Here is a 109,676-nt window from a genome sequence, read left to right on the forward strand (position 1 = left end):
GGTCAGGAGCACCTTTCAGTTCACCAACACAGCCTCACCACCAACCGCCATGAAAACGGCGGGCTAGCCGTAGACCTCCTCACCGCCTGCCTCCGCGCAGGCCGTCCACCCCAACAAGCCCTCAGCCTCGTCGCAACCGCCGTCCCCGGCCCACTAGCCGACCTCTTCACCAAGGTCGCCCACCACCTCGCCCTAGGCGCAGATCCAGCCGACGCGTGGTCCCACCTGCGTTCCGAACCTGCCTGTTCATCCGTCGCCCGAGCGATAGACCGCTCAATCCGCTCAGGCGCACCGCTCTCAAAGACTCTCGAACACCTAGCCGACGACACCCGCCGAACGCACCATCACGCAGCCGACCAACGAGCCCGCGCCGCAGAGTCCCGCTCCGCCCTCCCGCTCGGCCTCTGCTTCCTGCCGGCCTTCGTCCTTCTCTCCATCGTCCCCACCATCGCCGACGCCCTCGTCCCGTACCTGCTCAACCCCTGAAGCTCGTCATCCACAGCCCCGAAACTCCTTCAAAAAAAGGCCATCCGGCAACGGCATGTTGTCAGTAAGCGATTCGGACAAGCCGCTTCGCATCCCCGGAGGTATCAGATGTCCAAGGCACTAGTAGCCGTCCGCAACCATCTCCACACCCGCGCCCGCACCCAGCGCGGCGCCGCCACCGCCGAGTACGCCGTCAGCGTCGTAGCAGCCTGCGGCTTCGGCGGGATCCTCGTCGCACTCCTCAAGTCCGACGTGATGGTCAACGCCCTCAAGGCGCTCATCAACTACGCCCTCAAACTGGCCGGCGTAGAAGGCGTCCAGCTCTAACTCGCCTACCCACAAGGCGGCCGGTCGAGTCCACCCCTCAACCCGACCGGCCGCCCCAAGGAGCCCAGATGCCCTCCACCAGAACCCCAGCCCCCGCCACCCCGAACCACCTGGTCCCCACAGCCCGACCCAACCCAACCGACCACAGCGATCCCACCGCGCAGGCCAACTCACCCGACCGCAACCTTCCCGCCAGGCAACCTGAACCGTCCGAGCGTGGTGCCGTCACCGCTGAGCTCGCGATCACACTCCCAGTCCTGCTTTCCCTTCTCCTCTTAGGCGTCTGGTCGATCGGCCTGGTCATCCTCAACATCCAATGCATCGACGCCGCCCGAGACGTAGCCCGCGCAGTAGCCCGAGGCGAACCTCCCGACCAAGCCAAAGCCATCGGCCACCGCACCATCCCGACCGGCACCATCACCATCTCCCGCGAAGGCACCGACATCCACGTAACAGTCACAGCCACCCCAACCCACAACCCCCCACTCCTCTCAGCCCTGGCCCCCACCCACCTCACCGCGCACGCCACCCTCGAGTCCGAACCCAGCCAGGAAGAATCCCCATGACCGACAACGAGAAAGGCAGCGCCACCCTCCACTCCCTCTTCGCCGCCGTGCTCCTCCTAACAGCCCTAGCTGCCGCCACCCTCTGGTCCACAATCTCCACGGCCCGCCACAAACTGGCGACCGCAGCAGACCTAACGGCCTTGAGCGCCGCCCAATCCCTAGCCAATCCAGCCGCCACTGACGCGAGTAGGACGGCCTCAGGCGCAACAACCCTCGGCATCACCGGAGCGCGCACGGCGTCAGACCCGCCCGGCCCAGACCTGACCACCTCGAACTCCACCGCGCTGAACCGCACGACTCCCTGCGCCATCGCGGCCCGAATAGCTGGGCTCCACAAGGTCGATCTAGTCGCCTGCCACCCCACGCCCACCTCAGTAACCATCCAGGTATCCCTCGACCTGCGCCTGCCCTTTACCCACCCGACCCTGACTACTACTGCGCGAGCCGGCCCCCTCTGACCTGGCGCCATCGACGCTGGACTCCCAACTTTTGACGCAACCGATCAGTTGCTATAGAGTAGCAACCAATCAGTTGCTAAATAGTCGGAGGTTGTGATGGCTGGCGAGGTTCGGGTGCGGTTCAGCCTTCGGGAACAGGTGGTTTTGCTGGTCCTGCTGGGTGCCGGGTTCATGCTGTCGGTCGACTTCTCGATCCTGAATGTGGCGTTGCCCGAGGCTGGGGCAGGCGTCGGACTGGGGCCCGAGGGGTTGCCGTGGATCTCGTCGGCGTTCGCGTTGCCGGCGGCTGGCTTCACGCTCCTGTTCGGCCGGCTGGGCGATCTGTACGGTCGGCGCAGGTTCTTCCTGGCCGGCATGGTCCTGCTGGCTGGAGCATCGTTGCTCGGCGGTTTCGCAGGTAGTGCCGAGGTGCTTCTGACCGCGAGGGCGTTGCAGGGGCTCGCTACCGCGATGGCGTTACCCGCCGCGCTGTCGCTGCTCACGACGACTTTTGCCGAGGGTGCGCGGCGCGAGCGGGTCCTCGGGCTCAGAGGTGCTCTGGGGTCGGCCGGGTTCGCCGTGGGAGCGTTGGTGGGCGGAACCCTTGTCAGCCTGTTTGGCTGGCGGGCGGCGTTCTTCATCAACGTTCCGGCTGCGGTGGCCGTGCTGGTGCTCGGCCCGTTTGTGGTCAAGGAGAGCTCGGTTGCAGTTCGGGCGAAGCTGGATGTGGCCGGAGCGGTGACCGTAACCGGCGGGCTGATGGCCGTGGTCTATGCGGTGATCGAGGGGAGCGTTCGATCTGCGGTTGTCGGCGTACTGCTGCTGGCTGCGTTCGCCGTGATCGAGCTGCGTACGTCGGCGCCGCTCGTGCCACTGCGGATCCTCAAGCGGCCATCGGTGACGTGGGGCAACGTGGCCGGGTTGGTGACGTGTTCCATGGTGACCGGGATGATCTTCCTGACGACGCTGTACCTGCAGCAGACGCTGAAGCTCTCACCGTTGACGACCGGCATCGTCTTCGGTGTGCCAGGCGTGGCGTCTGTGGCAGCGGGAGTCCTGGCCGGGCGAATCATCGGACGCTTCGGGGGTCGGCGGGTCGTGGCCGTGAGCATGACCCTCCAAGGGATCGCGACGCTGCCGCTGGTATTCCTGGGCGCTCATCGGATCGCGTTGGTGATCCTCGTCCCCGCGCTGTTCATCGGCTTCTTCGGTCACGTCGCCGCGATGGTTGCGTACTCGGTGATCGGTACGTCGGGGGTCGCTGACAGCGAGCAGGGTCTGGCGACCGGCCTGACCTCAATGACTCAAGAGGTGGCCTGCACTGTCGGCACACCGGTCCTCAGCGCGATCGCCGCCACGCAGGCCACACAACTGACCGGAATGCACCTGGCCCTCTCCGTGGCCGCAACCCTGATCCTCGCCACCGCCCTGCTCGTCTACCTCAACCTCCGCCCCCGCCTGCCCCACCCCGTCCCCACCCACCACTCCACCCAACCCACCCCGGCCGTCCCATGAACCTCACCCCGTGGATCGCACCAGCCACCGCCGAACCACTTGGCCGAAGCTGCGTGGTCGGAGCTTGTGGGGATGTGGTGGGTTGGGGTGGTTCTGGTGGGGTCGCGATCTGGTCGCAATCTGGTAGAGATGCCGCGTTGATGTGGACGGGGCGTAGGACCGGGCTTCATGATCTGGAACCGAGTCCCTGCTCATCCCTCCCGGACGTACTTCCCCGGCGCCCGGACGGTTACCTCGGAGGTCCGTTTGCCCGACCGGATCCGGCTGCTGCTGGTCGATGACCAGATCCTCAGCCGCGGCTTGCTGCGCAGCGGTTTGGAGCGTGAGCGCGATCTGGAGATCGTTGCCGAGCTCAACCGAAGCGACGACGTGGTGAGTGCCGCGAAACGGCATCGTGCGAACGTCGCGCTGCTCGACGCCGCCGGCCCGGGGAACGACAGCATCACCGTGACCACCAGGTTGCGTACGTCGATGCCGGAATGCCGGGTCGTCATGCTGACGACGTACGGGCGCCCGGTGCACCTGCGACGTGGTCTCGATGCCGGCGCGAAGGGTTTCGCACTGAAGGGAAGTCCGGCTCCGCAGTTGGCAGATGCGGTACGACGGGTGCACCTCGGCCTTCGCGTGGTCGACGCAAACCTGGCGGCCGAGACACTCAGGTACTCCGAGACCCCGCTCAACGAAGACGAGACCGACACGCTCCGGGCAGCCCGCGAGGGCGGTTCGGTGGCCTTGATGGCACGAAAGCTCGACGTCTCTGAGCGCGTCGTGCGTACCCGACTCTGGTCGGCCATCGGAAAGACCGGCGCCCGCACCCGCTCCGACGCCATCCAGATAGCCGAACACAACGGCTGGCTCCTCGACTGACCCACCCGTGCACAGTTGATCCGAGGGTCACTAGGCGGCCGGGGTAATGCACACGAGGCAGCTGGAGCGAGTGGCGCCGGGCGACGGCCCGAGCAAAGCCCCGATCGAGGCCGCCGACCACGGCATGCCGCCACCTTCCGCTTCGCCGGCAGCTGATTGAGGCGAAGACGACGTTCTGGATTGCGATGGTCATGGCTTCACGACCTGCGTTAGTCGAGTTGGTCTAGGAGCCAGCGGGTGCCTACTGGGGTGGCGCCGGTGGGTTCGATGCGTTGGCGGAGGCCCCGGTCGGCGGTCACTACGGTGACTTCCGGGGTGTGCGGTTGAGCGGCGGACTCGGCGGTGATGGCTGCGATGGTGTCGTCGCCGGAACCGGGGGCGAGGACGACGCTCAAGCCGCTGGTGTCGGGGGCGTCGGGGCCGGAGACGGCGGCTCGGGCGGCGCCTTCGAGGATCACGATGATGTCGGTGTCCTCGAGGTGGTGCTGGAGTATGGCGAGTTTCGTCAGGAGGCGGCGGGCTGCGCCGGGGCGGTCGCGCCACCAGCCGTCGGGGCGGGAGCCGATCACGTTCGCGGCGTCGACGACGATCACCTGAGGGCGTCCGGTTGTCATCAGCTCAGTCTGCCCCTCCGCCGTCCCAAACGGTCACAGGCTGAGGTCCGGCCTCGGGCGGTCTCAGGAGGAGGCACGGCCTCGGACAGCTCGGGCTGAGGTCAGGTCTTGGGCGGGCTCGGGTGGAGGCACGGACGGCGCAGGCGGAGGTGTGGGGTCAGGCGTAGGTGGGTGGGGTTAGGCGCAGGTGGAGAGGAATTGGCCGGTGTGGGTTACGAGGAGGTGGGGGCCCGGCGTGGCTGGGATGGATTGGTGGGGGGTGCGGATGGGGTGGCGGGTGCCGTTGGGGGAGATGACGAGGGTGTTGGGGGCGTCCAGGGCGACCAGTTCGCTGTCGGTGCGGACTAGGACTGGGGCGGTGTAGGACCAGGAGAGGGCTGTGCGGCCGGCGGCTAGGCCGGCTAGGACCGCGAGCGACAACTCGTCAGGGCCTTCGGCTGCGGCGTCTACGGCTATCCAGGTGGTTGGGGCGCCGGGTGGGGTGAGTGAGGTTGGGTTGTGCCAGTCGCTGCCGCCAATTGGCGTTGTGCCCTCCAGGCCCCACGCCTGCCACCAGGCGATGGGTCCGCCCCAGGTGTGGTCCAGCCAGGACGAGTGCCAGATTTCGGCGAGTGGTGGGTGTTCCGGGAGTGGGTGGCGCCAAGAGCAGTCGCCGCCCAGTGGGTGGTTGATCGAGAGGAGGCCGCCGCGGCGCGCGACTTCGGAGACCCAGGTGGCGGCGGGCTGACGGAAGTCGATGACGCCGATGTCGCCGAAGGCATTCGCGTGGCCGGTGTCGGTTGTCACCTCCTGGCCGGGGATCAGGCCGATACCGAAGCGTTTGCTGAGCGACGGCAGTTCGAGGTGATGCGCGACGGTGTTGTGATCGGTGACCGCCAGCACGTCCAGGCCGGCGGTGACGCCGAGGGCGGCGAGGTTCGCGATCGGGGTCGAGCCGTCGGAGTGCAGGGAGTGCGCGTGGAAGTCGCCCGCGACCCACTTCAGCCCTGGCGCTGCGGGCAGGGACCGTCGTGGCGGTCTTGCGGGTACGGCGATCGCCGCGTCGGCGTCGGCGTACTCCGCGAGGCCTGGCACGGTGTCGACGGGACCGGTCACGGCTTCGACGATGAGTTCGACGCCTTCGACCGGGATGCGATGGAGGCCGAGGACGACCCACCAGGTGCCGGGCTCGAGTTCGCCGGGGACGTAGCCGGGCGTCGCCGCAGACGGTGTGATGGCGAACGTCTGACGCGCGCCGCCGGACCAACCACGCCAACCGGCCGCACCTTCGCAGCCGATGTCGATGACCGCGCCCTCGATCGGCGGGACGGTGAGCGTGACGAGTAGGCCCGGGCAACCGGCCGGGATGTCGACGGGCAACGAGTGGTAGACCGACTCGGCGCGGTCGTCGAGGGTCCAGACGCGGCGGTACGACGTGACAGCCATCAGTCGACCGTAACCGTCGGAAGGTTGTGGGTCATGAGGGTACGGGCGCTGGTTGGCGGGCTAGGAGGTCGCCGGACTCCTGGTCGTAGAGGAGGACTCGGGAGGCCGGGGCGGTGAGGACGACGGTTGCGCCGGGGGACGGCTCGTCTTCCTCCGGGACGGTCACGCCGACCAAGGTGCCGTCGCAGTCGACGCTGACCAGGGACTGGGTGCCCAGGTTCTCGGCTACGACGACTGTGCCGCGCAGGACCGGGCCGGTGACGTCGCCCGTCGCGAGGGTGAGGTACTCGGGGCGGATGCCCACGGTCACCTGCGCGCCGGCGGGGGCCGAGAAAGTTGTCGCGGGCAACGAGCCGCCGGCGACCGTGACCGAGCCCTCGGCGGCGGACGAGCCGTTGGTGCCTGAGGAACCTGCTGCGACCTTGCCGGGGAGGAGGTTCATCGGGGTGGAGCCGATGAAGTTGGCGACGAAGGTGTTGGCCGGACGGGCGAAGACCTCGCGCGGCGAACCGAGTTGCCGCAGCTTGCCGGACTCCATCACCGCGATCCGGTCGGCCAGCGCGAGCGCCTCGGCCTGGTCGTGGGTGACGAAGACCGTCGTGATGCCCAGATCGCGCTGCAGCTTCTTGAGGAAGGTGCGCGCTTCCAGCCGCAGCCGAGCGTCGAGGTTCGACAGCGGCTCGTCCAAGAGCAGCACCTTGCCTCGGGAGGCGATAGCTCGAGCCAGTGCGACCCGCTGCTGCTGGCCGCCCGACAGCTGGCCGGGCTTGCGCTCCAGCAGTCCTTGTAGCGACAGCTCACCAGCGGTCCGCTCCGCTGTCGCCGTACGAGTAGCCACCGCGACCCGTCGTACCTTCAGGGGGTAGGTGATGTTCTCCGCCACGTTCATGTGCGGGAAGAGCGCGTAGTCCTGGAAGACCATCGCCACGCCGCGCTTGCCTGGCTCGGTCCGGGTCACGTCGGCCGAGTCGATCCGGACCGTGCCCTCGGTCGCGGCCTCCAGTCCGGCGATCGTCTGTAGCAGCGTGGTCTTGCCGCAGCCGGACGGGCCGAGCAACGCGAAGAACTCGCCGTGGGCCACGTGCAGATCCAGCCCGTCGACGGCGCGCACGCCGTTGGGGTAGACGGTCGCCAGGCCTTCGATGTCGATGCCCGCCATCAGCTCTTGATCCCTCCATGGAAGCGGAACCCATACCGCGAGTTCACCAGCAGGTACAGCACGACGACCGGGATCGAGAACAGCAGCGAGAAGACCGGCAGCACCTGCAGGTTCACGCTGCCGCCTTCGTCGGTGAGGGTCTGCATCAGCACCGCACCGGGCTGCTTGTCGATCGACCGGATGAGCAGGAAGGGCACCAGGAAGTTGCCCCAGGAGTTCACGAACGCCCAGACCATGATGGTGGCCAGGCCGGGCCGCGCCACCGGCAGTACGACGTCCCGCAGGATCTGACCCGTGGACGCGCCGAACACGCGGGCCGACTCCTCGTAGGACTTCGGAACCGCGTCGACGAAGTCCTTCAGGATGAAGATTGCCGCCGGCAACAGCCCGCCGGTCATCACCAGCGCGACGCCGAACCGGGAGTCGATCAGCCCGAGCTGGAACATCATCACGAAGATCGGCACCATCGCGGCGGTCCCGGTGACGACCGAGGACAGCAGCAACAGCCCGTACAGCAACGCGTCCCGGCCGGGGAGACGTACGCGCGACAACGCATAGCTGGCCAGTGCGGCGAAGGCGGTCACCGCCACCGCCGTCGTCACGCAGATCAGCAGCGAGTTGACCATCGAGTGCATCGCGTACGGATGGTCGAGCGTCTTGCGGACGTTCTCCAGGGTCCAGTCCGGCCAGCGCACGCCGAGACCGGGGTTCTTGTCGAACGGCGCCGACGCGATCCACAGCATGGGTACGGCGAAGAACAGCGTGATCGCGCAGATCAGCACGTAGAAGCCGATCCGCCGTACGACGAACGCCGGCGTGACCGCCGCGGCACGCGTACTCACGAGCGCCTCCTCAACAGTCGGAGGTAGATGAGCGAGACCAGCAGGTTCGCGATCAGCAGCAGGAACGAGATGGCCGAGGAGTACCCGAGCTCGCCGCCCTGCAGGGCCACGTTGTAGATGTAGACCGGCACCGTCTCGGACTCGTGGTTCGGCCCGCCCTTGGTGAGCAGGAACGGTGAGAAGTCGTTGGCCGTCCAGAGCGAGATCAGCAGCGTGTTCGTCAGCACATGCCCGCGAATGTGCGGGAACACCACGTCCCGCAGCGTCTGCCAGCCGGATGCACCGACCATCCGCGCCGACTCCAGTTGCGACGGCGGGACCGCCTGCAGCGCGGACGAGTAGAGCATCATCGAGAACGCCGTACCGCGCCAGGTGTTGAAGAACACCAGACACGCCATCGGGTAGTCGATCAGCCACGCGGTCCCCGGCGTACCGAGGACGCTGTTGAGCGTGCCGCCGTCGCGGTCGAAGAACGCGACCCACAGGTACGCGACCACCGTCGACGGCAGGATCCAGGCCAGCAGCACGAAGGCCTCGACGGTACGGCGAACGGCCGGCCGGGTACGGCGCATCACCCAGGCCAGCGTGAAGCCGAGGATGTTCTGGCCGATGATCGCGGAGCCGAGGACGAACAACATCGTCAGCCACAAGGCGTTGTGGAAGAGCGCGTCGTTGAGCGCCTTGGTGTAGTTGGACAGCCCGACCATCGACGGCGACACGGCCTCGACACCGGTCAGCCGGTAGTTGGTGAGCCCGATGTAGATGGTCCAGACCGCCGGGAAGACCAGGAACGCGCCGACCAGCAGCAGGGCCGGAGCGACGAAGCCGAAGGCCCGGCCGACGCCGAGCCCCGCCACATCACGAGCGGGGCCCCGGCGGGCTGCCGGACCGCGTTCCCGGACCGGATCGCCCGGCACGGGTGCGGAAGCGGAAGTCATCAGTTGCTGGTGACCTTGTCCTTGCTGCCGGCCGCGGTCTCGACGGCCTTCTGGTACGCCGTCGCCGCCGCGTCGGTCGTCTTGCCGCCGACCACGTCAGCGGTCGACTGCTGCAGCGCGGCCGAGATCTTCGGGTACTCCGCCAGTCCGGGCCGGAACTGTGTGATCGGCAGGACCTTGGTGGCGACGAAGTTCAGCATCGGGTCGCCGGCGAGCACCTCGCTGTTGACGTCGTTGCGCTGGGTGATCTTGGCGGCGCCGTCCAGGGAGGCCTTCACCATGTCCGCGGAGTTCATGAACTGGAGGAGCTCCCAGGCCTGCTGCGGGAACTTGGTGTTCGGGTTGATCACGGTCGCGCCGCCGCCGGACATCGAGACGAAGTCCTGGCCCTTGACGCCGCCGCCCGGCTTGCTGGCCGGGATCAGCGCGTAGCCGACGGCCGAGTCGCGGTCGGCCATCTTGGCGACGCCCGCCTTCGGCTCCACCACACTGCGCCAGAAGTAGTCGCTCTCCAGCAGGATGCCGACCTTGTTCGCGGCGAACTCGGCGAACGACTTGTCCCGGCCCTTGGCCTCGCGCTGAAGCACGGGGTCACCGAGACCGGTGCTGTAGATCTGGTGGTAGAAGTCCAGCACCTGGCGCAGTTGCGGGGTGTCGCCCAGCCACTTGCCGTCGGTGTTCACGGTGGCGCCGGTGCCGACCAGGAGCGGCAGGACGCCCTGCATCGTGGTCGCCTCGCCCATCGCTGTCCCGGCGTTGATCTGGATCGGGGTGACGCCGGTCAGCTTCTTCAGCGCCTGGCCGGCGGTGATGATGTCGTCCCACGACTTCGGCTGCCAGTCGGCGGGGAGGCCGGCCTGCTGGAACAGCTTCTTGTTGAAGAACAGCACCCGGCCGTCGGTGCCACCGGGAACGCCGTACCGCTTGCCCTCGAAGCTGCCGAGCTGCTGCACCGCCTCCGGGATCTGCTTCCAGCCGTCCCAGTCGTCGACCTTGGCCGTGTCGCCGACGGTGTCGGTGAGCGGCTTGATGTACCCGGCCTGAGCGAACTCGCCGACCCAGATGCCGTCGATCTGGAACAGGTCCGGACCGGACTTGTTCGACAGGTCGAGCGACAGCTTCTGCTTGTAGACCTCGTCGTCGGAGCCGTCACCCTGGAACTTGACCGTGACGTCGACGCCCTTGCCCTTCTGCTCGGCGACGAACTTGGGGATCAGCACGTCCTCGAGGAAGGTGGCGCCGGCGCTGCTCTTGCCGCCCTTGACCGAGTTCGAGCCGATCGTCAGCTCGACCTTCTTGGCTTCGGAATTCCGGTTCGCGTCCTGGTCGCCGCTGCCGGCGTCGGACGAGCCGAGGCAGCCGGTGAGCAGGGCAAGGGCCGCGGCGCCGAGGACGCCTGCGGTGGTCAACCGCGTGAGTGATCGCATCTGGGGGGCTCCTAGCGAAAAGTGGTCCAGCAAGAGTGCCGGTCAAAGATTGGCACTCCTTGGCGACTATGTGAAGACTTTTTCCCAACCCTGGGACGAACGTTTGTCAGGGGCTGTAGGCAACCAAGCGCGAACTGTCAACCTGGAAGTCCGCGGCGCGCGTTGCGGAAGAGTTAAAGGATGCTCAAGGTTGTGTGGCAACAGGTAGTTGAGTAGATACAGAATGTGATCAGCGGCGGTACGGTCTTGCCGATCGGTTCAGTGGATCGGAGGTGAGCGACATGGGGCTGCTTCACGGAGTTGCCTGCCTTCTCGACGACCTGCTCAGGCATTGCCACCACTGGTGCTGGTGGTGACCCGCCTGGCCGGCTGGTGACGGCCGCGACCGGGCTGGTGGGCCGGTGACGATCCCACCGGGCTCCCGCTGACGCGCAAGCAGCGGGGATCCCGGAGCACCGCTCCACCCCCGAACGAGATCACCAGGACAACTGAACGGAGCGTCGATCGCGAAGGAGTGCGAAACAGCCGGCCCCGACATCGTCGGGGCCGGCTGTCCTCTGTCTGGCTGAGGATCCACTGCGGATCAGCGTTGCGCCAGCTGCATCATCTGCTTCGGCAGCACCGTCATCTGTGCCGGAATCGGGAGCTGCGGACGAACCAGTTGGAGCAGGCTGGCAGCCGCGTTCGCGATCGGCAGCGGCAGGGCCAGACCCAGCGAGGCCAGTAATGCGTTCACGAGTGCCAGGACCGCACCCAGGATGTCCAGGCCCGGCAGCGGTAGTGCGCTCCAGCCCTGGATCGGTGTGCCGGCCGTGGACATGCTGCCGGTCGGTTGTGCCTGCTTGGCCTTCCCCTTGCCGAGCAGAGACGTCAGGGCGAGACCACTGGCGGCGTTCACGAACGTGCCGGCGTCCTCGTCGTAGGTCCACTTCTGGCCGTCGCCGCTACGGCAGGGCAGCACCAGCAGTGGTGCGGAGGCCGGAACCTTCGCCAGGTCCGCGCCGCTGTCCAGGCAGGCGCCGGTCTTGGCAAGGGCGCCACCGACGCTCTTGCTCATGGCGACCTGCAGCCGGCCGGACTCGGTGTAGATCCACTCCTGGGTCTTGCCCTCCTTGCCCGGGGCACACGCCATCATGACCGCCATCGGGACCTTGGCGGCCGCGACGAAGGTGAGGCAGTACCGCGTGTCGGCGCGGGTGGCGATCTGTTTCGCCACGCCCACCTCGACGCCCGGAGCGGTCGAGCCGCCGGAGACCGGGTTCGCGGCCTGCGCCGGTACGGCCGTGGCCAGGGCCACGCTGACCGCGAGCACTGCCACACCGGTGCGGCTCAATACCTTACGGATGATCAAGACAACCTCCAGAGGTCGTGCCATCTCAGCTCGCGTCAGGTCGTCGGGACCCCGCGGCGTGAGCCGGTCCGGGTTCCGGGAACCGCGACGGACGCCCCTTGCGCGAAGGGCGAACTGCGGGTCGATCCTCCGTGAGGAGGCGGTGTGGCCCGGAAGGCCGATGGTGACTCAACGCGACGTTGACGCCACAACCAGTAAGGCACAGCCGGGTCGGCGGTGGTTATGGCGCGACCCCGGAACTTGATGCCAATGGCAACTAACTGCCAGGGCAAAGTCGTTGCGCAAGGCATCGAAACCCTGCTGCAGGTCCGCCGTGCGGAGGCTGTGCGGTGATCGAGATATTACAGCAATCCGGCGATGAACGGGGTTGCCGTTGCGTTAGTCGATGCCTTCGGCAACAGAGTTGTCAGTGCGGCTGTTTGGTGTCGCCGGGGTCCGGAGCGAGCTCCTGCTCGGTCGCGAGACGTTCGTCGGCCGGCGCCTCGCGGGCGGTCTCGAGGGCTGCCGGCTGGTCGGCACCGGCCTCACTTTCCGTGATCTCGCCGCCGACGGTGTCGCTCGGTGTAGTGGCGGCCTGGGCGCGGAGTTCGCGCATCTCCTTGCGTCGGCGGTAGCCGCGGCCGAGTCCCTTCTTCGTCAGCCACAGGCCGGCCATCAGCGCCAGCCCGGTCACCACGCCGAGGAAGAACACAGTCGGTACGGCGACACCGAAGTCGACGCCGAACACTTCCAGCTTGGTCGAGGAGGTGGACGACACCGAGACTCCGAGCCCGAACAACACGGCAAGTGCGATCAGAACAATTCCGAGAACAACCATGGCAAGCTGCCTCTCCGCCCGGGGCTGCCGGACTCTTCAGGCCTCACTGCTCAGTAGTGCGGTGAGCAGCGCCACCGCGCCGCTCTTGTCGAGTGGGTTGTTCTGGTTCCCACACTTGGGCGACTGTACGCACGACGGACATCCGTCCATGCATTCACAGTGTGCAATCGCCTCGCGTGTCGCGGTCAACCACTCGCGCGCCGCGGCGTACCCGTGTTCGGCGAATCCGGCTCCGCCCGGGTGGCCGTCGTACACGAAGACGGTGAGGCTGCCGGTGTCGGCGTGCCGGGCGGTGGAGACGCCACCGATGTCCCAGCGGTCGCAGGTGGCGAACAGCGGGAGCAGGCCGATCGACGCGTGCTCGGCCGCGTGCGCCGCCCCGGGCACGTCGGACAGCCCGAGACTCTCGACAACTGCGTCGGGCACGGTCCACCAGACCGCCTTGGTCCGCAGGGTCCGCTCCGGCAGGTCGAGTGGCTGCTCATCGAGTACGTCGCCAGTCGCGATCAGCTTGCGTTGGTACGAGATCACTTGGCTTGTCACCTGGACCCAGCCGCGCGACAACTCCGCCGTACCCCAGGTGCAGGTCGCTTCGGTCGCCAGGATGCTGATCTCCGTCACGTCCCGGGCGAAGGTGGTGTAGTCGGGCGACGCCGGCTCGACGACGGCTGCGTGCTCCTCGAGGTCCAGAGTCCTGACCAGATACGACTCACCTGCGTGCACATAGACAGCGCCCTCGTGGACCGAGGCATGCGCGGAGCCGCCGTCGACAGTGCCGAGCAGCCGACCGGTCTGGTCCTCCACGATCTGCACTGTCTTTCCACCGGCCGATCGGATGTCTATGGCGTCCACAGCCCGCTCACGGCGCGTCCAGAACCAGCCGTGCGGTCGTTCGCGGAGCAAACCCTGCCGGACGAGCTGCGCGATCACGGATGGCGTCGTACTGCCGAAGATCTCGTAGTCATCGGAGGTGAGTGGCAGCTCCTGCGCGGCGGCGCACAGCTGCGGACCCAGGACATACGGGTTCTCCGGGTTGAAGACCGTTGCCTCGACCGGGCGTCCGAAGATGGCGGCCGGATGGCGGACCAGATAGGTGTCCAGCGGGTCGTCGCGGGCCACCAGCAGGGCCAGAGCGTCCCCACCGGCTCGGCCGGCGCGCCCTGCCTGCTGCCATAACGACGCGCGGGTGCCAGGCCAACCTGACAGCAGTACGGCGTCCAGTCCGGCGATGTCGATGCCCAACTCCAGAGCGTTGGTTGCCGCGACCCCAGTGAGCTCACCACTCTGCAGCATGCTCTCGAGTCGCCGACGCTCCTCGGGCAGATAGCCCGCCCGGTACGCCGACACCTGCTCTGACAACGCAGGATCCACCTCGACCAGGTTCTCCCGGGCTGTCATCGCGACTGTCTCCGCGCCACGACGAGAGCGCACGAACGCCACAGTCCGCACGCCCGACACGACCAGATCGGTCAGTAGGTCGGCCACTTCGGCCGTGGCAGAACGCCGTACCGGAGCGCCGTTCTCACCGCGCAATGAGGTCAGCGGCGGTTCCCACAGGCCGAAAGAAATGCCGCCGCGGGGAGAGCCGTCCTCCACCACCTCGACCATCGGCAGACCGGTCAGTCGCTCGCCGGACACCGCCGGCTCGGCCACCGTCGCCGAAGCGCAGACGAAGATCGGATGGGCGCCGTACTGCGCGCAGACCCGACGCAATCGGCGCAGTACGCCGGCGACATGCGCACCGAAGACGCCGCGATAGTGGTGACACTCGTCGACCACGACGTACTGCAGGCAGCCCAGGAAGCGCGCCCAGCGCTGGTGGTTCGGCAGGACCGAGCGGTGCAACATGTCCGGGTTGCTGAGCACGTACGTCGCGTGGTCGCGGGCCCAGTCGCGTTCGGTGCGCTCCGAGTCGCCGTCCAGCGTCGTGGCGCGCAGACCGGGCACTGTGTACGACGAGACCGCGCGGAGCTGGTCGTGCGCCAGAGCTTTGGTCGGGGACAGGTACAGAACCGAGGCCGTCCGCCGCTGTGGTGACGCGGCCTGCGCGATGCCCAATGTCGCGAACGAAGGCAGCAGATAACCGAGGGACTTTCCCGACGCCGTGCCGGTTGCGACCACGACGTGCCGACCGGAGTACGCCGCTTCCGCGGTGGCGACCTGATGCGTCCAGGGTGCGGTGATCCCGGCGTCGGCGAGCTGTCCGAGCACGTCGTCCGGAACCCAGCGCGGCCAAGCACACGTCTGCCCCACCCGGGGTGGCACGGACTCGACATGGGTGAGCCGATCGTCACGGCCGTTCGCCAAACGCTTGAGTACGGCCGCCGCCTCACCACCCGCACGCATACCGTGAGCCTAGTCCCGGCCACGGACAGCAGCAGCCCAACGTGCACGGGCTGGTGCACAGTACAGATGCACGCGGCTTTTTCGGGGTGGAGATCGACTTCGGTCTGACGAGATGAAAGAGTTTTCGGCAACGGCCCTTCTCACGGTCCGTACATGGTTGAATGCAGCAGTTCACGGATCGGAGGCCGAAGTGAGTCTGTCGCTGACCGCGCGCGCCGAGGGCGGGCGGACCGTCATCGAGGCGACGGGTGAGATCGATGTCGAGACCGCGCCGCAGCTCGGCGACAAGATCGCCGCGCTGGTCGACGAGGGTTCCTACGACCTCGTGCTCGACCTGGAACGCGTGGAGTTCCTGGACTCCACCGGTCTGGGTGCGCTCATCGGCGGACTCAAACGGGTGCGTAGCCACGACGGCTCGCTGTCCCTTGTCTGCACCCGTGAACGGCTGCTGAAGTTGTTCCGGATCACCGGCCTGAACAAGGTCTTCGACATCCACCCGGACATCGATTCGGCGATCTGACCACAGCGAAAAGGTATCCACACCACCACGAGGAGTCACTGGTTGTCCCGCCGCTCGGGTATGGCATAGACCACCCTGTCGTCAGGTCTGGTCGGATACCCGTTAGAGTGACCCACCGCGCCAGTTCCTGGTGCTGTGTCGTATTTCCCCAACCCTTCGGTTGCGGCAGATGGGGGCCGTCAAGCCTGGATGGGTTGCCTACAAGGAGGACGGATGTCCGCGCTGCTTGCACCACAAGCGGTGGATCTTTCGTCGAGCAACACCACACTGGTGATCGTCGTTGGAGTGATCGCGATCCTCGCGGTCGCCCTTGCGATGGTCTTCCGGGGCCAGGTGCTTGCCGCGAACGATGGCACCGAGAACATGAAAACGATCGCCGCAGCGGTCCAGGAAGGCGCGGCCGCCTACCTGAACCGGCAGTTCCGGACGTTGTCGGTCTTCGCCGTGGCCGCGTTCCTGTTGCTGTTCCTGCTGCCCGCGCACAGTGACAGTGGCAACGAGACCTGGCTGAAGATCTTCCGGTCCGTCTTCTTCCTGCTCGGTGCGGGCTTCTCCGCCCTGATCGGTTACATGGGCATGTGGCTCGCGACTCGCGCCAACGTCCGGGTCGCCGCCGCGGCCCGGGACGAGGGCCGCAACCCGGCGATGCGGGTCGCGTTCCGCACCGGTGGCAGTGTCGGCATGATGACCGTGGGCTTCGGCCTGTTCGGCGCCGCACTCGTCGTGCTGCTCTTCAAGGGCGACGCCCCGACCGTGCTCGAGGGCTTCGGCTTCGGCGCTGCCCTGCTCGCCATGTTCATGCGTGTCGGCGGCGGTATCTTCACCAAGGCCGCCGACGTCGGCGCCGACCTGGTCGGCAAGGTCGAGCAGAACATCCCCGAGGACGACCCGCGCAACGCCGCCACCATCGCCGACAACGTCGGCGACAACGTGGGTGACTGCGCCGGTATGGCCGCCGACCTGTTCGAGTCGTACGCCGTGATGCTGGTGGCCTCGCTGATCCTGGGTAAGGCCGCGTTCGGCGAACAGGGCCTGATCTTCCCGCTGATCGTGCCGGCCCTCGGCGCCGTCACCGCGGTCATCGGTGTCTTCCTGACCCGCCCGCGCACCGGCGAGAACGGCCTGCGGACGATCAACCGCGCGTTCTACATCTCGGCGCTGATCTCCGCGGTCCTGTGCACCGCGGCCGCGTTCATCTATCTGCCGAGCAGCTTCAGGGAACTGACCGGAGCCACCGACGTGATCGCCGCACACGACGGCGACCCTCGGGTGATCGCCACCGTGTCGGTGATCATCGGCATCGTGCTGGCCGCGATCATCCTGTCCCTGACCGGTTACTACACCGGCACCGAGGACAAGCCGGTCAAGGACGTCGGCAAGACCTCGCTGACCGGTGCCGCGACGGTCATCCTGTCCGGTATCTCGGTCGGCTTCGAGTCCGCCGTCTACACCGCACTGGTGATCGCGGCCGCCGTGTACGGCGCGTTCCTGGTCGGTGGCTCGGGTGTCGTCGCGTTGTTCGCGATCGCGCTGGCCGGTTGTGGCCTGCTCACCACGGTCGGCGTCATCGTCGCGATGGATACCTTCGGCCCGGTCTCCGACAACGCGCAGGGCATCGCCGAGATGTCCGGTGACGTGGACGGCGAGGCGGCCCAGATCCTGACCGAGCTGGACGCCGTCGGCAACACCACCAAGGCGATCACCAAGGGCATCGCGATCGCGACCGCGGTACTGGCCGCGACCGCGCTGTTCGGCTCCTACACGGACTCGATCTACGCGGTGCTGAACGATGCCGGCGACGCGGCGTTCAACGCGGATGCGCTGGTGTTCGACCCGTCCACCCTGGTCGGCATCATCATCGGTGCCGCGGTGGTGTTCATGTTCTCCGGCCTGGCCATCAACGCCGTCGGCCGCGCCGCGGGCGCGGTGGTCTACGAGGTACGTCGCCAGTTCCGCGACATCCCCGGGATCATGGAAGGCACCGGCAAGCCGGAGTACGGCAAGGTCGTCGACATCTGCACCCGCGACTCGCTGCGTGAGCTGGCCACTCCGGGTCTGCTCGCGCTGACCGCGCCGATCGCCGTCGGCTTCGGTCTCGGCGCCTCGGCGCTGGCCGGTTACCTGGCCGGTGCGATCGCGTCCGGCACTCTGATGGCGGTCTTCCTGGCCAACTCCGGTGGTGCCTGGGACAACGCGAAGAAGCTGGTCGAGGACGGCAACCACGGCGGCAAGGGTTCGCCCGCGCACGAGGCCACCGTCATCGGTGACACCGTCGGCGACCCGTTCAAGGACACCGCCGGCCCGGCCATCAACCCGCTGATCAAGGTGATGAACCTGGTCTCGCTGCTGATCGCCCCGGCCGTCGTGGGTATGTCGACGATCGGCGAGGACACCAACACCCCGCTGCGGATCGCGATCGCTCTGGCGGCGGTGGTGATCCTGGCCGTGGCCGTCATCGTCTCCAAGCGCCGTGAGTCGGTCATCTCCGACACCCCGGCCGAGGTGAACGCCGCCGCCTGACCGCAGTCGTACGGCGGAACCCGTCGTACACCGATGTAGCTCGAACGGAACGGCCCGCCGGATCACCCGGCGGGCCGTTCCGCCTTTCTGATAGTCCCCGGCGGTTGCGGTCAACCAGCCCGAAGTAGCGCTGCCCGTCGACTTTCGGCTGATGCGCTCCACTGGGTTGATGGGGGATCGTCGGGGTTGTGGTCAGGGCTTTAACCGATGGCAGCGGTCTCCCGACGGACGGCAGAATCAACCCACGGGTGGACACACCGGATCCGCCCCGGGTCCGATGATCTGGCCCCGTCCGACCTCGATACTGAATGCGACACAGAACCGCCCGACGACTAACTGACGCGCCACCCGAACGAGGAGTACGGCGATGATCGAGGCAAAGGGCCTCACCAAGCGATACGGCGCAACCGTTGCCGTTGACAACCTGTCTTTCGAGGTGAAACCCGGCAAGGTGACCGGCTTCCTCGGCCCGAACGGGGCCGGCAAGTCGACCACCATGCGGATGATCCTCGGCCTGGACACCCCCACCGCCGGCGAGGTCACCATCGACGGCCAGCGCTACCGCGACCTGCACCGGCCGCTGACCAAGGTCGGCGCGCTGCTGGACGCGAAGTGGGTGCACCCGAACCGGTCCGCCCGGGCCCACCTGGCCTGGATGGCCGCGTCCAACAAGTTGCCGAAGGACTCCGTCGACAAGGTCCTGGAGATGGTCGGCCTGACCGCGGTCGCCAGCAAGCGGGCCGGCGCCTATTCGCTGGGTATGTCGCAGCGGCTCGGCATCGCCGGCGCCCTGCTCGGCGACCCGGAGGTGCTGCTCTTCGACGAGCCGGTCAACGGCCTCGACCCGGAGGGCATCGTCTGGATCCGCACCTTCATGCACCGGCTGGCCGACGAGGGCAAGACCATCCTGGTGTCCAGCCACCTGCTGTCCGAGATGGCGCTCACCGCCGAGGAACTGATCGTCATCGGCCGCGGCAAGCTGATCGCGCAGAGCACCACCCAGGAGTTCGTCGACCGCGCCAGCGGTACGACGGTCAAGGTGCGGACGCCGCAGCTCGACCAGTTGGCCGGCGTACTGCACCAGCAGCAGCTGGTCACCCGGATCGAGGACATCGAGAACGAGGGCAAGGTCCTGTTCGTCGAGGGCGACCTGACCACCGACCAGGTCGGTGAGGCAGCCGCCGCGCACGGCATCGTGCTGCACGAGCTGACCCTGCAGCGCGGCTCGCTGGAGCAGGCCTTCATGCAGATGACCGGCGACTCGGTCGAGTACCACGCGCACGACGAGATCGCTGCGGTGACCCAGCTGGACGCGCCCACCGCCACCGAGGTGGCCGCAGGTCCGAAGGAGGACAACTGACATGTCGGTGATCACAGTCGAGCGGATCAAGCTCTTCTCCACCCGCTCGCCGTGGTGGTGCATGGTCATCGCGGCCTTCCTGACGGTCGGCTTCGCGGCGCTGACCACCGGCTTCCTCAAGGGCGCCGACGAGCAGCAGGCGACGATCTTCATCACCCAGCCGGGCGCCCAGCTCAGCCAGATGGTGATGATGGTGATGGCCGCGCTGGCCGTCACCACGGAGTACCGGTTCGGCACCATCCGGACCAGCTTCCAGGCTGTCCCGCAGCGCGCCGCGCTGCTGCTCGGCAAGACCGCCGTGGTCGCGTTCCTGGCGGCTGTCGTCGGCCTGATCGCGTCGTTCGGCGCCTGGGGCGTCGGCAGCCTGTTCGCGAGCAACGCCGACCTGTCCATCAACACCGGCGCCGAGTGGCGGCTGCTGGCCGGACAGGGCCTGGTGTTCGCGATCTCCGCGGTGATCGCGGTGGCGGTCGGCATCCTGATCCGGCAGAGCGCCGGCGCGATCGCGATCCTGATCCTCTGGCCGCTCCTGGTCGAGAACCTGGTCAACCTGATCCCCAAGGTCGGCGACGACCTGGCCAGGTGGGCGCCGTTCGCGAACGGCAGCTCGTTCCTGAACCAGGGCCAGGACTTCGGCATCGCCGGACCGGACGCCGGTGGCAGCAACTTCGCGCTCAGTCCGTGGTGGGCGCTGCTGTACTTCGCCGGCTGGGCGGCCGCACTGATGACGATCGCTCTCTTCACGGCGAGCAAGCGCGACGCCTGATGCAGACCACCCCGGCTGAGGTTGAGGGGCCCTGGCCGGGGCGTGGGGCCCGGCCGGGCTGAGGGGTCCTGGTCGCTGCGGCCCGTGGATCATCCGGGAGACCGGATGTACCACGGGCCGTTCCCCTGCGGAGGGCGCCGTACCCCGGGCAGGGGGTGGCGGGTGGCCTGGGGAAGCGTCTACCGTGCCGCGCATGACCGACTGGGCGCAGGTGCGAGATGACGGTTACCCGGTTCCGGGTGATCGTCCGGTGGAGGAGCTGGTCGCGGAGCTGACCGGCATGCTGCGGTCGCCGGATCCGCTGCTGCGGGACCGGCAGGCGTACTCCGTGCTCGCCACCTGGATCGGCCGTGGAGTGCTCTCCACCCAGCAGTTGCGCGCATTGGGCGACGAGATGGTTCCGAGGTTCGGCGACAGCGAGATCCAGGCACGGACCTTCGCCCCACTGATCCTGGACGCGATCGTCTCCGCCGGTGTCTTCGAGGCGAGCTGGGTGCCGCCGTACGAGCGCTGGTACGTCGCCGAGGAGGACCTGCGCGGGCACGACGCCAAACTCGGCTGGCTGCACGCTGTCGCGCACGGCGCCGACCTGCTCGGCACCCTCGGACTCCACCCCGCGGTCGAACCGGTCCAGATGCTCCGCCTCGGCATCGGCCGCCTGCTCACGCCCACGCCGTACGTCCTGCGCGACATGGAAGACGACCGCCTCGGCTACGCCCTGGCCGTGACCCTGACCCGCCCGGACCTGACCGACTCGGACGCCACCGAGTGGCTGGACCCGGCGCTGCGGGCGTTCGCGACCCCGCCCGCGGAAGGCATCACCCCTGAGGTGACCAACACCATTCGCACTCTGCGAGCCCTCTACCTGCTCGTCGACCATGGTCTTCGGCTGCCCGGTGCTCAGGACGTTGCCCACATCCCACAGCGGGATCAGGTGAAGGCGAAGATGACCGAGGTTATCCGCATGGTGACGCCGTACTACCTTTGAGAGACAGGGCAACAGACCACCGGGGGTCGGCGCATCCTACTTTCGGCTGTGATTTCCCTGAAGTGACCCTGAGGTACGGCGTGCCGTGGTCCAGGGCGGTGTACAGGTGGTTTCCGGTGGCTGCGGGGATCTCGTCTGTGACAAGGTCTGTGCTGGCAGAACCATGGACCCCTCCCATGGTGGTGCCAACGCCACTACCGAAGTAGTGCCAACACCATGAGATCTGGTCCTTGGCAACGTTAGTTTTTAGGTGACGAAAGCCGTCGGGGGCAGCAGTTTCAGAGAGGGCGCGTGGAAGTCATGGTTGCGACATACCTGAAGAGATGGGTCGGCAACCGGATCTTGAGCAGGACCACCCGCAGGGGTGGTCTCGACCTGTCCAAGATGCGGATGATCCCGAGCTCGGTCTCGATGCCGTTGCGCCGGGAGGGCGTTGACCCGGTGCCGGCGCTGGCACAGGTGCGCGAGACCGAGCCGGTGCACAAGCTGGCCCACCTGTTCGGGCTGAACGTGTGGGTGGTGAGCGGTCACGCCGAGGCGAAGGTCGTGCTCGCCGACACCACGAACTTCAGCAACGACATCCGGCCGCTGGTCGGCTCGGACCCGAACAAGCCGTCGGAGGGCATTGGCGGTCTGGGGTTCACCGACCCGCCGGACCACACCCGGCTCCGCAAGCTGCTGACGCCCGAGTTCACCAAGCGCAGGCTGGCCCGGCTGGAGCCGGCGATCGAGAAGATCGTGAACGACCAGCTGGACCTGATGGAGGCCAAAGGAGCGGTCGCCGACATCGTCTCGGACTTCGCCTTCAACGTGCCGTTCCTGCTGATCGCGGACCTGCTCGGCGTCGAGGAGTCCGATCGGGACCGTTTCCGCGCGCTCGGGCCGGCCCGGTTCGACCTGTCCGGTGGTGGGATCGGGGTGTTCGGGTCGGCCTCGGAGTCGCGGGACTTCCTGTTCGAGATCGTCCGTAAGCAGCGGGCGAACCCCGGCGACGGGCTGATCGGGTCGATCATCCGCGAGCAGGGCGACGCGATCGACGACATCGAGCTCGGCGGTCTCGCGGACGGGGTGTTCCTGGGTGGGTACGAGACGTCGGCGAGCATGCTGGCGCTCGGCACCCTGGTGCTGCTGCGCGATCCGGAGAACTTCGAACGGATCCGGAACGAGCCAGGCGCGGTCGACGGGATCGTCGAGGAACTGTTGCGGTATCTGACCGTGGTGCAGGTGGCGTTCCCGCGGTTCGCGCGGCACGACCAGGAGTTGTTCGGCCACCAGGTGAAGAAGGGCGACCTGGTCGCGGTGTCGCTGTCCGGCGCCGACCGGGACAAGCAGGTGTTCGGCGACGACGCCGAGGACTTCTACCCACGCCGTGCGGTGTCGTCCGCGCACCTCGCGTTCGGTCACGGCATGCACCGCTGCGTCGGCGCCGAACTGGCGCGGATGGAGCTCCGCGCCGCCTTCACGGCCCTCGCACACCGCTTCCCCGACCTGTGCCTCGCCGTCCCCGAGGAACAACTCCGCTTCCGCGACTTCTCCATCGTCTACGGCGTCGAGACCCTCCCCGTCCAACTCCACGCCACCCCCGCCGAACAAGCCGCGGGGTAGACCGCGCATCTCCCACCGTGCTCGTCAGACGGCCGTGCGGTAGACGGCGCAGCCTCGGTCGTGGAGGTTGTGGATCCACTCGGGCACGGCGGGGAGGCTGAGCCAGCGGAGGTCGAGCTTCTCCAGCGCCGGGAAGGCGTTCGGCGGCAGGTCCGGGAGATAGGTGAGGTGGTTCGCTCGGAGGTCCAGGTGGCGTAGGTGGGGGAGGCGGCTGAGTTGGACGGGGAAGTCGGTGAGCGCGTTGGCGCGGAGGCTGAGGATCCGGAGCTCGGTGAGTTGGTCGAAGGTGGCGGGGAGGCGGTCGATCGCGTTGCGGTCGAGGTGGAGTTCGCGAAGGTTCGCGAGGTCGCCGTACGACTCGGGGAGCTCGGTGAGGCGGTTGCCGTAGAGGCGCAGCTCGATCAGGTTGCCGAGCCGGCCGAGTGATTCGGGAACGGACGTCATCCCGTTGTCAGTGGCGCCCAGGTACAGCAGCGAGGTCAGGGCGCCGAGTGTCGGCGGCAGCTCGGTGATCGCGAGATCGCTGACGTAGAGGAACTCGAGTCGCTGCAGCCGGCCGAGGTCCGGAAGCGCCTTCAGCGGTTGGTGACTGAGATCGAGGATCCGCAGCTCGGTCAGCTCACCCAACCACTCGGGCAACTCCGTCAGCTGGTTCTCGTGCAAGTAGAGCTCGTCGACACCGGCCTGCTGCCGGAGGCCGGAGTCGAGGACCTGCAGGCCGGCCCCACCGAGGTTCACCGTTGGCATCGGGTCAGCCTAGAAGGCCGAAGCGTTCCGCGAAGGCTGACAGGTCGTCCAAGGTCGGTGGGCTGACGACCAGGCGGGTGACGCCTTGCGCCGCGTACGCCGCGACCGATTGCGGAGTCAGGTCGGTGGAGGCCCAGCGGGTGTACTCGAGGTCGTCGCGGCCGGACGTCGTACGGGCGAGGTCCCACTGGGCGGCGCGTTCGGCAGGAGTGAGCGCGCCGCCGGGGAAGTAGCCGTCGCCGCGCAGGCCGGCGCGGCGAGCCGCGGCGCGGGACGAGCCGCCGATGTGGATCGGGAGCGGCGCGAGCGGCTGGGGGAAGCTGCATAACCCCTCGAAGGCAAAGAACTCGCCCTTGTGACTCACGCCGTCCGCGTCCCCCGACCACAGCAGACGCAGCACGTCGATCGCCTCGTCGGTACGACGGCCACGGGCCGAGAAATCCACGCCCATCGCCTCGGCCTCGCCCGGGAGACTGCCCAGACCCACGGTCAGCAAGCGCATCCGGCCCTTCGACAACCCGTCGATCGTCGCGATCCGCTTCGCCAGCACGACCGGGTGGTGATACGGCAGCAGCAACACCGCCGTCCCCAGCAGGAGCCGCTCGGTCGCGGCCGCGACGAATGCGAGCAGGTCGAGTGGATCGGCGTACGGCAACGTGGTCGGCATCTCCACGCTGCCGAAGGTCGCGCCCCGATAAAGCGTCACGTGCTCAGGTACGTACAAACCCTCGAACCCACATGCCTCGGCCCGCTGCGCGTACCCGATCAGCTTGTCCGGATCCATCCCGTAGAAGGGCGTGCTGTAGTTCACGGCGAATTTCATCCCGCGACCCTAGAACCCTGCCCTTGGGGTCAAGGCAAATCGGAACTGGTGGTTCTCGAGAGTAGTGCTGAGATGGCACTAGGTGGTCGTTGGCCGGATCGGGTCGTGACAGAGGTGGGGGTGGATGGTCACAATGGGCGGTCCGGCCCGAGGTGCGGGTGACGGGAACAGGGAGGGCCGCCGGGGGTTATGGGTAGTGGCGAGATGGCGACGGGCGATGCGCTGACCGTCCGGATCGCCGCCGCGATGACAGCGGCCCAGTCGGGTGGGCACGCGACCGCGGCAGCCGAGATCGAGGCGATCCGGGCCGAGCTCGGTGGGGTGCCGAGCTACCAGCTCGCCGCGGCCGAGTACGTGCGCGGCGTCACGGCCCACCACGCGAGTGACGCCGACGAGGCCCTGCGCGCGGTCGACGACTGCATCGCGGTCGCGAAGGCGATCGACGAGCCCGGCTGGGAAGCGAACGCGCTGCCGATCCGGATCATCAACCTGGCCCGCAGCGGCCGTGGTGGCGACACCGTCAACGACCTGGTCGCGGCCGAGTACGCCCTCGACCAGACCTTGGACGCCGGGCTGACCGCCTGGGCGCACACCGGTCTCGGCTACGCGTACGACGTGCTGAGACTTTTCGAACTGTGCATTCCGCATTACGAGCTGGCCACTCAGCTCGACGACGACGTGTTCGAGCTGGCCGAGTCGCTGGCGATCGACCGGCTGAACCTGGCCGAGACGTATCTGCGCTGGGCCCACGAACTCGAGCGGCTCGGCGATCCGTCGTACGGCCGGGAGATCCAGGAGCGGCTCGCCTCGGCGGCGTACTGGTCCCGGGAGGCGGAGCGCGTGATCGTCGACGACGAGAGCCAGGAGTTCTGGCGGCTGTCGGCCCGGTTGTGGCTCGCGGCGGCTGCCACCGAAGTGGATCCGGCTGCGGCGGCCACCGAGCTGACCGAGTGCCGCGACGAGATCAGCAAGCTGGGTGAGACCGAGCGCGTCGCGATCGCCGGCGCCTACCTGGCCAGAGCTCTGCACGCCGATGGCAAACCCGAGGAAGCGCGAGCCGCGGCCGATCGCGCCGCGGATGACCTGATTCCCTTGGCCGATCCGTCGACCCACGTGCTCGTGCTGCAGACCAGAGCGGAGATCGCGGCGGCCGTCGGCGGTCCGGGAGCCCAGGCCGGCCTGGAGTACGCGCGCTCGGTGGCCCGGGGCTGGTGGAAGGAGCGGCAGCGGGCGCTGAACGCCGTACGGCACGCGCTTGCCACGCATGATCTGACCGCGCGGCACGATGCCGAGTGGCATGCGGCGCGGCATGATCCGCTGACCGGCGTGGGGAATCGGCGCGCCCTCGACGAGCGGCTGACCGTGGACCGGGACTCCGAACGCGCGGTGACCCTGCTCGCCATCGATGTCGACGACCTGAAGCTGGTCAACGACACGTATGGGCACGCCTGCGGGGACGAATTGCTGCAGGTTGTTGCAAATCTGCTGGTAGAACAGGCGCGAGCGACCGATGCCGTGATTCGATCGGGAGGCGATGAGTTCTTCGTGGTGCTCGACCAGCCGGACGCCAACGGTGGTGCGCAGCTGGCCGAGCGGATCCGGACCGCGGTCGCCGCGATCGCGGCGGCGACGGACAAGCCCTGGCTGGGGCGGCTCGGGTTGAGCATCGGGTACGCCGCGACCGCGGAAGGCGTCGGTGTGGATCAGTTGGTCGCCACGGCGGATCGGCGCTTGTACGGGGACAAGCGCCGCAAGATGAGGTACAGGCAGACGCAGCACGAGTGAGGCACGCAGGGGAGGTGTGGTGCGCGAGACGTCGGGGGTGACGGCACGGATCGCCGCGGCGATGACGCTGGCCCAGTCGGGCGGTCCGGCCGAGGCCGCGCTCGAGATCAACACGCTGCTGACCGAGCTCGGGCCGGAGCCCAGCCATGAGCGGGCCGCGGCCGAGTACGTGCGGGCTGTCGCGGCGCATCACGCCACCGACGCGGTCGAGGCGCTGGACGCCGTCGACGGCTGCATCCGGGTCGCCCGGGCGATCGACGAGCCCGGCTGGGAGGCGAACGCGATCGCGATTCGGATCGTCACGCTGATCCGCACCGGCGAGGGCGGCGACTCGGTCGCGGACCTGGTCGCCGCGGAGAACGCGCTCTCGCGGACCCGCGACCTCGGGCTGGCCGGCTGGGCGCACACCGGCCTCGGCTACGCCTACGACCTGCTCCGGTTGTATGAGCTGTGCATCCCGCACTTCGAGCTCGCCGCGGAAGGCGACCACGATCCCCTCGGGCTGGCCGAGGCGCCCGCGATCAACCGGCTCAATCTGGCCGAGTCCAACCTGCGCTGGGCGCACGAACTCGAGCGCCTGGGCGACACGTCGTACGACGAGGAGATCCGCGACCGGAGGCGGTCCGCGCACAAGTGGGCAGGTGAGGCGGTCGAGGTGATCGTCCGTGCCGACCTGCTCGGGTACTGGCCGATCGCCGGCAGGCTGTGGCTGGCCGCCAGCAACGACCAGACCGACGCTGCCGAGGCCGCAGTGATCCTCAAGGACTGCAGGGACCAGCTGGCCAAGCTGGGCGACCTGGAGCTCGCTGCGATCGCCGGCGCCTACCTGGCCAAGGCATACGCCACCATCGGACGGCTCGACGACGCCATGGAGGCTGCGCACCGGGCCGGGAGCGACCTGCCACCCACATCCGATCCGCCGGTCGAGGCACTGATCCGGCACACGACTGTGCTGATCGTGGCGGAGTCAGGCGATCCGGGAGCGGTGGCCGGGCTGCAGTACGCGCGGGCGATCACCAGAGGCTGGTGGGCGGAGCGGTTGCGCGGTCTGTACGCCGTACGCAGCGCACTGGCCAACCATGAGCTCTCGATCCGGCATGACGCGGAGTGGCGGGCCGCACGGGAGGATCCGCTGACCGGTGTGGGCAATCGCCGGGCGCTGGACGAGCGGATGTCGGTCGCGCACGACGCCGGCCGGTCCGTGGCGGTGATCGCGATCGACGTGGACAACCTCAAGGTGATCAACGACAGCTACGGGCACGCCTGCGGAGACGACGTACTGCGTCGTGTCGGGCAACTGCTGTCCGAGCAGTGCCGGGCCGAGGACGTGGTGGCGCGGGCCGGTGGGGACGAGTTCGTCGTCGTACTGGACAAGCCGGACGAGCGTGGTTCGCGGGAGCTGGTGGAGCGGATCAAGGCCGCGGCGGAGCGGGAGGCGGCGCTGGCTCGGGAGCCGTGGTTCGCCATGCTGCGGCTCAGCATCGGGCAGGCGAGCAGCACCGACGGTACGCCGGTGGCCGACCTGCTGACCGAGGCCGATCGGCGGATGTACGCCGAGAAGCGCCGGCGCCGTCAGTAGTCCAGAAAGCCTTCCACGACAAGGCGTCTGACCGCCGGCAGGTACTCGCGGTATACATCCTGCAATGGACGATCGAGCAGGTCGGCGAGTGCGCCCAGGATCTGCCCGGCACTCAGGTCGCCGTCGCACGCGCCGACGAAGCCGGCCAGCACGGTGTCCGCCTGTTCCGCCCGTCGCATCCCACGCTGGCGCCGGAGCACGATCGTCGCGGGGTCCTCGGCACCCGGCTGACCGCTCGTCTCCTGGACCACGTCGTCCGCCAGCACCAGGTGCAGGCCGGTGAAGTCGTCCGGCAACCCCTCTGCCCGCTCGAACCGGCTCAGTACGTGCGGACCGATCGGCCGCTCGATCTCGTACGGCCAGGCCTCTGCCTCGAGCGCGCCTTCCACGTTGTGCACGGTGATCCAGCCCATGCCGATCGCCTCGACTGCTTGCTCGTCGAGCCAGCGCATCCATTCGTCGTACTTGGCCGTGTACTGCGGGGACCCGTGCAGACCGGCGTCACGCAGCCAGAGTTCGACGTACTCGGACGGGTCGAGCTGCCCGCGCTGCACCGCCCACGCGGACCGGTCACCCGTCCAGCCGGCGATCCGGTCCTGCCAGTCTTCACCGCGCACGCAGGTCCAGTTGGCGAGCAGTTGGCACCAGCCACCCTCGGTCAAGTGGTACGGCGCCTGCCGCACCAACTGCTCGACCACGGCGTCGCCGGCGAACCCGGTCTCGCGGTAGGTCAGCCCACCACCCGGTGGCGAGATCACGTACGGCGGATTGCTCACGATCAGGTCGAACCGCTCACCACTGACCGGCTCGTACAGACTGCCTTCGCGGACGTCGAGGTCGATCCGGTTCAGCGCGGCCGTCCACCGGGTCAGCTGGAGCGCTCGCGGATTGACGTCGGTGGCGACGAGTTGGTTGACCCGGTCGGCCAGGTGCAGCGACTGGATCCCGCAGCCGGTGCCGATGTCCAGCGCTCGCTCGGCCTTGATCGGCACGGTTAGATGGATCAGGCTCAGGCTGGCCGGGGCGATCCCGAGCACGTAGTCCGACCGCATCGGCTCCCGCCGCCCGTCGAGCCCGGGCGTGAGGTCGGCGATCACCCACCACTGCCGGTCGTCCTCCGCGAACGGCCGGATGTCGAGCGCCGCCCGCGCCTCGCCGCCCTCGACCGTGATGATGCCTAGAGCAACCAGATCGATACCCGGAACCGCCTTGCTCACAAGGCTTTCCGGCACTGGGTGCTGCAGCAGGAACAGCCGGATCAGAGTGTCGAGGTCGTCCCCGCCGGAGGTGCGCCGGCCCGCAAGAGTCGTCTCGTTGCGGGCCAGCGCCCCGTTGGCCTGGGGACCCAGCCGATCGGCCACACCGTCCACCGTGTACCCGCCCGCCGCGAACGCCCCCCGCAGCGCATCCACGTCCATCCCCGTCAGCTCACTCACACCCACATCCTCCCACCCCCAACATCCCGCATCCCCACCCCCGCATCCCCACCCGGCGCGAACCCTCCAACTCGAGGGCTATCCCCCGAGTTGGAGGGTTGCCCACTGAGAATCTGAGGGGGCAACCCCAGATCTCAGTGGGCAAGGTCGGGCGATTATGGGTTGCAGGTCAGCTTGGCCTGCGCCCAGTCGGCGTGATCGCTGGTGACGCCGTCGCCGCCGTCGGTGACCTGCAGGGTGAGGGTCTGGCCGCCGGCCACGTTCACCGAGACGTCCGCGTTGGGCGACGTACCGGTGAGGAGATCCGAGGTGTACTTGGCGACCCCGTCGACCAGGACCTTGAAGCTGACCTTGCCGCGGTCCTCCATCTCGTCGTCCACCCCGACCTTGGCGGTGAAGGTGGTGCAGTTGCCGCCGAGGCGCACGCTGGCCGACGACGGCGCGTGGGTGCCGAGGCCCTTTGCGTACTGCACGCCGTCGAGAGTGATCGGGCCACCGTCACCGGCACCGTCTTCGCCGTTACTGCGATCCCGCTCCACGGGCCCCCAGCCGTTCGTCGAGTCGAGGAACTCCAGGTCGCTCACCCACTGCTCGCCAGTAGGTGCCGGTGGCAACGGTTTGTCGGCGATCGTGGCGGCGAAGAAGCCGAGCCCACCGCCGGGCAGCTTGATCGCCTTGACCGTCTTCCCCGGATCGAGCGGTACGGCGGTGTAGAAGACCCGGTAGTCGGTCGTGGTGTTGCTCAGACCCGCTGGTGTGTAGCGGCCCTTCACCGACACCGCGAGCTTGGCGCCACCGGTCGCCGGGTCCTGGCAGCACCAGTTCGGTAGCTGGAACGTGCCCTGGGACTCGGAGCCGTCGGTGTAGATGATCGTCACCGTGCCGCGGGCATTGAGACTCGCACCCGCACCCAGCAGCGCGAGGTGCGTACCGGTGCCGGAGACCAGGATCGGGGCCGACTGGTTCTTCACCAGGTTGGGCGTTCCGGGCACTCCGGTCGGCCAGGTGAACTGCGCGTCCTGGACGGTGACCGTGGCACCCGGGGTGTAGCCGGCCGTGGCAAGAGCCTCGCCGTTGTAGCTGTCGCCGGATCCGTCGAAGTTGCCCTGGGCATAGGTTGCGGCGTCGCTGATACCGACCACGTTCGCGGCCTGGGACAACGATGCGTAAGGCAACTGAGCCGTTGCCACGGCGTTGTTGGCATAGCTCTTGCCCTGGGCAACATAGCTGGCTTTCAGCTCCAGCGTGAAGCTTGCGGGCTTGACGTCGGCGGCAGGGGTGACCTGCAGCTTGGTCGTGACCGTCTTGCCCGGAGCCACGCCGGCAAAGGTGTTCGAGCCGGTGACAGTCCAGCCGCTGGGGACCTGGACGTCGAGGCGCACGTCGCGGGCGGTCGTCGTGGTGCCGTTACGGAAGGTGGCGGTCACCTCGGTGGCCTGCCCCGGAGCGTTCCAGAGCGAGGGAGTGGTGAGCTCCGGAGTGCCGAAGGTGTTGGTGACCGTGCTGCCACCGCCGACCGAGGAGGTGCCGGCGAGCCGGACGACCGCGGTGTGTGTGGTGGAGATCGGTGCGGTGTCGATCCGGACGACGCCGTTCTCGTAGGTCCAACTGGTCCGGCGTCCGTCGACCGTGACCTCACGCGGCGCGGTGCCGGTGTGGACGGTGAGCTCGTACGGACGGGTCGCCGGCTTGCCGGTGTACGAGCCGACGCTGGCGCCGATCTTCACGGTCACGTCACCACGGGACTGCGTCGGCGCGTCCACAGCGAAGGTTTGCTGAGCCGACGTGGCCGAGCGGGTGACGCGGTCGTCCTCGTAGAGCGTGAAGGACGACTTGCCCTGCGGATAGATGTCGACCGAGAGCCGGTCGCCGAAGCCCTGCTCGGCGGCATTGTTGATCCCGGCCTTCCACATCGGCACGACCGCTCCGGCCTTCACGAACAGCGGCAGTGCGTCGAGTGCCGCGTGATAGCCGTTCACCGTGGTCGGGCCCTGGTAGACCCGGCCGGTCCAGTAGTCGATCCACTGGCCCTTGGGCAGGTAGATACCGTTCTTCACCTCGTCGGCGCCCCACATCGGCGCGACCAGGAACTCCTTGCCGGCCAGGAACTCGTACTTCGTGGTGTCGTCCCAGGTCTTCGGATCGTCCGGGTATTCCAGCACCAGTGAGCGGTTGAGCGGTGCTCCGGTCCGGTGCGCCTCAGCGGCGTAGGTGTAGAAGTACGGGAGGAGGCGCTCGCGGAGCTTGAGGTACTTGCGGTTGATCGAGGTGTACGGGTCGCCGTACGCCCACGGCTGCTTGTACGCCGGGGTGGACCAGCCGGACATCGTCATGAAGGCCGGGTTGAACACCTTCCACTGCATGTCCCGGACGTACGAGGTGGCCGAGCCGCCGAAGATGCCGTCGACGTCACCGGCGCTGTACGCGATACCGGAGTTACCGGAGCCGGTGATTGCGGGGATCTGCCACTTGATCGCGTCCAGGGAACCACTGTGGTCACCGGTCCACTGCACCGCACACCGCTGCGCGCCGGCCCAGCCCTCCACCATCCAGGCGAATCCACGGGCGTTGCTGTACTGCTCGATGCCGTTATGCGCCGTGTCGCAGGCACTCAGCGCGTAGCGGTAGCCAGGGCCGACCCAGGCGACGTCCAGCTTGCGTACGCGAACCCCTGCCTCGCCGACCTCGGCCGGCTGCCGGTCCAGCGAGGACTGCGTCCACAGACCCATCTGGAGGTTGCGCTGCCGCAGTTCGTCACCGGTCTGCTTGAGTGCAGGGATGTCGCGCTTGCCCCACCACGTGCCGTCGACCTGCTCGGAGTCTGTGGTGGCGGAGTAGCCGCAGCCGTAGTCGTCGTTGACCAGCATCCAGCCGCCGGGCATGTCCTCGTCCTTGAACCGCTGAGCCACCTTCACGGCGTCCAGCGTGGTCACCTTGTCCGGGTTGACCTTCCAGTCGTTGCTGGGGTCGGGGTCCGTCCCGTAGTGACCGCGGTTGTAGCAGTCGGAGTCGCCGTACTCGAGTCCGTAGATCGGCGGCATGAACGGCCGGCCGGTGAGCTCGGTGTAGCGGTCCAGCGAGGTCTTGAGGTCGCCGACGAAGTAGTACGCGTCGAACCGCTGCTCGTCGTGCGTGGCGACCACGGGGCTGGTGAAACTGTAGCTGCCCGGGCTGAACGTGTTCCGCAGTACGCCGTACCCGGCCGTGCTCATGTAGTACGGCGAGGCGTTCGGGTTGCCGCCGTCCTCCCAGTTGAAGTCGGCGGAGATCTTGATGGTCTGGTCGCGGTGCGAGAAGCGGCCGTTCTGCATGCCGCCGCCGAAGAACTGCTCGTTCGGGCCGCGGCCGAGCGACTGGGTGGTCGACGTGTCGTTCCAGGACAGCGGAGCGGTCTCGGCCCAGACCAGCTGGCCGTTCGTCCGGTAGAGGGAGAACTTCAGCGGCGACTTCTGCGCGCGGACCTCGACCTTGCCGGTCGTCAGCGAGTAGTAGGAGCCGCGGTCCCGCCAGGCCGTGTGCGGAGTGCCGTAATCGGTCCTGGTGACGATGGTCGACGCCGGCGCGTTCGGATCGGTGGGCGGCGTACCGGCCGGGTCGGTGAAGTTCCCGTCCGGCGCCAGCCAGAGCCGGAAGACGTCGTCCTTCAGAAAGACCACGCGCACCTTCGCCGCGCCGGCGCTGAGGGTGTACGTCGCCTTGTCGGCGGAGAACCCGGTCACGTCACCGAGCGTGGTGCCGCCGGCCGCGGTTTGGGCGGTCGCGGGGCCGCCGTTGACCAGAACACCGGTGATGACGGCCATGGCGGCGGCCGCGACGATTACTGAACGTTTCATGCGGACAAAGATGCTCACGAGTGCCTCACTTCACGCATCAATGAACAAGATGCGGTCATTGAAGCGCAGAGTGGTCGGCTTGTCACGCGGTCGGCCGTCATCAAGTTGAGACGGGGTCTCCATCACAGGGTGAAAACCGGCGATGACGATGAGTCGCATGGCGAACCCGCGTCCCATCAGCACCACCCGTCACTCACTCACCAGGCGCGCACTCACCAGGCGCAGCCTGCTGACCGGCGGGCTGGCCGCAGGGTTCGCGCTGGCCGCTCCTGGCCTGGCCCGGGCGGTCCCGATCGATCCGGACGCGACCGCCCGCCCCGCCGGCGACCCGGACTTCCATCCGGTGAAGTTCCGGCTGCCGGCGCCGACCGGTCGGCGTGCGCTCGGGACGACGGCGATCCACCTGGTCGATCAGTCCCGGCCGGATCCGACCATGCCCAGCGGACGCCGGGAGCTGATGATCAGTCTCTGGTATCCGGCCTCGGTGTTCGGCGCCGCGCCCCTCGCCAAGTACATGCCGGCCCGGACCGCGGTCGAGGTGGACGACGCCTGGACCGGTGAGTACGGGCTCGCGCTGCCGACCGGGTCGTTCGACTTCGCCGGGACCGTGACGCAATCGCGCGTCGACGCGCCGATGCAGCCGATCCGGCATCCCGTCGTCCTGTTCTCGCCCGGGTATCAGTACAGCCGGTTCGTGAACACCGCGCAGGTCGAGGACCTGGCCAGCCGCGGGTACGTCGTGGTGACGATGGACCACACGCACGAGACGCCGGTCGAGTTCCCCGGCGGGCGGTTCCTGCCCGGCGTACCGGCCTCGCAACTGCCCGATCCGGACTTCACCCGGCAGGCGGTCGAGACCCGGACCGCGGACGCGCGGTTCGTCCTGGACCAGCTCGAGCGGATCGCCGCCGGCGAGAATCCCGATGCCGAGGGCAACGATCTGCCGGACGGTTTCCAGGAGGGTCTGGACCTGCGCAAGGTCGGCATGTTCGGCTTCTCGCTCGGTGGGTACGCGACCGCCAACACGCTGCTCGAGGACGAGCGGGTGCTGGCCGGCATCGACCTGGACGGCAGCCTGCAGGACGACCCTGCGAAGGGCCCGCTCGGCGAGGTGGCCCGGAAAGGACTGCACCAGCCGTTCCTGCTGTTCGGCTCGGGCGACACCCAGCGGACCGATCCGGGCAAGGAGTACTACGACCCGTCCTGGGCGAGCTTCTGGGCCGCCCAGCGTGGCTGGAAGCTGAATCTGTGCCTGGCCGGGACCAAGCAGAAGGCGTTCACCGACTACCAGTTCATCTTCGATCAGCTCTTCCACGAGATCTACGGCGACGACCCGATCATCACCTCCGTGATGAAGGCTCTCGTCGGCGGTGCGGAGCCGCAGCGCAGCGTGCTGGCCCAGCGCGACTACATCGCCGCCTTCTTCGACCAGACTCTCCGCCGCCGCCCGTCCCTTCTGCTCCGCGGCGACTCCCCAAAGTTTCCGGAAGTCCACTTCGCCCGCTGAGACGGCGTACGCTCGGAAAGCTCGGGCGGGGCTCGGGGAGGTCAACCGGGGCAAGCTGTGACGCGCGTGAGAGTGGGTTGTTGGCCACACTCTGGAACCCTGAGGGGTGTAATCGGGCCCGCACCGGTTACCGTGCGTTGAGAAATGCGTTGCCGTCGGCCGTACTCTGTCCTCGGACGGGGTCGGAGTGTGCTCGGGGGAACAGACGTCCGGTCGCGGGCGTTGTCGGCAGGACGAGAAGGCGAGAGCAAGGAGCGCAGTGGCAGGGGCAGCAGGGACGAAGACATCGACGGGCAGCCGCCTGGTGATCGTCGAGTCGCCGAAGAAGGCGCGGATGATCGCCGGCTTCCTGGGGTCCGGGTACGTGGTGGAGTCGAGCTTCGGCCACATCCGGGACCTGCCGAGCGGGGCGGACGAGATCCCGGCGAAGTACAAGGGCCTGCCCTGGGCGCGGCTCGGCGTGAACGTCGAGGACCACTTCGACCCGCTGTACGTCGTACCGGCCGACAAGCGGGCGCAGATCCGCAAGCTGAAGGACCTGCTCAAGGGCGCCGACGAACTCTTCCTCGCCACCGATGAGGACCGCGAGGGCGAGGCGATCGCCTGGCACCTGCTGGAGGAGCTGAAGCCGAAGGTCCCGGTCAAGCGGATGGTCTTCCACGAGATCACGCCGAAGGCGATCCAGGACGCGGTCGGCAACGCCCGGGACATCGACGAGGACCTGGTCGACGCGCAGGAGGCCCGCCGCATCCTCGACCGGCTGTACGGCTACGAGGTCTCGCCGGTGCTGTGGAAGAAGGTGATGCCGCGGCTGTCGGCGGGCCGGGTGCAGTCGGTCGCGATCCGGATGGTCGTCGACCGCGAGCGTGAGCGGATCGCCTTCCGGAGTGCGTCGTACTGGGATCTGGACGCCACGCTGGACGCCGGCGAGAGCCGGACGCCGCGGCAGTTCCCCTCCCGCCTGGTCTCGGTGGACAGCAAGCGGGTGGCGCAGGGCCGCGACTTCAGCTCGATCGGTGAGCTGAAGGGCGCGAACACGGTCCACTTGAACGAGGAGACCGCGACCGCGCTGGCCGGCGCGCTGCGCGACTCGCAGTTCTCGGTCCGGTCGATCGACTCCAAGCCGTACACCCGCAAGCCGTACGCGCCGTTCCGGACCACCACGCTGCAGCAAGAGGCCGGCCGCAAGCTCGGCATGTCCGCCTCGCAGACGATGCAGATCGCCCAGCGGCTGTACGAGAACGGCAACATCACCTACATGCGAACCGACAGCGTCACGCTGTCGGACACGGCGATCACGGCCGCCCGGGCCCAGGTCCGCGAGCTGTACGGCGCGTCGTACCTGCCGGACAAGCCGCGGGTCTACACCTCCAAGGTGAAGAACGCGCAGGAGGCGCACGAGGCGATCCGGCCGGCCGGCGAGGTCTTCCAGACCCCGGCGCAGACCGGTCTGTCCGGCGCGGAGTACCGGCTCTACGAGCTGATCTGGATGCGTACGATCGCATCCCAGATGAAGGACGCCGAGGGCCGCAGCGTCTCGATCAGGATCGACGCGACCGCGTCGACCGGCGAGAAGTGCGAGTTCACGTCGTCCGGCCGGGTGATCACCTTCCACGGCTTCCTCAAGGCGTACGTCGAGGGCGCGGACGACCCGTCCGCCGGGACGGACGACCAGGAGACCCGGCTGCCGGATGTCGCCGAGGGCGACGTGCTGCCCGCGATCGAGGTGCTCGCCTCCGGGCACGAGACCAAGCCGCCGGCGCGCTACACCGAGGCGACGCTGATCCGGGAGATGGAAGAGCGCGAGATCGGGCGGCCGTCGACGTACGCCACGATCCTCGGCACGAACGTGGCCCGCGGGTACATCTACAAGAAGGGCCAGGCGCTGGTGCCGGCCTGGCTGGCGTTCGCGGTGGTGCGGCTGCTCGAGGAGCACTTCACCCGGCTGGTCGACTACGCGTTCACGGCCACCATGGAGGACGTCCTCGACGAGGTCGCCTCCGGTGACCTGCAGCGCGAGGGCGTGCTGTCCCGGTTCTACTTCGGTGATGCCGACCTCGAGGGCCTGCAGTCGATGGTGAGCGACCTGGGCGACATCGACGCCCGGGAGATGTCGACGTTCCCGGTCGGCGGTGACGACAGCGGCATCGTGCTCCGGGTCGGGCGCTACGGGCCGTACGTCGAGGACAAGGACGAGCGGCGCGCGAACGTACCGGAGGACCTGCCGCCGGACGAGCTGACCGTCGAGAAGGCCCAGGAGTTGCTGTCCCAGCCGTCGGGTGTCGAGCACGAGCTCGGTACGGCGCCGGACACCGGCCTTCGCGTGGTTGCGAAGGCGGGCCGGTTCGGACCCTATGTGACCGAGGTCCTGCCGGAGGACGCGCCGAAGGGCGCGAAGCCGCGGACCGGGTCGCTGCTGAAGTCGATGGCACTGGACAGCATCGGCCTCGACGACGCGATGAAGCTGCTGTCGCTGCCGCGGGTGGTCGGCAAGGACCCGGCCACCGGCGAGGAGATCACGGCGCAGAACGGGCGCTACGGGCCGTACCTGAAGAAGGGCACGGACTCGCGGTCGCTGCAGACCGAGGACCAGATGTTCGACATCACCCTCGAGGAAGCGCTGAAGATCTACTCCGAGCCGAAGCAGCGTGGGCGCCGGGCTGCCGCGCCGCCGCTGAAGGAGCTGGGCGCGGACCCGGAGTCCGGTCAGCCGGTGGTGGTGAAGGAGGGCCGCTTCGGTCCGTACGTGACCGACGGCGAGACGAACGCGACGCTGCGCAAGGACGACTCGGTCGAGACGATCTCGCTGCTGCGCGCCGCCGAGCTGCTGGCTGACAAGCGGGCTCGCGGACCGGTGAAGAAGACTGCCAAGAAGTCGGCCACCAAGAAGACCGCTGCGAAGAAGACGGCGGCGAAGAAGACCACCACCACGAAGAAGGCCGCCCCGAAGAAGACCACGGCCAAGAAGACGGCGGCGAAGAAGTCCTGAAAGAGGGTGCGCCGGTGACGAGTCCGGTCGAGGTCAGCGCGCAGAGACTGCGGGAGCGGGGTGAGCGGGTCACGCCGGCTCGGCTGGCGGTCGTCGAGGTGCTCGCGGGCACCGAGGAGCACCTGAGCGCGGAGCAGATCGGCGAACGGGCCGAGGAGCTGCGCCCGGGGATCCACCGTGCCACCGTCTACCGTGCTCTCGACGCGCTCGGTGAGTTCGGTCTCGTCACGCACGTCCACCTCGGCCGGGCGGGGACGACGTACCACCTGGCGGGGGATCTCGCGCCGCGCCACCTGCACCTGCGTTGCTCCGAGTGCGGGAAGGTGTACGACGCTCCCGGCGACATCCTCGAGTCGGCCCGGAAGAAGGTCCAGCGCGAGCTCGGCTTCCAGCTCGCGCCGGAGCAGGTCGCGCTGATCGGCATCTGCAAGGACTGCCGCAGCTGACCCGATCCGGCCATCCCTGTCCATATCTGTTGATCGGTGTGGATTTGTGAACAGGGTTGGACTTAGGGTCGGTGGGTGTGACGGATGATCTGAGCTATGTCGAGGACTTTGCTCCCGGCGCCAACGTGCTTCCCCCGAGGGCCTGGCTGGACGACGACTCGGCCAAGCTGCCGCTGTCCGGCGACTGGAGCTTCCGGCTGTCGCCGAGCGTGGCCGACGCCCCGGACGACCTGAAGGACCCGGACACCTCCGGATGGGACACGATCGCCGTCCCTGGTCACTGGCAGCTCAGTGGGTACGGCGCTCCGGCGTACACGAACGTGGTCTACCCGTTCCCGCTCGAGCCGCCGTACGTGCCGACCGACAACCCGACCGGTGACTACGTCCGGACTGTGGCGATCCCGGCGGACTGGGCCGGCGCCCGCGTGGTGCTGCGGTTCGAGGGTGTGGACTCGCGGTTCGCGGTGCACGTCAACGGCGAGCTGGCCGGCTGGTCGTCCGGTTCGCGGCTGCCGTCGGAGTTCGACGTCACCGACCTGGTTGCCCCGGGCAAGGAAGCGCGGATCGCGGTGCGAGTTCACCAGTGGTCGGCGGGCAGCTACGTCGAGGACCAGGACATGTGGTGGCTGTCCGGGATCTTCCGCGAGGTCAACCTGATCGCCCTGCGTCCGGGTGTCGCGACCGACGTTTTCGTCAAGGCGGCGTACGACCACGTCGACGGTGCCGGCACGCTGCTCGTGGAGTCCGACGTACCGGGCACTGTCTCGGTGCCTGAGTTGGGCCTGGAGCTGGCGACCGGCGAGCACACCCGGATCGAGAGCGTCGAGCCGTGGAGCGCCGAGGTGCCACGCCTGTACGACGGTGTGCTCCGGACCGAGGGTGGTGAGGTGCGGCTGCGGATCGGCTTCCGCACGGTCGCGATCGTCGACGGCATCCTGACCGTCAACGGCAACCGGGTGCTGTTCAACGGCGTGAACCGGCACGAGTTCCACCCTGACCGCGGTCGCGCGCTGACCGAGCAGGACATGCTGGACGACGTACTGCTGATGAAGCGGGCCGGGATCAACGCGGTCCGGACCAGCCACTACCCGCCGCACCCGCACTTCCTCTCGCTGTGCGACTCCTACGGCCTCTACGTGATCGACGAGTGTGACCTGGAGACGCACGGGTTCGGGTACGAGCCGCAGCCGCCGAAGCTGCCGAACCCGGTGATGGACCCGCGGTTCCGCGACGACCTGGTGGCGCGGATGGCGCGCACCGTGCACCGGGACAAGAACCACCCGTCGATCATCATCTGGTCGCTCGGCAACGAGTGTGGGATGGGCGAGAACCTGCGCGCGATGTACGACCTGGCGAAGGGGCTCGACCCGTCGCGGCCGGTGCACTACGAGCGCGACACCGAGGCCGAGTTCGTCGACATCTACTCGCGGATGTACACCTCGCCGGAGGGTTGCGCGGAGATCGGCGCGGACTCCTCGCTGTACCGGAACCTGCCCTTCATCCTGTGCGAGTACGGCCACGCGATGGGCAACGGGCCGGGTGGACTGCTCGAGTACCGCGACGTGTTCGACAAGTACCCGCGCTGCCAGGGCGGCTTCATCTGGGAGTGGATCGACCACGGCATCCGGACCACGATCGACGGACGCGAGGTCTACGCGTACGGCGGTGACTTCGGCGAGGCGATCCACGACGGGAACTTCGTCTGCGACGGGCTGCTGTTCCCGGACCGGACGCCGTCACCCGGCATGCTCGAGTACGTCAAGGTGATCGAGCCGTTGCGGATCATTGCTGACGGCAACGGTGGGGTGTCGATCACGAACCGCTACGAGGTCCTGGACACGAGTCACCTGACGTTCACGATCGTGACCGAGGTCGAGGGTGAGCTGGTCGGCAGCGGAAATCTGCCGGTCCCGGCGATCGCTCCGGGCGAGACCGTCTCGGTGGAGTTTCCGCCCGGCGTGATCAAGGCTGGTGACGCGGGTCGACCCGACACCTGGGTGACCGTGTCGGCCGAGCTCACCTCGCCGACCGCGTGGGCCGAAGCCGGACATCGGATCGCCTGGGGTCAGATCCGGCTGGACGAGCCGGCTGAGCCAGCGGCTGTTGTCGGTGGGTCGCCCGCTGACGGTGAAGCAGGCGTCAATGGGATCACCGTCGCCGGTGTGAAGAACGCCCGGCTGGAGGTCTGGCGGGCGCCGATCGACAACGACGCGATCCCGGGGGTCGCTAAGGCTTGGCGGGAGCAGGGTCTGCACCGGGTGCAGCACCGGATCGTCTCCCAGGGTGAGCGCGACGGCGCGTGGGAGGTCGTGACCCGCACGGCGCCGCCGCAGCTGCAGTGGGGTCTCGTCAGCACCTGGCGCTGGACCGCTGTCGACGACGCGGTCGTTCTCGAGCTGAACGTCGTACCCGAAGGCCTGTTCCCCGAGGTGCTGCCGCGACTCGGCCTCACCTTCGAGCTGCCGAAGGTGGAGCGCGTCGAGTGGTTCGGCACCGGCCCCAACGAGGCGTACGCCGACACCCGCGAGGCCGCCGCGGTCGGGAAGTACTCGGCCACCGTCGCCGAGCTGCAGACGCCGTACGTCCGCCCCCAGGAGAACGGCCACCGCATCGACACGCGCTGGGCCACCCTCGACGGCCTGCGGATCCAGGCCGTCGGCGAGCTCTTCGGTCTGACGGTCCGGGACTGGACCAGCCAAGCCCTCGAATCCGCCCACCACACCGCGGACCTGGTCCCCGGCGACACCACCTACGTCACTCTGGACATCGCCCAAACCGGCGTAGGCACAGCCGCCTGCGGTCCCGCCCTCCCCGACCGCGACAAACTCAAAACTGCCCCCGCCCAGCTCTCCCTCCGCTTCACCACGACGTAGGCACCCCACCGCACGGACCGCCAGGCCATCACAACGACGCGCACCCGGCCACCTCCCGCCGGCGGGTGCACCGGATCGGCGATTGTGATGGCCTGGAGGTCCGCAGGTGGCCGCCGACTGGGCGTGGCGAACCACCCCGCACCCCGGAGGCGCTCGCGGGTGGTGGCGCTCACGCCCGGACCTGCGCCACTGATCAAGCCGGCGCCGCCTGCGCGGATCACGCTCAGCGGCGGGTCGGCATGAGCCCAACGGCCGGGTTGGTCAGTGGTGTAGGTCCGCGCCGGGGGCGGCGGTCGTCAGGCCCGCGTCAGTGGCTGCAGCGAGCAGACGCTTGTCGTAGGTCACGAGCGCGGTCAGTTCCAATCCCTCGAGGACCAGCGTCTGTGCGCTTGCGAGGTGGATGGCGTCGAGCGTGCGCAGCATCGGATCCGGATAGGCGGCTGCTGTCGCGAGGAGTGTCTCGTCGATCGGGATGCGGTTGAGCTTGGCCAGTAGCGTCGGCACTGCCACCAGCCGGCCCGGATCCGTTCGCCGCAAGGCCCGAGGAACCTCCGTCGCGACGAGTGCTGAGGCCACGAGCGCCTTGTCCGACTCGGCCGTCAGCCAGGCGTGGAGGGCCTCGGTCTCCTTCTCCGGCCGGATCAGTTTCACGATCGCGGCGGAGTCGAGGTAGATCACAGGCGTTCCTCGCGGAGGGCGGAGATGACCTCGGCGGAGTCGATCGACAGATCGAGCTCTCCTGGCGGCAAGGCGGGTGGTGTGGGATCGCTCGCCGGGGTCAGCCGGCCGCGACGGACGAGATCCGCGATTCCGTGTTCGCTGTCGTCGATCGGGACCAGCCGAGCGGCCGGGCGGCCGCTGACGGTGATCTCGAGGGTCTCGCCGCCGGCCACGCGCGCCAGCACGGCGCTGGTGTGCTGGTTGAGTTCACGTACCGGAATGCTGTCCATGATCTCAGTGTAGAACACAACGTTCTACATCAGCCAGCTGACTCAGACGCTTCACCGCCAGCCAAAGCCTCGGCGAGCCGGCGGTACTCGGCGCGGGGCAACCGGCGCTTGGTGCGGTCCGGAGTGTCGGTCTGCCAGGTCAGGAGCTGAATCGCGACGTGATCGGCTCCTGCCTGGTGGTGTTCGGTGATTCTCGCCAGCACGGTGTCCGGATCTCCCCACGCGATGGTGGCGTCGATCAGCCGGTCGCTGCCGCCGTGGGCGAGGTCGTCGTCGGTGAAGCCGAGCCGGCGCAGATTGATCGCGTAGCCACGCTTCGTCAGGTAGAAGTCGAGGGCCTGGCGAGCGATGGCGCGTGCCGTCGGCGGGTCGGTCTCCATCACCACCCTCGGCCCCGCGAGCAGTGGCCCGGGGCCGAGCGCCGTACGAGCCGACGCCGTGTGATCCGGGGTGATGAGGAACGGATGGGCGCCGCGGCTCCGGGCGGCCGAGAGCGCCAGCATGCGGGGTCCGACTGCCGCCAGGATCCTGGCCTCGGCCGGGACGCCCGCCGCGTCCAGCTGGTCCAGGTACTGCGTGAGTTCGCGATAGGGGGACAGCGCCCACTGGGCCGGTTCGCGGGGTCCGTTGCCGAGGCCGAGCAGCAGTCTGCCCGGGGACCGCTTCTCGGCTTGGTGGTACGCCTCCGCGACATCGGCGGAGCTGTGCACCCAGATGTTCACGATCCCGGTAGCGACCGTGATCCGCTCGGTCGCCGCGAGTGCGGTCGCCGCCAGGTCGAACATGTCCGGACCGTTGCCGAGCCAGATGGTGCCGAATCCCAGTTCCGCCAGTTCGACGACGGCCTCCCGCAACTGGTCGCCCTCCTGGGCCCAGAGTGACGACGGCGCCCAGATCCCGACGGTTCCCAGCGGCCGGGCGTGCTGATCCGATGGCATAGCCCGACGGTATGGCCCGGTGGCCGTACCGTCAGGATCCACTTTTCAGCCAGTGGACCGGTCGTGGTCAGATGGCGATGGTCGGGCGGGGGTGTACTCGGTCGGCTGGGGGGTTGTAGGCGTGCCAGGCGGTGGTCAGGCGGGTGACGGCCTCGGTGAGGTCGTCCGGGCGGGCGCGGAAGTGGAGGCGGACGTAGGGGTCGCTCGCGCCGGTGACGTCGAGGCCGGCTCCGGGGAGGATGGCTAAGCCGTGGCGGAGGGCGGTTTGGGCGAAGGAGTTGCCGTCGCCTTGGGGGAGTTTCACCCAGAGGGTTTGGCCGCCTTGGATGGTTGGGACGTGCCAGCTCGGGAGGTGCTCGGCCAGGAGGGCTTGGAGGTGGTCGTGGCGGGATTGGAGTTCTTCCGCGCGGCCGAGGTCGTCTAGTTTGGTGACCAGGTGGGCTGCGGCCAGCTGGGTGGGGACGTTGCCGCCCAGGTCGTGGACGGCTCGGATGCGGGCCAGGCGGTTGACGAGAGGTACGGCGGCGCGGATCCAGCCGATGCGGAGGCCGCCCCAGATGCTTTTGCTGAGGGAGCCGACCGAGACGACCGCGTCGCTGAAGGCCGCCAAGGACATGGGCCGCGGCTCACCGGGGAACCCGAGGTCGGCCGGCACCTCGTCCTCGATCAGTGGTACGTCGGCCGCGACCCTGGCCAGTCGCTCACGGGCCAGCGGGGGCAGTACCGAGCCGGTTGGGTTCTGGTACGTCGGGATGACGTAGGCGGCCGCTGGACGACGCTCCCGGACAGCGGCCTCGAAGCCGTCGAGTCCGGCCGGCAGACCGCGCAGCACCGCGCCCTTCTCCCGGAACGCCTCCAAAGCACCCGGGTACGTCGGCGCCTCTACCAGCACCTGATCGCCAGGCGACAGCAAGGCATGGGCCAGCAACGACAGCGCTTGCTGCCCGCCGTTCGTCACCAGGATCTGGTCCGGCGTCGTCGGCACACCCTGCTCGGTATAACGGTCGGCCAGCGCCTCACGCAGTACCGGATGGCCGTACGGGTAGTACCCGATATCACCCGAGATCCGGCTGAGCTCCGGCACGATCCGCGCGTACGCCTCGGCCAGTTGCGGTGGCGGATCGCCGGGCGCGGCACAGATGGCGAGCAGTACGTCGTCGTCCCGCGACTCCAGGGAGTCAAGGAAGATCGGATCCACGGGGGCGTCCTCGAGAGGACCGGTGCTCGGCGTACCCGCGACCCGCGTCCCACTGCCCTGACGGCGAGTGATCCGGCCCTCCGACCGGAGCAGTTCGTACGCCCCGACCACCGTGGTCCGCCCGACTGCCAGCGCGCCGGCGAGCGCCCGGTCGGGTGGCAGCAGCACACCGGGAGGTAGTTCGCCGTCGTCGATCAGCCGGCGGAGGCGGGTCGCGAGCAGCACGTACAGGGGGCCGCGGCCGGACGACCAGCGGCCCAACCGCTCAACCACCTCGATTGGCCTCATTCGCGAACCAATTCTGCCGGATTGGCTCTGGGGATGCCAGCGAAACCCTCGGACGATGGCGGCATGGCCACCTTTCCCCCCAACGACATCGCGTCGCTGACCGCCGAACATCCCCGGCACGACCTGGGCGAGAGCTACGGGCCGGACCTGCGCCTGGGCGACCTCCTGACCCCGGAGCTGGCCGACCTCGAGCTCGGCTACGGCACCGCGCCCGGCGACCTCCGGCTGCGTACGGCGATCGCCGTACGCGACGGCGTACGTCCGGAGCAGGTCGTCGTCACGGTCGGTGGAATGCACGCGATCTTCCTGCTCGCCTACCTGCTGGTGGATCGCGGCGGTCAGGTCGTCACGACCCAGCCGCTGTTCCCGTCGACCGGCAACGCCTACGCGTCGATCGGTGCCGACGTCCGCGTAGTCCCGCTGACCTTCGACGACGGCTACCGCCTGACCGCCGACGCCGTCCGTGCGCAGCTCACGCCCGACACCAAGCTGGTCAGCCTGACGACACCACAGAACCCGTCCGGAGTCGCCGTACCCCACCAGACCCTGGAAGAGATCGTCGCCGCCATGGGCGAGATCTGCCCGGACGCGTACCTGATGGTCGACGAGACCTACCGGACCGCGGCGTACGGCGATGATCCGATCGCGGCGACCGCGGTCGACCTCGGCCCGAAGGTCGTGACGGTCGCGTCGCTGTCGAAATGCCACGGCGCGGCGGCGCTGCGGATCGGCTGGATCGTCAGCACCGATGCGGACCTGGTCGACCGCGTGGTGACCGCGAAGTTCAACACGGTCGTGTCCGCGTCCCCGGTGACCGAGGCGCTCGCCGTCCGGGTGCTGGAGCGCGAGGACGAGATTCTCGCCGTACGACGGGCCTGGCTCGCCGAGGGACTGGCCATCACCGAGGGGTGGGTGCGGGACAACAGCGACGTGATCGAGTGGATCCAGCCGGATGCGGGTGCGCTGTGCGCGGTCCGGCTGAAGCCGCACGTCGATCTGGGTCGATTCCGCCGGGCGGCCGCGGACTTGGGTGTGCGGCTGGCCGACGGCGACTGGTTCGGCGACGAGCCCGGGGTGTTCCGGCTCGGGTTCGGATTCCCGCCTCCGGTCGAGCTGAAGGCAGCCCTGGATGCGCTGCGTCAGGCTGTCGATGCCGCCCACTAGTCTTTGGGTGTGCCGGAGGTTTATGACCCGCTGACCGATCCTGCACCGGCGCACGATGTGCGTGCGGTGTTGCGGATTCGGGCGTTCCGGCGGCTGTGGATCGCCTTCGGGCTGTCCAGTCTCGGCGACTGGATCGGGTTGCTGGCGTTGACGGCGATGGCGAAGGCGTTCGCCGGCGACGACTACCAGGCGGCGAACTTCGCGATCGGCGGGGTGCTGTTCCTGCGCGTGCTGCCCGCCCTGGTGATGGGCCCGGTGGCCGGCTGGATCGCGGACCGGTTGGACCGGCGCTGGACGATGATCATCGGCGACCTGATCCGGGCCGCGTTCTTCGTCAGCATCCCGCTCGTCGGCACGCTGACCTGGGTGCTGGTGGCGACCGTGCTGATCGAGATCGTCAGCCTGATCTGGGGTCCGGCCAAGGACGCGAGCGTGCCCAACCTGGTGCCCCGGCACCGGCTCGAGGCAGCCAACCAGCTCAGCCTGATCACGACGTACGGGACCGCCCTGCCGGCCGCGGTCATCTTCACCGCGATCACCCTGGTGTCCCGCTGGGCCGGTCACTTCGCGATCGACCTGGCCGTGTACGTGAACGCCGCGACCTTCGTCATCTCGGCGTTCGCGATCCTGTCGGTCGCCGAGATCGGCCGCGCCATCCACGAGCACGAGGACCACCCGACGCTGTGGCGGACCATGGTCGAGGGCTGGTCCTACGTCACCGGTACGCCGGTGGTCCGCGGTCTCGTGGTCGGGATCTCCGGCGCGTTCGCGGCCGGAGCGGTCGTGATCGGCCTCGGCCGGACGTATGTCGAGGGTCTCGGGGCCGGCGACCCCGGGTACGGCGTGCTGTTCGGCGCTGTCTTCGGCGGTCTCGCACTCGGCATGGGGTTCGCGCCGCGGCTCTTCTCCGGTCTGTCCCGGCGCCGGCTGTTCGCCGCCGGCTTGGTCGGCTCAGGGGTCTGCCTGGCCGGACTGGCGCTGATCCAGCAGATCGAGATCGCCACGATGATCGCGATCCTGCTCGGCTTCTGCGCCGGCGCCTCCTGGGTCTCCGGCTATACGCTGCTCGGTCTCGAGGTCCCGGACGCGGTCCGCGGCCGGACCTTCGCGTTCGTCCAGTCCGCGGTACGCACGGTCCTCGCGGTCACGCTGGCGATCGCGCCGTTCGCGGCTGGTGCGATCGGCCGGCACACGTACACGATCGGCGGCAAGTCGGTCACCTACAACGGTGCCTCGATGACCATGCTGATCGCCGCGATCCTGGCCGGGGTGATCGGGCTGATCGCGTGGCGGCAGATGGACGATCGTCCGGGCGTCCCGTTCTGGCGCGACGTACGGCGCAGCTTCGGCAAGACTACTGGCGTGTATCCGACCACCGGCCTGTTCATCGCGCTCGAAGGCGGTGAGGGCGCGGGGAAGTCGACGCAGTCCGCGCTGCTCGTGGAGTGGCTGAAGGAGCAGGGCCAGCAGGTCCTGCTCACCCGCGAGCCGGGCGCGACCGACCTCGGCAAGACGCTGCGGCAGATCGTCCTCGACCCGGCCACCGGCGACATCTCGCATCGTGCCGAGGCGCTCATCTACGCCGCCGACAAGGCCGAGCACGTGGACTCGGTGATCAAGCCCGCGCTCAAGGCCGGCGCCGTCGTCATCACCGATCGGTACGTCGACTCCGCGCTGGCGTATCAGGGATCCGGGCGAGACCTCGACCTGTCCGACGTCGAGCGGGTGAACCGCTGGGCCACCGACGACCTCCGGCCGAACCTGACCATCCTGCTCGACCTGCCGCCGAAGAGCGGCCTCGGGCGCTTCGCCGAGCGGGATCGGATCGAGTCTCAGTCGCACGACTTCCACGAGCGGGTCCGGACCGCGTTCCTCGAGCTCGCCGCCGCGGAGCCCCAGCACTATCTGGTCCTCGACGCCACCCAGGACCGCGACGACCTCGCCAAGCAGATCCGCGCCCGGCTCCAGCCGATCCTTCCGAAGGTGGACCTATGAGTGTGTGGGACGACCTGGTCGGGCAGCAGCCGGCCGTGGCCGTGCTGACGAGGGCCGTGGCCAGCGCGGCGGCCGGGATGCGGGGCGAGACCGGCGCCGCCGTGGCCGGGATGACGCATGCGTGGTTGATCACCGGCCCGCCCGGATCCGGCCGCTCGAACGCCGGGCGGGCGTTCGCGGCCGCGCTGCAGTGTCACGACCTGGGCTGTGGCGAGTGCAACGACTGCCGTACGGCGCTCAGCGGCGCGCACCCGGATGTGTCGCTGATCCGGACCGAACTGCTGTCGATCCGAGTCAGCGAGATCCGTGAACTCGTCCGCCGGGCGGCGATGAGCCCGACCCAGGGCCGCTGGCAGGTGATGGTCGTCGAGGACGCGGACCGATTGACCGAGCAGGCCGCCGACGCGTTGCTGAAGAGCATCGAGGAGCCCGCGCCCCGGACGGTCTGGGTGCTGTGCGCGCCGACCGTGGAGGACGTCGTACCGACGATCCGGTCGCGGTGCCGGCTGCTGGTGCTGCGGACGCCGCCGGTGGCCGCGGTGGCGGACATGCTGACCAGCAAGCACGGGGTGGATCCGGAGCTGGCCGGGTTCGCGGCGCGGGCGGCGCAGGGGCACATCGGGCGGGCGCGGGCGCTGGCGCGGGACGAAGAGGTGCGCGACCGGCGGAACAAGGTGCTCGAGGTTCCGTTCGCGTTGCGGGATCTCGGGGCCTGTCTGAAGGCTGCCCAGCAGTTGGTCGAGGCGGCCAAGGACGAGGCCAAGGCCAGCGCCGAGAAGGTCGACGAGAAGGAACGGGCCGCGCTCGAGCAGGCGCTCGGCGTCGGGACCAAGGGCGCCAAGCCGCGCGAGGCCAACGCTGCGCTGAAGGAGCTCGATGAGCAGCAGAAGGCGCGCGCCAAGCGCTGGGAACGCGACGTGCTCGACCGGTCACTCGTCGATCTGATGGCGCTCTACCGGGACGTGCTGGTCGTGCAGACCAACGCCGGCACCGAGTTGATCAACGCCGAGCTGCACCCGAACATCGAGCAGCTGGCCGGCCGGACCACGCCGGAGCAGACCATTCGCCGGATCGGCGCGATCACCGCCTGTCGTGAGGCCATCGAGGCCAACGTCGCACCGCTGCTCGCCCTCGAGGCGATGACCGTGTCGCTGTTCGAGGGCCGCAACGACGGCCCGCACGTCCCGCGCCGGGTCCAGCGATAACCGCGTGGTCACTTTCTGAGACTGCCGTCCGATTACTGGGCAGCTGCTGTAACACCGAGACCGACCAGTCCGATGTTCGGGTGTCCGAGCATTACCGCTCGGCCGATCGCCGAACGGACCCTCATGAGCCAGCCGCCCCCTCCGATCCAGCCGGCGCGGCCCTCGCTGCCGCCGGCCGAATCGTGGTTGGCCGGCGTACCGACACCGGCGCAGCAGCGGCAGGACCGATACGCCGTGGCGGCGTTCGTGACCAGCCTTCCGGGCCTGGTCCCGATCGCCCTGGTGCTGGCCGGGATCGCGTTGCGCCGGATCAAGCGGACCGGCGGCCGCGGCAAGAAACTCGCGTACGGCGCCCTGGCGGTCAGTCTGTGCTGGATTCTCGCGACCAGCGTCGCGGTCACCCTCAACGTGCTCGGCGAGCGTCGGGCCGGCATCGGCCGGACCGTCGGGATCGCGCAGGTCGCCGTCGGGCGGTGCTTCGACGCGGACCTGGAGGCCGCAGCCCTGCGGGTGGTGCGGATCGCGGACTGTGCGGTTCCGCACACCGGGGAGGCGTACTCGAAGGTCCGCGCCAGTCTGACCGGCCTGGCCGCCGACCAGACCCAGACGGTCGCGACCCAGCAGTGCGCGACCGCGTTCAACGCGTTCGTCGGGAAGCCGTACGAGCGGTCCGAACTGGACATGTACTACGTCGTGCTGGAAGATCGTGCTGTTGCTGATGGCAACGTCCTGTGCCTGCTCGGAATGCCGGGGATGCGGCTGACCGGTAGCATGCGCGGATCGCAACGGTAGTACTCGCGGGGGAAGAGTGACGCAGCCACCATACGACCCGGACGCGGGCCGCCCACAGGACGCGCCGAGGTCGTTCCCGACCTACGGCCGGCCCGACCAGCCGCACGCCCAACAGCCCGCCACCCCATGGGCCGCCCCGGGCCAGCCTCAACCCCAGCAGCCGCCACCGTCTTACGGCCAATCCCAGCCGCCGTATGGGCAGCCTGGTGGCCAAACGCCGTACGGGCAACCTGGTGGACAGGCGCCGTACGGCCAACCGCAGTACGGGCAGCCGCAGTATCCGGCGTCGTACGGCCCGGCGCCGGCGCCCTATGGGTACGGCTATGGGTATCCGGGGACGACGGGTGGCACCAACGGGCTGGCCACCGCGGCGCTGGCGACCGGCATCGGCGGCATCTTCTTCGGCCTCGCCGCCCCGGTGGCGATCGGCCTGGGCATCGCCGCCCTGGTCCAACTCAAGAAGCGCCAGGAAACCGGCAAGGGAATGGCGATCGCCGGCCTGGTCATCGGCTCCCTGACCACCATCGGCTACCTCGTCCTCTTCGGCGTCCTCATCGCGATCGGCTCAACCGTCGACGACAGCTCCAGCGGCCCCGAGCCCGTCTCGTCAGCTCCGGCCGACATCACGTACGTCGAATACCTGGCCGTCGGCGACTGCTTCGACGACGGCGAGGACGACAACGAGGCGATCCGAAAGCCCTGTGCGGAACCGCACGACGCCGAGATCATTGCCGATGTCACGCTCCCGGATGGTCCGTACCCGGGCGACAAGGGTGTTCGCAAGGCTGCCGACAACACCTGTGCGACGCAGTTCGGCACGTACGTCGGCACCCCGGCGGACGAGTCCGAGCTCGAATACGTGTACTGGTCACCCGACGAGAGTCTGTGGAACCACAACGACCGCCTGGTGGTCTGTGCGGCGTACGGACCGGACGACGAACCGCTCACCGGGAGCGTGAAGGGCACCCACCGCTAAGCACCCCAAGCGTGCGACGCCGGCAAGAACGCGTCGGGTGGGTAGGAGCGCGCATGGGTCGAGCTGGCCCCCGGCAAGTACTCTGGCGCCGTGGGCATGGTTATGGCGGTGTCGTTCGAGCGGTACGGGCGGCTCTATTACCTGGACCCCGGCCCGCATCGTCCGCGTGTCGGGGACAAAGTGCTGGTTCCGACCGATGACGGGCCGGAGGTGGCGGAGTGCGTGTGGGCGCCGCAGTACGTTACCGAGGAGATCGGCGGGCTGCCGCTGTGTGAGGGTGTCGCCACGGCCGCGGACCTGGATCGCGACGAGCAGAACCGGCAGCGGCGCGCCGACGCGCGGGTGATCGCGAAACGGACGATCCGGCAGCACGGTCTGCCGATGAAGGTGGTCGGTATCGACTTCGTCGACCGCCGCGCGGATGTCGATCAGCTCGTCATCGTGTACTTCTCCGCGCCGCACCGGGTCGATTTCCGCGAGCTCGTGCGGGATCTGGCCAGGGCTCTCCGGGCGCGGATCGAGCTGCGGCAGGTGGGTGCGCGCGACGAGGCCCGGCTGCAGGGCGGGATCGGGCCGTGCGGGCGGGACCTGTGCTGTGCGACGTTCCTGAAGGACTTCGAGCCGGTCAGCGTACGGATGGCGAAGGACCAGGACCTGCCGCTGAACCCGTTGAAGATCTCCGGCGCGTGCGGGCGGCTGATGTGCTGCCTGAAGTACGAGCACCCGCTCTACCAGGAGTTCAACGCGAAGGCGCCGGCGGCCGGGACGCAGGTGGAGACCCCCGCGGGTGATGGAGTGGTGGTCGGGCACAACGTTCCGAGCGACACCGTGGTGGTCCGGCTGGCGGCATCCGGCCGGCGGTGCGCGTGCAGCCGGGCGGACGTGTGCTCGCCGCGGCAACAGTACGAAGCCTCCAGTACGACGACCTCCGACGCGCCACTGCCCGAGGAGCTGGCCGACGTCGTGCCGGACGAACCCGGGGTCACGGACACACCGGCAGCCCAGGCTGTGGCCGAAACGCCACCAGCTGAAACGGGGGCCGAGACGACGGCGGCTGAGACGCCCGAGGAGCGGCGGCCACGCAAGCCACGGCGCCGGCGCCGACTGCACCACGAAGACGAGGGAGAAAGCCCGCAGTGAGATTCCGCAGGACAACCGTGCTGGTGGCAGCCCTGGCGGTGCTCGTGAGTGGGTGTGGGGTGGCGAGTCGCGCGCAGGATGCGGGTGACGGTACGGCGACCGGGACCGGGGCGAATCCGCCGAAGGGGCCGGTCGGGCCGATCCCGGCAGGGCTGGAGAGGTTCTACCAGCAGCAGCCGGACTGGCAGCGCTGTGGCTCCAACCAGCAGTGCGCCACGATCACTGTGCCGCTGGACTACACCAAGCCGACCGGTCAGACGATCGAGCTGCGGGCGCGGAAGGTGTCGGCCAGGGACCGGGCCGGGAAGATCGGGACGTTGTTCATCAATCCGGGCGGGCCGGGTGCCTCCGGGGAGAAGTTCGCCGCCTCGGCCGGGTTCGTGCTGGGCTCGTCGCTGCTGCGGAAGTTCGACGTGATCGGCTGGGACCCGCGCGGGGTCGGGCAGTCGACGCCGGTGCGCTGCCTGGACACCGGGCAGATGGACAAGTTCATCGCGACTGACGGCAGCCCGGACACCGAGGCCGAGATCACCGACCTGAACAACGAGGCGAAGATCCTCGCGGACGGCTGTGAGCAGCGCTCCGGCGAGCTGCTGCCGCACGTGTCGACCCAGGACGCCGCGCGCGACATCGACGTACTGCGGGGGATCGTCGGCGACCCGGAGCTGTACTACCTCGGCTTCTCGTACGGCACCTACCTGGGTGCGACGTACGCCGAACTCTTCCCGAAGAACGTCGGCCGGCTGGTGCTCGACGGCGCGGTCGACCCGTCGAAGACCGCGAAGCAGAACAACATCGCCCAGGCGAGGGGCTTCGACACCGCGCTGGACGCGTTCGCGGAGGACTGCGCCCAGCGGTCGTGCCGGCTCGGGAGCAGCAAGGCCGAAGTGCTCGCGAAGATCGACAAGCTGATCAAGGACAGTGACGCGACCCCGCTGCCCGGCGACGGGAAACGCGAGGTCACGCAGGCCCTGGTGTTGCTCGGCGTGTTGTCCCCGCTCTACCTGAAGCAGCTGTGGCCGCAGCTCGAGGATGCGGTCCTCGACGGCCTGGCCGGGAACGGCGCCCGCCTGCTCGCGCTGGCCGATCAGTACACCGACCGCGAGCCGTCAGGCTACTCGGACAACGCCAACGAGGCGATCTACGCGGTCAACTGCCTGGATCGCCCGGACATCACCTCGGTCGCGGAGGCCAAGGCGGAGATGCCGGAGTACGAGGCGGCCTCGCCGCGGTTCGGGAGCGCGTTGCTCTGGGGCTCGCTGCCGTGCGCGAACTGGCCGGTGAAGGCCGAGGACAAGCCGCACGCGATCAAGGCGGCCGGCGCGAAGCCGATCATGGTCGTCGGCACCACCCGCGACCCCGCGACTCCGTACGAATGGGCCGTCGGGCTCGCGCACCAGCTGGAGAGCGGCGTGCTGATCACCCGCGACGGCGACGGCCACACCGGCTACAAGCAGGGCAATCCGTGCGTGGACAACGCCGTGGAGAGCTACCTGCTGCAAGGTACGGCGCCGACCGCCGACATCAAGTGTTAGCGGGCGCGAAGCGCCGGAAGTCTGTTCAGTTCGGCCGGGTATCGCCGGCTGCGGGCGGGAGCTGCAGCGTGTCGGTGGCGTGCTGGAGGATGGCGCGCAGGCCGGCCTCGTCCTGCGGGCGCCCGCCGACGGTGATCTCGACCGCGGAGCTCGTGCCGCCGTCGGTGGAGATCCAGCGGGACAGGCCCATCCGCGGCCCGCGCGTCTGGTCGACGTACGTGTAGATCAGGGTGCCGTTGTCGCGGCTGATCACCTTGAGATCGCGCTCATCGATGCTGCGGGCCCGGGCCGCTACCAGCTTGTCCGGGGACTCGTTGCTGCCGCGGGTGTCGAACCGGAGCTGCCAGACGCCGGTCGGGTCGAGGAACCGCGGCCGCGTGCCGGCCTGGGAGCTCTTCCACCCGGTCGGGACCTCGGCCGACACCGGTGCGTCCGCGCTGCCGAAGGTCTGTACGGCGTACTGCAGGGAGTCGGGCTGGAGCCCGTCGGTCCGGGCCGGCGTCTTGGAGGCGGGTTGACTGTTCACGATCCCGGCCGGGGTGTCGTCGCCTGCCAATGGATTGCCGTTGAAGGCGAGCACCGCGCCGAACACGGCTACGCCGACGGTCATTCCCGCCAGCGTCATCAGCAGCGCCTGGTGCCTGGGCGTGAGCATCCCGACCTCGCTTCCCTCTCTCCCGGCCGATTATCCCCGACAACAGGGGCGTCTCCGCAATCGGCCGCCAGGGATGAGCACAAACTTCATCGCGGCAGTACGCTGACACGTCGTGAGCACGCACGACCCCGCATTTCACCAGGCCCTGCAGCGATATGACGCCGGTACGGCGGAACGCGCCGACCTGAAGCTGCTCACCAAGCAGTTGCTGAAGCTCCTGGTCGCGAAGGCTCCCGGACACGCGGTCGAGGTGCGGGTCCCGCCGTACGGCGCGGTCCAGTGCATCGAGGGCCCGCGGCACACCCGGGGTACGCCGGGCGCCGTGGTCGAGCTCCCGCCCGAGCTCTGGATCGACCTGGCCCTCGGCCGCGTCGCCTGGGCGGACGCCCGCCAGTCCGGCAAACTTCGCGCCAGCGGCGAACGCACCGACCTGAGCGCCCTGCTGCCGCTGGCCTGAGAGCGCGAACATCGCAGACAGCACTGAGCCGCGGCACCCCCAGGATGCCGCGGCCGCGTGCGTCTCACGGTAGGGACACATCGGTTCTTCCCCGGCGATCGGAGCTGGCACTATGTGCCAGTGGCAGCAAGTGTCCGCGCGTGGCTGGCCCGGCTCCGTGTCGATCTGACCCCGTGGCACAGCTCTCGCGACTACCGCATCCTGCTGGTGTCGGGATCGGTCTTCTTCCTCGGCGGCATGTTCGGGTACGTCGCGCTGCCGTACCAGCTGTACCAGCTCACCGGCTCGAATTTCGCCGTCGGCGCGATGGGCCTGGTGACGATCGCGCCACTCGTCGTCTTCGGCCTGTACGGCGGCGCCCTCGCGGACCATGTGGACCGCCGGAAGCTGCTGATCGGCACCGGCATGGCGCAGGTCCTGATCTGCGCGGCACTGCTCGGCAACTCGTTGCTGGACCACCCGCAGGTGTGGCTCATCTACGTCTGCGGCGCGCTGAACGCGATCGCCACCTCCCTGCAGCGGCCGAGTCGGGAGGCCCTCCTCCCGCGGGTCGTGCGGCACGAGGAGATCCCGGCCGCGGTCGCGCTCAGCTCGCTGACGATGCAGGTCGGCCAGCTCGCGGGCCCGGCGCTCGCCGGCCTGCTGATCGGCGCGGTCGGCGTGACCTGGGCGTTCGCGGTCGAGCTGACCGGCCTGGTGCTCGCGACCGCGCTCTACCTCGGCCTGCGCCCGTACCGGACGAATGAGCACAGCACGCCGCCGAGCCTGCGCGCGATCGGCGGCGGGATCGTGTACGCGTTCCGCCGCAGGGACCTGCTCGCCACCTACCTGGTGGACATGGTCGGGATGTTCCTGGCGATGCCGATCGTGCTGTTCCCGGCGTTCGCCACCGAGGTCCTGCAGCAGCCGAAACTGCTCGGTCTCCTCTACAGCGCCGAGGCGATCGGGGCGATGTGCGCCAGCCTCACCAGCGGCTGGGCGAAACACGTCCACCACCAGGGCCGGGCCGTCGTCCTCGCCACCATCTGCTGGGGTGCCGCGGTCGGGATCGCCGGGCTGGCACCGAACATCTGGTTCGCGATCGCGTTCTTCGCCGTGGCCGGTGCCGCGGACATGGTCTCGGTGCTGTTCCGGTCGGTGATCTGGAACCAGACGATCCCGGACGAGATGCGCGGCCGGCTCGCGGGCATCGAGATGCTCGGCTACTCCCTCGGTCCGCTCGGCGGCCAGGCCCGTTCCGGCCTGGTCGCGGACCTCACCGGTGTCCGGGTGGCGATCGTGAGCGGTGGCGCCTTGTGCGTCGTCGGCGTGATCGGGACGGCGGCCTGGCTGCGCGAGTTCTGGCAGTACGACGCACGCACCGACGAACATGCGGTCCGCGAAAGGGAACTACGCACAGCCAGTTAAAGTCTTGTCATCATGCGCATCCGCCTTGTACTGATCGCCGGCCTGCTGGTCGTCGCGGGGTGTAGCGGTCCCGGGGAGGAGGACGCCCCGAACGTGCCGCCGCTGGTCTCGATCAGCACCGCGCCTACCGAGACCCCGTCGGAGACGCCGTCCGAGACCCCGAGCGGTCCGGCTACGTCCAAGGTCGCGGACACGCTGTGTGTGCGGATGGATCAGTCACTGGTGCAGTCGACGCTCGCGGTGCCGGTGGTGCAGATCCAGCCCAAGGCGATCCCGGCCGAGTTCGGGTTGCCGACGTACGACGTCTGTCAGCTCGGTCTCAGCACCAGTCCGAACGGGCCGGTCCTGCGGGTCGGGACTTCGGTGCTTCCGGCAACCAAGGCGACGCTGGCGGCGACGCAGAAGGCCTATGCCGCGACGAAGGGCGAGAAGGCCAAGCCCGTGGTCGTGGGTGAGGGCGGATACGGGACCAGCACATTCGTGGTGTTCCTGCTGGACGGGCGGTTGTACAAGGTCAGCGGACCACCGGCGACCCTGGCGAAGTACGTCGTACTCGGGCAGGAAGTGGTCCGGCAGGCGCCCGGGTTGCCGGAGGCTCAGCCGCTGATCGCGCGGCCGGACTGCGAGCGCGGATCGGCCGCGGCGGAGAAGGTGATGGGCGCGCCCGCGATGGTCCGTCGGGACGGTCAGACCGCGCTCGGTGACCTGGTCTGTGGTTGGGTGAACCCGACGAGCGTGCTCTCCACGTCGGTACGGCGGACTCCGAACGCGGAGGCCCTGATGGCGCCGATGCGGAAGGCCGCGACGTCGCAGCCGATCCCGCTCGGCGACGAGGCGTACGTCGACACCGCGACCGGGCGCACCACGATCCGGGTCGGCGACGACAAACTGGTCGACCTCGTCCCACTGCCTGCCCGGCCGATCGACCCGGACCTGATGATCACCTTCGCCCTGGCGATGTCCCCGCTGTACACGCGTTGAGCTGCCTACCTGACCTCGGCGATGGTGGCGATGGCTTCGGTGATCTCGGTGGGGGTGCGGGCGGCGTACCCGAGGACGAGGCCGGGGGCGTGCGGGAGCTGGCAATGCCAGGAGAGGGGGTGGGTCTTGACGCCCTTCTGTAGTGCCGCGGCGGCTAGCTCCACGTCGTTCGAGGCATCCTCGAAGGTGATGGTGAGGTGCAGGCCGGCCGCGGCGCCGTGGACGGTTGCTGTGGGCAAATAGTTGCGGATTGCGTCGACCATGGCGTCGCGGCGGGTGCGGTGCCGGCGACGGAGGAAGCGCAGTTGGCGTTCGAGTTCGCCGGACTCCATCAACTGGGCGAGGGTGAGCTGGGGAAGCGCGGCGTTGCCGAGGTCGGCCAGGCGCTTCATCCCGATCAGTGCGTCCTTGTACTGCGGCGGTGGCAGCATCCACCCGATCCGGAGGGAGGGTGCGAGCAGCTTCGACACGCTGCCGGCGTAGATGACCTGATCCGTGAGCATCGTGCGCAGAGCGGGAACCGGGGGACGGTCGTACCGGTGCTCGGCGTCGTAGTCGTCCTCCAGGATCAGCCCGCCCTCGGCGGCCCACTGGATCAGTTCGCGCCGCCGTTCGCCTTCCAGTACGACGCCGGTCGGGAAGTGGTGCGCGGGAGTCGCCATCACGACGCCGGCGCCGGACGCGCGGAGCAGGTCGACCCGGAGGCCGTCACCGTCGACCGGGATCGGGATCGTGGTCAGACCCCAGTTCTGCAGGTGCTGCCGGGAGCCGAGCGAGCCGGGGTCCTCGACGGCGATCTCGGTGATGCCACGGTCTTTGAGGACCTGCGCGACGAGGCCGATCGCTTGTGAGACGCCGGCGACGATGATCAGGTCGTCCGGGTCGGCGGCGACACCGCGGTTGCGCGCCAGCCAGTTCGCGACTGCCCGGCGTAGGGCCGGCGTTCCGGCTGGATCGCCGTACCCGAAGGCGGATGACTCCAGGTCGTTCAGCACCGTCCGCTCGGCGCGCAACCAGGCGCTCCGCGGAAACGCCGCCAGATCCGGCACCCCAGGCGTCAGATCGATCCGCGCCGGCGCAGCCCGCAAACTGTCGAACACATCCAACCCAGGCTGCTCGACCACCGCCCCCTCCCTATCCCGCCGCGCCCGAAGGCCACGGCCTTCAGTGGGAACTCGCCGAGCGGTGTCCGCCACCCCACTGTGTGGTGCGGCGTCCGCCTCCCCACCGTGCTGCGCCGCCGCTCCGTCTCGTCCGGCGGCTGTCACGTCGCCAGCCCGGCGCTCGGCAGGTGCGGTGGTGCTGATGGGGGCGGCGACGACGATGGTGCCGGCTCGGCCTCGGCCGGCCACGTGGCCGTCTTCGGTGAGGCGTTGGTAGGCCTCGGTGACTACGCCTCGGGAGATGTGGAGTTCGGCGGCGAGGACCCGGGTCGCGGGGAGGCGGGTGCCGAGGGGAAGTCGGCCGTCGGAGATGGCGGTGCGGAGGCGGTCGGTCAGCCAGTCCGCGAGGCCGCCCGCAGGTGCGTCCGCCGGATTCAGCTGCAGGAAATCGGCGCCCGCCGGGTTCCGTTGCGGGGAGTCGGCTCCGGCGGGTTTCAGGTGCGGAGAGTCGGCGTCGGCCGGGTGCGGGGAGTCGGGGCCGGTCGGCGACGTACCGGCGGCCGATCCATTGGACCTGCCACTTTGGCTCGGATTGGACCTGTGCACCGGACCATTGTGGCGGCACCGTGGGGTTATGGGAACCGACTACGTGCACGGCTACACGCCGGCGGAGACCCGCCGGTTGACCGACCAGGCGCAGACCTTGGCCGATCTTCTTCACGACGGCACCAGCTACCCGGCCGGGAGCCGCGTCCTAGAGGCGGGCTGCGGGGTCGGCGCACAGACGGTGCAACTGGTGACCCGCAGCCCCGGCATCGACCTCGTCTCCGTCGACATCTCCGAGGAATCCCTCGCGCGAGCCAAGGCCCGGGTCGCCGCGATCGCACCGGACGCCCGAGTCGACTGGCGGCACGCCGACCTGCACGAGCTGCCCGCGGAGGAGTTCGACCACGTCTTCCTCTGCTTCGTCCTCGAGCACCTGCCCGACCCGCACGCCGCGCTCACCGGACTGCGCCGTCTGCTCAAGCCCGGCGGCACGATCACCGTCATCGAGGGCGATCACGGGTCAGCCTTCTTCCACCCGCGCAGTACGGCGGCGCAAGCGGTGATCGACTGCCTCAGCGACCTCCAGGCCGAGGCCGGCGGCGACGCGCTGATCGGCCGGCGCCTGCAGCCGTTGCTCAAGAACGCCGGGTATGACGATGTCCGCGCCCGGCCGTGCACCGTGTACGCCGACGAGACGCGGCCGCACCTGGTCGACGGCTTCACCCGGAAGACCTTCATTGCGATGGTCGAGTCGGTCCGCGAACGCGCCATTGCCGCCGGGATGCGGACGCCGGCCGAGTGGGCGTCGGGGATTCGCGACCTGGAGAAGACCGCAGCGTCCGGCGGCACCTTTCACTACACGTTCTTCAAGGCAGTGGGACGGACATGATCACGTTGCTGGCTCTCGTCGTACTGGTCTGCCGGGGGCTCAACCGCAACCAGCGGCGGCAGCTCCGGCCGACGTCACCCAACGGATTACCGGACCGGGATGTGGAGCGTCTCATCGAGGACCTACGAGCGCTCAGCTGACCAGTTCATGAATTCCTGGTAAACAAGGGGGTATGGCGCCTACGGAGCAGCTGGAGATCGAGACCAAGTACGACGTCGGCGACGACGCGAGTCTTCCGGCGCTGCGCGAGCTGCCCGGAGTCGCGAGGGTGGCGCGACCGGTCAAGCTCAACCTGGAGGCGGTGTACTTCGACACCGCCGGCCTGGATCTGGCTGCGAACAAGGTGACCTTGCGCCGGCGAACCGGCGGCGAGGACGACGGCTGGCACGTGAAGTTCCCTGTGTCAGGCGACGAGCGACTCGAGGTCCATCACCCGCTCGGGCGGGCCGTTCGGAAGGTGCCGGTCGCGGTCGTTCGCTCCGTGCGGGTGCACGTCCGCGACCAGGAGCTGATCCCCGTCGTCACGCTGAACACCAAGCGCGTCGTACATCGCCTCCTGGGCGAGGACGGCCAGGTGCTCGCCGAGCTCGCTGACGACCACGTCACCGCGACCGTCGAGGGTGGTGAGCCCGAGAGCTGGCGGGAGTGGGAGGTCGAGCTCGTCGACGGGGACGACGCGTTGCTGGAGGCCGCGGGCGAGGCGCTGCGGTCCGCGGGCGCCCAGCCGGCCGCGGGTCCGAGCAAGCTCGCGCGGGCGCTCGGCGACCGCGTGCCGCCGCCCGAGTCGTTGGAGCTGCCGAAGAAGCCCAGGACCTCGGACCTGTTCCGCGCGTACGCCGGTGCCCAGGTGCAGGCGATCCGCGAACGCGACCCCGAGGTACGGCGGGATGTCCCGGACTCGATCCACAAGTTCCGGGTGGCGACCCGGCGGCTGCGGTCCGCACTGGCGACGTACCGGCCGGTCGTGGATCGCGCGGCCGGTCACCTGATCCGTGTCGAGCTCAAGTGGCTGGCGGGTGAGCTCGGAGCAGCGCGGGACGCCGAGGTTCAGCGTGAGCATTTCGCAGCGGAGGTCGCCGAGCAGCCGGTCGAACTGGTGATGGGCCGCGTCGCCGGCCGCATCGACGACCATCTGCGCGGGGTCTACAAGGCCGGCCGGGCGGGCGCGCTGGCCGCGCTGGAGAGCGAGCGCTACTTTCGGCTGCTCGACGCGCTGGACGAGCTGATCGCGAAGCCGCCGCTGACCGACGACGATCGCAAGGCCGCCAAGCAGCTTCCCGAGCTCGTCGACCACGACCGGCAGCGCCTGCGCAAGGCCGTCCGCCGCGCCGAGTCGGCCGAGACCAGCGCCGAGCAGGACCACGAACTCCACGAGGTCCGCAAGGCCGCCAAGCGACTCCGGTACGCCGCCGAGTCCGCCGTACCCGTCCTGGGTGACGATGCCGCTTCGCTCGCCGCCCGCGCCGAGGAAGTCCAGGAGGTTCTCGGCGAACACCAGGACAGCGTCGTGTCGCGCGACCTCCTGCGCCAACTGGCCGTCGAGGTCTACCTCGAGGGCGGCAACTCCTTCACCTTCGGCCGCCTGCACGCCGCCGAGGAACTCCGCGGCATCCGCTCCCGCGACGCCTTCCTCGCCCTCTGGCCCACCCTCAAGGCCCCCTGACAACGAGAGACGGACCCGGCGGTGCCGGGTCCGTCTCTCGGGGTGGGCTGTCAGGCAGGTTCGCGTCGGGTCAGCAGGGCCTGCCTGACAGGTCTAGTGCTGCACCGCCTTCTCGGCGCCCGCGCCGGTGAGGGAGCGGACCTCCATCTCGGCGAACTTGTCGACGTCGACCGGCTCTTTGCTGGTCACCGTGCCGAGCCAGCCGAGGAAGAAGGCCAGCGGGATCGAGACGATGCCGGGGTTGTCCAGCGGGAACCAGTGGAAGTCGATCGAGGTGTCGGTGATCATCGACAGGCTGGCGTGGGTCTTCGCGTCCACCTTGCCGGAGACGACCGGGCTGAACGCGATCAGGATGATCGCCGAGCTCAGACCGCCGTAGATGCTCCACAGCGCGCCGCGGGTGTTGAACCGCCGCCAGAACAGCGAGTACAGGATGGTCGGCAGGTTCGCACTGGCCGCGACCGCGAACGCGAGCGCTACCAGGAAGGCGATGTTCTGGCCGTTGGCGAAGATGCCGCCGACGATCGCGACCAGGCCGATCACCACCGCGGTGTACCGGGCCACCCGGACCTCGCCGTCACCGCTGATCTGGCCCTTCTTGATGATCGAGCCGTAGATGTCGTGCGCGAACGACGTACTCGCGGTGATCGTCAGGCCGGCCACGACCGCCAGGATGGTGGCGAAGGCGACCGCGGAGATGACACCGAGCAGCAGTTCACCGCCGAGCTCGAACGCCAGCAGCGGTGCGGCCGAGTTCGCCTTGCCCGGCGCGGCCTTGATCCGGTCCGGGCCGACGATCGCGGCGGCGCCGTACCCGAGCACCAGGGTGAACAGGTAGAAGATGCCGATGATCCAGATCGCCCAGCTGACACTGCGCCGGGCCTCCTTGGAGTTCGGCACCGTGTAGAACCGCATCAGTACGTGCGGCAGACCCGCCGTACCGAGCACCAGCGCGAGCGCCAGTGAGATGAAGTCCAGCTTGCTGATCCCCGTTGCGCCGTACTGGAGACCCGGGTGCAGCAGCTTCTCGCCGGCCGCCGGGCTGTTGTCCACAGCCGCACCGAGCAGGCTGGACAGATTGAAGGTGTACTTCGCCAGCACCCAGAGCGTCATGATGCCCGCGCCGACCACCAGCAGGACGGCCTTGATGATCTGCACCCAGGTGGTGCCCTTCATGCCGCCGACCAGCACGTAGGTGATCATGATCGCGCCGACCACGGCGATCACGATGCTCTGCCCGGTCCGTCCGGAGACACCGAGCAGCAGGGCGACCAGACCCCCGGCGCCGGCCATCTGCGCCAGCAGGTAGAAGAAGCAGACGCCGAGGGTCGAGATCGCGGCCGCCATCCGGACCGGCCGCTCCTTGAGGCGGAACGAGAGCACGTCGGCCATCGTGAACCGGCCGGTGTTCCGGATCAGCTCGGCGACCAGCAGCAGGGCCACCAGCCACGCCACCAGGAAGCCGATCGAGTAGAGGAAGCCGTCGTACCCGTTCAGGGCGATCGCGCCCGCGATGCCCAGGAAGGACGCGGCGGACAGGTAGTCGCCGGAGATCGCGATGCCGTTCTGCGGGCCGGTGAAGGACCGGCCGCCGGCGTAGTAGTCGGCCGCGGTCTTGTTGTTCCGCGACGCCCGCAGCACGATCGCCAAGGTGGCGACCACGAACAGCGCGAAGATGATGATGTTGACGGTCGGATTGCCGATGTCGGTTGCCAGCGGCAACATCAATGGGGCGGTCACTGCTCGGCTCCCTCGATCTGGTGGCGCAGCTTCTCGGCGTCCGGGTCGAGCCGGCGGTCGGCCCAGCGGACGTAGATCAGCGTGATGGCGAACGTCGACACGAACTGGCCGAGCCCGAACAACAGGGCCACGGTGATGTTGCCGGCGACCTTGTGCGACATGAAGTCGTGCGCATAGGCGGCGAGCAGGACGTAGACGAAGTACCAGACCAGGAACAGTCCGGTCATCGGGAACACGAAGTTGCGGAACCGGCGACGCAGTTCGGAGAAGTCCGGGGACAACTGGACATCTCGGTACGTCGTCAGGTCCGGATCGCGCGTATCACTCATCGCGTAACTCCAGACGGGGGATGAGGCCGGGCGGCTTGGACCGGCAGGGGCTGCTGCTGCTCGTACTGTGGTCCCGGTCACGTCGCACCGACAGCACCCACACGCAACGAGCGCTCAGCGGACCACACCAGTCGGCCGGTGGATCACTCAGCTGCGACGAGCGGTAGGAACTGCGCGATGAGCGGCGGACGCCCGCCACTCATCAACTTCCGGCACACCGCGGTCGCTACGCGCGTCGAGGCGGCGGGGAGGCGCTGGACGGGCGGTTGGTGAGTGCTGCAGGTCCGGGTCCGCGATCAACGTCGACCGCTTCCGGTGTGTGCAGGCGGACCATGCTGCGGGCGGTGCCGGCCGGGATGCGGTCCGGGGTGAGCTTCGAGACCACGATCACGGTCAGGAACGCGAGCGGCATCGTCCACGCCGCCGGCTGGCCGACCAGCGCCCGCGGCCAGCCGCCGTGCGGTGCGCCGACCACGTTCACCAGGGCCGCCGCGCTCGCGGCGATCCCGCCGACGACCAGCCCGGCCGCAGCACCGGTTGTCGACATCCGCCGCCACCAGATCCCCAGCACCAGCAGCGGACAGAACGTCGATGCGGCTACCGCGAACGCGAGCCCGACAGTGTCCGCGAGACTCAACGCACCAGTCACCGTGAACGCCAGGTACGGCACGGTCATCGCCAGCAGCGCCGCGATCCGGAAGCTGTTCACCGCCACGTAGTCCCCACCGGTCCACCGATGCAACCGGCTCCGCAACAGGTCCTGGTCGATCACTCCGGCGATCGCGACCGTCAGCCCGGACGACGTCGACAGGAACGCCGCGAACGCTCCTGCGGCTACCAGCGCACCGAGCAAATCCCCTGCTGTACCAGGCAAAACCAACCCGGGCAGCTTGAGTACGACGGTGTCCGCGCCACTGCTCACCAAGTCTGGCGCGAACGATCGGCCGAGGACGGCGTACATGGGTGGGAACAAGTAGAAGAACCAAAGGAGTGCCAGGACGACGACCGTCGTACGGCGTGCTGCCCGTCCGTCCGGGTTGGTGTAGAACCGCACGAGCACGTGCGGAAGGCCCATCGTCCCGAAACAAAGGGCCAAGAGCAACGAGTACGTCGCGTACAGCGGATGGTCGCGACCACCGGCCCGGGACAGCGGCTCGGCCCATTGCGCCGCCGCACCGTGCAAGGAGTCGAGTACGCCGACCGGTTGGTGCCAGACGATCAGGATGACGAAGATCGGCGTGGCGAGCGCGGTGAGTTTCAGCCAGTACTGGAAGGCCTGCACGAAGGTGATCGAGCGCATGCCGCCGGCGGCGACGTTCATCACCACGATCACCGCGACGATCGCAGCCCCGACATAGGGCGGTGCGCCGGTCACGGTCTGCACGGCCAGGCCGGCTCCGTGCAACTGGGGGAGCAGGTAGAGCGTGCCGATGCCGACGACCAGGCCGGAGCAGATCCGGCGGACGATCGGGGACTCGAAGCGGGTCTCGGCGAAGTCGGGCAACGTGTAGGCGCCCGAGCGGCGCAGCGGCGCGGCGACCAGCACGAGCAGCATCAAATAGCCGACGGTGTACCCGACCGAGAACCACAGCATGTCCGCGCCGTTCACCAGCACCAGGCCCGCGACACCGAGGAACGACGCCGCCGACAGGTACTCGCCACTGATCGCGGAGGCGTTCCAGCGCGGGGTGACCGCGCGGCTGGCGACGTAGAAGTCGCTGGTGGTCCGGGAGATCCGCAACCCGAACAGACCGATCCCGATCGTTGCCACGATCACCAACCCGATCGCGGTCACGCTCATGGCGGCAGACATCTACTGCCTCCCGACGAACTCGGTGAACTCCGCCTCGATCCGCTCGGCGTTGCGGACATAGATGCGCGCGGCACCATAAACCACGGGGTAGATCGCGATGCCGAGCAGCACCCAGGGCAACGGCAGACCGAGGACGGACAGCGTGCGGGTCGGCGGGACCAGCCAGAACAGCAACGGGATGCTGCCGAGGACGAGGAGGACGCCGCCGATGACGGCGAGCGCAAGTCGTAGCTGGGACTGGATCAGCGAGTGCATGTAGATCTCGCCGAGCCGGGTCTGTTCGTCGATCTCGCGCGTACCGGTGGGGATGATCGGCCGGCGGGCGGCGCTGGTCCGGGGGCTCGTGACCCGGACCCGTCGCGGGCCTTCCGGCGTACTCACGTCATCCGCGCAGGGAGGTCGAGCGGACCAGGAGGTCGCGGAGTTCACGGGTATGGCGGCGGCTGACCGGGAGCCAGTCGTCGCCGACGCGGACGGCGCACCGGCCGCCGTCGACGCGCATCTCGTCCACGTGGGCGAGGGCGACCAGCGTACTGCGGTGGATCCGGGTGAAGCCGGCGTCGCGCCAGCGCTCCTCGAGCGTGCTGAGCGGGATCCGGACCAGGTGTGAGTTCTGGCCGGTGTGCAGGCGGGCGTAGTCCCCTTGCGCCTCGACGTACCGGACCGACGAGCGCTTCACCCATCGGGTCACGCCGGCCAGCTCGACCGGGATCGTCGCGTCCTCGGTCTCCTCGGGTGTCTGCAGCGCGGCCGGTGCGCCGGCGGTGACGACCCGGCGAACAGCCTCGGCCAGCCGCTCGGCCCGGACCGGCTTCATGACGTAGTCGGCCGCCTGGAGGTCGAACGCGGCCACCGCGTGTTCGTCGTACGCGGTGACGAAGACGATCTGCGGGTGCGGCTGGCGGAACTTGGACAGCACCCGGGCCAGGTCGATGCCGTCCAGGCCCGGCATCTTGATGTCGCAGAACACGACGTCCAGGTCCGTCTCGTGCAGGATCTTCAGCGCGTCCGGTCCGTTCGACGCCGTCTTGATCTGGCCGATCCGGGGGTCGCGCTCGAGCAGGTACACCAGTTCGGCCAGGGCGGGCTCCTCGTCGTCCGCGACCAGCGCGCGCAGCGGAGTGTCGGCCATGGCGTCACCCTACGGCGAAGCGTGCACCCCTGAGGAGTATTTGGGCACTCGGAAAGTCACCTTGGTGCCTGCGTCGACGGCGGTCTCCACGACCAGGCCGTAGGCGTCGCCGTACACCTGCCGCAGCCGGGCGTCGACGTTACCGAGGCCGACCGAGTCGCTGCCGGACTCGCCGGACAGCGCGGCCCGGATCACCTCGGGGTCGCTGCCGGCGCCGTCGTCCTCGACGCTGATCTCCGCCTCGTTGATCCGATCCCTGGCGTGGATCGTGATCCGGCCGACGCCAGTTGTGCCCTCCAGGCCGTGCCGTACGGCGTTCTCGACCAGCGGCTGCACGACCAGGAACGGGATCACCACCGGAAGCACCTCGGGCGCGATCAGCAGCGACACCTTGAGCCGGTCGCCGAATCTGGCCTGCTCCAGCACCAGATAGCGCTCCACGTTGCGCAGCTCGTCGGACAGTGTGGTGAACTCGCCGCCGCGCCGCAGCGCATACCGGGAGAAGTCCGCGAACTCGAGCAACAGCTCACGCGCCCGCTCCGGATCGGTCCGGACGAACGACGCGATCGCGGCCAGAGCGTTGTAGATGAAGTGTGGGCTGATCTGGGCTCGCAGTGCGCGCAGCTCGGCCTCCATGGCGCGAGTACGTTCCTTGTTGAGCTCCGCCAGCTCTACCTGGCCGGAGACCCAGCGGGCGACCTCTTCAGTCGCTCTGACCAGTGCGGCCGACGTGCGGATGCTGTACGCGACCAGTACGGCGACCACTCGCTCCTCCGTGACGATCGGCGCGACCACCGCCGTACGGATCGGGCATTGCGGATCACCACAGGCCACGTCATGTGCGCCGAGCACCGCCGTACGTCCGGACCGCAGTGTTGGGGCCGCTATGGCCTTCGCATCACCACGGTGATTGCTCTCGTAGGGTCCGCCGACGCCGTCCCATGCCAGTACGCCGGAGGAGTCGCAGATCGCGATGGCCGCCGTACCGAGGAGGTCTCTGAGGTGGCGGCTCGCCTTACCCGCCGCTGCGGGCGTCAGACCCTCGCGCAGGTGCGGAGTGGCCAGCGAGGCGGTATGCAGGGTCGCATACGTCGCCTTGTCAGCCGGAGTCCCGAAATGCTTCCGCCGCCGCGCGAACATGCCTCGACGGTAGCTGTTCAACCCTCCGCACGTGGTCTGAACGCTTCCAAGGCTTCGGTGTCGGAGTAGGTGTTCAGCAGATACTCGTCCACCCAGGCGCGGCGGTCCGGGAACGCCGACTCGGCAACGATGCGCTCCGCAGCCTTCACCGCGTCGAGTGGTGCACGCCGCAGCTGCACGCCATCCGGAGTCAGCAGAGCCCAGCTCGGCCCGGGAGCGCCGTACGGCATGCCCACACTGCCGGCGTTGACCACCAGCCGGCGATCGACCTGCCGGGCGAACGGCATGTGCGTGTGCCCGCAGACGATTGTCCGGATGTCTGCAGGCACTCCGTCGAACACCGTGGCCCAGCGGGAGATCGGGCTGTCCACCAGCACCATCTCCTCGTCGTCGCGCGGCGTCGCATGGCAGAACACCGTGTCCCCGATCGTCGCCGTGGTCGGCAACCCAGCCAGCAACTCCACCTGGTCCGCCCGCAACTGCTCAGCAGCCCAGGGACTCACCGCATCCGGCGCCTCGCGGTCGAACGCACCCCGGGCCATCTCCACCAGCTCCCGGTCGGCGTTCCCCCGAACCCACACCACCCGCTCACCCAGCTCCGTGAGCAAGTCCAAGGTCTCCACGGGCTGCGGTCCGCTGGCGATGTCCCCCGCCAGCACGATCACATCAGCCGCCAGCACGTCCTCCTCGGCCAGTACCGCCTCCAACGCCGGCAACACGCCATGGACATCTGCCAGCACTGCTATGCGCTCCATGGCGTCAGTCTGCCCTCAAACCCCTTGCATCACAGGGGGTATCTGCTCACGGCAGATCAGCTGCCGATGAGCAGGTTGCCCTTGGCCAGGGGCGTGGCAAGTTCACACGTCCCGGTCGTGATCGTGCAGCGGATGATCGAGGCCGGTGTCCCTTCGCCGTCGTCGGCCAGGATCAGCAGGTGCTGGTCGTCTTCGGGGACCGTCTGCCGGAAGGTGCCGGACCACTCGTGCAGCAGTACGCCCGTCTTGGCGTCCAAGGCCGAAGCGACGCCGTTGCCGTACCCGTCCTCGTAGAACGGACCGCCGAAGGCGGTCGAGCCGTCGAGGGTGAACCCGTGGATCTGGTAGTCACAGGTGCGCCAGAGCCGCTTGCCGGTCGCGACCTCGACGACGGTGGAGCAGCTGTTGTAGTCGGTCAGATTGCTCATCGACGCGGCGAGCTTGCCGTCGCCGGTCAGGGCGGTCGCCTTCGGCACGGTCTTGATCACGGTCGCCTTCGAGGCACCGGGGGCCCACTCGTACAGGGTCCAGGTGAGGGCCCCCTCCGCGGACTCGGCCCGGAAATAGACCTTGCCGTCGACGTAGCCGAGCGGAACAGGATCCCAGACGTCCGGCAGGGTGAGCTTCTGGACCGATTCCTGCTCCGCGTAGATGACGGCGCCCGGCGTCGCGTCACTCTCCGCGGATCTGCGCAGGGCGACGTAGGCGGCGGCCCGGCCGTCCTCGGTCGTCACGATCCTGGTGACGTCCGGCGTGTGCCGGAGCACCTTGCCGCTGGAGTCGTCGATCGTCAGCAGTTCGGTGTCGGTGCCTTTGCTGACGACGGCCAGCACCGACTGGTTCAGGCGGGCCACGTCCAGGATGTCCTCCGTGCCCGGGACCTTCACGTCGCGGCCGGTTCCACCGCGGACCGTGCGGCCGGACAGGTAGGTGACCTGTGGGGCACGGCCGTGGGTGAGTTTGGCGAGCTCGACCTTGGTCTTGACCGGACCGGACTTGATGGAATTGGGCTTCGGCGTCGGGGTGCTCGATGGGGTTGCGGTCGGAGTGGGGGACGGCGTACCGGAGAGCGGGGCGGCGTTGGCCAGGGCGTTGTCTCGGGGACCCTGGCGGTACGCGAGGGCCCCGCCCGTGGCTATGGCGGCCACGGCGACGGCTGCGACGAGGGCGATCAGCCCCCCGTACTTCTGCCGCATCAGCGGACTCCTAACGTCATGACCCGAGCAGGAGCGGTTCGGCGGACCATAGCCACTGGCGGCCGCTCTCGCGTTGCCACTCGTCCCATATCCATCCCCGTGTGACGCACCAAGACGCCCGATTGTTTGCTCCGGCGAGCGAGTCGCAGGAGCGATCGAGCATAATTGCGCCATGGACCAGCCACCGCGGATCGGCCGGTACTCCCTGGTCCGCCGGGTGGGTGCCGGGGGTTTCGCGACCGTTTGGCTGGCCCGCGACGAGCAACTGGACGCCGAGGTCGCGGTCAAGATCCTGTCCGACAACTGGATCGAGGACGACGACGTCCGGCGCCGGTTCCTGGCCGAGGGGCGGTTCCTCCGCAAGGTCGACTCGCTGTACGTCGTCGGCGTGCACGACATCGGCGAGGCCGACGACGGCCGCCCGTTCATGGTCCTCACGTACGCCGACGGCGGCACGCTCGCGGACCGGATCAAGGCCGGGCCGATGGAGTTCGCCGAGGTCGTGCGCATCATCACCCAGGTCGGCCGAGGGCTGAAGCATCTGCATGCCCGCGGTGTCCTGCACCGCGACGTGAAGCCGGCCAACGTGCTGTTCCACACCGATCCGGCCGGCGACCGGGCGATGCTGTCGGACCTCGGTCTGGGCAAGTCGCTGGCCGAGGTCTCCCGGATCACGTTGCCTGGCGGCACTCCGGCGTACGTCGCGCCGGAGCAGGTGCTCGGAGAGCGGCTGGACCAGCGTGCGGACCTGTACTCGCTCGGAGCGGTCGCGTACGCCGCCTTCACCGGACAGCCGCCGCATGGCGTGGCCAGCCTCGGTGCGGTGATGCAGATCGAGAAGCCACCGCCGTCGATGACCACACTGCGCGAGGACGTCCCGGACGCGATCGACGTCGTCGTACGACGGGCTCTCGAGCCGAACCGCGACAAGCGCTGGCCGGACCTGGACAGCTTCCTCAACGCGTTGCGGGAAGCCCACACCACCGGGAAGGTCCCACCCGGGCTGGTCCCGGCCGACGAGATGCCGGCACCGGTCCCCGCGACCGTTGCCGTCGACCAGGCGACGGCCCTGTCCGGCGCTAGCCAGCCAACCAGCGCGGCCGAGCCGACGAGCGCGGGCCAGTTGACGGACACGGATCAGTCGGCAAGTGCGGCCGAGTCGACCCAGCCGCCGCCCAGGTCCAACCAGTCGACCGTCGCCACCCGACCGAAGCGGTCTGCTCGCTCCCGGGTGATCGCCGTCCTCGTCGCGCTCCTGCTGGCGGCCGGTGGAGGCTATGGCGGGTACCGCTACGTCCTGACTCGCCCAGCGAAGGTGACGACCGATCACCTGTCGGTCGATGTGCCGCGGTCCTGGTCGCAGAAGGCGGTCGACCCCGGCAAATCGCTGGTGGTGAGCACGAGCACGTCGACGTGGCAGACCAACTCGGACACCGAGGGTGTCTTCGTCGGGCTGGTCGCCTCGTCAACACTGCCGAGCAGCGCCAGCGCACCACCGGGATGCACCGCGGGCACAGCGGATCGTGGTCAGACCGCCGACGGCGTGCAGATCGTCACCTTCCAGCACAGCTGCGGCGGCCACCCGCCGGTCGTGGAGCAGTACCGGCAGGTGAACGACACGACACAGCTTCGGATTCAGGTGCGCGGGGATACGAAGGAGCGTCAGACCGTGCTGGATTCGGCGGCCTTCACGCCTTAGGGGACCAGCGACGTCAGGGACGAGATGGTTGCCTTGTGCATGCGGGGGATGACATTGAGGGTGGCCGGATCCGAGGCGTAGAGGTATGAGCCGGACTCGTAGACCAGGTACGCCGTTCCGTTGTACTCAGTGATGCCCTCGGTCATGCTCGGCGCGCGGAAGCAGCTCAGCGCCGCCGCGTCGAGGTCCTTCTGGCCGCGCTTCACCACATAGATGTTGCTGCGGTTCCCGCGCCCGTACGACGTGCTGTAGATGAAGTGGTTCGCGGTCACCGTCAGCCCCTGCGTCTTGGTCGGCACCTCCCACGCACCGGCGACCGTGGTCAGGGTGCCGTCGTCGGCGATCTTGTACTCGTACATGCTGCCGCGGCCCGTCTCGTTGAACGTGCCGGCGAACAACGAGTCCCCGTAGCTGCCGATGAACGATGCGCCGGCCACGTCCCGCGCGGTCCCCACCTGCGTGAGGTACGGCGTACCCGCTGCCTTCATGGCGTTGCGCAGCGCGGTCAGGCTGTACTTGCGGATGCTGCTCCCGGCGCCGGACACGAACGCCCAGCCCTTGCTCACGGTGATGCCGCCGACGTGGGACTCGGCGATCGCCACCACGCCGACGGTGGAGCCGGTGGCCGGGTCGATGCCGTAGAGCTGCGAGTCGGCGCCGTCGCGATAGGACCCGACCAGGAGCAGGTTCTGGCCGGAGCCGTCCCAGTTGTACCAAGTGCCCGCGCCCTGTGGGGTCTGCGTGCTCAGGTTGGGGATACTCGCGCTGTTGCTGAACCGGGCGTCGTACTTCTTCGACGCGGACGGCCCGTCGTAGAACGTCGAGCCTCCGGTGGTGTCGGTGTCACAGCTGATCGCGGCGTGCGCCGGCAGTGCGGCGGTAAGCGCGGCGCCGGCCGTGATGAGGACGGTGAGGATGGCTGAAGGGCGTTTGGCCATGATGGGATCCTCTGGAGGTTAGGCGGAAACCTACGAGAACTCCAGATTAGATCGGCAATGAGTAACGCGCGAGGGTTTCCCGGGCGTCGGCTCCGCGAACGGACGCCGTACGGTAGGCGCATGACCGATCTGTCAGCGGCGATCGACCGCGTTCTGCCCAGTGCCCGTGCCGACCTCGAGGACCTCATCCGGATCCCGTCGGTCAGCTACGAACCGGCCCGCGCGGCCGACGTCCAGCGCTCCGCCGCGGCGACCGCGGCGCTGTTCGAGGCCGAAGGTTTCACGGTGAAGATCGTCCGGGTCAACGACGGCGCTCCCGCCGTGATCGCGAAGAAGGCCGCACCGGCCGGGAAGCCGACGGTGTTGCTGTACGCGCACCACGATGTCCAGCCGACCGGACCGGTCGAGCAGTGGACGTCCGACCCGTTCGAGCCGACCGAGCGGGGCGACCGGCTGTATGGCCGGGGCGCGGCCGACGACAAGGCGGGCATCGCCGCGCACCTGGCCGCCGTACGGGCCTTCGGCAACGACCTGCCCGTCGGCGTGACCGTGTTCGTCGAGGGCGAGGAGGAGATCGGCTCGCCGACTCTGCTGCAACTGCTGGACGAGTACTCCGACGAGCTCGCCGCCGACGCGATCGTGATCGCCGACTCGGGCAACTGGGACGTCGGCCGGCCGGCGCTGACGGTGTCGCTGCGCGGCCTGGTCGAGGCGTACGTCGAGGTGCGGACGCTCGATCACGCGGTCCACTCCGGGTTGTTCGGCGGACCGATTCCGGACGCGCTGTCGACGCTGTGCCGGCTGCTCGCCACCCTGCACGACGAGAAGGGTGACGTCGCGGTGGACGGGCTGCACGCCTCCCGGGCGGCGGATGTGGAGTACCCCGAGGATCGGCTGCGGGCCGAGTCGAGTGTGCTGGAGTCCGTGCGGCTGACCGGTTCGGGTTCGCTGGTCGACCGCCTGTGGACCCGCCCGTCGATCGCCGTACTGGGGATCGACGCACCGTCGGTCGCGGAGGCCAGCAACACGCTGGTGCCGGTCGCGCGGGCCAAGGTCAGCCTGCGGGTCGCGCCGGGCGACGACGCGACCAAGGCGAGCGCGGCGCTGAAGGAGCACCTCGAGTCGCACGCGTCCTGGGGTGCCCAGGTCACGGTCACCGAGGGACAGACCGGCCAGCCGTGCAGCGTCAACGCCCGCGGCGCCGGGTACGAGGCGGCCCGGTCGGCTTTCAAGACCGCGTGGGGCGTCGAGCCGATCGACATGGGCATGGGCGGCTCGATCCCGTTCATCGCGGAGTTCCAGCAGACCTTCCCGCAGGCCTCGATCCTGGTCACCGGCGTGGAGGATCCGGACACCCGCGCCCACGGCATCGACGAGGGTCTGCACCTCGCCGAGTTCGCCAAGGTGTGCCTCGCCGAAGCGTTGTTGCTTCAAAACCTGGCAGACCAGGCGTGATCGGGCTTTCCGGCGACCCAGTGTTTGGCATAGGTTTCGGCGAGTGAAGATCGCAGTCGTACGGGAGACCAGACCGGCCGAGCGCCGGGTCGCGCTGGTGCCGGAACAAGTCGCGAAACTCATCGAGCTCGGCTACGAGGTGGCGGTCGAGCCGGCCGCCGGGGAGCGCGCGCTGTTCTCCGACGAGCAGTACCGCGACGCCGGTGCCGAGGTCGCCTGGGGTGCCGACCACGCGGCCACCATCGTGACGTCGGTGCAGCCGCTCGAGCGCGAGCGGCTGCAGCGGTTGCACGCCGGTACGGCGCTGATGTCGTTCCTGCCGACGAATCCGCCGGATGTGGTCCGGACCGCCACGCGGGCCAAGCTGACCGCGTTCGCGATGGAGCTGATCCCGCGGATCTCCCGGGCCCAGTCGATGGACGCGCTGTCCTCCCAGGCCCTGGTCGCCGGCTACCGGGCCGCGATCGTCGCGGCCGAGCGGCTGCCGCGTTTCTTCCCGCTGAACATGACCGCGGCCGGCACCGTCCCGCCGGCCCAGGTGCTCGTCCTCGGCGCCGGCGTGGCCGGCCTGCAGGCGATCGCGACCTGCAAGCGTCTCGGAGCGGTGGTCAAGGCGTACGACGTCCGGACGGCGGCCGCTGAGGAGATCGCCTCGGTGGGCGCCGTACCGATCGAACTGGAGCTCGGCACCCTGGACGGACCCGGTGGATACGCCCGCGAGATGACGACCGAGCGGGCTGAACTCCAGCGCGAGCTGCTCACGCCGTACGTCGCCGCCGCGGACGCTCTGATCACGACAGCCGCCGTACCCGGCCGGACGGCGCCGATACTGGTGTCGCGGTCGATGGTCGAGCAGATGAAGCCGGGGTCGGTCGTCGTCGACCTGGCGTCCGAGCAGGGCGGCAACGTCGAGGGATCCGTGGCCGGCACCGAACTGACCATCGGGAATGCGCTGGTCTGGGGTGGCGCGAACGTCGCGAGCCAGATGGCCGGACCGGCCAGCCGGCTCTACGGTCAGAACCTCACCAACCTGATCCGGCTGATGACCCGCAACGCCGCCTTCGACCCCGACTTCAACGACGAGATCGTCCGCGGCTGCTGCGTCACCCACGACGGCAGCGTCCTGCACGAGCCAACCCGCGAACTCCTAGAAGGACAGGGCCTGTGAGTGAGTCCATCGCGCTGCTGACGATCTTCGTGCTGGCCGCGTTCGTCGGGGTCGAGGTGATCAGCAAGGTCTCCTCGACCCTGCACACCCCGCTGATGTCCGGGGCGAACGCGATCCACGGCGTCATCCTGGTCGGCGCCATCATCGTCACCGGGCAGGCCGACTCGACGATCGTGGTGATCGTCGGGCTGCTGGCCGTCGTACTGGCGACGGTGAACATGGTCGGTGGATTCGTGGTCACCGACCGGATGCTGGAGATGTTCAAAGGTCCGGGCGCTCGCAAGAAGGAGCTGCACAAGTGATCCCCACCTGGGCCCAGATCGGTTACCTGGTCGCCGCGGTCTGCTTCATCGTCGCCCTCAAGGCGCTCTCGTCGCCGCGGAGCGCCCGGGCCGGCAACCTGCTCGGCGCCGCGGGTGCGGTGCTCGCGGTGATCATCACGTTCGTCGCGTACAAGCCGGACCACCTCGCGCCGATCCTGATCGCGCTCGCGGTCGGCACGGTCGGCGGCGTGGTCGGGTCGCGGCGGGTGCAGATGACGCACATGCCGCAGCTCGTTGCCTTGTTCAACGGCGTCGGCGGCGGCGCGGCGGCGCTGGTCGCGTTGATCGAGCTGGGTGAGGTCTCGCACGACGCGACGGTGGCAGCGATTGCCTCGGCATTCACGATCCTGGTCGGTGCGGTCAGCTTCTCCGGTTCGGTGGTGACGTTCACCAAGCTGCAGGAGCTGATGACGACGCGGCCGGTGACGTTCCCCGGTCTGCCGGTGCTGTTCATCGCCTCGATCCTCGGCGGGATCGCGCTGTCCGTGTGGCTCGTCTCCGATCCGCGGGTGTGGGTCGGCGTACTGCTCTGCCTGGTCGGTCTCGCGATCGGCGTGATGCTGGTGCTGCCGGTGGGCGGGGCCGACGTACCGATCGTCATCTCGCTGCTGAACGCTTTCACCGGTCTGACGGTGGCCGCGAGTGGTTACGTGCTCGGCAACACGCTGCTGCTGGTGGCGGGAACGCTGGTCGGCGCGGCCGGTACGTTGCTGACCAAGCTGATGGCCGACGCGATGGGCCGGTCGGTCTTCAACATCCTCTTCGGTGCCGTCCGCGGTGGGTCGACGCTGGGTGCCGGCACGGTGTCCGAGCGGCCGGTGATCTCGGGTGGCGCGGAGGACGTCGCGATCCTGCTCGGGTACGCGAACCGGGTCATCATCGTGCCCGGGTACGGTCTCGCGGTCGCCCAGGCCCAGCACACCCTGCGCGACCTGGTCGAGGAGTTGCAGAGCCGCGGCGTCAAGGTCGACTACGCCATCCATCCGGTGGCAGGCCGCATGCCCGGCCACATGAACGTGCTGTTGGCCGAGGCCCAGGTCCCGTACGACCAGCTCCGCGAGATGGACGACATCAACGGCGACTTCAAGTCCACCGACGTCGTCCTGGTCGTCGGCGCCAACGACGTGGTCAACCCAGCAGCCCGCAACACTCCGTCGGCCCCCATCTACGGCATGCCCATCCTCAACGCCGACGAGGCCCAGCGAGTCATCTTCCTCAAACGCTCCATGCGCCCTGGCTTCGCCGGCATCGAGAACGAACTCCTCTACGACCCCCGAACCACCCTCCTCTTCGGCGACGCCCGAGACTCCCTGACCAAACTCCTGGCCGCCCTCAAGACGGTCTGACTCGGGGATTTCGTTGCCACCTGGGAAAGTCGCGAACCAGACCACGTGCCGAGCCTTTGTAGCAGTCGTTGACACCTCCGGACTGGACCGCTTTCAAGCGGTCCAGTCCGTTTTCTTGCCGCGCCGACAGTTGTTGACGGCAACCTGGCCGCCTGCGGCCAACGACCCACCCCGGCCACCGCGGATCGTTGACCCCCAACTTGCGCCTCTGTTTGACTTCCGGCGATGAGGAATACGGCCGCGCGCCCGTCCCTCTCGCCGCCCATCACAGAGGAGATCATTTTGTGCTGCCTATCCAGCAAACCCCGCCGCGCCTGGGACTGGGGCTGACTAATCCACCCACCCACGCTGCGCCGCCCGAACCCCTAACTCAAACCGCCGCGAAGCCCCCACCTGCTCACTCAATTTCGCAGCCATCCGCCGAACAGTCCGCAGAGAAACCCCCAACTTCCGCCCAACCTGCTCGTCGGTCGCGCCCTGTACGAGGAGGCCGAGAAATGCTCTCTCTTGGTCGTTGATACCGCCTTGCCGTTCAATCCGATTCGCGGCGAAGGGGTCGACTGCCCTGGCCCAGTAGCTAAGGAAGAGTGCCTGGGCCATCCTGACTACCGCTCGGCTGTGGTGCACCACCGCGCCAACGGATGGGTCGTCAGGATCGATCCCCAAGACCACGGACTCCCCATCGAAGATGACCAACTTCGGGGGTACGGTCGGCATCGTCCGGAACTGTGAGCCGAATCCGAGTAGGTAGCGGAACTGCCTCCGGATGGCCGTAATATTCAGGACAGATTCGGCCATCAGAGTGCGCGTATCTACTCCGCGCTCGAGGAATGGAATGTCCGGCGCTCGAATCCCACAGCAGGATGCAAAGGGTATTCCTCGTCTGCAGCGCTCCAGCGAGGAACAAGCAGGCCAAGTTTGCGGAGCAGATCAAGTTCGGCTATCGCCTCGTCTGCGCTGAGTTGTAGTTCGGTGCAAAGATCCAGCAATCTGTTGCGTCGGATCAGCTCTGGCCGCTGCAACAACGCTCGATAAACGGTGAGCGTGCGCTCCGCCAAACCCAACGATTCGAACAAGCCGGCCCTCGGACTAGACCCAGCCACGCTTGGCAGCAGCCACGCCGAGTTCGAAGCGGCTGGCGGCGTCGAGGCGTTCGGAGAGGTTGGCGGTGATGCGACGGGCGGTGCGAAGAGAGATGCCGAGCAGGCGAGCGACCTGCTCGTCCTTGGCTCCGCCGGCCAGGAGACGCAGTACCTCCGCCTCGTGCGGGGTCAAAGGAGCGTCGTCCTCGCGGTCGTCGGGGGAGAAGAGTTCGGTCGCTCGCGACCAGTAGGCGTCGAACAGAGCCAGTGTCAGCGAGACGACGGCCGGGCTGCGATGGATGACCGCGCCGGCGGTTGGGTTCTCCGGGTCCATCGGCATGATCGCGATCTGCTGGTCGAAGATCAGCAGCCGCATGGGAAGTGTCGGCGTCGCCCGCACCTCTCCGCCGAGTCGATGCATCTTCGCCGCGTACTCCAGTGCCTGCTTCGACTGGGTCATGCTCTGCAGGTAGACCGTCTTCATCTTGAGCCCCCGCGCCAGATGGTCGAAGTCCGGTGACCGCTCAGCCGGTTGGATCGTGTCGTCGATGTGTGCCGGCACGAGCCCCCAGAACGTCTCCCGGCTCTTCAAGGCCAACTCCTCGATCCGGCGGGAGGCGTTCGCGCGGCCCTTGAGTACTTCGACATCACCGCTGCTACGGGATGTGAGCAGCTCGTTGTACTGCTCGGCGATCACCTCGGCAGAGGCCTCGGCGTCCTTGAGCTCACCCAGCTTCTTGTTCAGCTCAGTGCGGCGGCGCTCGGCCAAGCTGGCCAAGCCGACGCGCGGATGGACGGCGTGCTCGCCGTCCGGGTTGGTCCAGGTCGGGACCAGCAGTTCCAGCTTGCGGAGCGTGTCCATCAGCTCGCGAACTTCGGTCTCGGAACAACTTAGTAGCGTGGCAATCTCGTCCGGCGTACTGTCTGGGTGGCTGAGAAGGGCGTGATAGACCGCAAAGGTGGCTTCGTCCACCCCCAGCGGCTCGAGCACGTTTCTTCTCCTCCAGAACTTGTCGGAACCGACCATATACAGAGCGCGTCGACAAAGAGCACTCCATGGTGGTTCCGGATTATTTCGAAGGGACAACTTGTGATCAAGAAGTTGCTAATTGTAGTCGGCTCAGCGCTACTTCTTGTGACGGCAGCCACGCTGCCGACCGCCGCCATCGCTAGCGCGCAGCCGAGCTGCACTGTCGAGATGACCTGCTGGTAGTGCCGTCGGCAGTCGGTTGGTCTCTGGGGCGCCGTCCCGTCCCGTAGACTGGTGGCGTGGCTCGTGGCGATGGTCGGCTTACTCATGAACTTGACCCTCAGGACCTGGGGCCGCAGGACGCGTGTGGCGTCTTCGGGGTTTGGGCTCCTGGCGAAGAGGTTGCCAAGCTCACCTATTTCGGGCTCTACGCCTTGCAGCATCGCGGGCAGGAGTCGGCGGGGATCGCGGTCAGTAATGGCAGCCAGATTCTGGTCTACAAGGACATGGGTCTGGTCAGTCAGGCGTTCGACGAGGCGACGCTCGCGTCACTCCGAGGGCATATCGCGATCGGTCACTGCCGCTACTCGACGACCGGGTCCAGTGTCTGGGCGAACGCGCAGCCGACCTTCCGGTCCACCGCGACCGGCTCGATCGCGCTCGGTCACAACGGCAACCTGACCAACACCGGTGAGCTCGCCGCCAGTCTGAACGGCGAGGGTGAGCTCGATCTCGGCCTGGACGTCGAGGTCGAGCACGCGAAGGCGAACGCCAAGCACAGCGCCTCGTCCGACACCGACATCCTCACCTCGATGCTGGCCGGATACCCGGACCTCACCATCGAGCAGGCCGCCGCGAAGGTGCTGCCGAAGGTCAAGGGCGCCTTCAGCCTGATCTTCATGGACGAGAACACCCTGTACGCCGCGCGCGACCCGCAGGGCATCCGCCCGTTGGTGCTGGGCCGGCTGGAGCGCGGCTGGGTGATCGCCAGCGAGACCGCGGCCCTCGACATCGTCGGAGCGAGCTTCATCCGCGAGGTTGAGCCGGGTGAGATCGTCGCGATCGACGCCGAGGGGCTCCGCTCGACCAAGTTCGCCGAGCCGGACCCGAAGGGCTGCCTGTTCGAGTTCGTCTATCTGGCCCGCCCGGACACCCAGATCTCCGGTCAGCGGATCCACTCCACCCGGGTCGAGATCGGCCGCCGGCTGGCGCGTGAGCACCCGGCCGACGCCGACCTCGTGATCGCCACCCCGGAGTCCGGCGTACCGGGCGCGATCGGGTACGCCGAAGAGTCCGGCATCCCCTATGGATCCGGCCTGGTGAAGAACGCGTACGTCGGCCGCACGTTCATCCAGCCGAGTCAGACCATCCGCCAGCTCGGCATCCGGCTCAAGCTGAACCCGCTGCGCGAGGTGATCGAGGGCAAGCGGCTGGTCGTGGTCGACGACACGATTGTGCGCGGCAACACCCAGCGCGCGGTGATCCGGATGCTGCGTGAAGCCGGCGCGAGGGAGATCCACGTCCGGATCACCGCGCCGCCGGTGAAGTGGCCGTGCTTCTACGGCATCGACTTCGCCAGCCGTGCGGAACTGATCGCGAACGGCTTGAACACCGAGGAGATCTGCCGCTCGCTCGGCGCCGACTCGCTCGGGTACATCAGCCTGGATGTCCTGGTCGAGGCCACCACCGTGCCGAAGGAGCGGCTCTGCCGCGCCTGCTTCGACGGTGTCTACCCGGTCGCGCTGCCGGAGCCGGAGCAGCTCGGCAAGCACCTGCTCGAGCTGCCGGTGGCCACCGACGCCGACGGGCTGGCCACGGTCTCCGGCGGTGGTGGCGCCGCCGACGCGCTCAGCCGCCCGTAGTACGCCGTACCAAGGAGAGAAGAACGTGAGTCAAGGCGCGAGCTACGCCGCGGCCGGAGTCGACATCGAGGCCGGTGACCGGGCCGTCGAGCTGATGAAGGAGTGGGTGGCCAAGGCGACCCGCCCGGAGGTGGTCGGCGGGCTCGGCGGGTTCGCCGGGCTGTTCGACGCGACCGCGCTGACGTCGTACCGGCGGCCGCTGCTGGCGACCTCGACCGACGGGATCGGGACCAAGGTCGCGATCGCGCAGAAGCTGGACAAGCACGACACGATCGGGTTCGACCTGGTCGGGATGGTCGTCGACGACCTGGTCGTGTGCGGCGCCGAGCCGCTGTTCATGACCGACTACATCTGCACCGGCAAGGTGGTCCCGGAGACGATCGCGCAGATCGTGAAGGGCATCGCAGAGGCGTGCGTCGAGGCCGGTACGGCGCTCGTCGGCGGAGAGACCGCGGAACACCCCGGCCTGCTCGAGCCGGACGAGTACGACGTGGCCGGCGCGGCGACCGGTGTGGTCGAGGCCGACGAGGTGCTCGGCGCGGAGCGGGTGCGCGCGGGCGATGTCGTCGTGGCGATGGCGTCGTCGGGGCTGCACTCGAACGGGTACAGCCTGGTCCGGCACGTGTTCTTCGAGCGGGCCAAGTGGACGCTGGACCGGGAGGTCCCGGAGCTGGGCGCCACGCTCGGCGAGGTGCTGCTGACGCCGACCCGGGTGTACGCCAAGCACTGCCTGGAGCTGATCCAGGAGCTGAACGACGGGGACGAGCGACCGCTGCACGCGATGTCGCACATCACCGGCGGTGGCTTCGCGGCGAACCTGGCGCGGGTGATCCCGGACGAGCTGTCGGTCCGGATCGACCGGTCCACGTGGGCGCCGGCGCCGATCTTCGGCCTGGTCGGGTTGCTCGGCGACGTCGCACTGCCGGAGCTGGAGAAGACCCTGAACATGGGCGCCGGCATGGTCGCCGTCCTCGACCCGTCCGCAGCCGATGCCGCGATCACCGCGCTGGCGGCGCGCGACATCCCGGCCTGGGTGTGCGGTGAGGTCATCGCGAACGCCGGTGGCACGGTCACCCTCGAGGGCACCTACGCGAAGTAGGCCCCGCCTACCCCGAGATCACGGCACGCAGGAGTGCGCCGAGGTTTCAGGGTAGGCGACACCGCATCGGGTGTTGCTGGTGTGGTGGAGCTCGTCGGCGCACGGTGAACTGCTCAGGCACCCTGGTGGGTGCTGAGCAGTCAGCCGGGCTGGTGTTGCTTACCGACGGGGGTGGTAGTCGTCGGCGTCGTAGTCGTCGCCGTCGTTCTCGCCGTTCGCAGAACGGTCGCCACCTTGGTCGCCGGACAGCTCACGCTTGAGCTGGTCCAAGTCGGTGTCCCAGGTGCGGTACTTCAGGTCGCGAGCGACCTTCGTCTGCTTGGCCTTTGCACGGCCGCGCCCCATAGCGTCGACCCCCTCGCACAAGTCAACCGGGTACGCAGCGTGGCGCCCACGGATCAGTCGTCAGTAATCGTGGTTCAAGGATACCCGGAGCCAGGGATCGACACACGCACCGGCCCCCTGGCTGGACGTCGAGAGGTCCGATCACACCGCCGGCGGGGTGGACCGGTCCCCTCAAACCGGCCCACCCCGCCGCGTTCAGCCCTGCTACTTGACCTCGCGACGTGAGCTTGCCCACAGTCCGACGATGGTCGGGACGACGATCCAGACCCCGACCGCGACCAGCGTCTCGGGCAGCATCCCGTGCAGATCCCGCTCCGCGATCCGGCCGAAGGCGCCGAACACGTCCAGCCAGTTCGCGTTGTCCTTGAACAGCGCCGGCCCGGCCAGCGACCAGGCGGTCGGAGCGATGAAGTACACCAGGATCGCGACCGCGGTCTGGGCGATCACCGCACCGAAGGCGGCGCCCATCACCACGTTCAGCGCGACGGTCAGGTACGCCCCGGCGAGCTGTCCGCCGAGTCCGGCGTACGTCGTCGTGTGGTCGGTGACCGCTCCGGCCAGCGCAGTACCGGCGAACGCGAGGACGACGACCGCGGTCATCACCACGACACTCAGCACGATCGCGGAGACGAACTTGGCCAGCTGGACCCGCACCCGGCGCGGCGACAGCGTGAACGTGGTCAGCGCGGTCCGCTGGGTCCACTCGCTCGTCATCGCCATCACGCCGATCACCGGCAGCAGCAGCATGACGCTCGTCGACGCGGCGCCGAGGAAGCCGTCGAAGCCGGCCGGCCCCTCCGGCAGGTGCGTGAGCTGCCAGGTGATCGCGACCGCCGCGAGCAACAGGATCGCCGCGATCAGGACCCGGCCGCTGCGGGTGTTCACGGACTTGCGCAGCTCGATGGTGACGAGTTTCAGGAAGGACTGCCCGCGGGCCGGCGGCAGCGAGGTCGCCACCTCGGCCCGGTGCTTCGCAGGCGCCGTGGGCGCGATATCAGTGACGGTGGTCATGAGTATGAGCTCCAAGAAGTAGGTGTGATCAGGCCGCTGCGGCGACCGGGGCGGTCAGCTGGAAGAACAGGTCCTCCAGGCCGGCACCGTCGCTCTCGCGGAGTTCGAGAAGGATCTGACCGGCGGCTGCCGCGGCCCGCCCGACCTGCTCGGCGGTGGCGTCGACCCGCAGCGCGCCGTCGTGCAGCGGCTCGAGGTCCAGCCCCGCGGCGGTCAGTGCCTGGTTCAGGCCGATCGGGTCGAGACCGCGGACGAGTGTGCCGGTCCCGGCCAGCAACTCCTGCAGCGACCCGTTGGCGACGATCCGGCCGCCGCCGATGACGACCAGCCGGTCGACGGTCGCCTGCACCTCGCCCAGCAGGTGGCTGGACAGGATGACCGTGCCGCCCCGCGCGGCGAAGTCCTGCAGCAGACCGCGCATCCACCGGATGCCTTCGGGGTCCATGCCGTTGGCGGGCTCGTCCAGGATCAGTACGGCGGGATCGCCGAGCAGCGCGCTCGCGATACCGAGCCGCTGCCGCATGCCGAGCGAGTACTGCCCGACGCGGCGCTTCGCGGCGTCGCTGAGTCCGACCGCCTCGAGCATCTCGTCGGCGCGGCCCTTCGGGACGCCGAGCAGGCTCGCGTTCAGCAGCAGCGTCTCCCGGCCGGTGCGGCCCGGGTGCTGCGCGGCGGCGTCGAGCATGACCCCGACGACCCGGCCCGGATTCGGCAGGTCGGCGTACCGCTTGCCGGTGATGGTCGCGGTGCCGGACGACGGCGGGGTGAGTCCGGTCAGCATCCGCAGTGTGGTGGACTTGCCGGCGCCGTTCGGGCCGAGGAAGCCGGTGATGCTGCCGGGCTGGACCGTGAACGAAACGTCCTGGACAGCCGTGGTGCTGCCGTAGCGCTTGGTCAGATTCTCGACGGTGATCATGGCAACGAGTCAACCGTCACCGACCCCCGTCGCACATCGGACGACCGGCTGCACCGACCCCCTACGAAAGTCGTCCGGGAACGCCCTGGATCACACCCGGAAGGGGGACGTGGTCGCGTCCACCGGACAACTACGCTGACAGAATGCGACGGTTGCGCCGGTGGTACGCCTGGTGGGTCAGGCATGCCCCGCGCCTGCGCGACATCATGTTCGTCGGCTTCAGCCTGCTCACCATCGTCGCGCAGGCCGCCTCGGGCCAGGGCGGCTGGGACATCAAGGACTGGTACGTCCTCGGTGTGGGAGTGGTCGCGTCGGTCGCGCTGCTGTGGCGCAGACGGTTCCCGGCGACCGTCACCGCGATTACTGTCCTCGCGATGCTGGTCGCGGGCATCTTCGTCCCGATGGGCCTCGCCCTGCTGACCCTGGCGATCCGCCGGCGCGACCTCGTCCTCGCGATCCTGAGCCTGGCCGCGTACGCCGCCTACGTCCTCAACACCTGGGGTGGCGACGGCCAGTTCTGGGTGCCGGTGTTCACCGGACCGTTCCTGATCGGGACCTGGGTCGCGATCGGCGCGTACATCGGCGCCCGCCGCGACCTGATGGTGTCGTTGCGGGACCGGGCCGAGCGGGCCGAGGCCGAGCGCGAGCTGCGCAGCGAGCAGGCCCGGTTGGGGGAGCGTGCCCGGATCGCCCAGGAGATGCACGACGTACTCGCGCACAAGGTCTCGCTGATCGCATTGCACGCCGGCGGCCTCGAGGTGAACCCGGCTGTCGGCCCGGACAAGGTGGAGGGCTCGGCGCGGCTGATCCGGGAGACCGCGCGGCAGGCGATGGAGGATCTTCGCGAGGTTCTCGGCGTACTGCGCTCGGACGTCAGTGTGGACGGCGCCGACCTGGCGCCGGTGCCGCAGGCGGCGGATCTCGAACGGCTCGTCGCGGCGTCGCGGGACGCGGGGGTCAGCGTGACGAGCGAGTTCGCGCTGCCGGACGACGTACCGACGTCGCTCGGGCGGACGATCTATCGCGTGGTTCAGGAGTCGCTGACCAACGTGCACAAGCATGCGCGGGGAGCGTCGACCGAGGTGCAAGTGCACGGCGCTCCTGGTGAAGGTGTCACGGTCAGGGTGACGAACGTGCGGCCGGTGGCTGCTGGTTCACTGCTCCCAGGCGCCGGGGCCGGACTGGTCGGGCTGCGGGAGCGAGTGCAACTGGTGGGCGGTCGGCTGACGACCGGGCCGACGGCGGAAGGCGGCTGGCGCGTGGAAGCCTGGCTGCCCTGGGAAGACCACCGGCGGAGTGCTGAGCCTGTGTTCGTGGACGAAGGGGAACGATGACGCGGCTGCTGATCGTGGACGACGAGGCGCTGGTGCGGGCCGGGCTGAAGATGATCCTCGAGTCGGACGACGACCTCGAGGTGGTCGCCGAGGCCGACGACGGAGCCGACGCGACGGCCATGGTAAAGGAGCACCGTCCCGACGTCGTCCTGATGGACATCCGGATGCCGCGGCTGGACGGCTTGGCCGCTACCCGCGCGGTGCAGGCGCTGCCGGATCCGCCGAAGATCGTCGTCCTGACGACGTTCGACCTGGACGACTATGTCTTCCGGGCGCTGCAGGCCGGCGCGAGTGGCTTCCTGCTGAAGGACACACCGCCGCGGGAGTTGGTGCAGGCGATCAAGGTCGTGGCGGCCGGGGACGCGATGCTCTCGCCGGCGGTGACCCGCCGGCTGATCGGGCACTTCGCCGCGGACCCGCGCGCGGATCGGCGGCGGCTGGCCCAGGAGCGGATCAGCAAGCTCACCGAACGGGAGCGGGAGGTGCTGATCGAGGTCGGCCGCGGACTGCAGAACTCCGACATCGGCAAGACGCTGTTCATGAGCGAGGCGACGGTGAAGGCGCATGTCTCGCGGACGCTGGTGAAACTCTCGGCCACCAACCGGGTCCAGGTCGCGATCCTCGCCTACGAGGCCGGTCTTCTGGACGGCTAGGTCGTGTCTATAGGAAACCGGCCCGGGCCGTCGGAGGGGTGGGGGACGACGGCCCGTGCCGGTTTCAGTGGTCAGCGCGCCTTGGGGGGAGGGAACGCTGACGGACCGGCAACGCCCGGGGGAAAGGGCGCTACCGGCAGGACTCAGACGCGGCCGAAGGCCACGCTGCTGGTCCAGATCTTCGCCTTGGCGACCGGACGACCCGGACGCGAGGAGTGCCACAGCATGTTGCCACCGGCGTAGATGCCAACGTGGTACACGCCGCCGCCACCGCTCTTGAAGAACACCAGATCACCCGGCTTGGCGGTCTTCCGGCTGATGTGCTTGGTCGCGCTGTACTGCGCACGCGACGTACGCGGCAGCTTCTTGCCGGCCTTCTTGTACACGTAGCCGGTGTAGCCGGAGCAGTCGAAGCCGCGCGGGGTGGTGCCGCCGTAGCGGTACGGCGTGCCCTTGAGCTTCGCAGCCTCGCGGAGCACCTTGGCCCGGAACGTCCCGGTCGAGGCGCTCGAGCCGCTGCGGTGGGGACCGTAGAGCAGGTGGTGCTTGGCGGTGTAGGTGAGGCGGCCCCAGGTCGCCTTGTCCGTGTAGCCGGTGGCGCGCAGACCCCAAGATGCCTGGTACTTCTTCAGAATCCGCACGGTGCTGGTGCCGAAGTAGCCGTCCGGACCCAGGTGCAGAGCCCGCTGGACGTACTTCACGGTCGGGCCCCTGTCGCCGTACCGGAGCAGCGGCCTGCTGGGGATGCTCCAGTACCCACGCGGCGTGGCAGTGGCGGAGGTGGTCGTCGCCGAGGCGGTAGCCGGAGAGGCTGCGACCGAGAAAGCGGCTCCGCCGCCGACCGCGAGGCCGACCGAAAGAACGGCGGCAGCGGCGCGGGGAGTTGCAGGCTTGGTGGGCTTGCGGTGCTTCGCGATGGTCCGGCCGGTGGGCCGGACGGTACTGATGTCGTTCTGGCTGACGGCGCGCGAAAGCGACGTCCGTCGGGCAGTGACGGGCATGGTTGTCTCCCGACGCCTGTGAAGTTAGCTGTCGGGTTCGGGCTGGGATTCATAGCCCGGTCCGCTCCCGCGGACTTCACCCCAGGGTTTCGACCACTCACGGTCGAGACCCAACTTCCTGGGTCCCCCACCCCTGCCATAAATTTTCGAGGGGAGCAGGCGGGCCTTGGCAGGGCTCGGCGTTGACCCGTCTGCGGTTCGTCGTCTTTACCGAACCGCCGCCGACTGTATAACAGAACGATCACGACGCAAACCCTCAGATCCACAGAGACCCTCCGGAAAGGCCCTGGAAGGCTGTCTGACGGGTCAGGGAGTCAAGGTGAACACCAGGTGTCCTGAGCGCGTCTGAGCGTGCCTCAGACGGCAAATGGCGGGTTCGATGTGACCTCAGTCACATTTCACGGTGGCTTTCTGTGACAACGGGCACAGTGCGTGTCAAGGGCACCCTGAAGTCCTTGCGATTTCAGCGATTTCCGAGCAGCTCGACGAACCGGTCCAGGCCGACGTTCCCGCCCGACAGCACCACGCCGACGCGCTCGGGCAGCCCACGCATCCGGCCGGCCAGCAGGGCCGCCAGCGCACTCGCGCCACTCGGCTCGAGGACGATCTTCAGCCGCTCGAACGCGAACGCCATCGCGACCAGGATCTCGTCGTCGCTGACCAGCTCGAAGCTGTCCACCAGCCGCCGGTTCACCGCGAACGTCAGCTCGCCCGGCGTCGAGATCGCCTGCCCATCGGCGATCGTCCGCGGTACGTCGATCTCCACCCGCTCGCCGGCGGCCAGCGACCGGGCGTGGTCGTCCCCGGCGGCCGGCTCGACGCCGATCATCCGGATCCCCGGCGACATCATCGTCGCCGCGGTCGCGCAGCCGGCCATCAGCCCGCCGCCGCCGACCGGAACCAGCAGTGCCCCGAGGTGTCCGACCTCCTCGATCAGCTCCAGTGCGACCGTCCCCTGCCCGGCCATCACGTCGACATGGTCGTACGGCGGAATCAGCGTGAGTCCACGCTCGGTCGCCAGCTCCTTGGCGAGCGCGGCCCGGTCCTGTGTATAGCGGTCGTACTCGACGATCTCGGCGCCGTACCCGCGGGTGGCGGCGAGCTTCGTCGGCGGCGCGTCCGCGGGCATCAGGATGACCGCCTTCGCGCCGGCGATCCGCGCGGCCAGGGCGACCGCCTGCGCGTGATTGCCGGACGAGTACGCCGCGACGCCGTACCGGAGTTGCTTTGGGGTGAGCCGGCTGATCGCGTTGAAGGCGCCGCGGAACTTGAAGGCGCCGATCCGCTGCAGGTTCTCCGCCTTGAGGAACACCTGCGCCCCGACCCGCTCGTCCAGGGTCCGCGAGGTGAGCACCGGCGTACGGTGGGCGACCCCGGCGATGCGGTCCGCGGCGGCTCGGACATCTGTGAGACTCAGCGCGGTCATGGGGCCTCCCGGCCTGGACTGAGGAGCGGAGGGAGCGAAGCGACTGGAGCGACGAGGGAAGGCCGGGAGTAACAGCCCCATGACCCGCCGCACCGGAGGCGCGGCATCAACACTGCCATGGGGTGACGCTATCTGCTTGCTAGCGATGTCAAGATGGCGCGGTCCGCTCCGTACTGATGGACGAGAGGCGCCCACACCGGGGGCCACGGGCGAAGGAGACACTGTGAAGTACCTACTGGTCCTGAACATCAACCCCGACGTGCTGGCCGCGCTGACCGAGGAGGAGCAGCAGGCCATCGGCGCCGGGCACCAGAAGTTCATGGAGACGACGAAGGCGTCGGGTGAGTTCCACAGCACGGTCGCACTGGCGGAGCCGGCCAAGTCCGTGGTCGTGAAGGTCCGCGACGGTATGCCGGCGGTGACCGACGGGCCGTTCGTGGAGTCGAAGGAGTTCCTCGGTGGCTACTACCTGATCGAGTCGGCCACCCCGGAGCGCATGCACGAGCTGGCGGCGATGATCCCGGACGCCGGGATCGAGGGCCTCGGCGTGGAGGTCCGGCCGGTCGTGTTCTCCGACGGTCTCTGACTGTCCATGACGAAGGGGGTTCTCCACGGTCTGTGGAGAACCCCCTTGTTTTCCTGAGGTTTCAGGAAGTCTGGTCGTCGACGTTCGCGTCGGCGGCGTTCTTCTTGATCGACTCGATGCCGTTCAGAGCCGAGGCTTTGGTCTTGTAGCTCTCGCTGCTGGTCGCGATCACCTCGCCGTTCCCGGCCTTCAGCCGGAAGCGGTACTCACCTGACTTGTCCTCGTACAGCTCGAACTTCCCCGCCATCGGTAAACCTCCGCGTGTAGTGGTATCGCTCCGCTTCGGAGCGTAGTCCCGTCAGCCCGGCGGGACCTCGCGCACCACGCCGGGCGCGTCGGACCAGCCCGGCCAGGGCCCGGGTGGCGGCCCGTCGGCGTCGGGGCGCTCCTCTTCCACCGTCTTGTACGGCGTCAGGCCACGCGCCTTGTAGTTCGCCACCGCGGCGGGCCCGTCGAGGGTGTTCGTGTGCACCCAGACCCGGGTGATCGGGTCCACGCCGGCGTGCCGCTCGTGCAGGGTCCACGCGTTCCGCAAGCCGACCGTGAGTAGATGGCCGCCGATCCCGCGGCCGATGAAGCCACGCAACAGTCCGAAGTTCTCGATCTCGGTCTCCTGGCCGACGCCGCGCAGAGCGACGTACCCGGCCGGAACGCCGCCGACCCACGGCACGTAGGTCTCGAAGCCGGGCCGGCTCAGCCAGTCGACCCACTGGTCCCAGTTCCAGCCGTGCTTGCCGATCCAATGCCAGTGACCGCCGACAGCGGTGTAGAGGTAGCGGGCGAACTCCGGTGAGACCTCCTCGACCCGCCTGACCTCTATCGGCTGCTCTCGCGCCGGCACCAGCTCGTCAGGACTGTTCTGCTGCAGATAGGTGATGACGCTGAGAGCCAAGCTGCTACTCCTTGTTCAGTACGCCGCACACGCCGGAGACCACCAGATCGATCCCCAAGGTGTAGTAGCGGTCGGTCGACGACGGACAGATCAGTGTGTCCGCGGCGGCAGTGATCAGCGGGTACTTCCGCGGGGACAGCGCTCCGAGCGCCGCACGCTTCATCCGCAACGAATCCTCGCGCTTGACCGGGTCACTGACTTCCCGGGTGATCGGATCCGTCGTCACCAGGGTGATCAGTGAGCACAGCGACTGGCGGCCGACCTCGGCCGCGTCATCGATCGAGAACCCGCCTTCGGTGAGCAGCTCCATCGTCCGCTCGGCCATGGCCAGCCCTGGCTCGGACGCCAGGATCCGGACGAGGGTGAGGTCTGCCAGCCGCGGATGCCCGCGCAAGGCGGTCACGAACGTGGTCAGCACCTTGTGCAGCTGTTTGTCCCACCGCTCGTCGGTCGGCTCCGGCAGTACGACGTCCGCCAGCAGGCGATCGCCGAGAGCGGCCAGCAAGTCGTCCTTGTCCTTGAAGTGCCGGTACAGCGCCATCGGCGTGACCTCGTGCTGGCCGGCCAGCCGGCGGAACGTGACAGCGGCCGGTCCCTCGTCGTCGGCGATGGCCAACGCGCTGTCGACGACCTTCTCCGGATCCAGGCGGCGGCCGCTCTCTTTGGTAATCACGTTGACAAGTTTACACCGTAGACCTAGTGTCTACTACGTAAGCTTACGGCGTATACATACGGCGTAGACTCTCTTTCTGAGTGAGGTAGTCATGCGACGCAGTCCTTGGGCCACCCTGGCGGTGCTGGCTCTCGCGCAGTTCATCGTGGTGCTCGACGTGACGATCGTGAACGTCGCGCTGCCCCACATCCAGGCGGACCTGCACTTCTCCGCCGACTCCCTGCAGTGGGTGATCAACGCCTACACCCTGCTCTTCGGCGGCTTCCTGCTGCTGGGCGGGCGGATGGCCGACCTGCTCGGGCCGCGCCGGGTGTTCGTGGCCGGTCTGCTGCTGTTCGGTGTCACCTCGCTCCTGGCGGGGTTGTCCAACTCACCCGAGTTCCTGATCGGTGCGCGCGCCGTGCAGGGTCTTGGTGGTGCATTGCTGTCACCTGCCGCGCTGGCGATCCTGACGATGACGTTCGCGCATGGCCGCGAGCGGAACATCGCCATGGGCGTCTGGGGTGGTCTCGCCGGCCTTGGTGGGACGCTCGGTGTGGTGGCGGGCGGCGTACTGGTCGATTCACTTAGCTGGCAGTGGGTGTTCTTCGTCAACGTGCCGATAGTGCTCGCACTCGTCGCTTTGATCCCGGTGTTCGTTCCCGACGTACGGCACTCGTCTGGACGTCGTACCTTCGACACTCTGGGCGCAGTGCTCGGGACCGCGGGCCTCATGGCTGTTGTGTACGGCGTGGTGCGGTCGGAGCCCGCGGGATGGGGATCCGCTGAGGTTGTCGGCGTACTGATCGCTGGAGTGGTCCTGCTTGCGGCGTTTGTTGTGGTGGAGCGGCGGTCTGCTGCGCCACTGGTGCCGATGCGGCTGTTCCGGTCGCGTGCGTTGAGTGTTTCGGGCGCATCGCTCGCTTTGAACGGCGCTGCGTTCCTCTCCATGTTCTTCTTGACAGCTATCTACTTGCAGCAGGTCCGTGGAGACAGTGCGCTCGAGGCTGGTGTGCACTTCCTGCCGATGGGTGGTGCGGCCATCGTCGGCGCGATCCTGGCTTCCCAGCTCGTGCAGCGGGTCGGCACTCGCACGGTGCAGCTCGCCGGCGCCGTCCTGAGCGTCACCGGTCTGTTCTGGCTTTCCCAGGCCGACGCCGCTGGCAGCTACCCCTCGCAGCTACTCCCCGGCCTGATCATCTTCGGCTTCGGCATCATCGGCGTCGGCGTACCCGGCCAGATCACCGCCGTGTCCGAAGTCCGCCCCGCTGAGGCCGGTGCGGCATCCGGTGTGGTCAACGCGATGTACCAGGTGGGCGGTGCGCTGGGCCTCGCGATCGTGACCACGCTCTCCATCAGCCACACGACCCACGAACTGACCCACGGCGCCACCCAGCTGCAAGCCCTCCAGTCCGGCTTCCAGCGCGGCCTGCTGGCAGCCGCCGCCTTCGCCGTGGCCAACGTCCTCCTGACCATGGCCACTCCCCAACTCCAGCCAACCTCCGAACAACTGACCGAAGCCACAGCCGCCGCCTGACAACCCCTTGAACGAGCTCCGGCCCCACCGGCCGGGGCTCGTTCAGTTGCCCCTAGTTGATCCTTGGGGGGAATGCCTCGGGTCGTCCCGGATGTCTGGGCCGGTCTGGTCCGTGAGGGTTGAGGGACGGACTGGTGATGGGAGCTGGGGATGAAGCTGGTTGCTGTGGTTACTGCGGCTGTTGTGGGGCTGTCGCCGGGTGTGGCGGTGGCGGGGGATCGTGGCGGGCTGCAGAAGGGCCTTGATGACGTGGTGGCCGTGAGTGCTGTGGGGGCACTGGCGGAGGTGCGGCATGGGCAGCGGGTGTGGCGGGGGAGCAGTGGGGTGGCCGAGGTGGAGACCACGAAGACTGTGCCCGTTGGTGCGCGCGTGCGGGTCGGGAGTATTACGAAGACGTTTGTGGCGACCGTCGTACTGCAGTTGGTCGACGAGGGATGGTTGCGGCTCGACGACTCAGTGGAGCACTGGCTGCCGGGCGTCGTACCGAACGGCTCAGGTATCACCGTGCGGCAGTTGCTCAACCACACCAGTGGTTTGTTCGACTACAAGGACACTCTGCCGATGCCGCCCTCGCACGAGTTCCTGGACAACCGGTGGCGGACGTGGACCGCATCCGAGCTGATCCAGCGTGCGGTCGCCGAGCCGGCGACGTTCGAGCCGCCGGGGTCGTCGTACACCTACTCGAACACCAACTACCTGCTGATCGGCGAGATCATTAAGAAGGCCACCGGCCACACGTACGGCGACGAGATCGAACGTCGCCTGATCCGCCCACTGGGCCTGCACGGTACGTCGGCACCGGGCACGTCACCGTGGATCCGCGGCCCGCATCCGCACGGCTACATCCCAACCGGGCAAGGCCTGCTCGACTACACGGAGCTGAACCCGTCGTTGTTCGGCGCCAGCGGCGAGATGATCTCCACGACGGCCGACCTGAACACCTTCTTCGCCGCCCTCCTCGGTGGACAGCTCCTCCCACGCCGCCTTCTCCATGAGATGAAGACCCCCGGCACCAAGGACGGCACCTACGGCCTCGGCCTCTCCTGGCACGACACCTCCTGCGGCACCCGCGTCTACGGCAACGACGGCGACGCGCTGGCGTATCAGGCCTACTCCTTCTCCACTGCCGACACCCACCGCCAGATCACCGTTGCCGTCACCCCCAACTTCACCAACAACCCCGATGCCCCCGTCAACGCCTTGATAGACAAGGCCATCTGCTCCTGAAGGGTTCACTGACTCAAGCGTTGAATCGCTGCTGGTATTGGGCCGGCGTCAGTCCGAGGCTTCGTTGGAAGTGGCGGTGGAGGTGGCTCTGGTCGGCGAAGCCGGTGGCTGTGGCGGCTTCGCCGATCGTCACGCCGGCCTCGAGCATCCGGCGGGCGGCTCGGATGCGGTGTGCGAGTTGTAGCGCGTGGGGAGGTAGCCCGGTGCGCTGGCGGAAGAGCCGGATGAGGCGGAACTTCCCGATGCCCGCGACAGCGGCGAGCTCATCGAGTCCGACGTTCCGCTGGGGCTGGTCGGCGAGATAGTCGAAGGCGAGGCGAAGCGCGCTGTCCTCCCGAGCCGTGGTCGCCGACCGCGGCGAGCGGACGGCTGATGTGCGGTCGATCAGAAGCCGCAACCACTCGGCGAGGAGCTCGTCTTGTTCGAGTCGGGTGCACGCCGACTCGAGGGTCGTGTGAAGCCGTAGGAAGCCTGCCGCGAGCTCGGTGTCGGAGAGCACTGGATCGGGAAACAGTACGTCGGCCAACGGGTCGGACTCGGAATCGTCCGCGAGCGCTGCCAGATCCGCGACTTCGATCACCAGCAGACGAGCCCGCCACGGGCGCTCGTCGACGGCGCTGCCCGCGTGGGCGTGAGAGGGGTCCCAGGCAACCAGTTGGCCTGGGCGGACCAGGCGGTGCTCGCGGCCGCGCCACGACCGCATCGGCTGCTCGCCCACGATTCCGAAGACATACTCGCCGCGCGGTTCCACGGCGTACCGAGTGGTTCGGCCCGCCATCAGCAGGACCCGGTGCTCGTCCGGTGCACGCCACATCCGAACCTGCTCAGTCGCCACGTCACCATGCTAGGCAGGTGCAAGAACGTTCAAGACGGTCTCTTCGCGGCGACGTACGTTGCGGGCATGTCGATCACCGCACACATTGTCGTTCAGGGCGCCGAGCGCGCCGCGGCCTTCTACCGGGAAGCGTTCGGCGCCGAGGAGATCGAGCGCATCCCGACACCTGACGGCCGGCTCATGTCGGTTCAGCTGCGCATCGGCGACAGCCTCCTCCATGTGGCCGACGAGTTTCCGGAAATGGGCGTTCTCGCTCCGCCCACGATCGGTGGGACTGCCGTCGTACTGGCGCTCGGCGTTGCCGACGCGGAGGCGGTGTTCGCGCAGGCGGTTGCCGCCGGCGCCGAGGTTCGCCAGCCGCTGCAGGACACCTTCTGGGGCGACCTGCACGGCCAGTTCGACGACCCGTTCGGCCACCGCTGGAACGTCGACCAGCACCTACGCGACGTCCCCCACGACGAGGTGGTAGCCGCCGCAGCCCAAGCCTTCTCCTGACCTGTGCCACCGGCCGTTTGGTTGGGCCGAGGCGCCGAAGCTCAGGGCGCTGGATGCGGCGAGTGACGTCGCCGTCACCATCGATGACTCGTGGTCGGCATACAGAGTGTTGCTCGACTTCGAAACCCGCTTCCCAGCGCACTGACGGTCCAGCAACTAATTGCCATCCAGGCTCTTGTTTCTGCCTGGGGTGCGGGTTCAGGATGCCGGAGGGAGGGCACATGAGAATCCGCCAATTGATTGTTGCTGCCACAGTCTCGTCCGCGCTGGTCGCCGGGGTGATGTCGGTCCCCGTCGCAACCGCTGCGCCGTCGAGCCCGTCTTCGACCAGCTACACGCCGCCGCCAGTGCAGTGGGGCGCATGCACCGATCCACGCTTGGTAAGGGCCGGTGCTCAATGCGGCTACGTCGTCGTACCGCTCGACTACGACCATCCGAAGGGGACCAAGATCCAGCTCGCGGTGTCCCGGGTGATGCACAAGACGCCCGACTCGCAGGCGCAGGGTCCGATGCTGGTGAACCCGGGCGGTCCGGGTGGCTCCGGCCTGATCTACGCGATCCTCGGCCCGGCCATCCCGCATGGTGCCGGTGACGCGTACGACTGGGTCGGTTTCGACCCGCGTGGTGTCGGCTCGAGCAAGCCGGCACTGAGCTGCATCCCGGACTACGCCGGCTACAACCGTCCGTTCTACGTGCCGGTCACGCCGAAGATCGAGCAGACCTGGCTCAAGCTGTCCAGGTCGTACGCCAAGGCTTGCGACGCCAACCAGCACGCGCTGCTCGGCCACCTCAAGACCACCGACTCGGTGCGCGACATGGAGAGCATCCGCAAGGCCCTCGGCGCACCGCAGATCAACTACTACGGATTCTCGTACGGCACGTACCTCGGCCAGGTGTACGGAACCCTGTACCCGAACCGGCTGCGCCGGGTCGTCTTCGACGGCGTCGTCAACGCGACGCGGGTCTGGTACGACGCCAACCTCGACCAGGACATCGCGTTCAACAAGAGCGTGAAGGTCTTCTTCCAGTACGTCGCGGCGCACGACTCGACCTGGCACCTCGGCAAGACCGAAGCCGCGGTCGAGCGCCTGTACTACCGCGAGATGGTCAAGCTCATCGGCCACCCGGCCGACGGCAAGATCGGTCCGTCCGAGTGGACCGACGTCTTCACCCAGGCGGCGTACTACGTGTACGGCTGGGTGGATGTGGCCGACGCGTTCGCCGCGTGGGTGCACAACCGTGACGCCTCAGGGCTGGTCGCGCTGTACGGCGGTCCGCCGTTCGACGACAACGGGTACGCCATCTACCTCGGCGTTTCGTGCACCGATGCCCCGTGGCCCAGCAAGTGGAGCACATGGCAGCGCGACAACTGGCGCACGTTCGCCAAGGCACCGTTCCTGACCTGGGCCAACGCCTGGTTCAACGCGCCGTGCTTCTACTGGCCGGCGAAAGCAGGGAAGCCGGTCAAGGTCGACGGCCGAGGAGTCAAGAGTCTCTTGATGATCAACGAGACCTTGGACGCGGCAACGCCGTACTCGGGCGCACTCCAAACCCGCAAGACGTTCCCGCACTCCGTCCTGATCGAGGGCGTCGGCGGAACAACCCACGCCGGCTCACTATCCGGCGTGACGTGCACCGACGATCGCATCGCGGCGTACCTCCAAACCGGAGCCCTGCCACCTCGCAAGCACGGCAACCGCTCCGACGTCCAATGCGACCCGGTCCCCGCCCCCGAACCCCCGGCCGCCGCTGCCTCCAAGTCCGCCTCAACCGGCGCGACTAAGTCGCTGAGAAACACCCTGTCCCCGACCATCCCCTAACCACCAACACCAGACTGCACCGGCCGAACAACCTTCGGCCGGTGCAGTACTGCGCTCTGTCTCCGCTACGCGGCGATGTGTTCTGCGGCGGCGAGATGGGTTGATAGGAGTTGGCCGGCTCTGTCCAGCGCGGCGGCGGCTTCGTCGAGGATCGCGTAGTAGGCCTGGAAGACGTGCGGTACGCCGGCGGTGATGTCGAGGGTGACTTCGACGTCGGCGGTGGCGGCTTGTTGCGCGAGGCGGACGGCGTCGTCGAGGAGTACCTCGTGACTTCCGGCCTGGATGACTAGGGGCGGCAGGCCGGACAGATCCGCGAAGATCGGGCTGATGAGACCAAGAGCGGTGTCTTGTCCCGGCGCGTAGTCGGTCACTCGGGCCTGGAGATTTTCACGGCTCATCAGGGGATCGACTTCGCCCTTGGTCTGCATGGTCGACCCGGCCAGCGTGAGGTCGGCGTACGGCGACATGACGAAAGCCGCGGCTGGCAACGGCAGCCCGTGATCTCGCGCGTTGATCAGCGTGGCGACGGCGAGCCCACCGCCGGCGGACTCTCCCGCGAAGACGATGTCCGAAGGGGCAGTGCCGTTCTGCACAAGGGCCTCGTAGGCGGCAAGAGCGTCGTCGACCGCCGCCGGGTACGGATACTCGGGGGCGAGCCGATAGTCGACGGAGATGACTTTGGCCCGCGTACGCCGGCCGACCTGCGAGGCCAGGTCAGCGGAGAGGAAGGCGTCGCCCAGTACGTAGACGCCGCCGTGGAAGTAGAGAACAACGTGGCGAGGTTCGACTCCGTCGATAGTGATCTCGGCGGTCGGGACGCCGCCCAGCGTGGCTGCGGTCACAGTCACATCGGCGGGCAGCGGCTGCGCCGACAGCAACTCTCGAAGCAGTCGGCGTTGCTCGGTGAGATCGATATCGGTGGGGAAGGCTGACTGTCGCAGTATTGCGTCGAGGTTCTCTCGCTGCTCGGTGCTCACGGAGAAACTCCCTTCGGGTGGGTTGGTTCGGGAGCGGTCCCCTGTGGGCTCGCCACCGTCAATCCACCGCTGAAATCTCCTGCCGGAGAGGCGGGCCACAACCAGGCTCGCCGTACGGCAGGTGAGGAAGCATCACCTGATCCCAGTGATTCGCGCGACCGGTCAGAACACGTTGCCCTGGGTAGGGGCGGCCGGCCTAGTCGCCGGTGGCGCCGTCGATGGCTTCGCGGAGGAGGTCCGCGTGACCCACATGGCGCGCGTACTCCTCGATCACGTGCTCGAGGATGAACCGCACATCCGTGTCTCCGAACTCAGGGTTCGGCACAATGCGCCCGAGATCCTCAGTGACCTTCGCGAACACCTCCCGTGACTCGTCACAGGCCGCCAGGTAGTCCGCATAGACATCCTTGGCCGGCGTGGGATCCGCCTCATCGAACCACTCGTCCCCATTACCCGTGACATAAGACCGATAGGGAAAGAATCGAGGCGCCGCATCCGCCAGCCTCCGCTGAAACCAGTACCGCTCGACCCCCTGCACATGGCGCATGAGCCCCAGCAGAGTCAACTCCGATACCAGAGGCCGCTGCCGCAGTTGAGCCTCCGACAGCCCTTCGCACTTCCACAAGAAGGTCGCCCGGTGATACTCGAGATTCGAGCTGATCACCTCCAGCCACGACCCCGACAACCGACGCTCAGGCCTGACGACCTTCTCGATCACAACGTCACTCACTCCGCAGCCCTCCATAGCCCTCATCGATCTCGTTCGGATCGGCACGCGCCCGCTGACCAATCGCGCCACCTACCTCTCCGATGCCTCAACCGATCGCAGATCGACAAGGCCGAGAATGTCGACAGCGCAGACGCTGACGCTAGCCGATGCGGTCCCGGTGCGGCCGGTGGTGGCCTGGATGTCGCTGTGTTGGGTACGGTTCGACAGCGGTCCCCGCGCCGTCAGGAAGCATGACGCCGACGCGGGTCACCGGTCGCCGGTTGAGCCAGGCAGGCATCCACCAGTTCGCGTCGCCCAGCAGCGTCATCAAGGCCGGCACGAGAACCAGTCGCACGATGGTCGCATCGATGAGGACGGCGGTGGCCAGCCCCAGGCCGAACATCTTGGCCGTTGGGTCGTCGGCAAGGGAGAAACTGACGAAGACCGCGATCATGATGAGCGCTGCCGAGGTGATCACGCGGCCGGTCGTGGTGATGCCGTGAATGGTCGAGGCGGTGTTGTCACCGGTCCGGACGTACTCCTCACGGATCCGGGTGAGCAGGAAGACCTCGTAGTCCATCGAGAGCCCGAACACCACGGCGAACATGAACATCGGGATGAACGGAAGGATCGGGATGGTCGACTCCAGCCCGATCAGGTCCGCGGCCCAACCCCACTGGAAGATCATCACCATGACGCCGAAGGACGCGCCGATGCTGAGCAGGTTCATCACAGCGGCCTTCAGTGGTACGACGACCGACCGGAAGACCACCGTGAGAAGCACGACGGACAACAGGATCACCGCGCCGATGAACCACGGAAGCCGATCGTTGACCTTCGCACCCACATCCGCCAGGGTCGCCGTCTGACCACCGACATGGGCCTTCGCCGGACTGTCCCGCAGTACCGAGGGGAAGACCTCCGCGCGAAGCCGCTCGACCGTCGTCATCGTGGCGTCGTCCTGCGGTCCGGTCGTCGGTACGGCGATCAACGTCGCGACGCCCGCCGCGGTATTCACCTGAGGAGGCGCTACGGACGCGATGCCCCGATCGGCTCGCACGGCGTTGAACAGAGGTTGTACGACGCTCGGATCTCGAGAGACATCGACGGCGATCACCAGCGGACCGTTGCTACCGGCACCGAATCCCGCGGCAACCAGGTCGTAGGCCCGGCGCTCGGTGCGTTGCACGGGAAGCGCGCCGTCATCGGGCGTACCGACGCGGAGTGCGAGCACGGGTGCGGCCAGTGCCAGCAGCAGAACGGTGGCGCCGACGGCGTACGCGGCGGCGTGCTTGGACACGTGCCCCGCCCACCGCTGCCAACCCGAACCGGAGGATGACTGCACCCGCCGTACCCGAAGGCGATTGATCCAGTGCCCAGCCAGACCCAGGAACGCGGGCAGCAAGGTGAGCGAAGCGAGCACCATGGTCAGCACGATCAGCGAGATGGCGATCCCGCCGGCGGTCATGAACGGTACGCCGGCCACCACCAGCCCGAGGATCGCGATGACCACTGTGCCACCGGCGAAGACCACAGCCTGCCCGGCCGTGGAGACAGCACGCCCGACCGACTCCTCGACGTCCATCCCACGGGCCAGGTTCTCGCGGTGCCGGGTGACGATGATCAGCGCGTAGTCGATGCCAACGCCGAGCCCGATCATGCTGCCGAGTTCGGGCGCCCAACTGGGCAGCTCGACGAGATAGGTGACCAAGGACAGGGAGCTGATCGCCAACGCGAGGCCGAACACCGCCATTCCGATCGGCAGTCCCATCGCGATGATCGATCCGAACGCGAGCAGCAGGATCACCATTGCGGCGATCAGCCCGAACGCCTCGCCGAGACCTGGCTGGGGTTCCTCGAACGCGTAGAAGAGATCCCCGCCGAGCTCGATCCGCAGCGGCGATTCCACCGCTGTCAGGGTCTTGAGCTGCTCGAGGTCGCTCGGCTCCAGCTTGTCGAGCACTGGATACTGAAGCCGGATGAGCCCGACCCGGCCGTCCGGCGAGATGACGGGATCACCGACCCGCAGCACATGCGGCAACGAAGCCGCGGTCGACCGGATCTGCGCCAGCGCAGCGCGCAGCTCGGGTGCGTTGAGTGTCGCCCGCTCGTCGAGCGGAGTCACGACCACCTGCGCGGTCAGCCCGGCCTGATCCGCTCCCGCGGCCGACAGCAGATCGGTCGCGGACTGCGAGTCGACACCAGGTGCTCCGAAGGATTCCTCGAGTTTCTTGCCGAAGGCGCCGGATGCCGCGATCACGAGCGCCGCCACCACCAGCCACGCCCCGATCACCACCCAGGGCCGACGTGCGGCGTACCGGCCCAGTCTGTACAGATTCGACCTCATCACAGATCCCTTCAGCGAGAGTTGGACTCATCGTGTGGCCGTGGGTCCGGCCACCACCTCAGGCGATGAGCCGGACTTCCCTCGGCCGATCAGCCGGGTCGCGTCCCGTACTTTGAGCCGATCCGCTCGGCGCCCGGAGTCCCTACGCTGTGGGCATGGTGAGAAACGCCGTCCGCTCGCTGCTGGCCGAGCCGCGAGCGCCCGACCCACCGAGGCGGGTGTGGCGCGACTGGGTGCTGGTCGGCGGTCTGCTGACGGCGGTCGTTCTCGAAGGCATACTCCGTGAGGACGTGGTCTGGAGGCCCGTCGCGGTGGCGCTCGCTGTGGCTACCGTGTGCGCTCTCCTGTGGCGTCGTACCCACCCGCTGGCCGTGGTGGCCGCCGTGTTCGGCGCCCTCATCGTGGTCAACATCGCGGCCCTGATCAGTGGGGACGCGACCTTCGGTCTGTACTCGATGATCTGCGTGGTGTTACTGCCGTACTCACTCGTTCGCTGGGGATCCGGCCGCGAGATCCTCATCGGGCTGGCGTTCATCCTGGTGGCGTTGGCGCTCGGAATTATCAGTGACTTCACCGGGTACGGCGAAGCCGCCGCCGGCAGCATGTTCCTGCTGTTCCCGGCGACAGTCGGGGCCGCGGTCCGCTATTGGTGGTCCGCCCGGTTCCGCGAGCTGGACCAGGTGCGACTCCGGGAGCGCGAGCAGTTGGCCCGGGAGCTGCACGACACGGTCGCTCATCACGTCTCGGCCATCGTCATCCGGGCCCAGGCCGGCCGAGCCGTCGCGGCCACCCGCCCGGAAGCCGCGGTCGATGCGCTCGCCATCATCGAGGCGGAGGGCACGCGTACTCTCGCCGAGATGCGGACGATGGTCGGCGTACTGCGCGATGACGGAACGGCCGCGCTGGCTCCACAACCGGGAGTGGCCGACCTGGAGCGACTCGCCCGCAGCGTCGGGGACCGGCCGCGGGTCGAGGTCGAGGTATCGGGCGACCTCGACGACCTCGGACCAGCTGTCGGCGCCGCGATCTATCGCATCGCGCAGGAGTCGATCACGAACGCCGTACGGCACGCCCGGCAGGCAACGCGCATCGACGTCCGGCTGACGTCGTACGACGACTCCGTCCGCCTGACTGTCCGCGACGACGGAGAGGCCACGTCGGCGCCTCGGAACTCGCTCGGCTACGGCTTGGTCGGGATGACCGAGCGGGCCACGTTGCTCGGCGGCACGTTCGCCGCGGGACCCGATGCGAACCGGGGCTGGTCCGTCGACGTGGTGCTGCCGCGAACGGCGGTCGGCCGATGACGATCCGCGTACTCGTCGCCGACGACCAGGATCTCGTCCGGACCGGACTCGCGATGATCCTCGATGCGCAGCCCGGTATCGAGGTGGTCGGTCAGGCGGCCGACGGCCTGGAAGCGGTCCAGTTCGCCCGCCGGCTGCGGCCCGATGTGTGCCTGCTCGACATCAGGATGCCCGGCCTGGACGGGATCGGGGCGACCCGCGAGCTCGCCGGCCCCGGCGTCGACGACCCACTGGCGATCGTGGTGATCACCACCTTCGATCTCGACGAGTATGTGTACGGCGCTCTGAAGGCCGGCGCGCGGGGATTCCTGCTCAAGGATGCCGGCCCCGACCTTCTGGTCCAGGCGATCCACGCCGCCGCCAACGGTGACGCACTGATCGCGCCGAAGATCACCGCACGGCTACTGGCCGCGTTCTCCGAACCGCCGAAGGGCCGCACACCGGTCCAACCGGTCGATCCGCTGACGACCCGCGAGGAAGAGGTTCTGATCGCCGCGGCCACCGGCCGGACCAACGCCGAGATCGCGGCGGAGCTGCACATCAGTCTCAGCACCGTGAAGACCCACCTGACCAGTGTGATGGGCAAGGTGGGCGCCCGGAACCGGGTCGAGATCGCCATGTGGGCTTACGAAACCGGCCGCATCAAGCTGTAGTCGGCTAGTTCCCGAAGAAGACGTGGATGATGCTGATCACGCCGGGGCCGATGATGACGACGAACATGGACGGGAACAGGCAGAACACCAGCGGGAACAGGATCTTCACCGGCACCTTCTGCGCCTTCTCCTCGGCACGTTGCCTGCGCCGCAGCCGCATCTCCTTGGCCTGTTCACGCAGTACGTCGGCGATCGTGATGCCCAGCTCGCCGGCCTGCACGAGCGCGGACACGAACGACCGCAGTCCGGGCACCGTCGTCCGGTCGGTCATCGCGCGCAGCGCCTGCGAGCGCGACTTGCCGATCTGGATCTCCTGCAGCACCCGGGAGAACTCGGCAGCCAGCGGGCCGGTCGTGTTCCGGGCGACCTGCGCCAGCGCCGCGTCGAACCCGAGCCCAGCCTCGACGCAGACCGTGAGCAGGTCGAGCGCATCGGGCAAGGCCTTCTGAATCTTCTCCTGTCGCTTGATCCCGGCGTTGTACAGCAGGACGTCGGGCAGGAAGAAGCCGACGGCCCCCGCCGCGGCAGCGCCCACGACGAGTAGGCCGATCGTCCGAAGCCCGTACAGGCCGCCCAGACTGCCCAGGATGAACAGACCGAGGCCCTTTGCCGCCAGGACTCGGTCGGGCGTCAACCCCGACGGGTTGCCGGCCAGGTCGAGCCGGCGCTGCAGCGTCGTACTGATGCCCGAGGGCGACAGGCGTACGGCGACTCCGCGCAGCCACCCCGGCAGTGCGGCGAACGGATCGCGCTTCGGCTCGAGCTCAACCGGCGTTTGCCGCGTGTAGTGACTGTCGATCGTCGCGAGTGCCCGGGCCACGCCACCTTCGGTGGTTCGTGCGGTGATGCTGAGGACTGCCATGACAATGGCGAGGCCGAGCGCGGCGACTCCCGCGATCAAGAGCACGGTCGGGTTCATCTCATGCCTCCACCTTGATCAAGACGCGGATCCAGAACGCGCCCACGATGATGAGTCCGACGCAGGCGGCGACCATCATGACGCCGATCGGTGTGGTGAACAGCGGGCTCATGTACTGCGGTTTGCTCAACGTCAGCCATGCACCGAGCGCAATCGGCAGACTGACGATGATGTAGCCGGACAGCCGCCCCTCGGCACTGTGCGCCCGGACGTGGCGGCGGGTCTGTGCGCGTTCGCGCATGGTGTCGACGGTGTTCGTCAGTACCTCGGCCAGGTTGCCGCCGACCTCCCGTTGGATCCGGGTGGCCATCACGACCCAGCGCAGGTCCTCGCAGTGCATCCGGTCCGCAACGTGGGTGAGACCGTCCTCGAGATCGACACCGATCCTGGTCTCCGCGAGTGCCCGGGAGAACTCACTCGCGGCCGGTTGCGTGCCGTCGCGTACGACGGCATCGATGGCCTGCGCCAGCGAGAACCCGGAGCGAAGCGATCCGACGATCAGCTGAAGCACATCGGGGAGTTGTTCGCCGAAGGCCGCACGGCGGCGGCCGATGCGGATGCTGAGGAAGACATGTTGGGCAAGCCATCCGACGAGAAGCCCGATCGGCAGACTCAGCAGCCCGTTGACGCCTGCGAGCATCAGTGCGACCCCCAGCGCCGTACTGCCGCAGAGGACAAGCAACGCCCACTCGGCCGGCTTGCGCTTCACGTCCGCGAGATCGAGCCTTTTGGCAAGTCCTTGTTCGGCGCCGCTGGACCGCAGGACCTGGGCGACGAGACCGACCGCGGTCCGCGAGGCGGCGCCCTCCACCTCACCGGTGGGATGCTCGTCGCGGCGAGGTCCGTACTGGCTGACCTTCTGGATCAACCGACGCGCAGTGTCTTCCCGGGAGCCCTGCCAGCGCAGGAGTACGACGGAGAGCACCACGATCAAGAAGACACCTGCCAGCAGTGCGAGGAGCTGCCATGACCAGATGGTCTGGTGCGTCCGAGCCGGCTGTACGGCGTTCGTCGGCGCCGGACTTGGCGGAGTGACCATGGCGAAGGTAACCATGGTCTTGGCGCTGACCGAACCGATGGCGACCCGCAGCATGATGCTACGGCCGGCCAATGCGTCGGGCACAGTGACGTCGACCTTGGCGCGCGCAGTGAAGTTCCGCGCCACAGCAGCGAAGGCCGCCGTCAGCTCACCGGCGTTCTGCGCGGTCAGAATTCGTCCGCCCGCGGCCGACGCGATCTGCTGTGCTGCTGATGCGTCACTGCTGCCGTACCGGAAGGCGACGACGTCAGCCGGGACGCGATCCGTCGCGAGCTGCCTGGTCACCGAGGTGAGATTCGCCTTGCTGGACGTGTCGACACCGTCGGACAGCACGACCAGCCTGCGTTGGGCTGACGAGCCGAGGCGGGCGGCGTCGAGCGTGGCGATGGCGGCACGGACAGCGTCGTGCAGCGCCGTGTCGCCTGTGGCCTGTACGTGCGCCAATGCCGCACGAACCGGAGTGCGGTTCGTCGTCGGTGCGACCAAGAGACGAGGCCGGTCGGAGAAGGTGATCAGGCCCGCCTTTACGTCGTTCGGAAGGCTGGCAAGGTAGCTGAGCGCGGCCTGACGCGCCGCAACAAGCCCCGAACCGGCCATCGAGCCACTGGTGTCCAGCACGATGACCACCGCGCGCGGCGGAGCTGCTGTCACGGTGGTGCTGCTCACCGACGTTACCTGTGCCGGCAGCGAGGTGCTGCCGGCCTGGACGCGCACCGACTTCGAGTCCAGCTTTCCTGACACGTTGGCGGTCGTGAGCACGAAGCTGGCATGGCCCTGGCTGACCTGCACAGAGTCGATCCGTGCCGACGGAGCGCCGTCCGCGTGCGCGATTCCCGGCAGAACGACTGCCGAGCCGAGGACAACGGCACTCAGCCATCGGACGCGTCGCGCGATCGTCATCGATGCACCTCTTCCAAGCCGAACATCTGCGGCGGCAGGTAGACGCCGCGATCAGCGAGCCGATCGAGGAAACCCGGGCGCAGGCCGGTCGACCGCAGCGTGCCGCGGAAACAGCCGTGCTCGTCGACACCCGCACGGAAGTCGAACTGGAACACGTCCTGGAGGGTGATGACCTCGCCCTCCATCCCGCTGACCTCGGTGATGTGCGTGATGCGACGTGTCCCGTCCTTGAGGCGGGCCTGGTGCACGATGAGGTCGAGCGCGGAGGACATCTGCTCGCGGATCGCCCGCTGCGGCAGGTCGACGCCGGCCATCAGCACCATGGTCTCCAGCCGGGACAGCGAGTCGCGTGGCGCGTTGGAGTGCACGGTGGTGATCGAGCCGTCGTGGCCCGTGTTCATGGCTTGCAACATGTCGAGCGCGGCGCCGTCGCGGACCTCACCGATGATGATGCGGTCGGGGCGCATCCGCAGGGAGTTGCGGACCAGTTCGCGGATCGCGACCTCGCCACGCTTCTCGACGTTCGCCGGACGCGACTCGAGCCGCAGTACGTGCTCCTGCCGCAGCTGTAGCTCGGCGGCGTCCTCGATCGTGACGATGCGTTCGTCATCGGGAATGAACGACGACAGCACGTTCAGCGTCGTCGTCTTGCCGGAGCCGGTGCCGCCGCCGATCAGGATGTTCAACCGGCCCCGCACACACGCCTGCAGCAGTTCCGCGACCGGCCCGGTCAGCGTGCCGAAGGAGATCAGGTCGTCGACCGTGAAGGGGTCGGCGGCGAACTTCCGGATCGTGAGCAGTGACCCGTCCAGCGCGATCGGCGGTACGACGGCGTTCACCCGGCTGCCGTCGGGCAGACGCGCATCCACCATCGGGCTGGCGTCGTCGACCCGGCGGCCGACTCGGGAGACGATCTTGTCGATGGTGCGACGGAGGTGGCTCTCATCGGTGAACGCCGCGTCGACCGGGGTTAGCCGCCCGTCGCGTTCGATGTAGATCTGGTCGTGACCGTTGACCATGATCTCGGAGACGCCGGCATCGCGCAGATAAGGCTCGAGGGGGCCGTGGCCGAGGATCTCGTCGGCGACCTCCTGCGCGACGCGCGCACGGTCGGCCGCGGTCATCGGGGTGTCGTCGCGCTGCAGTACTGCCTGCAGGGTTTGCGTGACCTGCTGTTCGAGCTCGTGCTGGTCGAGGTGAGCGTCGTACAGCTTGGGCCCCAGGCTCTCCAACAGACCCTGGTGCACGCTGCGCTTCACACCGGCGAACGGATCCGCATTCCTTGCCGCACGGCGCGGTACGTCGGCCGATGCCTGCGGACTCGGTGAACTCGAGGGGACCGGCTGGGACTGTTGCCCAGGGTGTGCCTGGCGCCTGGCCAATCGTTCGGACAGGGTCATGATCGCCTCCCCGCAGCACGGCGTCCGAACGCCTTGGACCTGGCCGCAACCGGCCGGCTGAGCAGACGTTCGTGGGCGAACCGGGTGATCGCCTGGCTGACCGGGTGAGCCGGGGTCGCGATCACGATCGGGGTGCCCTTGTTGATCGAGATGGGGACGCTGCGGCTGGACGGCACGTGCCCGTTGATGGCGCTGCGCACCACGCGCTCGACGTCGCCCGAGGTCAGTCCGACCTTCGAGTCGGAGCGATTGACCACCACCGTGCGGATGTCGCGCGAGTAGGACAGCAGGTCGAGCATGTCCAGCGTGATGCGCAGATTCTTCAGTGCCGGTGTGTCCGGTGTGGTCAGCAGGACATGGTGATCGGAGACGTCCATCGCGGTCAGCACGTGCTCGCTGAACTGCGCCGGCGTGTCGACCACGACGAAGTCGAACATCCCCCGCAGTACCGTGAGCAGCTCGCCGACCAGCGCGGCGGGAATCTTCTCCGCATCGCCGGGGGTCACCGGCGCCAGCAGCATGTCCAGCCCCGGCCGGTACGACGTCAGCAGCGAGACCGCACCTGTCGTGTCGAGATGGCCGGCCATCGGCAAGGCGTCGCTGATCGTGCGGACCGGGTCGAGCTGAACGCTGATCGCCACGTCACCGAAGGAGAGATCGAGGTCCACCAAGCAGACTCGGATCCCGTCGCTCGCGGCCAGTGCCGCGGCCAGGTTGATCGCGATGGTGGTCTTGCCACACCCGCCCTTGGCGGCGAACACGGTGACAACCTTGCCCTGGTGCTCCGGTTCCGGCTCGTCGTTGACGCGCACCCGGCCCGACAGCGCGCGCGAGCGTTCGCACGCCGCCACGAGCGCTACGGTGTCGCCGGCGGCAACCACTTCCCGCACTCCGGCTCGAAGTGCCTCCGTAAGCAGGTCGACGTCCACGTGATCGCGGACCAGGATCAGGCCGGTGGCCGGCCGCTCCAACCGCAGGTCCGCCGCGAACCGCAGGGCGGCCCGGGCGTCGGCATCGGGTCCGACCACGACGAGATCCTCGGCGGCGTCGTCGTTCAGGGCGCGGAGCGCGGCACCGAGGTCGTCGACCGACCGAACGTCCCCACCGAGATTCGAGATCAGGTCGTCCGGCGCAGCGGCCGGCTGACAAAGAATGGTCATCGCAGTGCCCTCACTTCTTCGTGGTCTTCGGCGCAACCGGGAACAGCGGCTCGTCGTGGTCTTGGACCTTGACCTGAGCAGACGGGCCGAGCAGTGCCAGGTACGGCAGCGAGGTCTGGGACAGCTGGATCAGGCGCTCGGCGTCGATCTGATTCGCGGCGAAGGTCACCAGCGTCAGGTCGTTCTGCCCCGACGCGGCGCCCTGCGAGAAGGAGCTGTTGCTCGTCTTCGCGTCGTCTTGCGGCGTGCCGGACGTCGCCGGGCCGATCGCGATCACGCGCACCTTGGGGATGACGACCGCGGTTTTGGCGACGGCCTTGCCGCCGCCCTGTTGCTTGTGCTGGCCGGTGCAGTTCGGCTGCGCACTGACATCGCCGGTGCCGCCGACGACGACCGTACCGAAGACGGCGACGTCCGAGCCGGCCTTCACGTTGCCGGCAACCGCTTCTGGGCTGCAGAGCGTGATGGTGACAGCCACCTTGCCGTCGGGAATCGCCAGTCCGCCGGTGGCCTGCGCGGCGGTTACCAGCGTCGACTTCAGCAGCAGCTGGCCCGGGCTGAGGTCGGACGAGGTGACGAGGGACTCCTGCGCCGGCGTGATCTCCGTGACGGCGTCCGACGACACCGACGATGCCGGCAAGGTCTCCTGGTGCAGTGATGCCTTCGCGTCAGCGGCGGAGGTTCCGGACGGAATCGCCTTGCCTACAACGAGAACGGTCACCGCTTGCTGTCCGGCGACGGCACGAGCGTCCGCGCGATCGACGTACACCAGCACGGCGGCTGTCCCGAGTACGGCCAGCGCGACCGCCAGCACGATGGTCAAAACTCGACGTTTCATGGTTCTCTCTCTTCTGCTGGCGGTACTAGCCGGCGAGCTTGACGGCTGCGGCGCCGAAGTACGTGCCGGTGCCGACGCTGGTGGACACAGGCACCAGGGCCTGCGTGAAATGTCCGTAGATGCAGGACGGAGTGGTCCCCCCGTTGGGGCACGAACTCTTGGTGAACGGCGATGGGATGGCGTCCTTGAGCGGGTTCATGTTCGCGTACCCGGTGAGGATGAAGGCGGCCAGTCCGACCAGGTGATACGTGGCGCCGCTGCCCGAACCCGTCGTCGTGTCGAAGATCGGGATGAAGATCGGCGCCCCGCTCGCGACGTACGACGTCAACACGTCCTGACACGCCTTGGAGATGCTCTTGCCGGGGTCGCTGCCCCCGATGGCACCGCTCTGTGTGAGGTCGATCGCGGCTCTACATCCACCGCTGTCGGTCAGCCAGCCGAACTCACCGGGCGCGCTCAGACCGGCGCAGGTGGGCGCGTTGGGCGCGTCGCGCACAAAGATCCGTACGTTGGTGCCGAAGGTCGGCGGTGTACCACCAGTGGCCTGGGTCCACGCACACAGCGAGAGCGTCATCGCGAGTGACTGCGAGCTCTGGAGGGCCGGTCCCCACATCGCGCGAGCGCAGGCGTGGACCGTACTGCCTTGGTAGCCGGCGTTTCCGGTCAACGTGCGGGCGAACACCGGCGGCAACAGCGAGGAGCCGCCCGATGTCCTCGTGGCGGTGTGCACATCGACGTAGTTCGTCCCGGTTGCCGGTGCGCTCGGGCAGTCGATCATGGTTCCCGAGGACGCCGGACAACCCGGCAGACCGCCTTTGATGTCGCGACCGCAGACCAAGGTCACCGCCGACACGCCGTCCTTGGCGTTGAGGTTCGCGTAGGTGGCCGCCGTACCGGGGGTGCACGCCGGGCCGCTGAGGCAGCTCTTCGCGACTGCGAGCGAGCCGGCGTCGGCGCCGTTCTGCAACTCGGCACGCTCCTGGTACAGCTGTCCGACGTCGACGGTCAGAGCAGCCATGCCGAGCAGTACGCCGGTCGCGAGCAGCATGCCGACCAGGACCCCGAAGGCACCTCGGTCGTCGGCGCCGAGCAGCCGCATCATCGGACGGACGAACGGTGGGATCAGGTTTCGCATGGCATGACCCCCCGGGCAGACAACGTGGTCTGGCCGCTCAGGCCGGTGCCACCGAACAGGCCGACGAGATATCCGAGGCCCGGCGTGAACTGGAAGGTGAAGCTGGCTTGCACGGCGCCGTTGCTGCCCGGGCCGGCGCCGACCGGGCAGGCCGACTGGATCGACACGCCGACGGGGCTCAGCCCGGTTGCGGCAGCCTGCGTGCGACTCGCCACGTTCGGCTGTCCGAGTGCGACGAGCCGAGCCCCTTCGCGCGCGGCCTGGGTGAGGGTCTGCTGTGCGTTGAGCATCCGGCCGAAGTCGATGATGCCCATCACGATCAGGAGCAGCAGGGGAAGCAGAAGCGCGAACTCGACAGCAGTGGCGCCGCGGTCCGCGCCGCTGCTCCCATGTATCGACGAGGGCAGCATGCGGCGTACCCATGCCGCGGGCCGGATGCGAGATAGGCGGCCGTGGTGGGTTTCCCCGCCGCGATGCCCTCGTCTCGGATACATGAGCTCTCCCGGTTCCTGAAGGTCGATCAGAAGGCCCCGATGACGCCGGTGTACAAAGCGGCGACCAAGGGGCCGAGGATGATGACAGTGGGTACGACGACGAGCACGATCAGCGCGACCACCAGGCCGTACTCGATCAGGGTCGTGCCGCGATCGTTGCGCATCGCCTTGCCGGCAAGGGTTTTGACGAACCCCGCGAGACTGGGCATCGGAACTCCAACCTGGCGAGGCGGCGGCCCGGCCGTCCG

General features: G+C 68.4%; 97 protein-coding genes and 1 riboswitch. Of the genes, 47 read left to right on the forward strand and 50 right to left on the reverse strand.

Annotated features, from left to right (window positions below; all coding sequences use genetic code 11):
- From ACXC9Q_RS37150 to ACXC9Q_RS37175, 6 genes are all read left to right on the forward strand, one after another.
- Positions 1-486 (forward strand): type II secretion system F family protein (locus ACXC9Q_RS37150; RefSeq protein ID WP_457061333.1); only part of this gene is annotated, 486 nt, incomplete at its 5' end.
- A gap of 108 nt (positions 487-594) precedes the next feature.
- A complete protein-coding gene (locus ACXC9Q_RS37155) occupies positions 595-813 on the forward strand; it encodes a DUF4244 domain-containing protein (protein WP_457061335.1) in 219 nt (72 codons plus the stop codon).
- A gap of 68 nt (positions 814-881) precedes the next feature.
- Positions 882-1,379: a TadE family type IV pilus minor pilin gene (locus ACXC9Q_RS37160; RefSeq protein ID WP_457061336.1), complete on the forward strand. Its 498-nt coding sequence runs from the start codon at positions 882-884 to the stop codon at positions 1,377-1,379.
- Complete coding sequence (locus ACXC9Q_RS37165) at positions 1,376-1,837, forward strand: pilus assembly protein TadG-related protein (RefSeq protein ID WP_457061337.1); 462 nt, start codon at positions 1,376-1,378, stop codon at positions 1,835-1,837. Before ACXC9Q_RS37160 ends, ACXC9Q_RS37165 begins: the two co-directional genes overlap by 4 nt.
- Before the next feature lie 96 nt (positions 1,838-1,933).
- Positions 1,934-3,331 (forward strand): MFS transporter, encoded by a 1,398-nt coding sequence (locus ACXC9Q_RS37170; RefSeq protein ID WP_457061338.1) that lies wholly within the window; start codon positions 1,934-1,936, stop codon positions 3,329-3,331.
- 168 nt (positions 3,332-3,499) lie between these two features.
- Positions 3,500-4,198, forward strand: coding sequence for a response regulator (locus tag ACXC9Q_RS37175; RefSeq protein WP_457061339.1), 699 nt, complete (start codon positions 3,500-3,502; stop codon positions 4,196-4,198).
- Positions 4,199-4,407: 209 nt separating this feature from the next.
- Here ACXC9Q_RS37175 and ACXC9Q_RS37180 read toward each other — a convergent pair whose 3' ends face one another.
- The 9 genes from ACXC9Q_RS37180 to ACXC9Q_RS37220 all read right to left on the reverse strand — a co-directional run bounded on the left by ACXC9Q_RS37180 (position 4,408) and on the right by ACXC9Q_RS37220 (position 15,117).
- Positions 4,408-4,812: a hypothetical protein gene (locus ACXC9Q_RS37180; RefSeq protein WP_457061340.1), complete on the reverse strand. Its 405-nt coding sequence runs from the start codon at positions 4,810-4,812 to the stop codon at positions 4,408-4,410.
- Between the two features lie 177 nt (positions 4,813-4,989).
- Positions 4,990-6,237: a CehA/McbA family metallohydrolase gene (locus ACXC9Q_RS37185; protein ID WP_457061341.1), complete on the reverse strand. Its 1,248-nt coding sequence runs from the start codon at positions 6,235-6,237 to the stop codon at positions 4,990-4,992.
- Between the two features lie 31 nt (positions 6,238-6,268).
- A complete protein-coding gene (locus ACXC9Q_RS37190; protein ID WP_457061342.1) occupies positions 6,269-7,396 on the reverse strand; it encodes an ABC transporter ATP-binding protein in 1,128 nt (375 codons plus the stop codon).
- Complete coding sequence (locus ACXC9Q_RS37195; RefSeq protein WP_328525408.1) at positions 7,396-8,238, reverse strand: carbohydrate ABC transporter permease; 843 nt, start codon at positions 8,236-8,238, stop codon at positions 7,396-7,398. The genes ACXC9Q_RS37190 and ACXC9Q_RS37195 overlap by 1 nt, the downstream gene beginning before the upstream one ends.
- Positions 8,235-9,176 (reverse strand): carbohydrate ABC transporter permease, encoded by a 942-nt coding sequence (locus ACXC9Q_RS37200; RefSeq protein ID WP_329483719.1) that lies wholly within the window; start codon positions 9,174-9,176, stop codon positions 8,235-8,237. Before ACXC9Q_RS37200 ends, ACXC9Q_RS37195 begins: the two co-directional genes overlap by 4 nt.
- The gene (locus ACXC9Q_RS37205; RefSeq protein ID WP_457061343.1) at positions 9,176-10,603 is read right to left on the reverse strand and encodes an extracellular solute-binding protein; all 1,428 of its coding nucleotides are present in this window, start codon (positions 10,601-10,603) and stop codon (positions 9,176-9,178) included. The genes ACXC9Q_RS37200 and ACXC9Q_RS37205 overlap by 1 nt, the downstream gene beginning before the upstream one ends.
- A gap of 583 nt (positions 10,604-11,186) precedes the next feature.
- On the reverse strand, positions 11,187-11,954 hold the full coding sequence (locus ACXC9Q_RS37210) for a hypothetical protein (protein ID WP_457061344.1): 768 nt from the start codon (positions 11,952-11,954) through the stop codon (positions 11,187-11,189).
- A 406-nt stretch (positions 11,955-12,360) separates the two neighbouring features.
- Entirely contained in the window at positions 12,361-12,771 is a 411-nt protein-coding gene (locus ACXC9Q_RS37215; protein WP_457061345.1) for a hypothetical protein, read from the reverse strand.
- Positions 12,772-12,807: 36 nt separating this feature from the next.
- The gene (locus ACXC9Q_RS37220; protein WP_457061346.1) at positions 12,808-15,117 is read right to left on the reverse strand and encodes a DEAD/DEAH box helicase; all 2,310 of its coding nucleotides are present in this window, start codon (positions 15,115-15,117) and stop codon (positions 12,808-12,810) included.
- 190 nt (positions 15,118-15,307) lie between these two features.
- Between ACXC9Q_RS37220 and ACXC9Q_RS37225 the strand changes: the two genes are divergently transcribed.
- From ACXC9Q_RS37225 to ACXC9Q_RS37250, 6 genes are all read left to right on the forward strand, one after another.
- Complete coding sequence (locus tag ACXC9Q_RS37225; RefSeq protein ID WP_457061347.1) at positions 15,308-15,637, forward strand: STAS domain-containing protein; 330 nt, start codon at positions 15,308-15,310, stop codon at positions 15,635-15,637.
- 213 nt (positions 15,638-15,850) lie between these two features.
- Positions 15,851-18,157, forward strand: coding sequence for a sodium-translocating pyrophosphatase (locus tag ACXC9Q_RS37230; RefSeq protein WP_457061348.1), 2,307 nt, complete (start codon positions 15,851-15,853; stop codon positions 18,155-18,157).
- A gap of 367 nt (positions 18,158-18,524) precedes the next feature.
- Positions 18,525-19,517, forward strand: a complete 993-nt coding sequence (locus tag ACXC9Q_RS37235; RefSeq protein WP_457061349.1) for an ABC transporter ATP-binding protein — start codon at positions 18,525-18,527, stop codon at positions 19,515-19,517.
- Between the two features lies 1 nt (position 19,518).
- Positions 19,519-20,283, forward strand: coding sequence for an ABC transporter permease (locus ACXC9Q_RS37240; RefSeq protein ID WP_457061350.1), 765 nt, complete (start codon positions 19,519-19,521; stop codon positions 20,281-20,283).
- 193 nt (positions 20,284-20,476) lie between these two features.
- On the forward strand, positions 20,477-21,271 hold the full coding sequence (locus ACXC9Q_RS37245) for a DUF2785 domain-containing protein (RefSeq protein ID WP_457061351.1): 795 nt from the start codon (positions 20,477-20,479) through the stop codon (positions 21,269-21,271).
- A gap of 300 nt (positions 21,272-21,571) precedes the next feature.
- Positions 21,572-22,876: a cytochrome P450 gene (locus ACXC9Q_RS37250; protein ID WP_457061607.1), complete on the forward strand. Its 1,305-nt coding sequence runs from the start codon at positions 21,572-21,574 to the stop codon at positions 22,874-22,876.
- Between the two features lie 24 nt (positions 22,877-22,900).
- On the opposite strand, the gene ACXC9Q_RS37255 is transcribed toward ACXC9Q_RS37250, so the two are convergent.
- Both ACXC9Q_RS37255 and ACXC9Q_RS37260 read right to left on the reverse strand, forming a co-directional pair.
- Entirely contained in the window at positions 22,901-23,623 is a 723-nt protein-coding gene (locus ACXC9Q_RS37255; protein ID WP_457061352.1) for a leucine-rich repeat domain-containing protein, read from the reverse strand.
- Between the two features lie 4 nt (positions 23,624-23,627).
- A complete protein-coding gene (locus ACXC9Q_RS37260; protein WP_457061353.1) occupies positions 23,628-24,446 on the reverse strand; it encodes a TIGR03619 family F420-dependent LLM class oxidoreductase in 819 nt (272 codons plus the stop codon).
- Between the two features lie 189 nt (positions 24,447-24,635).
- On the opposite strand from ACXC9Q_RS37260, the gene ACXC9Q_RS37265 reads away from it, so the two are divergent.
- Together ACXC9Q_RS37265 and ACXC9Q_RS37270 are read left to right on the forward strand one after the other, a co-directional pair.
- Positions 24,636-26,231, forward strand: a complete 1,596-nt coding sequence (locus ACXC9Q_RS37265) for a diguanylate cyclase domain-containing protein (RefSeq protein WP_457061354.1) — start codon at positions 24,636-24,638, stop codon at positions 26,229-26,231.
- Between the two features lie 19 nt (positions 26,232-26,250).
- Complete coding sequence (locus ACXC9Q_RS37270; protein ID WP_457061356.1) at positions 26,251-27,810, forward strand: diguanylate cyclase; 1,560 nt, start codon at positions 26,251-26,253, stop codon at positions 27,808-27,810.
- On the opposite strand, the gene ACXC9Q_RS37275 is transcribed toward ACXC9Q_RS37270, so the two are convergent.
- Together ACXC9Q_RS37275 and ACXC9Q_RS37280 are read right to left on the reverse strand one after the other, a co-directional pair.
- A complete protein-coding gene (locus ACXC9Q_RS37275; protein WP_457061357.1) occupies positions 27,804-29,246 on the reverse strand; it encodes a DUF7059 domain-containing protein in 1,443 nt (480 codons plus the stop codon). The genes ACXC9Q_RS37270 and ACXC9Q_RS37275 overlap by 7 nt on opposite strands.
- Before the next feature lie 155 nt (positions 29,247-29,401).
- Entirely contained in the window at positions 29,402-33,079 is a 3,678-nt protein-coding gene (locus ACXC9Q_RS37280; RefSeq protein WP_457061358.1) for an NPCBM/NEW2 domain-containing protein, read from the reverse strand.
- A 157-nt stretch (positions 33,080-33,236) separates the two neighbouring features.
- Between ACXC9Q_RS37280 and ACXC9Q_RS37285 the strand changes: the two genes are divergently transcribed.
- From ACXC9Q_RS37285 to ACXC9Q_RS37300, 4 genes are all read left to right on the forward strand, one after another.
- Positions 33,237-34,586 (forward strand): alpha/beta hydrolase family protein, encoded by a 1,350-nt coding sequence (locus ACXC9Q_RS37285; protein WP_457061359.1) that lies wholly within the window; start codon positions 33,237-33,239, stop codon positions 34,584-34,586.
- Positions 34,587-34,845: 259 nt separating this feature from the next.
- Entirely contained in the window at positions 34,846-37,575 is a 2,730-nt protein-coding gene (gene topA, locus ACXC9Q_RS37290; RefSeq protein WP_457061360.1) for a type I DNA topoisomerase, read from the forward strand.
- 14 nt (positions 37,576-37,589) lie between these two features.
- Positions 37,590-38,021, forward strand: a complete 432-nt coding sequence (locus tag ACXC9Q_RS37295) for a Fur family transcriptional regulator (RefSeq protein ID WP_457061362.1) — start codon at positions 37,590-37,592, stop codon at positions 38,019-38,021.
- A 77-nt stretch (positions 38,022-38,098) separates the two neighbouring features.
- Positions 38,099-40,894 carry a glycoside hydrolase family 2 TIM barrel-domain containing protein gene (locus tag ACXC9Q_RS37300; RefSeq protein WP_457061364.1) on the forward strand — a complete coding sequence of 932 codons (2,796 nt, stop codon included), beginning with the start codon at positions 38,099-38,101 and terminating at the stop codon, positions 40,892-40,894.
- Positions 40,895-41,155: 261 nt separating this feature from the next.
- On the opposite strand, the gene ACXC9Q_RS37305 is transcribed toward ACXC9Q_RS37300, so the two are convergent.
- From ACXC9Q_RS37305 to ACXC9Q_RS37320, 4 genes are all read right to left on the reverse strand, one after another.
- Positions 41,156-41,572 carry a type II toxin-antitoxin system VapC family toxin gene (locus ACXC9Q_RS37305; RefSeq protein WP_457061365.1) on the reverse strand — a complete coding sequence of 139 codons (417 nt, stop codon included), beginning with the start codon at positions 41,570-41,572 and terminating at the stop codon, positions 41,156-41,158.
- On the reverse strand, positions 41,569-41,844 hold the full coding sequence (locus ACXC9Q_RS37310) for a type II toxin-antitoxin system Phd/YefM family antitoxin (protein ID WP_457061366.1): 276 nt from the start codon (positions 41,842-41,844) through the stop codon (positions 41,569-41,571). Before ACXC9Q_RS37310 ends, ACXC9Q_RS37305 begins: the two co-directional genes overlap by 4 nt.
- 29 nt (positions 41,845-41,873) lie before the next feature.
- Entirely contained in the window at positions 41,874-42,782 is a 909-nt protein-coding gene (locus ACXC9Q_RS37315; RefSeq protein ID WP_457061367.1) for a TIGR03620 family F420-dependent LLM class oxidoreductase, read from the reverse strand.
- A 67-nt stretch (positions 42,783-42,849) separates the two neighbouring features.
- Positions 42,850-44,268: an aminotransferase-like domain-containing protein gene (locus ACXC9Q_RS37320; RefSeq protein WP_457061369.1), complete on the reverse strand. Its 1,419-nt coding sequence runs from the start codon at positions 44,266-44,268 to the stop codon at positions 42,850-42,852.
- 63 nt (positions 44,269-44,331) lie between these two features.
- On the opposite strand from ACXC9Q_RS37320, the gene ACXC9Q_RS37325 reads away from it, so the two are divergent.
- The 7 genes from ACXC9Q_RS37325 (at position 44,332) to ACXC9Q_RS37355 (ending at position 53,075) form a co-directional block, all read left to right on the forward strand.
- On the forward strand, positions 44,332-45,432 hold the full coding sequence (locus ACXC9Q_RS37325; protein ID WP_457061371.1) for a pyridoxal phosphate-dependent aminotransferase: 1,101 nt from the start codon (positions 44,332-44,334) through the stop codon (positions 45,430-45,432).
- A gap of 9 nt (positions 45,433-45,441) precedes the next feature.
- Complete coding sequence (gene tmk / locus ACXC9Q_RS37330; protein ID WP_457061373.1) at positions 45,442-47,427, forward strand: dTMP kinase; 1,986 nt, start codon at positions 45,442-45,444, stop codon at positions 47,425-47,427.
- Entirely contained in the window at positions 47,424-48,632 is a 1,209-nt protein-coding gene (locus ACXC9Q_RS37335) for a DNA polymerase III subunit delta' (RefSeq protein ID WP_457061375.1), read from the forward strand. The genes tmk and ACXC9Q_RS37335 overlap by 4 nt, the downstream gene beginning before the upstream one ends.
- Positions 48,633-48,755: 123 nt before the next feature.
- Positions 48,756-49,424, forward strand: coding sequence for a DUF4190 domain-containing protein (locus ACXC9Q_RS37340; protein ID WP_457061376.1), 669 nt, complete (start codon positions 48,756-48,758; stop codon positions 49,422-49,424).
- Between the two features lie 16 nt (positions 49,425-49,440).
- Entirely contained in the window at positions 49,441-50,400 is a 960-nt protein-coding gene (locus ACXC9Q_RS37345; protein ID WP_457061377.1) for a DUF4190 domain-containing protein, read from the forward strand.
- A 96-nt stretch (positions 50,401-50,496) separates the two neighbouring features.
- Positions 50,497-51,540, forward strand: coding sequence for a PSP1 domain-containing protein (locus ACXC9Q_RS37350; RefSeq protein WP_457061608.1), 1,044 nt, complete (start codon positions 50,497-50,499; stop codon positions 51,538-51,540).
- Positions 51,537-53,075: an alpha/beta hydrolase gene (locus tag ACXC9Q_RS37355; RefSeq protein WP_457061378.1), complete on the forward strand. Its 1,539-nt coding sequence runs from the start codon at positions 51,537-51,539 to the stop codon at positions 53,073-53,075. Before ACXC9Q_RS37350 ends, ACXC9Q_RS37355 begins: the two co-directional genes overlap by 4 nt.
- Positions 53,076-53,100: 25 nt before the next feature.
- Here ACXC9Q_RS37355 and ACXC9Q_RS37360 read toward each other — a convergent pair whose 3' ends face one another.
- Positions 53,101-53,730: a hypothetical protein gene (locus ACXC9Q_RS37360; protein ID WP_457061379.1), complete on the reverse strand. Its 630-nt coding sequence runs from the start codon at positions 53,728-53,730 to the stop codon at positions 53,101-53,103.
- 112 nt (positions 53,731-53,842) lie between these two features.
- Between ACXC9Q_RS37360 and ACXC9Q_RS37365 the strand changes: the two genes are divergently transcribed.
- The 3 genes from ACXC9Q_RS37365 (at position 53,843) to ACXC9Q_RS37375 (ending at position 56,575) form a co-directional block, all read left to right on the forward strand.
- Entirely contained in the window at positions 53,843-54,187 is a 345-nt protein-coding gene (locus tag ACXC9Q_RS37365; protein ID WP_405070718.1) for a sterol carrier family protein, read from the forward strand.
- A gap of 120 nt (positions 54,188-54,307) precedes the next feature.
- Entirely contained in the window at positions 54,308-55,594 is a 1,287-nt protein-coding gene (locus ACXC9Q_RS37370; RefSeq protein ID WP_457061381.1) for an MFS transporter, read from the forward strand.
- Between the two features lie 12 nt (positions 55,595-55,606).
- A complete protein-coding gene (locus ACXC9Q_RS37375) occupies positions 55,607-56,575 on the forward strand; it encodes a hypothetical protein (protein ID WP_457061383.1) in 969 nt (322 codons plus the stop codon).
- 5 nt (positions 56,576-56,580) lie between these two features.
- Here the strand turns inward: ACXC9Q_RS37375 and pdxR are convergent, their stop codons facing one another.
- Positions 56,581-58,284, reverse strand: coding sequence for a MocR-like pyridoxine biosynthesis transcription factor PdxR (pdxR, locus tag ACXC9Q_RS37380; RefSeq protein ID WP_457061385.1), 1,704 nt, complete (start codon positions 58,282-58,284; stop codon positions 56,581-56,583).
- Between the two features lie 28 nt (positions 58,285-58,312).
- Between pdxR and ACXC9Q_RS37385 the strand changes: the two genes are divergently transcribed.
- The 3 genes from ACXC9Q_RS37385 to ACXC9Q_RS37395 are packed head-to-tail and all read left to right on the forward strand — an operon-like array spanning position 58,313 to position 60,776.
- Positions 58,313-59,113 carry a class I SAM-dependent methyltransferase gene (locus tag ACXC9Q_RS37385; RefSeq protein ID WP_457061387.1) on the forward strand — a complete coding sequence of 267 codons (801 nt, stop codon included), beginning with the start codon at positions 58,313-58,315 and terminating at the stop codon, positions 59,111-59,113.
- Complete coding sequence (locus ACXC9Q_RS37390; RefSeq protein ID WP_457061388.1) at positions 59,110-59,253, forward strand: hypothetical protein; 144 nt, start codon at positions 59,110-59,112, stop codon at positions 59,251-59,253. Before ACXC9Q_RS37385 ends, ACXC9Q_RS37390 begins: the two co-directional genes overlap by 4 nt.
- A 32-nt stretch (positions 59,254-59,285) precedes the next feature.
- Positions 59,286-60,776, forward strand: coding sequence for a CYTH and CHAD domain-containing protein (locus ACXC9Q_RS37395; protein ID WP_457061389.1), 1,491 nt, complete (start codon positions 59,286-59,288; stop codon positions 60,774-60,776).
- A 93-nt stretch (positions 60,777-60,869) separates the two neighbouring features.
- On the opposite strand, the gene ACXC9Q_RS37400 is transcribed toward ACXC9Q_RS37395, so the two are convergent.
- From ACXC9Q_RS37400 to ACXC9Q_RS37435, 8 genes are all read right to left on the reverse strand, one after another.
- The gene (locus tag ACXC9Q_RS37400) at positions 60,870-62,501 is read right to left on the reverse strand and encodes a solute symporter family protein (protein ID WP_457061609.1); all 1,632 of its coding nucleotides are present in this window, start codon (positions 62,499-62,501) and stop codon (positions 60,870-60,872) included.
- 11 nt (positions 62,502-62,512) lie between these two features.
- Positions 62,513-62,845: a DUF485 domain-containing protein gene (locus ACXC9Q_RS37405; RefSeq protein WP_329483754.1), complete on the reverse strand. Its 333-nt coding sequence runs from the start codon at positions 62,843-62,845 to the stop codon at positions 62,513-62,515.
- 226 nt (positions 62,846-63,071) lie between these two features.
- A complete protein-coding gene (locus tag ACXC9Q_RS37410; protein ID WP_457061390.1) occupies positions 63,072-64,658 on the reverse strand; it encodes a sodium/solute symporter in 1,587 nt (528 codons plus the stop codon).
- Entirely contained in the window at positions 64,659-65,039 is a 381-nt protein-coding gene (locus ACXC9Q_RS37415; RefSeq protein WP_328525447.1) for a hypothetical protein, read from the reverse strand.
- Between the two features lies 1 nt (position 65,040).
- Positions 65,041-65,790: a LytR/AlgR family response regulator transcription factor gene (locus ACXC9Q_RS37420; RefSeq protein WP_457061391.1), complete on the reverse strand. Its 750-nt coding sequence runs from the start codon at positions 65,788-65,790 to the stop codon at positions 65,041-65,043.
- A gap of 9 nt (positions 65,791-65,799) precedes the next feature.
- Positions 65,800-66,930, reverse strand: a complete 1,131-nt coding sequence (locus ACXC9Q_RS37425; RefSeq protein WP_457061392.1) for a histidine kinase — start codon at positions 66,928-66,930, stop codon at positions 65,800-65,802.
- A 17-nt stretch (positions 66,931-66,947) separates the two neighbouring features.
- A complete protein-coding gene (locus ACXC9Q_RS37430; RefSeq protein WP_457061393.1) occupies positions 66,948-67,685 on the reverse strand; it encodes a metallophosphoesterase family protein in 738 nt (245 codons plus the stop codon).
- Positions 67,686-67,741: 56 nt separating this feature from the next.
- Positions 67,742-68,881: a hypothetical protein gene (locus ACXC9Q_RS37435; RefSeq protein WP_457061395.1), complete on the reverse strand. Its 1,140-nt coding sequence runs from the start codon at positions 68,879-68,881 to the stop codon at positions 67,742-67,744.
- Between the two features lie 172 nt (positions 68,882-69,053).
- Between ACXC9Q_RS37435 and ACXC9Q_RS37440 the strand changes: the two genes are divergently transcribed.
- Complete coding sequence (locus ACXC9Q_RS37440) at positions 69,054-70,580, forward strand: serine/threonine-protein kinase (RefSeq protein WP_457061397.1); 1,527 nt, start codon at positions 69,054-69,056, stop codon at positions 70,578-70,580.
- Here ACXC9Q_RS37440 and ACXC9Q_RS37445 read toward each other — a convergent pair.
- Positions 70,577-71,518: a hypothetical protein gene (locus tag ACXC9Q_RS37445; RefSeq protein ID WP_457061398.1), complete on the reverse strand. Its 942-nt coding sequence runs from the start codon at positions 71,516-71,518 to the stop codon at positions 70,577-70,579. The genes ACXC9Q_RS37440 and ACXC9Q_RS37445 overlap by 4 nt on opposite strands.
- 120 nt (positions 71,519-71,638) lie before the next feature.
- Between ACXC9Q_RS37445 and ACXC9Q_RS37450 the strand changes: the two genes are divergently transcribed.
- The 4 genes from ACXC9Q_RS37450 to ACXC9Q_RS37465 are packed head-to-tail and all read left to right on the forward strand — an operon-like array spanning position 71,639 to position 75,810.
- On the forward strand, positions 71,639-72,973 hold the full coding sequence (locus tag ACXC9Q_RS37450; protein ID WP_457061400.1) for a M20/M25/M40 family metallo-hydrolase: 1,335 nt from the start codon (positions 71,639-71,641) through the stop codon (positions 72,971-72,973).
- 43 nt (positions 72,974-73,016) lie between these two features.
- A complete protein-coding gene (locus tag ACXC9Q_RS37455) occupies positions 73,017-74,141 on the forward strand; it encodes an NAD(P) transhydrogenase subunit alpha (protein ID WP_457061402.1) in 1,125 nt (374 codons plus the stop codon).
- On the forward strand, positions 74,138-74,443 hold the full coding sequence (locus tag ACXC9Q_RS37460; protein WP_328525458.1) for an NAD(P) transhydrogenase subunit alpha: 306 nt from the start codon (positions 74,138-74,140) through the stop codon (positions 74,441-74,443). Before ACXC9Q_RS37455 ends, ACXC9Q_RS37460 begins: the two co-directional genes overlap by 4 nt.
- Positions 74,440-75,810: an NAD(P)(+) transhydrogenase (Re/Si-specific) subunit beta gene (locus ACXC9Q_RS37465; RefSeq protein WP_457061404.1), complete on the forward strand. Its 1,371-nt coding sequence runs from the start codon at positions 74,440-74,442 to the stop codon at positions 75,808-75,810. The genes ACXC9Q_RS37460 and ACXC9Q_RS37465 overlap by 4 nt, the downstream gene beginning before the upstream one ends.
- A gap of 330 nt (positions 75,811-76,140) precedes the next feature.
- Here the strand turns inward: ACXC9Q_RS37465 and ACXC9Q_RS37470 are convergent, their stop codons facing one another.
- Together ACXC9Q_RS37470 and ACXC9Q_RS37475 are read right to left on the reverse strand one after the other, a co-directional pair.
- Positions 76,141-76,608 (reverse strand): hypothetical protein, encoded by a 468-nt coding sequence (locus ACXC9Q_RS37470; RefSeq protein WP_457061406.1) that lies wholly within the window; start codon positions 76,606-76,608, stop codon positions 76,141-76,143.
- Between the two features lie 291 nt (positions 76,609-76,899).
- Positions 76,900-77,883 (reverse strand): helix-turn-helix transcriptional regulator, encoded by a 984-nt coding sequence (locus ACXC9Q_RS37475; RefSeq protein WP_457061408.1) that lies wholly within the window; start codon positions 77,881-77,883, stop codon positions 76,900-76,902.
- A gap of 278 nt (positions 77,884-78,161) precedes the next feature.
- On the opposite strand from ACXC9Q_RS37475, the gene purF reads away from it, so the two are divergent.
- A complete protein-coding gene (gene purF, locus ACXC9Q_RS37480; protein ID WP_457061410.1) occupies positions 78,162-79,724 on the forward strand; it encodes an amidophosphoribosyltransferase in 1,563 nt (520 codons plus the stop codon).
- Between the two features lie 25 nt (positions 79,725-79,749).
- On the forward strand, positions 79,750-80,823 hold the full coding sequence (gene purM, locus ACXC9Q_RS37485) for a phosphoribosylformylglycinamidine cyclo-ligase (protein WP_457061412.1): 1,074 nt from the start codon (positions 79,750-79,752) through the stop codon (positions 80,821-80,823).
- Positions 80,824-80,982: 159 nt separating this feature from the next.
- On the opposite strand, the gene ACXC9Q_RS37490 is transcribed toward purM, so the two are convergent.
- The 3 genes from ACXC9Q_RS37490 to ACXC9Q_RS37500 form a co-directional block, all read right to left on the reverse strand.
- Positions 80,983-81,168, reverse strand: coding sequence for a DUF3073 domain-containing protein (locus tag ACXC9Q_RS37490; RefSeq protein WP_137252242.1), 186 nt, complete (start codon positions 81,166-81,168; stop codon positions 80,983-80,985).
- A gap of 204 nt (positions 81,169-81,372) precedes the next feature.
- On the reverse strand, positions 81,373-82,179 hold the full coding sequence (locus tag ACXC9Q_RS37495; protein ID WP_457061414.1) for an ABC transporter permease: 807 nt from the start codon (positions 82,177-82,179) through the stop codon (positions 81,373-81,375).
- A gap of 28 nt (positions 82,180-82,207) precedes the next feature.
- Positions 82,208-83,095, reverse strand: a complete 888-nt coding sequence (locus tag ACXC9Q_RS37500) for an ABC transporter ATP-binding protein (protein ID WP_457061415.1) — start codon at positions 83,093-83,095, stop codon at positions 82,208-82,210.
- A 143-nt stretch (positions 83,096-83,238) separates the two neighbouring features.
- On the opposite strand from ACXC9Q_RS37500, the gene ACXC9Q_RS37505 reads away from it, so the two are divergent.
- The gene (locus ACXC9Q_RS37505) at positions 83,239-84,429 is read left to right on the forward strand and encodes a sensor histidine kinase (protein ID WP_457061416.1); all 1,191 of its coding nucleotides are present in this window, start codon (positions 83,239-83,241) and stop codon (positions 84,427-84,429) included.
- A complete protein-coding gene (locus ACXC9Q_RS37510; RefSeq protein ID WP_457061418.1) occupies positions 84,426-85,082 on the forward strand; it encodes a response regulator in 657 nt (218 codons plus the stop codon). Before ACXC9Q_RS37505 ends, ACXC9Q_RS37510 begins: the two co-directional genes overlap by 4 nt.
- Positions 85,083-85,225: 143 nt before the next feature.
- On the opposite strand, the gene ACXC9Q_RS37515 is transcribed toward ACXC9Q_RS37510, so the two are convergent.
- Positions 85,226-86,083 carry a C40 family peptidase gene (locus ACXC9Q_RS37515; RefSeq protein WP_457061420.1) on the reverse strand — a complete coding sequence of 286 codons (858 nt, stop codon included), beginning with the start codon at positions 86,081-86,083 and terminating at the stop codon, positions 85,226-85,228.
- Positions 86,083-86,255: riboswitch (cyclic di-AMP (ydaO/yuaA leader) on the reverse strand. (Overlaps the previous gene by 1 nt.)
- Before the next feature lie 291 nt (positions 86,256-86,546).
- A complete protein-coding gene (locus ACXC9Q_RS37520) occupies positions 86,547-87,509 on the reverse strand; it encodes a pyridoxal-phosphate dependent enzyme (protein ID WP_457061421.1) in 963 nt (320 codons plus the stop codon).
- Positions 87,510-87,732: 223 nt separating this feature from the next.
- Between ACXC9Q_RS37520 and ACXC9Q_RS37525 the strand changes: the two genes are divergently transcribed.
- Positions 87,733-88,095 carry a YciI family protein gene (locus tag ACXC9Q_RS37525; RefSeq protein WP_457061423.1) on the forward strand — a complete coding sequence of 121 codons (363 nt, stop codon included), beginning with the start codon at positions 87,733-87,735 and terminating at the stop codon, positions 88,093-88,095.
- A 61-nt stretch (positions 88,096-88,156) separates the two neighbouring features.
- Here the strand turns inward: ACXC9Q_RS37525 and ACXC9Q_RS37530 are convergent, their stop codons facing one another.
- From ACXC9Q_RS37530 to ACXC9Q_RS37540, 3 genes are read right to left on the reverse strand one after another with little or no spacing between them, the layout of a single operon-like run.
- Positions 88,157-88,342, reverse strand: coding sequence for a YegP family protein (locus ACXC9Q_RS37530; protein WP_328525471.1), 186 nt, complete (start codon positions 88,340-88,342; stop codon positions 88,157-88,159).
- Between the two features lie 51 nt (positions 88,343-88,393).
- Positions 88,394-88,987 carry a GNAT family N-acetyltransferase gene (locus ACXC9Q_RS37535; protein ID WP_457061425.1) on the reverse strand — a complete coding sequence of 198 codons (594 nt, stop codon included), beginning with the start codon at positions 88,985-88,987 and terminating at the stop codon, positions 88,394-88,396.
- Positions 88,988-88,991: 4 nt separating this feature from the next.
- Positions 88,992-89,660, reverse strand: a complete 669-nt coding sequence (locus ACXC9Q_RS37540) for a TetR/AcrR family transcriptional regulator (RefSeq protein WP_457061427.1) — start codon at positions 89,658-89,660, stop codon at positions 88,992-88,994.
- Positions 89,661-89,751: 91 nt separating this feature from the next.
- Between ACXC9Q_RS37540 and ACXC9Q_RS37545 the strand changes: the two genes are divergently transcribed.
- Together ACXC9Q_RS37545 and ACXC9Q_RS37550 are read left to right on the forward strand one after the other, a co-directional pair.
- Positions 89,752-91,176, forward strand: coding sequence for an MFS transporter (locus tag ACXC9Q_RS37545; protein WP_457061429.1), 1,425 nt, complete (start codon positions 89,752-89,754; stop codon positions 91,174-91,176).
- 150 nt (positions 91,177-91,326) lie between these two features.
- Positions 91,327-92,403: a serine hydrolase domain-containing protein gene (locus ACXC9Q_RS37550; RefSeq protein ID WP_457061431.1), complete on the forward strand. Its 1,077-nt coding sequence runs from the start codon at positions 91,327-91,329 to the stop codon at positions 92,401-92,403.
- Between the two features lie 13 nt (positions 92,404-92,416).
- Here ACXC9Q_RS37550 and ACXC9Q_RS37555 read toward each other — a convergent pair whose 3' ends face one another.
- Positions 92,417-93,238 (reverse strand): helix-turn-helix domain-containing protein, encoded by an 822-nt coding sequence (locus tag ACXC9Q_RS37555; protein WP_457061433.1) that lies wholly within the window; start codon positions 93,236-93,238, stop codon positions 92,417-92,419.
- Between the two features lie 66 nt (positions 93,239-93,304).
- Here ACXC9Q_RS37555 and ACXC9Q_RS37560 point away from each other — a divergent pair, with 66 nt between their 5' ends.
- Positions 93,305-93,733, forward strand: coding sequence for a VOC family protein (locus ACXC9Q_RS37560; RefSeq protein ID WP_329483785.1), 429 nt, complete (start codon positions 93,305-93,307; stop codon positions 93,731-93,733).
- A 221-nt stretch (positions 93,734-93,954) separates the two neighbouring features.
- Entirely contained in the window at positions 93,955-95,553 is a 1,599-nt protein-coding gene (locus ACXC9Q_RS37565) for an alpha/beta fold hydrolase (RefSeq protein WP_457061435.1), read from the forward strand.
- 65 nt (positions 95,554-95,618) lie between these two features.
- Here ACXC9Q_RS37565 and ACXC9Q_RS37570 read toward each other — a convergent pair whose 3' ends face one another.
- The 3 genes from ACXC9Q_RS37570 to ACXC9Q_RS37580 all read right to left on the reverse strand — a co-directional run bounded on the left by ACXC9Q_RS37570 (position 95,619) and on the right by ACXC9Q_RS37580 (position 99,586).
- Positions 95,619-96,530, reverse strand: a complete 912-nt coding sequence (locus ACXC9Q_RS37570) for an alpha/beta hydrolase (RefSeq protein WP_457061437.1) — start codon at positions 96,528-96,530, stop codon at positions 95,619-95,621.
- A gap of 196 nt (positions 96,531-96,726) precedes the next feature.
- A complete protein-coding gene (locus ACXC9Q_RS37575; RefSeq protein ID WP_457061439.1) occupies positions 96,727-97,248 on the reverse strand; it encodes a DinB family protein in 522 nt (173 codons plus the stop codon).
- 151 nt (positions 97,249-97,399) lie between these two features.
- Positions 97,400-99,586 carry an MMPL family transporter gene (locus tag ACXC9Q_RS37580; RefSeq protein ID WP_457061440.1) on the reverse strand — a complete coding sequence of 729 codons (2,187 nt, stop codon included), beginning with the start codon at positions 99,584-99,586 and terminating at the stop codon, positions 97,400-97,402.
- Positions 99,587-99,741: 155 nt separating this feature from the next.
- On the opposite strand from ACXC9Q_RS37580, the gene ACXC9Q_RS37585 reads away from it, so the two are divergent.
- Together ACXC9Q_RS37585 and ACXC9Q_RS37590 are read left to right on the forward strand one after the other, a co-directional pair.
- Positions 99,742-100,890, forward strand: coding sequence for a sensor histidine kinase (locus ACXC9Q_RS37585; protein WP_457061442.1), 1,149 nt, complete (start codon positions 99,742-99,744; stop codon positions 100,888-100,890).
- The gene (locus ACXC9Q_RS37590; RefSeq protein WP_457061443.1) at positions 100,887-101,543 is read left to right on the forward strand and encodes a response regulator; all 657 of its coding nucleotides are present in this window, start codon (positions 100,887-100,889) and stop codon (positions 101,541-101,543) included. Before ACXC9Q_RS37585 ends, ACXC9Q_RS37590 begins: the two co-directional genes overlap by 4 nt.
- Before the next feature lie 4 nt (positions 101,544-101,547).
- Here ACXC9Q_RS37590 and ACXC9Q_RS37595 read toward each other — a convergent pair whose 3' ends face one another.
- The 8 genes from ACXC9Q_RS37595 to ACXC9Q_RS37630 form a co-directional block, all read right to left on the reverse strand.
- Positions 101,548-102,462: a type II secretion system F family protein gene (locus tag ACXC9Q_RS37595; RefSeq protein WP_457061444.1), complete on the reverse strand. Its 915-nt coding sequence runs from the start codon at positions 102,460-102,462 to the stop codon at positions 101,548-101,550.
- Between the two features lies 1 nt (position 102,463).
- Complete coding sequence (locus ACXC9Q_RS37600) at positions 102,464-104,401, reverse strand: VWA domain-containing protein (protein WP_457061445.1); 1,938 nt, start codon at positions 104,399-104,401, stop codon at positions 102,464-102,466.
- On the reverse strand, positions 104,398-105,801 hold the full coding sequence (locus tag ACXC9Q_RS37605) for a CpaF family protein (protein ID WP_457061447.1): 1,404 nt from the start codon (positions 105,799-105,801) through the stop codon (positions 104,398-104,400). The genes ACXC9Q_RS37600 and ACXC9Q_RS37605 overlap by 4 nt, the downstream gene beginning before the upstream one ends.
- Positions 105,798-106,961, reverse strand: a complete 1,164-nt coding sequence (locus ACXC9Q_RS37610; RefSeq protein WP_457061449.1) for an AAA family ATPase — start codon at positions 106,959-106,961, stop codon at positions 105,798-105,800. The genes ACXC9Q_RS37605 and ACXC9Q_RS37610 overlap by 4 nt, the downstream gene beginning before the upstream one ends.
- Positions 106,962-106,971: 10 nt before the next feature.
- A complete protein-coding gene (cpaB, locus tag ACXC9Q_RS37615) occupies positions 106,972-107,799 on the reverse strand; it encodes a Flp pilus assembly protein CpaB (protein ID WP_457061451.1) in 828 nt (275 codons plus the stop codon).
- A 25-nt stretch (positions 107,800-107,824) separates the two neighbouring features.
- Complete coding sequence (locus ACXC9Q_RS37620) at positions 107,825-108,934, reverse strand: pilus assembly protein TadG-related protein (protein WP_457061453.1); 1,110 nt, start codon at positions 108,932-108,934, stop codon at positions 107,825-107,827.
- Complete coding sequence (locus tag ACXC9Q_RS37625; RefSeq protein ID WP_457061455.1) at positions 108,922-109,344, reverse strand: TadE/TadG family type IV pilus assembly protein; 423 nt, start codon at positions 109,342-109,344, stop codon at positions 108,922-108,924. Before ACXC9Q_RS37625 ends, ACXC9Q_RS37620 begins: the two co-directional genes overlap by 13 nt.
- A 110-nt stretch (positions 109,345-109,454) precedes the next feature.
- Positions 109,455-109,637, reverse strand: coding sequence for a hypothetical protein (locus ACXC9Q_RS37630; RefSeq protein WP_457061457.1), 183 nt, complete (start codon positions 109,635-109,637; stop codon positions 109,455-109,457).
- Positions 109,638-109,676 lie beyond the last annotated feature (39 nt).

The organism is Kribbella sp. CWNU-51, assembly GCF_054073265.1.

Bases quoted from the DNA above. Each gene is read 5' to 3' on its own strand.
- ACXC9Q_RS37155 (WP_457061335.1), top strand. From the start codon at position 595: ATGTCCAAGGCACTAGTAGCCGTCCGCAACCATCTCCACACCCGCGCC.
- ACXC9Q_RS37160 (WP_457061336.1), top strand. From the start codon at position 882: ATGCCCTCCACCAGAACCCCAGCCCCCGCCACCCCGAACCACCTGGTC.
- ACXC9Q_RS37165 (WP_457061337.1), top strand. From the start codon at position 1,376: ATGACCGACAACGAGAAAGGCAGCGCCACCCTCCACTCCCTCTTCGCC.
- ACXC9Q_RS37170 (WP_457061338.1), top strand. From the start codon at position 1,934: ATGGCTGGCGAGGTTCGGGTGCGGTTCAGCCTTCGGGAACAGGTGGTT.
- ACXC9Q_RS37175 (WP_457061339.1), top strand. From the start codon at position 3,500: ATGATCTGGAACCGAGTCCCTGCTCATCCCTCCCGGACGTACTTCCCC.
- ACXC9Q_RS37180 (WP_457061340.1), bottom strand. From the start codon at position 4,812: ATGACAACCGGACGCCCTCAGGTGATCGTCGTCGACGCCGCGAACGTG.
- ACXC9Q_RS37185 (WP_457061341.1), bottom strand. From the start codon at position 6,237: ATGGCTGTCACGTCGTACCGCCGCGTCTGGACCCTCGACGACCGCGCC.
- ACXC9Q_RS37190 (WP_457061342.1), bottom strand. From the start codon at position 7,396: ATGGCGGGCATCGACATCGAAGGCCTGGCGACCGTCTACCCCAACGGC.
- ACXC9Q_RS37200 (WP_329483719.1), bottom strand. From the start codon at position 9,176: ATGACTTCCGCTTCCGCACCCGTGCCGGGCGATCCGGTCCGGGAACGC.
- ACXC9Q_RS37205 (WP_457061343.1), bottom strand. From the start codon at position 10,603: ATGCGATCACTCACGCGGTTGACCACCGCAGGCGTCCTCGGCGCCGCG.
- ACXC9Q_RS37215 (WP_457061345.1), bottom strand. From the start codon at position 12,771: ATGGTTGTTCTCGGAATTGTTCTGATCGCACTTGCCGTGTTGTTCGGG.
- ACXC9Q_RS37220 (WP_457061346.1), bottom strand. From the start codon at position 15,117: ATGCGTGCGGGTGGTGAGGCGGCGGCCGTACTCAAGCGTTTGGCGAAC.
- ACXC9Q_RS37230 (WP_457061348.1), top strand. From the start codon at position 15,851: ATGTCCGCGCTGCTTGCACCACAAGCGGTGGATCTTTCGTCGAGCAAC.
- ACXC9Q_RS37235 (WP_457061349.1), top strand. From the start codon at position 18,525: ATGATCGAGGCAAAGGGCCTCACCAAGCGATACGGCGCAACCGTTGCC.
- ACXC9Q_RS37240 (WP_457061350.1), top strand. From the start codon at position 19,519: ATGTCGGTGATCACAGTCGAGCGGATCAAGCTCTTCTCCACCCGCTCG.
- ACXC9Q_RS37245 (WP_457061351.1), top strand. From the start codon at position 20,477: ATGACCGACTGGGCGCAGGTGCGAGATGACGGTTACCCGGTTCCGGGT.
- ACXC9Q_RS37250 (WP_457061607.1), top strand. From the start codon at position 21,572: ATGGTTGCGACATACCTGAAGAGATGGGTCGGCAACCGGATCTTGAGC.
- ACXC9Q_RS37255 (WP_457061352.1), bottom strand. From the start codon at position 23,623: ATGCCAACGGTGAACCTCGGTGGGGCCGGCCTGCAGGTCCTCGACTCC.
- ACXC9Q_RS37260 (WP_457061353.1), bottom strand. From the start codon at position 24,446: ATGAAATTCGCCGTGAACTACAGCACGCCCTTCTACGGGATGGATCCG.
- ACXC9Q_RS37265 (WP_457061354.1), top strand. From the start codon at position 24,636: ATGGGTAGTGGCGAGATGGCGACGGGCGATGCGCTGACCGTCCGGATC.
- ACXC9Q_RS37280 (WP_457061358.1), bottom strand. From the start codon at position 33,079: ATGAAACGTTCAGTAATCGTCGCGGCCGCCGCCATGGCCGTCATCACC.
- ACXC9Q_RS37285 (WP_457061359.1), top strand. From the start codon at position 33,237: ATGGCGAACCCGCGTCCCATCAGCACCACCCGTCACTCACTCACCAGG.
- ACXC9Q_RS37310 (WP_457061366.1), bottom strand. From the start codon at position 41,844: ATGGACAGCATTCCGGTACGTGAACTCAACCAGCACACCAGCGCCGTG.
- ACXC9Q_RS37315 (WP_457061367.1), bottom strand. From the start codon at position 42,782: ATGCCATCGGATCAGCACGCCCGGCCGCTGGGAACCGTCGGGATCTGG.
- ACXC9Q_RS37320 (WP_457061369.1), bottom strand. From the start codon at position 44,268: ATGAGGCCAATCGAGGTGGTTGAGCGGTTGGGCCGCTGGTCGTCCGGC.
- ACXC9Q_RS37325 (WP_457061371.1), top strand. From the start codon at position 44,332: ATGGCCACCTTTCCCCCCAACGACATCGCGTCGCTGACCGCCGAACAT.
- ACXC9Q_RS37335 (WP_457061375.1), top strand. From the start codon at position 47,424: ATGAGTGTGTGGGACGACCTGGTCGGGCAGCAGCCGGCCGTGGCCGTG.
- ACXC9Q_RS37340 (WP_457061376.1), top strand. From the start codon at position 48,756: ATGAGCCAGCCGCCCCCTCCGATCCAGCCGGCGCGGCCCTCGCTGCCG.
- ACXC9Q_RS37350 (WP_457061608.1), top strand. From the start codon at position 50,497: ATGGTTATGGCGGTGTCGTTCGAGCGGTACGGGCGGCTCTATTACCTG.
- ACXC9Q_RS37360 (WP_457061379.1), bottom strand. From the start codon at position 53,730: ATGCTCACGCCCAGGCACCAGGCGCTGCTGATGACGCTGGCGGGAATG.
- ACXC9Q_RS37375 (WP_457061383.1), top strand. From the start codon at position 55,607: ATGCGCATCCGCCTTGTACTGATCGCCGGCCTGCTGGTCGTCGCGGGG.
- ACXC9Q_RS37385 (WP_457061387.1), top strand. From the start codon at position 58,313: ATGGGAACCGACTACGTGCACGGCTACACGCCGGCGGAGACCCGCCGG.
- ACXC9Q_RS37390 (WP_457061388.1), top strand. From the start codon at position 59,110: ATGATCACGTTGCTGGCTCTCGTCGTACTGGTCTGCCGGGGGCTCAAC.
- ACXC9Q_RS37395 (WP_457061389.1), top strand. From the start codon at position 59,286: ATGGCGCCTACGGAGCAGCTGGAGATCGAGACCAAGTACGACGTCGGC.
- ACXC9Q_RS37400 (WP_457061609.1), bottom strand. From the start codon at position 62,501: ATGTTGCCGCTGGCAACCGACATCGGCAATCCGACCGTCAACATCATC.
- ACXC9Q_RS37405 (WP_329483754.1), bottom strand. From the start codon at position 62,845: ATGAGTGATACGCGCGATCCGGACCTGACGACGTACCGAGATGTCCAG.
- ACXC9Q_RS37410 (WP_457061390.1), bottom strand. From the start codon at position 64,658: ATGTCTGCCGCCATGAGCGTGACCGCGATCGGGTTGGTGATCGTGGCA.
- ACXC9Q_RS37420 (WP_457061391.1), bottom strand. From the start codon at position 65,790: ATGGCCGACACTCCGCTGCGCGCGCTGGTCGCGGACGACGAGGAGCCC.
- ACXC9Q_RS37425 (WP_457061392.1), bottom strand. From the start codon at position 66,930: ATGTTCGCGCGGCGGCGGAAGCATTTCGGGACTCCGGCTGACAAGGCG.
- ACXC9Q_RS37430 (WP_457061393.1), bottom strand. From the start codon at position 67,685: ATGGAGCGCATAGCAGTGCTGGCAGATGTCCATGGCGTGTTGCCGGCG.
- ACXC9Q_RS37435 (WP_457061395.1), bottom strand. From the start codon at position 68,881: ATGCGGCAGAAGTACGGGGGGCTGATCGCCCTCGTCGCAGCCGTCGCC.
- ACXC9Q_RS37440 (WP_457061397.1), top strand. From the start codon at position 69,054: ATGGACCAGCCACCGCGGATCGGCCGGTACTCCCTGGTCCGCCGGGTG.
- ACXC9Q_RS37445 (WP_457061398.1), bottom strand. From the start codon at position 71,518: ATGGCCAAACGCCCTTCAGCCATCCTCACCGTCCTCATCACGGCCGGC.
- ACXC9Q_RS37450 (WP_457061400.1), top strand. From the start codon at position 71,639: ATGACCGATCTGTCAGCGGCGATCGACCGCGTTCTGCCCAGTGCCCGT.
- ACXC9Q_RS37470 (WP_457061406.1), bottom strand. From the start codon at position 76,608: ATGGCCGAATCTGTCCTGAATATTACGGCCATCCGGAGGCAGTTCCGC.
- ACXC9Q_RS37490 (WP_137252242.1), bottom strand. From the start codon at position 81,168: ATGGGGCGCGGCCGTGCAAAGGCCAAGCAGACGAAGGTCGCTCGCGAC.
- ACXC9Q_RS37495 (WP_457061414.1), bottom strand. From the start codon at position 82,179: ATGACCACCGTCACTGATATCGCGCCCACGGCGCCTGCGAAGCACCGG.
- ACXC9Q_RS37500 (WP_457061415.1), bottom strand. From the start codon at position 83,095: ATGATCACCGTCGAGAATCTGACCAAGCGCTACGGCAGCACCACGGCT.
- ACXC9Q_RS37505 (WP_457061416.1), top strand. From the start codon at position 83,239: ATGCGACGGTTGCGCCGGTGGTACGCCTGGTGGGTCAGGCATGCCCCG.
- ACXC9Q_RS37510 (WP_457061418.1), top strand. From the start codon at position 84,426: ATGACGCGGCTGCTGATCGTGGACGACGAGGCGCTGGTGCGGGCCGGG.
- ACXC9Q_RS37515 (WP_457061420.1), bottom strand. From the start codon at position 86,083: ATGCCCGTCACTGCCCGACGGACGTCGCTTTCGCGCGCCGTCAGCCAG.
- ACXC9Q_RS37520 (WP_457061421.1), bottom strand. From the start codon at position 87,509: ATGACCGCGCTGAGTCTCACAGATGTCCGAGCCGCCGCGGACCGCATC.
- ACXC9Q_RS37530 (WP_328525471.1), bottom strand. From the start codon at position 88,342: ATGGCGGGGAAGTTCGAGCTGTACGAGGACAAGTCAGGTGAGTACCGC.
- ACXC9Q_RS37545 (WP_457061429.1), top strand. From the start codon at position 89,752: ATGCGACGCAGTCCTTGGGCCACCCTGGCGGTGCTGGCTCTCGCGCAG.
- ACXC9Q_RS37550 (WP_457061431.1), top strand. From the start codon at position 91,327: ATGAAGCTGGTTGCTGTGGTTACTGCGGCTGTTGTGGGGCTGTCGCCG.
- ACXC9Q_RS37560 (WP_329483785.1), top strand. From the start codon at position 93,305: ATGTCGATCACCGCACACATTGTCGTTCAGGGCGCCGAGCGCGCCGCG.
- ACXC9Q_RS37565 (WP_457061435.1), top strand. From the start codon at position 93,955: ATGAGAATCCGCCAATTGATTGTTGCTGCCACAGTCTCGTCCGCGCTG.
- ACXC9Q_RS37580 (WP_457061440.1), bottom strand. From the start codon at position 99,586: ATGAGGTCGAATCTGTACAGACTGGGCCGGTACGCCGCACGTCGGCCC.
- ACXC9Q_RS37585 (WP_457061442.1), top strand. From the start codon at position 99,742: ATGGTGAGAAACGCCGTCCGCTCGCTGCTGGCCGAGCCGCGAGCGCCC.
- ACXC9Q_RS37590 (WP_457061443.1), top strand. From the start codon at position 100,887: ATGACGATCCGCGTACTCGTCGCCGACGACCAGGATCTCGTCCGGACC.
- ACXC9Q_RS37595 (WP_457061444.1), bottom strand. From the start codon at position 102,462: ATGAACCCGACCGTGCTCTTGATCGCGGGAGTCGCCGCGCTCGGCCTC.
- ACXC9Q_RS37600 (WP_457061445.1), bottom strand. From the start codon at position 104,401: ATGACGATCGCGCGACGCGTCCGATGGCTGAGTGCCGTTGTCCTCGGC.
- ACXC9Q_RS37605 (WP_457061447.1), bottom strand. From the start codon at position 105,801: ATGACCCTGTCCGAACGATTGGCCAGGCGCCAGGCACACCCTGGGCAA.
- ACXC9Q_RS37610 (WP_457061449.1), bottom strand. From the start codon at position 106,961: ATGACCATTCTTTGTCAGCCGGCCGCTGCGCCGGACGACCTGATCTCG.
- cpaB (WP_457061451.1), bottom strand. From the start codon at position 107,799: ATGAAACGTCGAGTTTTGACCATCGTGCTGGCGGTCGCGCTGGCCGTA.
- ACXC9Q_RS37620 (WP_457061453.1), bottom strand. From the start codon at position 108,934: ATGCGAAACCTGATCCCACCGTTCGTCCGTCCGATGATGCGGCTGCTC.
- ACXC9Q_RS37625 (WP_457061455.1), bottom strand. From the start codon at position 109,344: ATGCTGCCCTCGTCGATACATGGGAGCAGCGGCGCGGACCGCGGCGCC.
- ACXC9Q_RS37630 (WP_457061457.1), bottom strand. From the start codon at position 109,637: ATGCCCAGTCTCGCGGGGTTCGTCAAAACCCTTGCCGGCAAGGCGATG.